At 68.3% G+C, this 111,479-nt stretch carries 106 protein-coding genes and 1 tRNA gene; 61 read left to right on the forward strand and 46 right to left on the reverse strand.

Annotation, left to right across the window (positions count from 1 at the left end):
* From meaB to hisN, 8 genes are all read right to left on the reverse strand, one after another.
* A partial coding sequence (gene meaB, locus TSH64_RS12545) for a methylmalonyl Co-A mutase-associated GTPase MeaB (protein ID WP_109452589.1) occupies positions 1-621 on the reverse strand: 621 nt, incomplete at its 3' end.
* A gap of 298 nt (positions 622-919) precedes the next feature.
* Positions 920-2,560, reverse strand: coding sequence for an ABC transporter ATP-binding protein (locus TSH64_RS12550; RefSeq protein WP_109445386.1), 1,641 nt, complete (start codon positions 2,558-2,560; stop codon positions 920-922).
* Between the two features lie 25 nt (positions 2,561-2,585).
* Positions 2,586-3,671: an ABC transporter permease gene (locus tag TSH64_RS12555; RefSeq protein ID WP_109445387.1), complete on the reverse strand. Its 1,086-nt coding sequence runs from the start codon at positions 3,669-3,671 to the stop codon at positions 2,586-2,588.
* Positions 3,671-4,780 carry a microcin C ABC transporter permease YejB gene (locus TSH64_RS12560; RefSeq protein WP_109445388.1) on the reverse strand — a complete coding sequence of 370 codons (1,110 nt, stop codon included), beginning with the start codon at positions 4,778-4,780 and terminating at the stop codon, positions 3,671-3,673. The genes TSH64_RS12555 and TSH64_RS12560 overlap by 1 nt, the downstream gene beginning before the upstream one ends.
* Before the next feature lie 60 nt (positions 4,781-4,840).
* Entirely contained in the window at positions 4,841-6,709 is a 1,869-nt protein-coding gene (locus tag TSH64_RS12565) for an extracellular solute-binding protein (protein WP_109445389.1), read from the reverse strand.
* A gap of 74 nt (positions 6,710-6,783) precedes the next feature.
* Entirely contained in the window at positions 6,784-8,634 is a 1,851-nt protein-coding gene (locus TSH64_RS12570; protein ID WP_109445390.1) for an extracellular solute-binding protein, read from the reverse strand.
* A gap of 93 nt (positions 8,635-8,727) precedes the next feature.
* Positions 8,728-9,240: a hypothetical protein gene (locus tag TSH64_RS12575; protein WP_109445391.1), complete on the reverse strand. Its 513-nt coding sequence runs from the start codon at positions 9,238-9,240 to the stop codon at positions 8,728-8,730.
* 10 nt (positions 9,241-9,250) lie between these two features.
* A complete protein-coding gene (gene hisN, locus TSH64_RS12580) occupies positions 9,251-10,033 on the reverse strand; it encodes a histidinol-phosphatase (protein WP_109445392.1) in 783 nt (260 codons plus the stop codon).
* 175 nt (positions 10,034-10,208) lie between these two features.
* Between hisN and nudC the strand changes: the two genes are divergently transcribed.
* Positions 10,209-11,114: an NAD(+) diphosphatase gene (nudC, locus tag TSH64_RS12585; RefSeq protein ID WP_109445393.1), complete on the forward strand. Its 906-nt coding sequence runs from the start codon at positions 10,209-10,211 to the stop codon at positions 11,112-11,114.
* 119 nt (positions 11,115-11,233) lie between these two features.
* Here nudC and TSH64_RS12590 read toward each other — a convergent pair whose 3' ends face one another.
* The 4 genes from TSH64_RS12590 to TSH64_RS12605 form a co-directional block, all read right to left on the reverse strand.
* Positions 11,234-11,770, reverse strand: coding sequence for a DUF29 domain-containing protein (locus tag TSH64_RS12590; RefSeq protein WP_247872909.1), 537 nt, complete (start codon positions 11,768-11,770; stop codon positions 11,234-11,236).
* A 91-nt stretch (positions 11,771-11,861) separates the two neighbouring features.
* On the reverse strand, positions 11,862-12,170 hold the full coding sequence (locus tag TSH64_RS12595; protein WP_109452593.1) for a hypothetical protein: 309 nt from the start codon (positions 12,168-12,170) through the stop codon (positions 11,862-11,864).
* Between the two features lie 238 nt (positions 12,171-12,408).
* Positions 12,409-13,275 carry a prephenate dehydratase gene (locus tag TSH64_RS12600; RefSeq protein ID WP_098739012.1) on the reverse strand — a complete coding sequence of 289 codons (867 nt, stop codon included), beginning with the start codon at positions 13,273-13,275 and terminating at the stop codon, positions 12,409-12,411.
* A gap of 51 nt (positions 13,276-13,326) precedes the next feature.
* A complete protein-coding gene (locus TSH64_RS12605) occupies positions 13,327-14,112 on the reverse strand; it encodes a 3-deoxy-manno-octulosonate cytidylyltransferase (protein ID WP_109445394.1) in 786 nt (261 codons plus the stop codon).
* A 373-nt stretch (positions 14,113-14,485) separates the two neighbouring features.
* Here TSH64_RS12605 and TSH64_RS12610 point away from each other — a divergent pair, with 373 nt between their 5' ends.
* On the forward strand, positions 14,486-15,025 hold the full coding sequence (locus TSH64_RS12610; RefSeq protein ID WP_109445395.1) for a cytochrome c family protein: 540 nt from the start codon (positions 14,486-14,488) through the stop codon (positions 15,023-15,025).
* A 119-nt stretch (positions 15,026-15,144) separates the two neighbouring features.
* On the opposite strand, the gene TSH64_RS12615 is transcribed toward TSH64_RS12610, so the two are convergent.
* A complete protein-coding gene (locus TSH64_RS12615) occupies positions 15,145-16,011 on the reverse strand; it encodes a DUF4743 domain-containing protein (RefSeq protein ID WP_109452595.1) in 867 nt (288 codons plus the stop codon).
* A 201-nt stretch (positions 16,012-16,212) separates the two neighbouring features.
* Between TSH64_RS12615 and TSH64_RS12620 the strand changes: the two genes are divergently transcribed.
* From TSH64_RS12620 to TSH64_RS12640, 5 genes are all read left to right on the forward strand, one after another.
* Positions 16,213-16,668 (forward strand): response regulator, encoded by a 456-nt coding sequence (locus TSH64_RS12620; RefSeq protein WP_247872910.1) that lies wholly within the window; start codon positions 16,213-16,215, stop codon positions 16,666-16,668.
* Between the two features lie 955 nt (positions 16,669-17,623).
* The gene (locus TSH64_RS12625; protein WP_098739016.1) at positions 17,624-19,570 is read left to right on the forward strand and encodes a PrkA family serine protein kinase; all 1,947 of its coding nucleotides are present in this window, start codon (positions 17,624-17,626) and stop codon (positions 19,568-19,570) included.
* A gap of 148 nt (positions 19,571-19,718) precedes the next feature.
* A complete protein-coding gene (locus TSH64_RS12630) occupies positions 19,719-21,011 on the forward strand; it encodes a YeaH/YhbH family protein (protein WP_109445397.1) in 1,293 nt (430 codons plus the stop codon).
* A gap of 81 nt (positions 21,012-21,092) precedes the next feature.
* Complete coding sequence (locus tag TSH64_RS12635; protein ID WP_109445398.1) at positions 21,093-22,646, forward strand: SpoVR family protein; 1,554 nt, start codon at positions 21,093-21,095, stop codon at positions 22,644-22,646.
* A gap of 120 nt (positions 22,647-22,766) precedes the next feature.
* Complete coding sequence (locus tag TSH64_RS12640; protein ID WP_247872911.1) at positions 22,767-23,654, forward strand: FkbM family methyltransferase; 888 nt, start codon at positions 22,767-22,769, stop codon at positions 23,652-23,654.
* A gap of 30 nt (positions 23,655-23,684) precedes the next feature.
* Here TSH64_RS12640 and TSH64_RS12645 read toward each other — a convergent pair whose 3' ends face one another.
* Positions 23,685-24,551, reverse strand: a complete 867-nt coding sequence (locus TSH64_RS12645; protein ID WP_109445400.1) for a hypothetical protein — start codon at positions 24,549-24,551, stop codon at positions 23,685-23,687.
* A 187-nt stretch (positions 24,552-24,738) separates the two neighbouring features.
* Between TSH64_RS12645 and TSH64_RS12650 the strand changes: the two genes are divergently transcribed.
* The 5 genes from TSH64_RS12650 to TSH64_RS12670 all read left to right on the forward strand — a co-directional run bounded on the left by TSH64_RS12650 (position 24,739) and on the right by TSH64_RS12670 (position 29,541).
* Positions 24,739-25,845 (forward strand): serine hydrolase domain-containing protein, encoded by a 1,107-nt coding sequence (locus TSH64_RS12650; protein WP_109445401.1) that lies wholly within the window; start codon positions 24,739-24,741, stop codon positions 25,843-25,845.
* Positions 25,846-26,019: 174 nt separating this feature from the next.
* Positions 26,020-27,765 carry a long-chain fatty acid--CoA ligase gene (locus TSH64_RS12655; RefSeq protein WP_109445402.1) on the forward strand — a complete coding sequence of 582 codons (1,746 nt, stop codon included), beginning with the start codon at positions 26,020-26,022 and terminating at the stop codon, positions 27,763-27,765.
* Positions 27,762-28,052: an acylphosphatase gene (locus TSH64_RS12660; protein WP_109445403.1), complete on the forward strand. Its 291-nt coding sequence runs from the start codon at positions 27,762-27,764 to the stop codon at positions 28,050-28,052. The genes TSH64_RS12655 and TSH64_RS12660 overlap by 4 nt, the downstream gene beginning before the upstream one ends.
* A gap of 90 nt (positions 28,053-28,142) precedes the next feature.
* On the forward strand, positions 28,143-29,042 hold the full coding sequence (locus tag TSH64_RS12665) for a hypothetical protein (RefSeq protein WP_109445404.1): 900 nt from the start codon (positions 28,143-28,145) through the stop codon (positions 29,040-29,042).
* Positions 29,029-29,541 (forward strand): hypothetical protein, encoded by a 513-nt coding sequence (locus TSH64_RS12670; protein WP_109445405.1) that lies wholly within the window; start codon positions 29,029-29,031, stop codon positions 29,539-29,541. The genes TSH64_RS12665 and TSH64_RS12670 overlap by 14 nt, the downstream gene beginning before the upstream one ends.
* On the opposite strand, the gene lipB is transcribed toward TSH64_RS12670, so the two are convergent.
* On the reverse strand, positions 29,538-30,272 hold the full coding sequence (lipB, locus tag TSH64_RS12675) for a lipoyl(octanoyl) transferase LipB (protein ID WP_109445406.1): 735 nt from the start codon (positions 30,270-30,272) through the stop codon (positions 29,538-29,540). The two genes, TSH64_RS12670 and lipB, sit on opposite strands and share 4 nt — an antisense overlap.
* A gap of 162 nt (positions 30,273-30,434) precedes the next feature.
* Between lipB and TSH64_RS12680 the strand changes: the two genes are divergently transcribed.
* Positions 30,435-30,519, forward strand: a tRNA-Leu gene (locus tag TSH64_RS12680).
* A 107-nt stretch (positions 30,520-30,626) separates the two neighbouring features.
* Here the strand turns inward: TSH64_RS12680 and TSH64_RS12685 are convergent.
* The gene (locus tag TSH64_RS12685) at positions 30,627-31,340 is read right to left on the reverse strand and encodes a phosphatase PAP2 family protein (RefSeq protein WP_109445407.1); all 714 of its coding nucleotides are present in this window, start codon (positions 31,338-31,340) and stop codon (positions 30,627-30,629) included.
* Positions 31,341-31,728: 388 nt separating this feature from the next.
* On the opposite strand from TSH64_RS12685, the gene TSH64_RS12690 reads away from it, so the two are divergent.
* Positions 31,729-32,049, forward strand: coding sequence for a hypothetical protein (locus tag TSH64_RS12690; protein ID WP_109452597.1), 321 nt, complete (start codon positions 31,729-31,731; stop codon positions 32,047-32,049).
* Positions 32,050-32,141: 92 nt separating this feature from the next.
* Here the strand turns inward: TSH64_RS12690 and TSH64_RS12695 are convergent, their stop codons facing one another.
* Positions 32,142-32,444 (reverse strand): STAS domain-containing protein, encoded by a 303-nt coding sequence (locus tag TSH64_RS12695; RefSeq protein WP_109445408.1) that lies wholly within the window; start codon positions 32,442-32,444, stop codon positions 32,142-32,144.
* 354 nt (positions 32,445-32,798) lie between these two features.
* Between TSH64_RS12695 and mgtE the strand changes: the two genes are divergently transcribed.
* Complete coding sequence (gene mgtE, locus TSH64_RS12700) at positions 32,799-34,238, forward strand: magnesium transporter (RefSeq protein WP_109445409.1); 1,440 nt, start codon at positions 32,799-32,801, stop codon at positions 34,236-34,238.
* A gap of 51 nt (positions 34,239-34,289) precedes the next feature.
* Here mgtE and TSH64_RS12705 read toward each other — a convergent pair whose 3' ends face one another.
* On the reverse strand, positions 34,290-35,246 hold the full coding sequence (locus TSH64_RS12705) for an acetyl-CoA carboxylase carboxyltransferase subunit alpha (protein WP_109445410.1): 957 nt from the start codon (positions 35,244-35,246) through the stop codon (positions 34,290-34,292).
* Positions 35,247-35,439: 193 nt separating this feature from the next.
* Here TSH64_RS12705 and TSH64_RS12710 point away from each other — a divergent pair, with 193 nt between their 5' ends.
* The gene (locus tag TSH64_RS12710) at positions 35,440-36,192 is read left to right on the forward strand and encodes a class I SAM-dependent methyltransferase (protein ID WP_109445411.1); all 753 of its coding nucleotides are present in this window, start codon (positions 35,440-35,442) and stop codon (positions 36,190-36,192) included.
* Between the two features lie 35 nt (positions 36,193-36,227).
* On the opposite strand, the gene aceB is transcribed toward TSH64_RS12710, so the two are convergent.
* Together aceB and pspF are read right to left on the reverse strand one after the other, a co-directional pair.
* Entirely contained in the window at positions 36,228-37,832 is a 1,605-nt protein-coding gene (gene aceB, locus TSH64_RS12715; RefSeq protein ID WP_109445412.1) for a malate synthase A, read from the reverse strand.
* 90 nt (positions 37,833-37,922) lie between these two features.
* Positions 37,923-38,963, reverse strand: coding sequence for a phage shock protein operon transcriptional activator (gene pspF / locus TSH64_RS12720; RefSeq protein WP_199237549.1), 1,041 nt, complete (start codon positions 38,961-38,963; stop codon positions 37,923-37,925).
* A 179-nt stretch (positions 38,964-39,142) separates the two neighbouring features.
* On the opposite strand from pspF, the gene TSH64_RS35845 reads away from it, so the two are divergent.
* From TSH64_RS35845 to pspC, 4 genes are all read left to right on the forward strand, one after another.
* Positions 39,143-39,307, forward strand: coding sequence for a hypothetical protein (locus TSH64_RS35845; protein WP_199237550.1), 165 nt, complete (start codon positions 39,143-39,145; stop codon positions 39,305-39,307).
* Between the two features lie 17 nt (positions 39,308-39,324).
* Positions 39,325-39,996, forward strand: coding sequence for a phage shock protein PspA (gene pspA / locus TSH64_RS12725; RefSeq protein ID WP_109445414.1), 672 nt, complete (start codon positions 39,325-39,327; stop codon positions 39,994-39,996).
* A gap of 81 nt (positions 39,997-40,077) precedes the next feature.
* Positions 40,078-40,305 (forward strand): envelope stress response membrane protein PspB, encoded by a 228-nt coding sequence (gene pspB, locus TSH64_RS12730; protein WP_109051986.1) that lies wholly within the window; start codon positions 40,078-40,080, stop codon positions 40,303-40,305.
* 62 nt (positions 40,306-40,367) lie between these two features.
* Complete coding sequence (pspC, locus tag TSH64_RS12735) at positions 40,368-40,769, forward strand: envelope stress response membrane protein PspC (protein ID WP_109445415.1); 402 nt, start codon at positions 40,368-40,370, stop codon at positions 40,767-40,769.
* A 69-nt stretch (positions 40,770-40,838) separates the two neighbouring features.
* On the opposite strand, the gene TSH64_RS36620 is transcribed toward pspC, so the two are convergent.
* Positions 40,839-40,967 carry a hypothetical protein gene (locus TSH64_RS36620; protein WP_256379242.1) on the reverse strand — a complete coding sequence of 43 codons (129 nt, stop codon included), beginning with the start codon at positions 40,965-40,967 and terminating at the stop codon, positions 40,839-40,841.
* Between the two features lie 269 nt (positions 40,968-41,236).
* Here TSH64_RS36620 and TSH64_RS12740 point away from each other — a divergent pair, with 269 nt between their 5' ends.
* A complete protein-coding gene (locus TSH64_RS12740) occupies positions 41,237-41,803 on the forward strand; it encodes an MAPEG family protein (protein WP_109445416.1) in 567 nt (188 codons plus the stop codon).
* On the opposite strand, the gene TSH64_RS12745 is transcribed toward TSH64_RS12740, so the two are convergent.
* Both TSH64_RS12745 and TSH64_RS12750 read right to left on the reverse strand, forming a co-directional pair.
* Positions 41,742-42,707, reverse strand: a complete 966-nt coding sequence (locus TSH64_RS12745; protein WP_109445417.1) for a glycosyltransferase family A protein — start codon at positions 42,705-42,707, stop codon at positions 41,742-41,744. The genes TSH64_RS12740 and TSH64_RS12745 overlap by 62 nt on opposite strands.
* Positions 42,704-44,113, reverse strand: coding sequence for an O-antigen polymerase (locus tag TSH64_RS12750; protein ID WP_109051990.1), 1,410 nt, complete (start codon positions 44,111-44,113; stop codon positions 42,704-42,706). Before TSH64_RS12750 ends, TSH64_RS12745 begins: the two co-directional genes overlap by 4 nt.
* Before the next feature lie 352 nt (positions 44,114-44,465).
* On the opposite strand from TSH64_RS12750, the gene TSH64_RS12755 reads away from it, so the two are divergent.
* Positions 44,466-46,301, forward strand: coding sequence for a right-handed parallel beta-helix repeat-containing protein (locus TSH64_RS12755; RefSeq protein WP_247872912.1), 1,836 nt, complete (start codon positions 44,466-44,468; stop codon positions 46,299-46,301).
* A 132-nt stretch (positions 46,302-46,433) separates the two neighbouring features.
* Here the strand turns inward: TSH64_RS12755 and TSH64_RS12760 are convergent, their stop codons facing one another.
* From TSH64_RS12760 to hemC, 4 genes are all read right to left on the reverse strand, one after another.
* A complete protein-coding gene (locus tag TSH64_RS12760; RefSeq protein ID WP_109445419.1) occupies positions 46,434-47,780 on the reverse strand; it encodes a heme biosynthesis HemY N-terminal domain-containing protein in 1,347 nt (448 codons plus the stop codon).
* The gene (locus TSH64_RS12765) at positions 47,777-49,531 is read right to left on the reverse strand and encodes a mitofilin family membrane protein (RefSeq protein ID WP_109445420.1); all 1,755 of its coding nucleotides are present in this window, start codon (positions 49,529-49,531) and stop codon (positions 47,777-47,779) included. The genes TSH64_RS12760 and TSH64_RS12765 overlap by 4 nt, the downstream gene beginning before the upstream one ends.
* 135 nt (positions 49,532-49,666) lie before the next feature.
* Entirely contained in the window at positions 49,667-50,434 is a 768-nt protein-coding gene (locus TSH64_RS12770) for a uroporphyrinogen-III synthase (protein ID WP_109445421.1), read from the reverse strand.
* 26 nt (positions 50,435-50,460) lie between these two features.
* Positions 50,461-51,399 carry a hydroxymethylbilane synthase gene (gene hemC / locus TSH64_RS12775; protein WP_109445422.1) on the reverse strand — a complete coding sequence of 313 codons (939 nt, stop codon included), beginning with the start codon at positions 51,397-51,399 and terminating at the stop codon, positions 50,461-50,463.
* Between the two features lie 156 nt (positions 51,400-51,555).
* On the opposite strand from hemC, the gene tsaD reads away from it, so the two are divergent.
* From tsaD to TSH64_RS12790, 3 genes are all read left to right on the forward strand, one after another.
* Positions 51,556-52,641 (forward strand): tRNA (adenosine(37)-N6)-threonylcarbamoyltransferase complex transferase subunit TsaD, encoded by a 1,086-nt coding sequence (gene tsaD, locus TSH64_RS12780; RefSeq protein WP_109445423.1) that lies wholly within the window; start codon positions 51,556-51,558, stop codon positions 52,639-52,641.
* Positions 52,642-52,684: 43 nt separating this feature from the next.
* On the forward strand, positions 52,685-53,704 hold the full coding sequence (locus TSH64_RS12785) for an NAD(P)H-dependent glycerol-3-phosphate dehydrogenase (protein ID WP_109445424.1): 1,020 nt from the start codon (positions 52,685-52,687) through the stop codon (positions 53,702-53,704).
* A gap of 137 nt (positions 53,705-53,841) precedes the next feature.
* A complete protein-coding gene (locus TSH64_RS12790; protein ID WP_199237551.1) occupies positions 53,842-54,258 on the forward strand; it encodes a DUF2141 domain-containing protein in 417 nt (138 codons plus the stop codon).
* A 19-nt stretch (positions 54,259-54,277) separates the two neighbouring features.
* Here TSH64_RS12790 and TSH64_RS12795 read toward each other — a convergent pair whose 3' ends face one another.
* The 3 genes from TSH64_RS12795 to TSH64_RS12805 all read right to left on the reverse strand — a co-directional run bounded on the left by TSH64_RS12795 (position 54,278) and on the right by TSH64_RS12805 (position 56,952).
* On the reverse strand, positions 54,278-55,072 hold the full coding sequence (locus TSH64_RS12795; protein WP_109445426.1) for a methyltransferase domain-containing protein: 795 nt from the start codon (positions 55,070-55,072) through the stop codon (positions 54,278-54,280).
* Positions 55,073-55,162: 90 nt separating this feature from the next.
* Complete coding sequence (locus TSH64_RS12800; RefSeq protein ID WP_109445427.1) at positions 55,163-55,351, reverse strand: hypothetical protein; 189 nt, start codon at positions 55,349-55,351, stop codon at positions 55,163-55,165.
* A 119-nt stretch (positions 55,352-55,470) separates the two neighbouring features.
* Positions 55,471-56,952, reverse strand: coding sequence for a HAMP domain-containing sensor histidine kinase (locus TSH64_RS12805; RefSeq protein WP_109445428.1), 1,482 nt, complete (start codon positions 56,950-56,952; stop codon positions 55,471-55,473).
* A gap of 130 nt (positions 56,953-57,082) precedes the next feature.
* Here TSH64_RS12805 and TSH64_RS12810 point away from each other — a divergent pair, with 130 nt between their 5' ends.
* The 4 genes from TSH64_RS12810 to TSH64_RS12825 all read left to right on the forward strand — a co-directional run bounded on the left by TSH64_RS12810 (position 57,083) and on the right by TSH64_RS12825 (position 59,914).
* On the forward strand, positions 57,083-57,397 hold the full coding sequence (locus tag TSH64_RS12810) for a hypothetical protein (protein WP_109445429.1): 315 nt from the start codon (positions 57,083-57,085) through the stop codon (positions 57,395-57,397).
* A gap of 69 nt (positions 57,398-57,466) precedes the next feature.
* Entirely contained in the window at positions 57,467-58,912 is a 1,446-nt protein-coding gene (gene rfaE1, locus TSH64_RS12815; RefSeq protein ID WP_109445430.1) for a D-glycero-beta-D-manno-heptose-7-phosphate kinase, read from the forward strand.
* A gap of 215 nt (positions 58,913-59,127) precedes the next feature.
* Positions 59,128-59,337, forward strand: coding sequence for a cold-shock protein (locus tag TSH64_RS12820; RefSeq protein WP_109052004.1), 210 nt, complete (start codon positions 59,128-59,130; stop codon positions 59,335-59,337).
* A gap of 208 nt (positions 59,338-59,545) precedes the next feature.
* Complete coding sequence (locus TSH64_RS12825) at positions 59,546-59,914, forward strand: DUF6481 family protein (protein ID WP_109445431.1); 369 nt, start codon at positions 59,546-59,548, stop codon at positions 59,912-59,914.
* A gap of 157 nt (positions 59,915-60,071) precedes the next feature.
* Here the strand turns inward: TSH64_RS12825 and TSH64_RS12830 are convergent, their stop codons facing one another.
* A complete protein-coding gene (locus tag TSH64_RS12830; protein ID WP_042692070.1) occupies positions 60,072-60,230 on the reverse strand; it encodes an entericidin A/B family lipoprotein in 159 nt (52 codons plus the stop codon).
* A 174-nt stretch (positions 60,231-60,404) separates the two neighbouring features.
* On the opposite strand from TSH64_RS12830, the gene TSH64_RS12835 reads away from it, so the two are divergent.
* Both TSH64_RS12835 and lpdA read left to right on the forward strand, forming a co-directional pair.
* On the forward strand, positions 60,405-60,992 hold the full coding sequence (locus TSH64_RS12835) for a Uma2 family endonuclease (RefSeq protein ID WP_158285371.1): 588 nt from the start codon (positions 60,405-60,407) through the stop codon (positions 60,990-60,992).
* Positions 60,993-61,152: 160 nt separating this feature from the next.
* A complete protein-coding gene (gene lpdA / locus TSH64_RS12840) occupies positions 61,153-62,550 on the forward strand; it encodes a dihydrolipoyl dehydrogenase (RefSeq protein ID WP_109445433.1) in 1,398 nt (465 codons plus the stop codon).
* Between the two features lie 102 nt (positions 62,551-62,652).
* Here lpdA and TSH64_RS12845 read toward each other — a convergent pair whose 3' ends face one another.
* The 4 genes from TSH64_RS12845 to fsa all read right to left on the reverse strand — a co-directional run bounded on the left by TSH64_RS12845 (position 62,653) and on the right by fsa (position 67,502).
* A complete protein-coding gene (locus TSH64_RS12845) occupies positions 62,653-64,833 on the reverse strand; it encodes a methyl-accepting chemotaxis protein (RefSeq protein WP_109445434.1) in 2,181 nt (726 codons plus the stop codon).
* A gap of 310 nt (positions 64,834-65,143) precedes the next feature.
* Positions 65,144-66,109 (reverse strand): tyrosine recombinase XerC, encoded by a 966-nt coding sequence (locus TSH64_RS12850; protein ID WP_109445435.1) that lies wholly within the window; start codon positions 66,107-66,109, stop codon positions 65,144-65,146.
* Complete coding sequence (locus tag TSH64_RS12855) at positions 66,106-66,828, reverse strand: DUF484 family protein (RefSeq protein WP_109445436.1); 723 nt, start codon at positions 66,826-66,828, stop codon at positions 66,106-66,108. The genes TSH64_RS12850 and TSH64_RS12855 overlap by 4 nt, the downstream gene beginning before the upstream one ends.
* Positions 66,829-66,845: 17 nt before the next feature.
* Positions 66,846-67,502, reverse strand: coding sequence for a fructose-6-phosphate aldolase (gene fsa, locus TSH64_RS12860; RefSeq protein ID WP_063635338.1), 657 nt, complete (start codon positions 67,500-67,502; stop codon positions 66,846-66,848).
* A 105-nt stretch (positions 67,503-67,607) separates the two neighbouring features.
* Here fsa and TSH64_RS12865 point away from each other — a divergent pair, with 105 nt between their 5' ends.
* A complete protein-coding gene (locus TSH64_RS12865) occupies positions 67,608-69,914 on the forward strand; it encodes a primosomal protein N' (RefSeq protein ID WP_247872913.1) in 2,307 nt (768 codons plus the stop codon).
* A gap of 201 nt (positions 69,915-70,115) precedes the next feature.
* Positions 70,116-70,631: a cache domain-containing protein gene (locus tag TSH64_RS12870; RefSeq protein ID WP_109445437.1), complete on the forward strand. Its 516-nt coding sequence runs from the start codon at positions 70,116-70,118 to the stop codon at positions 70,629-70,631.
* Positions 70,632-70,723: 92 nt separating this feature from the next.
* Here the strand turns inward: TSH64_RS12870 and TSH64_RS12875 are convergent, their stop codons facing one another.
* Complete coding sequence (locus TSH64_RS12875) at positions 70,724-71,119, reverse strand: hypothetical protein (RefSeq protein WP_109445438.1); 396 nt, start codon at positions 71,117-71,119, stop codon at positions 70,724-70,726.
* Between the two features lie 383 nt (positions 71,120-71,502).
* Here TSH64_RS12875 and TSH64_RS12880 point away from each other — a divergent pair, with 383 nt between their 5' ends.
* The 9 genes from TSH64_RS12880 (at position 71,503) to gstA (ending at position 80,575) form a co-directional block, all read left to right on the forward strand.
* Entirely contained in the window at positions 71,503-72,072 is a 570-nt protein-coding gene (locus tag TSH64_RS12880) for a F0F1 ATP synthase subunit delta (protein WP_098739058.1), read from the forward strand.
* Positions 72,072-73,601: a F0F1 ATP synthase subunit alpha gene (gene atpA, locus TSH64_RS12885; RefSeq protein WP_098739059.1), complete on the forward strand. Its 1,530-nt coding sequence runs from the start codon at positions 72,072-72,074 to the stop codon at positions 73,599-73,601. The genes TSH64_RS12880 and atpA overlap by 1 nt, the downstream gene beginning before the upstream one ends.
* Before the next feature lie 87 nt (positions 73,602-73,688).
* Positions 73,689-74,573, forward strand: a complete 885-nt coding sequence (locus TSH64_RS12890) for a F0F1 ATP synthase subunit gamma (protein ID WP_109048035.1) — start codon at positions 73,689-73,691, stop codon at positions 74,571-74,573.
* 86 nt (positions 74,574-74,659) lie between these two features.
* The gene (atpD, locus tag TSH64_RS12895) at positions 74,660-76,081 is read left to right on the forward strand and encodes a F0F1 ATP synthase subunit beta (protein WP_109445439.1); all 1,422 of its coding nucleotides are present in this window, start codon (positions 74,660-74,662) and stop codon (positions 76,079-76,081) included.
* A gap of 133 nt (positions 76,082-76,214) precedes the next feature.
* Positions 76,215-76,631 carry a F0F1 ATP synthase subunit epsilon gene (locus TSH64_RS12900; RefSeq protein ID WP_109048033.1) on the forward strand — a complete coding sequence of 139 codons (417 nt, stop codon included), beginning with the start codon at positions 76,215-76,217 and terminating at the stop codon, positions 76,629-76,631.
* A 256-nt stretch (positions 76,632-76,887) separates the two neighbouring features.
* Entirely contained in the window at positions 76,888-77,712 is an 825-nt protein-coding gene (locus TSH64_RS12905; protein ID WP_109445440.1) for an acyl-ACP desaturase, read from the forward strand.
* Between the two features lie 370 nt (positions 77,713-78,082).
* Positions 78,083-78,397, forward strand: a complete 315-nt coding sequence (locus TSH64_RS12910; RefSeq protein ID WP_109445441.1) for a hypothetical protein — start codon at positions 78,083-78,085, stop codon at positions 78,395-78,397.
* 14 nt (positions 78,398-78,411) lie between these two features.
* Positions 78,412-79,863 (forward strand): methyl-accepting chemotaxis protein, encoded by a 1,452-nt coding sequence (locus TSH64_RS12915; protein ID WP_109445442.1) that lies wholly within the window; start codon positions 78,412-78,414, stop codon positions 79,861-79,863.
* Positions 79,864-79,960: 97 nt separating this feature from the next.
* Positions 79,961-80,575, forward strand: coding sequence for a glutathione transferase GstA (gstA, locus tag TSH64_RS12920; RefSeq protein ID WP_109445443.1), 615 nt, complete (start codon positions 79,961-79,963; stop codon positions 80,573-80,575).
* Between the two features lie 86 nt (positions 80,576-80,661).
* On the opposite strand, the gene TSH64_RS12925 is transcribed toward gstA, so the two are convergent.
* Together TSH64_RS12925 and TSH64_RS12930 are read right to left on the reverse strand one after the other, a co-directional pair.
* Positions 80,662-82,149 (reverse strand): DEAD/DEAH box helicase, encoded by a 1,488-nt coding sequence (locus TSH64_RS12925; RefSeq protein WP_109445444.1) that lies wholly within the window; start codon positions 82,147-82,149, stop codon positions 80,662-80,664.
* Positions 82,150-82,467: 318 nt separating this feature from the next.
* Complete coding sequence (locus TSH64_RS12930; protein WP_109445445.1) at positions 82,468-83,016, reverse strand: superoxide dismutase family protein; 549 nt, start codon at positions 83,014-83,016, stop codon at positions 82,468-82,470.
* A gap of 170 nt (positions 83,017-83,186) precedes the next feature.
* Between TSH64_RS12930 and TSH64_RS12935 the strand changes: the two genes are divergently transcribed.
* The 10 genes from TSH64_RS12935 to TSH64_RS12980 all read left to right on the forward strand — a co-directional run bounded on the left by TSH64_RS12935 (position 83,187) and on the right by TSH64_RS12980 (position 92,636).
* Positions 83,187-83,633 carry a Fur family transcriptional regulator gene (locus TSH64_RS12935; protein ID WP_109445446.1) on the forward strand — a complete coding sequence of 149 codons (447 nt, stop codon included), beginning with the start codon at positions 83,187-83,189 and terminating at the stop codon, positions 83,631-83,633.
* Positions 83,630-83,854, forward strand: coding sequence for a hypothetical protein (locus TSH64_RS12940; RefSeq protein ID WP_098739068.1), 225 nt, complete (start codon positions 83,630-83,632; stop codon positions 83,852-83,854). The genes TSH64_RS12935 and TSH64_RS12940 overlap by 4 nt, the downstream gene beginning before the upstream one ends.
* A 323-nt stretch (positions 83,855-84,177) precedes the next feature.
* A complete protein-coding gene (locus tag TSH64_RS12945) occupies positions 84,178-84,996 on the forward strand; it encodes a phage capsid protein (RefSeq protein ID WP_109445447.1) in 819 nt (272 codons plus the stop codon).
* A gap of 63 nt (positions 84,997-85,059) precedes the next feature.
* Positions 85,060-85,332: a hypothetical protein gene (locus tag TSH64_RS12950; RefSeq protein WP_109445448.1), complete on the forward strand. Its 273-nt coding sequence runs from the start codon at positions 85,060-85,062 to the stop codon at positions 85,330-85,332.
* Between the two features lie 80 nt (positions 85,333-85,412).
* Positions 85,413-85,982 (forward strand): hypothetical protein, encoded by a 570-nt coding sequence (locus TSH64_RS12955; protein ID WP_109445449.1) that lies wholly within the window; start codon positions 85,413-85,415, stop codon positions 85,980-85,982.
* Between the two features lie 13 nt (positions 85,983-85,995).
* Positions 85,996-87,891: a hypothetical protein gene (locus TSH64_RS12960; RefSeq protein WP_109445450.1), complete on the forward strand. Its 1,896-nt coding sequence runs from the start codon at positions 85,996-85,998 to the stop codon at positions 87,889-87,891.
* Entirely contained in the window at positions 87,891-88,697 is an 807-nt protein-coding gene (locus TSH64_RS12965) for a hypothetical protein (protein ID WP_109445451.1), read from the forward strand. Before TSH64_RS12960 ends, TSH64_RS12965 begins: the two co-directional genes overlap by 1 nt.
* Before the next feature lie 30 nt (positions 88,698-88,727).
* The gene (locus TSH64_RS12970) at positions 88,728-90,758 is read left to right on the forward strand and encodes a glycosyl hydrolase family 28-related protein (protein WP_109445452.1); all 2,031 of its coding nucleotides are present in this window, start codon (positions 88,728-88,730) and stop codon (positions 90,756-90,758) included.
* Positions 90,755-92,281 carry a phage terminase large subunit gene (gene terL, locus TSH64_RS12975; protein ID WP_109445453.1) on the forward strand — a complete coding sequence of 509 codons (1,527 nt, stop codon included), beginning with the start codon at positions 90,755-90,757 and terminating at the stop codon, positions 92,279-92,281. Before TSH64_RS12970 ends, terL begins: the two co-directional genes overlap by 4 nt.
* Before the next feature lie 34 nt (positions 92,282-92,315).
* Positions 92,316-92,636, forward strand: a complete 321-nt coding sequence (locus tag TSH64_RS12980; RefSeq protein ID WP_098739076.1) for a hypothetical protein — start codon at positions 92,316-92,318, stop codon at positions 92,634-92,636.
* Between the two features lie 14 nt (positions 92,637-92,650).
* Here TSH64_RS12980 and TSH64_RS12985 read toward each other — a convergent pair whose 3' ends face one another.
* A complete protein-coding gene (locus tag TSH64_RS12985) occupies positions 92,651-92,869 on the reverse strand; it encodes a hypothetical protein (RefSeq protein ID WP_109048021.1) in 219 nt (72 codons plus the stop codon).
* A gap of 343 nt (positions 92,870-93,212) precedes the next feature.
* Here TSH64_RS12985 and TSH64_RS12990 point away from each other — a divergent pair, with 343 nt between their 5' ends.
* The 5 genes from TSH64_RS12990 to infC all read left to right on the forward strand — a co-directional run bounded on the left by TSH64_RS12990 (position 93,213) and on the right by infC (position 98,809).
* A complete protein-coding gene (locus tag TSH64_RS12990) occupies positions 93,213-93,587 on the forward strand; it encodes a DUF952 domain-containing protein (RefSeq protein WP_109048020.1) in 375 nt (124 codons plus the stop codon).
* The gene (locus tag TSH64_RS12995; protein WP_109445454.1) at positions 93,584-94,657 is read left to right on the forward strand and encodes a quinone-dependent dihydroorotate dehydrogenase; all 1,074 of its coding nucleotides are present in this window, start codon (positions 93,584-93,586) and stop codon (positions 94,655-94,657) included. The genes TSH64_RS12990 and TSH64_RS12995 overlap by 4 nt, the downstream gene beginning before the upstream one ends.
* Before the next feature lie 128 nt (positions 94,658-94,785).
* A complete protein-coding gene (locus tag TSH64_RS13000) occupies positions 94,786-96,057 on the forward strand; it encodes an EAL domain-containing protein (protein WP_247872914.1) in 1,272 nt (423 codons plus the stop codon).
* Positions 96,058-96,232: 175 nt separating this feature from the next.
* Positions 96,233-98,197 (forward strand): threonine--tRNA ligase, encoded by a 1,965-nt coding sequence (gene thrS / locus TSH64_RS13005; protein ID WP_109048017.1) that lies wholly within the window; start codon positions 96,233-96,235, stop codon positions 98,195-98,197.
* Between the two features lie 84 nt (positions 98,198-98,281).
* On the forward strand, positions 98,282-98,809 hold the full coding sequence (gene infC, locus TSH64_RS13010; protein WP_042696225.1) for a translation initiation factor IF-3: 528 nt from the start codon (positions 98,282-98,284) through the stop codon (positions 98,807-98,809).
* A gap of 86 nt (positions 98,810-98,895) precedes the next feature.
* On the opposite strand, the gene TSH64_RS13015 is transcribed toward infC, so the two are convergent.
* From TSH64_RS13015 to TSH64_RS13025, 3 genes are all read right to left on the reverse strand, one after another.
* Positions 98,896-100,299, reverse strand: coding sequence for a CocE/NonD family hydrolase (locus tag TSH64_RS13015; RefSeq protein ID WP_247872915.1), 1,404 nt, complete (start codon positions 100,297-100,299; stop codon positions 98,896-98,898).
* A gap of 117 nt (positions 100,300-100,416) precedes the next feature.
* The gene (locus tag TSH64_RS13020; RefSeq protein WP_109445456.1) at positions 100,417-100,614 is read right to left on the reverse strand and encodes a DUF2783 domain-containing protein; all 198 of its coding nucleotides are present in this window, start codon (positions 100,612-100,614) and stop codon (positions 100,417-100,419) included.
* 27 nt (positions 100,615-100,641) lie between these two features.
* Positions 100,642-102,309: an FAD-dependent oxidoreductase gene (locus tag TSH64_RS13025; RefSeq protein ID WP_109445457.1), complete on the reverse strand. Its 1,668-nt coding sequence runs from the start codon at positions 102,307-102,309 to the stop codon at positions 100,642-100,644.
* Between the two features lie 245 nt (positions 102,310-102,554).
* Here TSH64_RS13025 and TSH64_RS13030 point away from each other — a divergent pair, with 245 nt between their 5' ends.
* Positions 102,555-103,181 (forward strand): transferase hexapeptide repeat family protein, encoded by a 627-nt coding sequence (locus TSH64_RS13030; RefSeq protein WP_109452603.1) that lies wholly within the window; start codon positions 102,555-102,557, stop codon positions 103,179-103,181.
* A gap of 9 nt (positions 103,182-103,190) precedes the next feature.
* Here TSH64_RS13030 and TSH64_RS13035 read toward each other — a convergent pair whose 3' ends face one another.
* Entirely contained in the window at positions 103,191-103,736 is a 546-nt protein-coding gene (locus TSH64_RS13035) for a MarR family transcriptional regulator (RefSeq protein WP_109445458.1), read from the reverse strand.
* 157 nt (positions 103,737-103,893) lie between these two features.
* Here TSH64_RS13035 and TSH64_RS13040 point away from each other — a divergent pair, with 157 nt between their 5' ends.
* From TSH64_RS13040 to TSH64_RS13050, 3 genes are all read left to right on the forward strand, one after another.
* A complete protein-coding gene (locus TSH64_RS13040; RefSeq protein ID WP_109445459.1) occupies positions 103,894-105,018 on the forward strand; it encodes a homogentisate 1,2-dioxygenase in 1,125 nt (374 codons plus the stop codon).
* Between the two features lie 64 nt (positions 105,019-105,082).
* Complete coding sequence (locus TSH64_RS13045) at positions 105,083-106,099, forward strand: fumarylacetoacetate hydrolase family protein (protein ID WP_109445460.1); 1,017 nt, start codon at positions 105,083-105,085, stop codon at positions 106,097-106,099.
* A gap of 297 nt (positions 106,100-106,396) precedes the next feature.
* Positions 106,397-108,481 (forward strand): methyl-accepting chemotaxis protein, encoded by a 2,085-nt coding sequence (locus tag TSH64_RS13050; protein WP_109445461.1) that lies wholly within the window; start codon positions 106,397-106,399, stop codon positions 108,479-108,481.
* Positions 108,482-108,496: 15 nt separating this feature from the next.
* On the opposite strand, the gene TSH64_RS13055 is transcribed toward TSH64_RS13050, so the two are convergent.
* From TSH64_RS13055 to TSH64_RS13065, 3 genes are all read right to left on the reverse strand, one after another.
* Positions 108,497-109,549, reverse strand: a complete 1,053-nt coding sequence (locus TSH64_RS13055; RefSeq protein WP_109445462.1) for a 2Fe-2S iron-sulfur cluster-binding protein — start codon at positions 109,547-109,549, stop codon at positions 108,497-108,499.
* Between the two features lie 94 nt (positions 109,550-109,643).
* Positions 109,644-110,672, reverse strand: coding sequence for a diiron oxygenase (locus TSH64_RS13060; protein ID WP_109445463.1), 1,029 nt, complete (start codon positions 110,670-110,672; stop codon positions 109,644-109,646).
* A gap of 252 nt (positions 110,673-110,924) precedes the next feature.
* Positions 110,925-111,410, reverse strand: a complete 486-nt coding sequence (locus tag TSH64_RS13065; protein WP_109445464.1) for a BLUF domain-containing protein — start codon at positions 111,408-111,410, stop codon at positions 110,925-110,927.
* Positions 111,411-111,479 lie beyond the last annotated feature (69 nt).

A 111,479-nucleotide genomic window follows, 5' to 3' on the forward strand; every position in this document is an offset into this window, starting at 1 on the left:
ATCGCCGTCGGCCTTGTTGACGACGACGAGGTCGGCCAACTCGACGATGCCCTTCTTGATGCCCTGCAGCTCGTCGCCGCCGGCCGGCAGCAGCAGCAGCATGAACAGGTCGACCATGTCGGCGACCGCGGTCTCCGACTGGCCGACGCCGACCGTCTCCACCACGATCACGTCGAAGCCGGCGGCTTCGCAGACCAGCATCGCCTCGCGCGTGCGGCGCGCCACGCCGCCCAGCGTCGCACCGGCGGGGGAGGGGCGGATGAAGGCGGCTGGATCGCGCGACAGGTCGACCATCCGGGTCTTGTCGCCCAAAATCGAGCCGCCGGTGCGCTGCGACGACGGATCGACCGCCAGCACCGCGACCTTGTGCCCCAGCCCGATGACATGCAGCCCGAACGCCTCGATGAAGGTCGACTTGCCGACCCCCGGCACGCCGGAGATGCCGAGTCGCACCGAGTTGCCGGTATGGGGCAGCAGCGCCTCCAGCAGCGCTTCGGCGGTGGCGCGATGGTCGGCACGCGTCGATTCGATCAGCGTGATCGCCCGCGCCAGCGCGCGGCGGTCGCCAGAGCGGACAGCTTCGGCGAGGCGGGCGGCAGCTTGCAGGGCGGTGTCGGTCATGGCGGCGGCGTCGGTCTGTGCGAAGGGAGCGGTACCCTACCCGAGGGAGCAGTCCGGGATAAAGCCCTTGGCGTGGTGGCAGGTCGTCCCGGACGCTGTGGTTTCGGTGGGCGGGCCTTCCACGGATTTCACGGATTTAGACACGGATTTCACGGATTTTTTTTGAACTTGGCGGCGCTTCGGCCCTTCACGAAGGGGTGCGGCCTTGGGCCGCGACATCCGTGAAATCCGTGTCCCAATCCGTGAAATCCGTGGAGATCTTGTCGACAACTCCCGCACCCTGGGGATCACGCCCGCCCTACGTCCGCACCGCCGGCGACTCTACCGCCTCCAGGTTCAACGCGGCGGCGAGCAGGGCGCGGGTGTACTCCTCGCGCGGCTCCTCGAAGATGCGCTGGGTCGGCCCCTGTTCGACCACCTTGCCGTCCTTCATCACCATGACGTGGCTGGACAGCGCCCGCACCACCCGCAGATCGTGGCTGATGAACAGATAGGCGAGGTTGTGGCGGGCCTGGATGTCGCGCAGCAGGTCGACGATCTGCGCCTGCACCGACATGTCGAGCGCCGAGGTCGGCTCGTCCAGCACGACGAATTTCGGCTTCAGCACCAGGGCGCGGGCGATGGCGATGCGCTGGCGCTGGCCGCCGGAGAATTCGTGCGGGTAGCGGTTGCGCGCGTCCGGCGGCAAGCCGACCTCCTCCAGCGCGCGGGCGACCATCGCCTCGCGTTCCTTGGCGTCGCCGATGCCGTGGATGCCCAGCCCCTCGCCGATGATCTGGCCGACAGACAGGCGGGGCGACAGGCTGCCGTAGGGGTCCTGGAAGACGATCTGCATCTCGCGGCGCAGGCCCCGCAGGCGCTTCGGCTGCCAGCCCTGGATGTCGGTGCCGTCGAAGCGGATGGCGCCCTGGCTGGCGTGCAGGCGCAGCAGCGCGAGGCCCAGCGTCGTCTTGCCCGACCCCGATTCGCCGACGACGCCGACGGTGTGGCCGCGGCGGACCGCGACATCGACGCCGTCCACTGCCTTGATGTGGCCGACGGTGCGGCGCAGCAGGCCTTTCTTGATCGGGAAATGGACCTTCAGCCTATCGGCGGCCATCACCTCCGCCGCATCCTCGGGCGGCGACAGCGGGTTGCCGCGCGGCTCGGCCGACAGCAGCTTCTTCGTGTAGGCGTGGCGCGGGCGGATGAACAGGTCGTCGACCTTGGCCTGCTCGACGATCTCGCCCTGGTTCATCACGCAGACGCGGTCCGCCATCTTGCGCACCACCCCCAGATCGTGGGTGATCAGCAGCAGCGCCATGCCGAAGCGGCTTTGCAGATCCTTCAGCAGCGCCAGGATCTGCGCCTGGATGGTGACGTCGAGCGCGGTCGTCGGCTCGTCGGCGATCAGCAGGTCGGGCTCGTTGGCGAGCGCCATCGCGATCATCACGCGCTGGCGCTGGCCGCCCGACAGCTCGTGCGGGTAGGCGGTCAGCCGCTTTTCCGGGTCGGGCAGCCCGACGAGGCGCAGCAGCTCCAGCGTGCGGGCGCGGGCGGCGGCGGTCGACAGGCGCTTGTGCAGGAACAGGGTCTCGTTGATCTGCCGCTCGATGCTGTGCAGCGGGTTCAGCGAGGTCATCGGCTCCTGGAAGATCATGGCGATGCGGTTGCCGCGCACCTGCCGCAGGGTCTTCTCCTCGGCACCCAGCAGCTCGGTGTCGCGGAAGCGGATCGAGCCAGCGGGGTGGTGCGCCATCGGATAGGGCAGCAGCTGCAGGATCGACAGCGCCGTCACCGACTTGCCGGAGCCCGATTCGCCGACCAGCGCCAGCGTCTCGCCCTTCTGGATGTCGAAGGACACGCCCTTGACGGCCTGCGTGGCACCGGCGCCCGAGCGGAAATCGACGCGCAGACCCCGCACGGACAGCAGGTCGGGGTTGGGGGGCATCAGGCTCATGTCGGGCTCTTCACGGTCGTCATCGTCATTCCGCCGCTTCCTTGCGCGCCGCGGTGGCCGCGGCGGCCTCGCCGGGCAGCGCGGTGGACATCTGGGCGATGGTCTTGCGCGGGTCGAAGGCGTCGCGCACCGCCTCGCCGATGAAGATCAGCAGGCTCAGCATGATCGCCAGCACGAAGAAGGCGGTCAGGCCGAGCCAGGGCGCCTGGAGATTGGCCTTGCCCTGGGCCAGCAGCTCGCCCAGCGACGGCGAGCCGGGCGGCAGGCCGAAACCGAGGAAATCCAGCGCGGTCAGGGTGGTGATGGAGCCATTGAGGATGAAGGGCATGAAGGTCAGCGTCGCCACCATGGCGTTGGGCAGCACATGGCGCACCATGATGGTGACGTCGCCGGCGCCCAGCGCCTTGGCAGCGCGCACATAGTCGAGGTTGCGCGCCCGCAGGAACTCCGCCCGCACCACATGGACCAGCGCCGTCCAGGAGAACAGCAGAAGCAGCCCCAGGAGCCACCAGAAGGTCGGCGTCACCACGCTGGCCAGGATGATCAGCAGGAACAGGGTGGGAAGCCCCTGCCAGATCTCGATGAAGCGCTGGAACAACAGGTCGGTCAGCCCGCCGAAATAGCCCTGGACCGCGCCGGCCGCGACACCGATGACCGAGGAGAAGACGGTCAGCACCAGACCGAACAGCACCGAGATGCGGAAGCCGTAGATCAGCCGCGCCACCACGTCGCGCCCCTGGTCGTCGGTGCCGAGCCAGTTGTCGGCGGACGGCGGGGCGGGTGCGGGGACCGGCAGATTGTAGTTGATGGTGCGGTAGCTGTAGGGGATCGGCGGCCAGACCATCCAGCCCTTGGCGGCGATCAGGTCGCGGACATAGGGATCGCGGTAGTCGGTTTCGGTCTCGAACTCGCCGCCGAAGGTGGTCTCCGGGTAGGTGTGGAAGACCGGCCAGTAATAATGGTTCTCGTATTCGATCAGCAGCGGCTTGTCGTTGGCGATGAACTCCGCCCCCAGCGAGACGATGAACAGCACCAGGAAGATCCAGAAGGACCAGAAGCCGCGGCGGTTCGCCTTGAAATTGGCCAGCCGGCGCCGGGTCAGCGGAGTCATCACACCCTCCGCGAGTCGAAGTCGATGCGGGGATCGACCATCACATAGGTGATGTCGCCGACCAGATTCATGATCAGCCCCAGCAGGGTGAAGAAATAGAGCGTCCCGAACATCACCGGATAGTCGCGGTTGATCGCCGCCTCGAATCCCAGCAGCCCCAGCCCGTCGAGCGAGAAGATCACCTCGATCAGCATGGCGCCGGTGAACAGGATGCCGATGAAGGCGCCGGGGAAGCCGGCGATGACGATCAGCATGGCGTTGCGGAAGACATGGCCGTACAGCACGCGGTTCTCGGTCAGGCCCTTGGCCCGCGCGGTGATCACATACTGCTTGCCGATCTCCTCCATGAAGGAGTTCTTGGTCAGCATGGTCAGGCCGGCGAAACCGCCGATCACCATGGAGAACACCGGCAGCGCCATGTGCCAGAAATAGTCGAGCACTTGGCGGTACCAGGGCAGGCTGCCCCAATTGTCCGAGACCAGACCGCGCAAGGGAAACCAGTCGAGATAGCGCCCGCCGGCGAACACCACGATCAGCAGCACCGCGAACAGGAAACTGGGGATGGCGTAGCCGACGATGACGACGCCGGACGTCCAGACGTCGAAGGGCTGGCCGTCGCGCACCGCCTTGGCGATGCCGAGCGGGATGGAGACCAGATAGACGATCAGCGTCGTCCAGATGCCGAGCGAGATCGACACCGGCATCTTTTCCAGCACCAGATCGACGACGCGGCGGTCGCGGAAGTAGCTGGTTCCGAAATCGAACACGATGTAGTTCGACATCATGTGGATGAAGCGTTCGTGCAGCGGCTTGTCGAAGCCGAACTCCTTCTCCAGCTGCTTGATGAAGGCGGGATCCAGCCCCTGGGCGCCACGGTACTTGCCGCCGCTGTCGCCGCCGGTCTGGTTCTGGCGCTGGGCGGCGTTGGCGTCGCCGCCGGCGCTGCCGCCGATGCGCGAGGTCGCCTCCACCGCGGTGCCCTGGACGCGGGCGATCATCTGCTCGATCGGGCCGCCGGGGGCGATCTGCACGATCAGGAAATTGATCACCATGATCCCGAACAGGGTGGGGATGATCAGCAACAGGCGGCGGATGATGTAGGCCAGCATCGCGGGTGTCCCGACCCTCCCCAATCCTCAAGGAAACGACAGCTTAGACCAGAGCGTGGTTCACGGTCCCGTGCGGCGTGCGCTGTTGGCGAGCTTCGCGTTCTTGTCCGCGTCGATCCACCAGCTGTCCGGGAAGCCCAGGCCGTACTTTGGGGCAACCGTGGGATGGGAGAAACGGTTCCAATAGGCCACGCGGTACACCGTGTCGTGCCAATGCGGGATGACGTACCAGTTCCACAGCAGCACACGGTCGAGCGCCCGGGTGGCGGCGATCAGCGACGGGCGGTCGGGGGCGGCGATCAGCGTCTCCACCAGCTTGTCGATGGCCGGGTTCTTGATGCCGATCGAGTTGCGGCTGCCGGGCTGGTCGGCACGCGAGGATTCCCAGTAGTCGCGCTGTTCGTTGCCGGGCGACAACGACTGCGGGAAGCGCTCGATGATCATATCGTAATCGAAATTATCGGTGCGGTTCTGGTACTGCGCGCTGTCGACCACGCGGATCTGCGCCTCGATGCCGGCGCGCTCCAGATTGCGGACGAAGGGCTGGACGATGCGTTCCATGTCGGCCTGGACCAGCAGGAACTCGAAGCGGAAGGGCTGGCCCTGCGCATTCACCAGCTTGCCGTTCTTCAACTCCCAGCCGGCGTCCTTCAGCAGGCCCAGCGCGGTGCGCAGGTTGCCGCGGATGTTGCCGCTGGCGTCGGTCTTCGGCGGCTCGTAGGGCTTGGTGAACACCTCGTCCGGGATCTGGCCGCGGAACGGCTCCAGCAGCTTCAGCTCCTCGGGCGAGGGCAGGCCGGTGGAGGCCAGTTCGGTGTTGGCGAAATAGCTCTTGGTGCGCTGGTACAGGCCGTAGGACAGGTTGGCCCGCGTCCATTCATAGTCGAACAGGTAATTCAGCGCCTCGCGCACGCGGCGGTCCTGGAAGACCGGGCGGCGGATGTTGAAGACGAAGGCCTGCATGCCCTGCGGGTCCTCGTGCTTGATCTCCTCCTTGATGATCTGGCCGTTCTGCACCGCCGGGACGTTGTAGCCGGTGGTCCAGTTCTTCGACGAGTTCTCCAGCCGGAAATCGAAGGCGCCGGCCTTGAACGCCTCGAAGGCGACGTCGAGGTCGCGGTAATAGTCGTAGCGGATGCGGTCGAAATTGTAGCGGCCGCGGTTGATCGGCAGATCTTTCGCCCACCAGTCCTTGACCCGCTCATAGGTGATGGCGCGGCCGGGCTGCACGTCCACCGCCTTGTAGGGGCCGCTGCCGATCAGCGGCTCCAGCGTCGTGGTGGCGAAATCGCGGTTGGCGAAGGCGTGCTTGGGCAGCACCGGCAACTGGCCCATGATGACTGGAAGTTCGGGATTGTTGCCATCCCGGAACGAGAATTTGACCGTGCGCTCGCCGGTCTTTTCCGCCTTCGTTACGTCAGCGTAATAGGTGCGGTAGAGCGGGTGGCCCTTTTCCTTGAGCGTGTCGAAGCTCCAGATCACGTCGTCCGCCGTGACCGGCTGGCCGTCGTGGAAGCGGGCCTCCGGCCGCAGGGTGAAGGCGACCCAGGTGCGGTCGGGCGCGACCTCGATGCTTTCGGCCAGCAGGCCGTATTCGGTGATCGCCTCGTCGCCGTTGCTGGTGGTCAGGGTCTGGAACACCAGCCCGGCCCCGGCGGCGGCCTGTCCGCGCAGGATGAAGGGGTTCAGATTGTCGAAGCCGCCGAAGGCCATCAGCTTGACCTCGCCGCCCTTCGGGGCGTCGGGATTGGCATAGTCGAGATGCTGGAAGTCCGGCCCGTATTTCGGCGTGCCGTGCAGGGCCAGGGCGTGGCTGCCCCCGGTCTTGCCCTGGTCCTGAGCCGCGGCCGGGGATGCCGGCAGAAGCGCCGCCGCCATCATCACCGCCGCCGCCATACCGGTGCCCAGACACCGCATCCGACCCGTCATGCCCGATCCCCTCCCTCGCTCATTTTCTCGAAAAGCGTTCAGCTTGATGGAGTTAGCGCCGCAATGGGGCGTCATCAAGGCTGCGCCGCCTTGACAGCCGGATCGACCCACCAGGTCGCCGGAAAATTGGTGCTGCGATAGTCCTGATCGTATTTCGGCCAGACCGCGGGATGGGCCAGCCACGCCTTGTGGGCGATCCAGCTTTCCGGGTTGTGCCATTGCGGCACCATGTAGAACCCCCACAGCAACACGCGGTCGAGCGCGCGGGTGGCGGCCTGCACCGAGTCGAGATCCTTGGCCCCCAGCGCCTTTTCGATCAGCGCGTCGGCCACCGGGTCATGGATGCCGGAATAGTTGGCCGATCCCTTGAGACCGGCGGCGGCCGAGCCGAAATAGCCGCGCAGCTCGGTGCCCGGCGGGGTGAAGAAGGCGAGGTTGACGATGATCGAGTCGAAATCGAACTCGTCCAGCCGTGCCTGATACTGCGCGGTATCGACCAGACGCAGGGAGGCGTCGATGCCGACGCGGCGCAGGCTCTCGACATAGGGCTGGATGACGCGGGTCAGCGCGCCGGTGCCGTCGAGGAACTCGATCGCCATCACCTCGCCGGTCTTGCCGTTGGTCAGCTTGCCGTTGCGGACCTCCCAGCCGGCCTCCTTGAACAGGCGGGTCGCCTCGCGCACCTGGGCGCGGTTGTTGCCGCTGCCGTCGGTGGTCGGCAGGGTGAAGGGCTGGGTCAGCAGCCGCTCGGACAGCTGCGCCTTGAAGGGTTCCAGCAGCGCCAGCTCCGCCGGGCCGGGCGGTCCCTTGGCGCCGAAGTCGGAGTTGGGGAAGTTGCTGAGCGTCCGCTTGTACTGGCCGTACAGGATGTTCTTCTGGATCCAGTCGAAATCGAACAGCAGGGCCAGCGCCTCTCGCACGCGCGGGTCGGCGAACTTGTCGCGGCGGGTGTTCAGGCGGAAGCCCTGGGCGCCCAGCGGCAACTCGCTCGGCACCTCCAGCTTCCGGATCCGGCCGTCCTTAATGGCGGGGAAGTCGTAGCCGGTGGTCCAGCGCTGCGCCCGGTATTCGCCGCGGAAATCATAGGCGCCGGCCTTGAACGCCTCGAACATCACGTCGTCGTCGCGGTAGAAGTCGTCCTTCACGGTGTCGAAATTGTAGAAGCCGCGGGCGGTCGGCAGATCCTTCGCCCACCAGTCGGCGACCCGCTCGTAGGTGATGGAGCGGCCGGCATCGACCGTCTTGATCCGGTAGGGACCGCTGCCCAGCACCGGCTCCAGCGTCGTCTTGGAGATGTCGCGCCCCTGCGCCGTCCACCAATGCTTTGGCTGCGGCGAGAAGGTGGTGGCGAAGTCGATGATCGGCTTGATCTCCCCCGTGCCGGTCAGGGTGATCTTGAAGCGGCGGTCGTCCAGCGCCTCCACCTTGGCGGTGCGGTCGAGGAAGGACTTGATGAAGGGCGCGCCATGGGCCTGGATCGCATCCCAGGTGAAGACCACGTCGGCGCTGGTGATCGGCGTGCCGTCATGCCACTGGGCGCCCTGGCGCAGCGTGAAGATCGCCCAGCCGAAATCGTCCGGCACCTCGACGCTTTCCGCCATGTGGGCGTAGGCGGCGTCCAGCTCCCAGCCGGACCCGACCATCAGCGTGTCGGAGATCAGCCCCAGCGTGCGCGGACGCACCCCGCGCAGGATCAGCGTGTTCAGGCTGTCGTAGGTGCCCGGCTGCGATTCGGCCAGCCCGACCGACCCGCCCTTGGGCGCGTCGGGATTGACGTGGGGGAAATGGGTGAAGCCGGGCTGGAACTGCGGCTCGCCGAACTGCTTCAGCGCGGTGACGGTCCGGGTGGCGGCCTGCGCTGGCGCCAGGATCGCCGATGTCGACAGCGTCAGGATCGTGGCGGCAAGGACGAGAAGGCGGCGCATCGGCGGTCCTGTGTGGGGTGCGGACGTTCTGGTTAGATTGCCACGCCCGCTCTCCGGTCAAGCGCAATTCCGGGCGCAATTCCGGTTCTCAGGTCAGTTGCTTCGCGCCGCGCGCCAATGGTCGGCCATGCGGTCCATCAACTGGCGATAGCGGCGGTCGGTCCGCATCAGCTTGCGCACCGACTTTCCGTTGCGCGGGTCAGCCAGCATCCAGGCCTCCGCCGCCGCCTGATGTTCCGGATGGATCGACAGCAGATAGATCGCCGCCTGTTCCGGGGACGCAATGACCGTCTCCTGCATCCCTTCCAGGATGGCGCCGACATAGAGCGGCAGGACCTTGCGGAAATCCTCCGGCCCGCCGTCGGTCTTGCCCTCGGCCTCGGCGAGGTCGGGGGAGGCGCCGCCGTCGGCCATCAGGGCGCTGCGTTCGGCCGCCGGCAGGGCGAAGAAGGCGTCGAGCCCCAGCAGCAGGTCGCAGACGGTCTTTTTGCGCACCATCCAGTTCGACCCGCCCGACACCCGCGCCGCCAGCCCTTCCAGGAAGGGCCGCAGCTTTTCAGGGGACGTTTCAAAAACGGAACGGGCGGGAGGGGAGATGGCGGTCATGGCGCTTCCCTCAACCGGCCAGCGTCGCCATGGCGTCACGGTGGGTCTGCGGATCGCCGGCGGCGATCACCCGGCCGGTGGAGTTGGCGTCGAGCGGCTTGCCCTCCCAATCCGTCATCAGCCCGCCGGCCCCGGTCACCACCGGCACCAAGGCCGCGAAATCGTACAGCTTCAGCCCCGACTCGACGACGAGGTCGTAATAGCCCGACGCCAGCAGGCCGTAGCTGTAGCAGTCGCCGCCGTAGGACGCCGTCTTCACCTTGGCGGCGACGCGGCGGTAGGCCTCGTAATCGCTGCCGGGGAACAGGTCGGGCGAGGTGGTGCCGAACATGGCGGCAGGCAGCCCGCCGGGGCAGGGGCGCACGCGCACCGTCTGGCCGTTGTGGGTGGTCGGGCGGCCTTCGACGCCGATCCAGCGGTCGCCGACGATGGGCTGGTCGATGATGCCCAGCACCGGGCGGCCATGGTGCAGCAGGGCGATCAGCGTGCCGAAGATCGGCCGGCCGGTGATGAAGGACTTGGTGCCGTCGATGGGGTCGATCACCCACACCCATTCGGCGTCCAGGTTCTTGGTGCCGTGCTCCTCGCCATAGATGCCGTCGTCGGGGCGCTGGCTTTCGATGATGGTGCGGATGACGTGCTCCGCCTCGCGGTCGGCGATGGTGACCGGCGAGGCGTCGGCCTTGTCGTCGATGGCGACCGGAGTGCGGAAATAGCGGCGGACCACGCTGCCGCTGGAGTCGGCCAACCGCTGGGCGAGCGCCACCATCGGGGCGGGGCAGGGTTCGGTCATGGTCGCTCCTTGAGACTTCTGTCGATAGGGTTGCCGCATCCTAACGGCGTGTGCCCGCCCCGGAAACCCGAAAGCGCCCCGGCTCTGCTTGAGGAGAGGCCGCGGTTTCCGCCGGGCAGCTCCTCCGCCGGCAGGGCTTTGCGCCCGGCCCGGCTTGTGGCAGCCTCGACGGGCCATGACGAACCGACCCAACATCTACGCCGCCGCGCCCATCGACCGCGCCTCCCTCCGCCGCAAGGACGAGGATTGGCTGACGGAGGCCTGGCTCGCCCCCGCGTCCCGCGTCCTGCCGATCTGGCAGACCAAGAGCTTCGTCGCCGGTCCGGAGGATGCGCCCCGCGCCGTCCTGCTGCCGGCGGAGGGGCTGGACGCGGTGCCGATCTTTCTCGGCCTGATGGACGGCACGCCGGTGTTCACCGTCGACCTGTCGATGGTCGAGGACCCGGACGCGCTGCCGGCCCTGCGCGGCCATGGCCGGTTCGAGGATCTGCGCGTCACCGGCCCGCTGATGCCGGAAGGCGAGGCGGCGCTGTGCGCCTATGCCCGCGGCATGGTGTGGTGGAATGCCCGCCACCGCTTCTGCGGCGTCTGCGGCTCCCCGGCGGCGACGGCGGAGGGCGGGCATGTCCGGCTCTGCACCAACCCCGGCTGCGCCACCCACCATTTCCCGCGCACCGACCCGGCGGTGATCATGCTGGTCCATGACGGCGGCGACCGGGCGGTCCTGGGCCGGCAGAGCCGGTTCCCGCCCGGCATGCATTCGGTGCTGGCCGGCTTCCTTGAGCCGGGCGAAAGCCTGGAGGACACCGTCGCCCGCGAGGTGTTCGAGGAGGTCGGGCTGACGGTGACGGACATCCGGTACCGCTCGTCGCAGCCCTGGCCCTTCCCATCCTCGCTGATGCTGGGCTTCACCGCGCGGGCCACCAGCTTCGACATCGACACCGGCAACGACGAGCTGGAAAGCGCCCGCTGGTTCGACCGCGACTTCCTGCGCAGCCACACCCCGGACGAGACTTTCCGCCTCGCCCGGCCCGACTCGATCGCCCACCGCCTGATCCGGGAATGGATGGCGGAGGGGTGAGGGATCAGTGGATGAACAGCTTCACGAAGATGCCGATCTGAAAGGCAAGCACGAAGCCAAGCATCCACTTCATCAGGGTCATGTCGGACTTCAGACCGCGATCTTCGGACCTCGGCATGTCAGTCGAGGTCCGGATGCGGGCCGGGGCCGGGCCAGTAACGCTCGTCCAGCGCCTCCCTGCCATAGGGACTGACCGTCGGGAAGGTGCCGGCGGGCAAGCCGGTTTCCAGCGATGCCTTTTGGACGGCCCGCTTGTAGAGCTTCGCATCCTCCAGCAATTCGGCAAGCAATGGGCGCAGGCTCGGGCTTTCCTCCACCACGTCTTCGATGCGATGGCGCTGTTCACCGATGGTTCCAAGCCAACTGCCGGTGCGCATGCCCGGCTGAAACTGGTACTTGAGGAGATGGGTGAGCAGCACTTCAAGCCGGTTGCGCAGTTCCTGCCGCTTGGCCTTACCCATATCCTCCAGCTCTTCGGCGAGGTTGGCGCGATCCAGTGCGGTAAGTGTACCCGAACGAAGCAGCGCCGCCTGACGTTCGATCCAGGCGACGAAGTCCTCGTCGTAAAGTCCGCTGTCCGGCGGGTCGGATGCGAGCTTGGTCGCCGGAGCGGGTGGCTCCGGACGCGGCGTGGACATGCCTCGGATGATGCGCATGGTCGGCCTGACGTAGAGCAGAAATTGAGATATTGCCAAGCGTAGCACACGATGTCAGGCCGGTCATCCTGGGCAAGGGTGGACACCCTTCCTAATGCCGCTGCTGCACCCCCACCGCACGCGTGGGGGAGCGGCGGCGGTCGAAGGGGTTGGGGTGGCGGGTGCAGGTGTCGTTGTAGAGCATCATCAGGGAGGCCGTTTCGGCCGCGCTGCGGCAGGTGGCGCAGCACAGGTTGTCCCAGACCATCTGGCGGACGGCGGCATCGCCCCAGGGTTCATGCAGAAGCGAGGCGCCCTTTTCCAGCGCGGCCATGAAGGGGATATGTTCGTGGGCGGCGATCTGCGCCACCTCGTCCGCCTCCAGATCGGCCAATCCCAGACAATCTTCCATCGTGAGCATGGCAACCTCCATCCGTGGCGCCATGGCCGTCGGCGGGGTCTCACCCGTCAGCCGCCGTGGTGTTTGTTGTAATCGGCCCCTTGTGGAACCGGCGCTTGCCGGTGCTTCCTGTATAACAACTTCAGCTAATCTTGCCCAGCGCCGGCCGGACGCGGCCAAGGCTAAGTTGCGTCACTGCGGCGGAATGACGCGTGACTTGCGGCAACTGCGAAAAGACTTGCGGCGTTGCGGGAAAGCGTCAGTCCTCGCCGACGCGCTGGCTTTCCTGATAGCGGAAGGGGTTGGCCGGATAGACTCCCAGGATCTTCACCTCGCGGGCGAAGAAATCCAGCTCTTCCAGGGCGAGGCGCAGCGGGCGTTCGTCGGGATGGCCCTCGACGTCGGCGTAGAACTGGGTCTGGGTGAAGTGGCCGCCGACCATGTAGCTTTCCAGCTTGGTCATGTTGATGCCGTTGGTGGCGAAGCCGCCCAGCGCCTTGTAGAGCGCGGCCGGCACGCTGCGGACACGGAAGACGAAGGTGGTGATGGTCTTGCAGGAGCCCAGCGCCGGCAGCTTCGGCTCGCGCGCCAGGATCAGGAAGCGGGTGGTGTTGTGGGTGGCGTCCTCGATCCCGCTCTTCAGGATGTCGAGGCCGTAGATCTCGGCGGCCAGCGAAGAGGCGATGGCGGCATGGCGCGGGTCGTTCATCGCCGCGATCTCTTTCGCGGCGCCGGCCGTGTCTGCATGGTTGATCGCCTGCAGGCCCAGGCCGCGGATGGCGGTCTGGCACTGCGACAGCGCCTGGATGTGGCTGCGCACGGTCTGGATGCTGTCCAGCGTGGCGCCCTTCGGCGCCAGCAGCTGGTGATTCACCCGCTGGAAATGCTCGCCGATGATATGCAGGCCGCCTTCGGGCAGCAGATAGTGGTTGTCGGCGACGCGGCCGGCGATGGAGTTCTCCACCGGGATCATCGCCAGCGAGGCCCGCCCGTCGCGCACGGCGGAGAAGGCGTCCTCGAAGGTGGCGCAGGGCATCGTCGTCATGGTCGGCCGCGCGTTGCGGCAGGCCAGATCGGAATAGGCGCCGGGGAAGCCCTGGAAGGCGATGATGTTGGACGTGCCCATGAGCGGAATTCCCCCGGCGGATCTTGAATAAAAGACCGACTGTGTCGGATGTCAGCCGGCTTGACGGCTGGAGAGGAGGGCGCAGGCGCGCTCCAGGTCGGCGGGAGTATCGACACCCAGCGGAACCGCGTCAACGACCGCCGCGTCGATGCGCATGCCGTTCGACAGGGCGCGCAGCTGCTCCAGCCGCTCGCGCTGCTCCAGCACCGACGGCGGCAGCGACACGAACCGCTCCAGCGCCGCCCGGCGGTAGGCGTAGAGACCGATGTGGTGGTAGAGCGGCCCGTCGCCGGTCGGCGCGGTGGCGCGGGTGAAATAGAGCGCGCGGCCCTGGCGGGCTCCGGCCGGCAGCTCCAGCACCGCCTTCACCACATTGGGGTTGGTCCGCTCCTCCTCCCGCGTGATCTCGGCCACCAGGGTGGCGATGTCGACCTCCGGGTCGGCCAGCGGGGCGAAGGCGGCGCGCACGCTCTCCGGCTCGATGGTCGGCAGGTCGCCCTGCACATTCACCACCGCATCGTGCCGCCCCTCCGGGTCGATCAGCTGCAGCGCCTCGAAGATGCGGTCGGAGCCCGAGGGATGGTCGGGGCGCGTCAGCACCGCGGTGCCGCCGGCGGCCTCGACCGCGCGGGCGATCTCAGGCTCGGCGCAGGCGACCACCACCGGGCCGATCTCCGCCTCCATGGCGCGGCGCAGCACATGGACGATCATCGGCGCGCCGAGGATGTCGGCCAGCGGCTTGCCGGGCAACCTGACGGAGGCCATGCGTGCCGGGATCACCACGACCGGGTTAGCCGGGCGGGCGACGGAGATGCTGGCGGGGGCGGCGGTCGGCATGGCGCGGAAACTCCGGTGGGAAGGTCCGGTGGGTCAGGGAATCGGGACGCTTGGATTCGTGACGCTTTTCTGGCGCGGGTGAACCACGGACGCCGGGGCGGCGTCAAGGGGCGGCATCGGGCGATGGCATGTCGGACGGTGCGAGAGCCGCCAGGGGGCCGCAGCGCCTGCCTTCCGGCTGCTTTGCGATGCAGCGTAATGCGCAAGCAAATTAAGTGGTTGGTGACTGCGACAAATTTGTATGCGACCTTTTTTCGCGGTCCGCCGGGCTATGAGAAGCTTCGGACCGCGGGCTATGGTAGCCGCGGCGCGTTCAGCCGCGGGCGGGAGAAACGCCGAGTGTACTGAAATTAGGGAACAAAGGGGCTCATCAATGAGCATGGAGTGGAACAAGGTTTTCGGCGCCGTGCTGCTGGCCGGGCTGATCGCGATGCTGGCCGGATTCGCGTCCAAGGTGCTGGTTCATTCTAAGCCGCTCGAAAAGAGCGTCTATGTCGTCGCGACGCCCGAGGGGGCCAGCGCGCCCGCCGACAAGGGTGCCGCTCCCACCGGTCCGGCGCCGATCGCGCCGCTGCTCGCCGCCGCCAGCCCGGAGGCCGGCCAGAAGGTGGCCAAGGCCTGCGCGGCCTGCCACAGCTTCGACAAGGGCGGCGCCGCCAAGGTCGGTCCGAACCTGTTCGGAATCGTCGGCGGTCCGAAGGGCCACATGCAGGGCTTCGCCTACTCCGACGCGCTGGTCAAGACCGGGGGTACTTGGACCTATGACGAGCTGAACAAGTTCCTCTATGACCCGAAGGGCTATGCTCCGGGCACCAAGATGACCTTCGCCGGCCTCAAGAAGGATGACGACCGCGCGGCCGTCGTCGCCTACCTGCGCTCGCTGGCCGACAGCCCGCAGCCGCTGCCCCAGTAACCGCCTCCAGTACCAGGGTACCGGGCGCCGCCGCGGCCGGAAGAAAAAAAGCCCCGCTCTCGCAAGAGGCGGGGCCTTTTGTTTGTCCGGATAGGCACCCGGCCGGCGAAGCGCCGGGCTTACCGCCGCAGGCTGCGGGCGATCTCCAGATAGTCGGGATCGTTTTCCGGCGTCAGCCGGCCATGGCGGATCAGGAAATCGGCCACCACAAGGGTCACGTTGAACTTCCACTCGCCGCTGCCGCGCACCGACTCCGCCACCTTGTCGAGCGGCCAGAGTTCGAAGCTCTCCACCTCGCCATCCGTGTTGACGGGGGTGAGGCCGGGCGGAAGCTCCAGATCGTAGACGAACAGGCGGTCGCGCTTCAGCCCGGCCGCCGTCTCCATGGTGTAGCTGATGGCGCCGACCGGCACGGCGCGCCGCGCGGTCTCGGCGTCGAGCCCGGCCTCCTCCGCCGCCTCCTTCTCCAGATTCTCGGCCAGGCTCAGGCCGATGGGCTGGCCGCCGGCGATCAGGTTGTCGAGCTGGCCCGGTGCCACCTCGCGGCCCTTGGCGCGCCGGCCGATCCATAGCAGAAGTCCGCCGGCCCCATTACCGGCGGAGTCGTCGCGGACGAAGCCGTTGATGTGCAGGCCGTAGGCCTCGATCCCGAAGGCACCGACGGCGGCACGGTCCAGCCGGGCCAGCGGCTCCGCCCCCCAGCGCGGCAGGACCGGGTAATATTCGCCGCGCAGCGCCTTGACCGTTCCCTGTTCCACCAGATAGGCGGCGGCATGGTCGAGCAGGGTGGAGCGCGCCTCGAAATCCCGGATCTCGGGCGCGATGGTCAGCCGGTCGGCGGTGACGACGAAGCCGGGATCGACCCCGGGCAGCGCCTCGGCCAGGGCATGGCGCACCCAGCCCACGGTGTGGCCGTCCAGCTCGAACGGGCGGAAGCCGGACAGGTCGTGCGCGTTGCACGCGCGGATGTGATCGAGGAAGCTCATGCCGTCCATCTAAGCGGGGCGGACGGGCCGGTGCAACCGCTCATCCAGAGCATGGGCCAGGGCATGAGCCAGGGCCGTGTGCACCCTCGTATATTTGGACATCTTGCGCGTCCCTGGTTGCCATCGTACACAGGTCGGGTCACGAAATGACCGTCGGCAGCATTCCGCCGGCCGGTCGCTCAAGCGAAAGGGCGGGGCGTGATGACTGACCGGTCGGCTGAGAGCGCTGCGGCAGGCAAGACGTCAGGCGAGACGGGGACGCCGTTCGGCGCCCTGTCGGTCCTGGTGGTCGAAGACGAATCCTTCACCCGCATGGTGCTGGCGAAGATGCTGGGCACGCTGGGCGTCAAGGCGGTCCATCAGGCCGCCGACGGCGAGTCGGGACTGGCGGTGGTCGCCGCCCACGCGCCCGACCTGGTGCTGTGCGATGTGGAAATGCAGCCGATGGACGGATTCGGTTTTGTCCGCGCTCTGCGCACCAGCGGCGAGTCGCGCCACAGCAGCCTGCCGGTCGTGTTCATGAGCGGCCGGGTCGACGACGACCGCAAGGCGCAGGCGCGCGACAGCGGCGCCCACGCGGTGCTGGCCAAGCCCGTCACCCCTGCGACCCTGCGCGAGGCGTTGAGCATCGGGGTGAAGGGCTGGCAGCCGGCCTGAGAGGCCATGCTGAGAGGCTGTCCGGCGGAAGGGCTGCCGGCACCGTGCGAAACTCCGGCTTGCCGCCGGAGATTGCTGCCGCCACTGGGGGCAAGCGGGGGCCGCAGGCCTGCCTTCAAAATTTCCCACCCCGTGGCAAGCGTGCCAAGCCATTGAAACAATTCGGTAATCCAGCGGTAACCCTCCACCGTGCCGCGTTGGCGCCCCATCCTCACCCAATTTCCGCCTTGTTGATGGGCACGATTGGGACGCAACATGACCTCAAGGAAGTGTTGGGGGATCTGTTGCGAGGCCGTGGCCGACACTGCGGCAGACCGCAAGTCTCTCAACCGGATATTGTTAAGGTTTGGAGTTCAGTATCGACGGTAAATCCCTGCGCCGTGCTTGGTCGAGGCGGCGCGTCTGCTTGAGGAGGCCGATGGCGTGACAAGGAGCGCCCGATGGAACCCGCTTGGGTCGCATCGCACTGGGCAGTTCTTCCCGATCGGACGGGCAACGACGATTGCCGCCGGTTCCACGCCGTCACCTTTCGACACCGTCACACCTCTTTCCCCGAACCTTCCGACGCATGCGCGGCCGATACGCGCGTGGGTTGAGCAGGTGCGCTCGCCGCACCCACACCGGCCGCAGGACCTAGGTCCTATGGCTGAGGCCAGCTTCACCGCGGGCTTTCCGGCTATGGAGCCTGAGTGCCTGGAAAGCTCCAGGTGGAGCATTACATTCAAAAATGACTCGTTCGGGGGTCGCCGCGTCACGAGACGGACCTCTCCCGGCCTTCACAGGACCGTTCCTTACACCAGACCGCTGGCTTCTATCGCTGAGCGGGGAGGCTGCGGACCCTGCGCGGTCCGCGCCTTCCCTGGAGTGCCCCTTGGATCGCGGCATGCGCCGCGCCCTGCCGCCGCAGCCACCGGCGGCCCCCCGGCGCATCGGACCAGATAAGACGGAGCGACGAATGTTCCCGGCCGACGAACTGTTCACGCGCTACACGCAGAATTACGAGACCCGCCGCGAAACCGAGATGTCCTTGATGGACTATCTCCAGCTGTGCCGCGACGACCCGATGTCCTACGCCTCGGCCTCCGAACGCATCCTCGCCGCCATCGGCGAACCGGAGGTGGTCGACACGGCCCGCGACCCGCGCCTGGGCCGCATCTTCATGAACCGGACCATCAAGGTCTATCCCGCCTTCTCCGAGTTCTACGGCATGGAAGAGACGATCGAACGGATCGTCGGCTTCTTCCGGCACGCAGCACAAGGGCTGGAGGAGCGCAAGCAGATCCTCTACCTGCTGGGCCCGGTCGGCGGCGGCAAGTCGTCGCTGGCGGAACGGCTGAAGTCGCTGGTGGAGAAATGCCCGATCTATGTGCTGAAGGCCGGCAAGGAGATCAGCCCGACCTTCGAAAGCCCGCTCGGGCTGTTCAACCCGGACGAGATCGGCGACGAGCTTGAGGAGCGCTTCGGCATTCCCAAGCGCCGCCTGACCGGACTGATGAGCCCGTGGGCGGTCAAGCGCCTCGACGAGTTCGGCGGCGACATCAACCGCTTCAAGGTGGTGAAGCTCCACCCCAGCAAGCTGCGCCAGATCGGCGTCACCAAGACCGAGCCGGGCGACGAGAACAACCAGGACATCTCGTCGCTGGTCGGCAAGGTCGACATCCGCAAGCTGGAGATCTACAGCCAGAACGATCCCGACGCCTACAGCTTCTCCGGCGGCCTGAACCGGGCGACCCAGGGCATGCTCGAATTCGTCGAGATGTTCAAGGCGCCGATCAAGATGCTGCACCCCCTGCTGACCGCGACGCAGGAGGGCAACTATGTCGGCTCGGAGAACATCGGCGCCATTCCCTTCCAGGGCGTGATCCTGGCCCACTCCAACGAGGCGGAGTGGCAGACCTTCAAGAACAACAAGAACAACGAAGCCTTCATCGACCGCATCTGCGTGATCAAGGTCCCCTACTGCCTGCGGGTGGCGGAGGAGCAGAAGATCTACGAGAAGCTGGTCAACGGCTCCGACCTGTCGACCGCGCCCTGTGCGCCGGCGACGCTGGAGATGCTGGCGCGCTTCTCGGTGCTGTCGCGGCTGCGCGAGCATCCGAACAGCAGCGTCTACAGCAAGATGCGGGTCTATGACGGCGAGAGCGTCAAGGAGACCGATCCCAAGGCCAAGTCGATGCAGGAGTACAAGGACCAGGGCGGCGTCGACGAGGGCATGGGCGGCATCTCCACCCGCTTCGCCTTCAAGGTGCTCGCCTCGACCTTCAACTACGACTCGACCGAGATTTCGGCCGATCCGGTGCATCTGATGTATGTGCTGGAGCAGGCGATCCGCCGCGAACAGTTCCCGGAGGAGACGGAGAAGAAATACGTCGAGTTCATCAAGGCCGAACTCGCCCCGCGCTACGCCGAGTTCATCGGCAACGAGATCCAGAAGGCCTATCTGGAATCCTACTCCGACTACGGCCAGAACCTGTTCGACCGCTATGTCGATTATGCCGACGCCTGGATCGAGGATCAGGACTTCAAGGATCCCGACACCGGCCAGCTGATGAACCGCGAGCTGCTGAACCAGGAGCTGACCAAGATCGAGAAGCCGGCGGGCATCGCCAACCCGAAGGACTTCCGCAACGAGGTGGTGAAGTTCGCGCTGAGGGCGCGGGCGGCCAATTCCGGCCGCAACCCGTCCTGGACCTCCTACGAGAAGATCCGCGAGGTGATCGAGAAGCGGATGTTCAGCCAGGTCGAGGACCTGCTGCCGGTCATCAGCTTCGGCTCGAAGAAGGACGGCGACACCGAGAAGAAGCACACCGAGTTCGTCTCGCGCATGATGACCCGCGGCTACACCGAGCGACAGGTCCGCCGGCTGGTCGAGTGGTACATGCGGGTGAAGCAGGCGGGCTGAGGCCGGCGGGTCGGGACAGCTGGACCGGGGGGACGCTTAATTGCCGCGGGGCGGGGTGTTGCAACGCCCCGCGGCAACCCCACTGTCATAGAAAGCTGTCAGGATCCTAAGGCCGCGTGACGAAACGGGTGGGAGGGCCAGCCCCTTGATGAACATCATCGACCGTCGCCTGAACCCGCAGGGCAAGAGCCTGGCCAACCGCCAGCGTTTCCTGCGCCGTGCCAAGGAACAGGTTGTCAAGGCGGTCCGCGACGCCTCGGGAAAACGGGGCATCCAGGATATCGAGAACGGCGAGAAGGTGACGATCGCCGCCGGCGGCGTGCGCGAACCGTCCTTCCACCGTGCTGCCCAAGGCGGGGTGCGCGACTATGTCGTGCCCGGCAACAAGGAATATGTGGAAGGCGACACCATCCAGCGCCCGGACGGCGGCGGCGGTGGCCGCGGCAGCGAGGGCAGCGCCGACGGCGAGGGCGAGGACGAGTTCCGCTTCGTCCTGTCGCGCGACGAGTTCCTCGACATCTTCCTGGAGGATCTGGAGCTTCCCGATCTGGTGAAGCAGAAGGTCAAGCAGTCGGAATCGCACACGCTGACGCGGGCCGGCTATTCGGTGTCGGGGTCGCCCGCCAACCTGAACCTGGTCCGCACCATGCGGAACAGCCTGTCGCGCCGCATCGCGCTGAAACGCCCGAAGCGCGACGAGATCCGCGAACTGGAGGAGATGCTGCGCGAGGCCGAGGAGGCCGGCGAGGACGCCACGCAGATCCAGGCGTTGCGCGAACAGCTGGAACACATCGTCCTGCGCTCGCGCCGGATTCCCTTCATCGACCCGATCGACGTCCGCTACAACCGGTTCGAGACGGTGCCGAAGCCGATCGCCCAGGCGGTGATGTTCTGCCTGATGGACGTGTCCGGCTCGATGACCGAGCACATGAAGGATCTGGCCAAGCGCTTCTTCATGCTGCTGTACCTGTTCCTGCGGCGGCGCTACCGGTCGGTCGACATCGTCTTCATCCGCCACACCCACGAGGCCAAGGAGGTGGACGAGGAAACCTTCTTCTATTCCACCGAGACCGGCGGCACCGTGGTGTCCACCGCGCTGGAGGAGATGCAGAAGGTGGTGCAGGAGCGCTACCCGCACAATGAATGGAACATCTATGCCGCCCAGGCGTCGGACGGCGACAACATGTCGTCGGACAACGCCAAGTCGGCGACCCTGCTGCGCGACGTGATCCTGCCGATGTGCCAGTATTTCGCCTACATCGAGGTGGCGGCGGAACACAATATGGGCCTGTCGGCACTGGGCCGCGAAACCGAGCTTTGGCGCACCTACAAGCAGGTGCAGAGCCCGGAACGTCCGCTGGCGATGCGCCGCGTCCGTTCCCGCCGGGAGATCTTCCCGGTCTTCCGCGAGCTGTTCGCCCGCGAGAAGGCGGGAGCGTAAGGGGCGACTGAGGGGATACAGGGAAATCACCGCCCTCATCCCCCACAGGGGGCGCAGAGGGGCGGCAGGGGGAGATCGAGAATGACCGCTGTGATCACCAGACCCGAGGCGCTGCTGTATGACGGCGTCGAGTGGGATTACGACAAGATCAAGCGCGTCTATGACGCCATCGAGCACATCGCGCTGAAGGAGATGGGCCTCGACGTCTATCCCAACCAGATCGAGGTCATCACCGCCGAGCAGATGCTCGACGCCTATTCGTCCATCGGCATGCCGCTGATGTACAAGCACTGGTCCTTCGGCAAGCATTTCGCCCGCGACGAGATGATGTACCGCAAGGGCTATCGCGGCCTCGCCTATGAGATCGTCATCAACTCCAGCCCCTGCATCAGCTACATCATGGAAGAGAACACCATGACGATGCAGACGCTGGTGATCGCCCACGCCGCCTTCGGCCACAACCATTTCTTCAAGAACAACCAGCTGTTCCAGCAATGGACCGATGCCCAGGGCATCCTCGACTATCTGGAATTCGCCAAGACCTACATCGCCCATTGCGAGGAACGCTACGGCCATGCGGCGGTGGAGCGGGTGCTGGACGCCGCCCACGCGCTGATGAGCCAGGGCGTGCACAAATACCCGAAGAAACGGTCCGACCTGCGGACCGAGCAGCGGCGCGAGCGCGAGCGGCAGGAATATCAGGACCAGACCTTCAACGATCTATGGCGCACGGTGCCCAAAACCGCCGCCGGCCCGCGCCCGGCCAAGTCGGTGTCGGAGCGCAAGAAGCTGCTGGGCCTGCCCGAGGAGAACATCCTCTATTTCCTGGAGAAGAAGGCGCCGCGGCTGGAGCATTGGCAGCGCGAGCTGTTGCGCATCGTCCGCCACATCTCGCAGTATTTCTATCCGCAGAAACAGACCAAGGTGATGAACGAGGGCTGCGCCACCTACGTCCATTACCAGATCATGAGCCGCCTGCACGAGACCGGCCAGATCAGCGAAGGCGCCTTCCTCGAATTCCTGCACTCGCACACCTCCGTCGTGTTCCAGCCGGAATTCGACGACAAGCGCTTCTCCGGCCTGAACCCCTATGCGGTCGGCTTCGCGATGATGCAGGACATCGCCCGCATCGCCGAAAAGCCGACCGACGAGGACCGCCAGTGGTTCCCCGACCTCGCCGGCCGCGGCGACGGCATGGCGGCGGTGCGCGAGGCCTGGGCCAACTTCCGCGACGAGAGCTTCATCCTCCAGTATCTCAGTCCGCACCTGATGCGGAAGCTCAAGCTGTTCAGCGTGCGCGACGACGCAGAAGACCCCTATCTGCTGGTCGATCACATCCACAACGAGCGCGGATACCGCGACATCCGCAAGAAGCTGGCCCGCCAGTACGATTTGGGCTACCTGGAACCGGACATCCAGATCGTCGACGTCGATCTCGCCGGCGACCGCAAGCTGATCCTGCAGCACCGCGTCACCAACGGCGTGCTGCTCGACGAGAGCGACGCCAAGGCGGTGCTGCGCCACATCGCCAATTTGTGGGGCTACGAGGTGCAGCTGATCGAAGTGTCGGCGATCTCCGAGGCGATCCTGAAGGAGCATGCCGTCACCGCACCCAGCGGGATCGGCGTAGGCTGATGCCTTGCCCTCTCCCCCGGCCGCCGCGGGCCGGGGAGGGGGGCCGCGTGGCTCCGGCGGACGCGACCTTTGCATCGGGCTCCGCTACACTTCCGGCCGATGGAGCGGCGGGGGGAGGCGATGGCGGACGATCTGCTGGGTGGAGAGGGTCCGGTCGGGCTGGTGAAGGCGCGGCACGGCTTGATGATGTACCGGCGCACCGACAGCGTTGTCGGCCGGTCGCTCGGCTATTACGCTGAATATTTCGAGCAGGAGGTCGCCCTGTTCCGCCAGTGCGTCCGGGCCGGCGACCGGGTGATCGACGTCGGCGCCAACATCGGCGCTCACACGGTGGCGCTGGCGCGGCTGGTCGGCCCTGCCGGCCGGGTGCTGGCGCTGGAGCCGGTCGATGCCAACCACCGGCTGCTCTGCGGAAATCTTGCGCTGAACGGGCTGGACTGGGCCGACGGCGTGCTGGCCGCCGCCGGGGCTGCCGACGGCATGCTGCACCTCGCCGCGGTGGCGATGGACAGGGACGGCAATTACGGGGCGCTGTCGCTCGACGCGCTGGCGGGGGACCGGCCGGTGCCGGTGCACCGGCTGGACGGGCTGTGCCGTGAGGGGGCGGGCTGCATCCGCCTGGTCAAGATCGACGTCGAGGGCATGGAAGCGGAGGTTCTGGAGGGCGCCCGTGGCCTGATCGCCCGTGACCGGCCGGTGCTGTATGTGGAGAACGACCGTCCCGACAAGTCGAGCGCGCTCATCCGCCTGCTCGGCGAGCTTGGTTATGCCTGCTACTGGTATCTGCCGGCCTTCCACAATCCGGCCAATTTCGCCGGGCGGTCGGAGGCGATCTTCGGCTATGGGCTGGTCGACACCGGGACGGAGATCCACGGGCTCGGCATGGGGATCAACCTGTTCTGCCTGCCGGCGGAAGCGGGGGCGCGGATCAACGGCCTGCTGCCGGTCGCCGGCCCGGACGAGCATCCGCTGATGCGCGGCCACAACCGGCGCTTCGTCGGTGGCTGACGGCGCGGTGCGGGCGCGAGGACGGCCGCATCAGCGTTCCGGTTCGGGCTTGATGCCGGCGTCCTTCATGGCGTGCATCAGGTCCAGCATCACGGTGCTGATGTCGGGGAAGGACAGGGCCACCGCGTGGCGGTCGGGGTCGAGGCGCACCACATGGGCGATCTGCCGGCCGCCGACCCGATGGCCGGATTTGTCCGGGCGGCTTGTTTCCGGGTTGGCCGTTTCCGGGATGTCCGGGCAATGCAGTTCCAGCCGCAGCTTGCCGCCGACGGCATGAGCGAACTCCCCCGGCGGCAGATCGACCAGCAGGCCGCGGGTCGACCAATTGATCGTGGTGCAGCGCCGGCCCTCCGCCTCCACCGCCAGGACCGGGTCCATGTAGCGGATGGCACGGCGGCGTTCGATCCCGTTCGGCGGCTTGGCGCCGACATCGTGCTGGTCGAGCTTGCGTTTGGCCGCCTGCTTGGTGCGCTCGTCCACCCCGTCCTTGCTGGTCATCAGCGTCGCCTGCACGCGCCGTTCGACGCCGTGGCGGAACTCGTCGTCGGCACCGAACCGCAGGGCCTTGGCGAAATGGTCCTTCGCCTGGGTCAGCAGCGCGTTGCGCCCCTTCTCGTCGCCGCGATGGCCGCAGCGTTCGGCCTGGACCAGCAGCGAATCGACGCTGCGCTGGTAGGCGCCGCGCTGGTAGACGCGGGACAGCTCGCGGAACTCGGCGGCGCGCAGGCTGGGGAATTCCCGGGTCTTCAGCAGCCCGGCCAGCCCCTCCGCCAGCGAGTCGACATGGGCGGGATCGCCGGTTTCCGCCTCCCGGCGCAGGATCCGCACCGCCTCCTCCGCCTTGCGAAGCAGCTGATCTTCCAGTTTGCGGCGCTGGTCGGCGTCCATCACGGGCATGGCGCGGCCCTCCACAGGGGCGGTCTCAACAGGATAGCTCAACTCGTGGGATGCGTCAGCGGCCGGCTATGGTTAACGGGACAGTTGAGGGGCGCCCCAGTAGGATCGGACCGGATTTTCATTTGCCGGCCGACGGCCTTCTTATCTGTGAGGACAAACGGAATCGGCGGCGGGGAGCGGACAGGCGATGGGTAAGGACAGGAACGGGGCGGCCGGGGCGGATCCCGAAGTGGCGGTGCTGACCGTGGCGCTCGCCGGCCTGCTGGAGGAGGACAGCGCAAGCCCGGCCCCGGCGTCCACGGCGCTCGTCGCCATCGCCCGCGGCCGGGGCGCCGATGCGGAACCGGTGCGGACACTGGCGCTGCGGCGGAAAGGGACGCATAGCGGGGCGACGGGCAGCGGGGCGGCGGGCGACGATATGGCCGACCGGCGCGCCCTGGTCTACAGCCTGACCAAGACCATTCTCGCCGCAGCCGTGCTGCGGCTGGTCGCCCGCGGCGTGGTCGAGCTGGATGGGCCGGCGGAGCGCTGGCTGCCGGAACTGGCCGGACGGCAGGGATCGGTCACCGTGGCGCAGATCCTGACCCACCGAGCCGGACTGCCGGATTATGGCGGGCAGGCCGACTATCACGCCGCCGTCGCCGCCGGTGCGACGCCTTGGAGCGGCGACGAGTTCCTGGCCCGCTGCGGACTGGAGGGGCCGCCGGTCGGCAGCTTCGCCTATTCCAACATCGGCTATCTGCTGATCGGCCGGCTGCTGGAGCGGGCGGGCGGCGCTCCGCTGGCGGAGATTCTGGGGCGCGAGGTCTTCGCGCCGCTCGGCCTCGCCAGCGCGTCGCTGCTGCGTGACCGCGCCGACCTCGACGGGCTGTTCTTCGGGCCGAGCCCGGCCTTCGGCGGGGCTGCGGTGGCGGAGGCCTATCATCCCGGCTGGGTGTCGCATGGGGTGGTGGCGATGACGGCGGCGGACGCCTGCCGCCTCATTCATGGTCTGGCCGAGGAGTATCTGCCGGGCCCGTTGCTGCGGCGCATGCGCGATGGGCTGCCGGTCGGCGGGCCGATGGGCGGGCGGCCCTGGGTCGAGCCGTCCTATGGGCTGGGGATGATGGTGGAGCTGGACCCGGCGGCCGGTCCCTATTGGGGCCATACCGGCGGCGGTCCGGGGGTGACGCCGGCGGCCTACCATGCGCCGGGGCCGGTCCCGGTCTCCGTCGCCGTCCTTCTGGATGGCGAGGACGGGGCGCTGGCCGAATGGATGGCGGTGGAGGTGCTGCACCGGCTGCGCAGTCGTTAAGGGAGCGCGCGCTACAGCCTCCGCTTGTTCATCTCCCGCTTGTTCATGGGGGTCGCGATCCCATCTCCTCTCCAGGGGACAATTCCCCGCTTCCCGGCGTAGGCTCGGGGGAGAAGACGGTGCCGGACGAAACCGGCAACCGGGAACAGGAACCAATGGGGGAGGAACCGCGCGATGGGAGATGCCGCCCGCAAGCTGCCCGATTATCCATGGCTGGCCTCGTACCCGCCGACGGTGGACTGGGCGATGCCGATCCCGGTCCGGCCGCTGACCGAACTGCTGGAGGGGGCGGTCGCCCGCCATGGCGACAAGCCCTGCCTGAATTTCCTCGGCAAGCGCACCAGCTACCGCGAGTTGGGCCGGCTGGTCGACCGCGCCGCCCGCGGCTTCCAGGCCATCGGGGTGGGCAAGGGGACGCGGGTCGGGCTGTTCCTGCCCAACACGCCCTATTACGTCGTCGCCTTCTTCGCCATCCTGAAGGCCGGCGGCACGGTGGTGAACTTCAACCCGCTCTATGCCGAACGCGAACTGGTCCACCAGATCGGCGACAGCGACATCGACCTGATGGTCACGCTGGACCTGAAGCTGCTGTATGACAAGATGGCGCGGATGCTGGCCGAGACCGGGCTGAAGCGGCTGGTGATCTGCCGCATGGCCGACATCCTGCCCTTCCCGAAGAACTGGCTGTTCCCCATCGCCAAGAAGGCGGAGATCGCGGCGATCCCGCGCGACGACCGCCACATCCCCTTTGCCAGGCTGATCGCAAATGACGGCCGGCCGAGCCCGGTCGTCCTCGATGCGCGGGAGGACGTGGCGGTGCTGCAATACACCGGCGGCACCACCGGCGTGCCGAAGGGCGCGATGCTGACCCACGCCAACCTCTACGCCAACACCATCCAGTGCGCGACCTGGTACGCGGCCAAGGAGCGCAAGCCGGGGGAGGGCGGTGCGGAAGACGGGCAGGAGCGCATGCTGGGCGTGCTGCCGCTGTTCCATGTCTTCGCCATGACCGCGGTGATGAATTTCGGCCTTCATCTGGGGGCGGAGATCATCCTGCTGCCGCGCTTCGAACTGGAGCAGGTGATGCGCACCCTGCAGAAGGAGCGGATCACCCTGTTCCCGGCGGTGCCGACCATCTACACGGCGATCAACCATCACAAGCACCTGAAGGACTACGACCTGTCCTCCATCCGCTTCTGCATGTCGGGCGGGGCGCCGCTGCCGCTGGAGGTGAAGGAGGCGTTCGAGCGCACCACCGGCTGCACGCTGGTGGAAGGCTACGGACTGTCGGAATGCTCGCCCGTCGCGACGGTGAACCCGGCGGTGTTGCATGCGACCAAGAAGGGCTCCATCGGCCTGCCGCTGCCTGGTACGATCATCGAGATCGTCAGCCTGGAGGAGCCGCGCCGCGTCCTGCCCCCCGGCGAGAAGGGCGAGGTCTGCATCCGCGGGCCGCAGGTGATGAAGGGCTATTGGCGCCGCCCGGCCGAAACGGCTGAGACGCTGATCGACGGGCGGCTGCACACCGGCGATGTCGGGATCATGGACGAGGACGGCTACACCACCATCGTCGACCGCATCAAGGACATGATCCTGTGCAGCGGTTTCAACGTCTATCCCCGCAATGTCGAGGAGGCGATCTACCTGCATCCCGCCGTCGCCGAGTGCGTGGTGGCCGGCGTGCCGGACGAGTATCGCGGCCAGACGGTCAAGGCCTATGTCCGGCTCGACGACGGCCAGAGCCTGACCGCCGGGGAGCTGACCGCCTTCCTGAAGGACAAGCTGTCGCCCATCGAGATGCCGAAAGTCGTGGAATTCCGCCAGGAGCTGCCCAAGACCATGATCGGGAAACTGTCCCGCAAGGCCCTGCTGGACGAGGAGCAGGTCAGGCGGACCGCGGCGAAGGATGGCGCCGCATGAGCGCCGACGACCGGAAGGCGGTGCGTGTCCGCATCCAGGGCAAGGTGCAGGGGGTGTGGTATCGTGGCTGGACCGTTGAGCGGGCCGGCACGCTCGGCCTGACCGGCTGGGTGCGCAACCGCAGCGACGGCACGGTGGAGGCCCTGTTCGCCGGCCCCGCCGACGCCGTCGACCGCATGCTGGAGGACTGCCGCCGCGGCCCGCCGTCGGCAATCGTCCGCGACGTGGTGTCCGAACCGGAACAGGATCCGGGCATGGCCGGGTTCGAGCAGCGGCCGACGGCATGAGCCCGGCGTTAGCCTTCCGCTAACCATGACGGCGGCATGCTGGCGGTGGATGCGGATTTTGGGCCCTGTGGTTGAGGGACGACGGCCGGGATGACCGCCAGCAAATCGGATGTGGCCGGGATGAAGGCCATGCTCACCGGCGTCTTCGCCAAGGCGGCGAAGGCGAAGGACAAGACCGGCCGCAAGCCGGGGGCCGCCCCGACTCCGAAATCCTCCGCCGGGCCGGGGCAGGACCCCGCCGTCCGTCTCAGCCTGGGGCCGGTGGCGGTGGAGGATGCGCCGGCACGCCCGTTCCAAGCTCTCCAAGCTTCGGCGGCTGATGATGGCCTTGCCGACCGGCTGGACCCTGCGATCCGGGCGCTGGCGCGCGATCTCGGGCGGCTGCTGACCGCCTTCGGGATGGGCGGGAGCGAGGCCGCGGCGGCGGAGACGGCGCTGGCCGCCCGCTTCGGCGATGCCGAGCGCCGGGCTGCCGTCGCCGCGCTGGATGGCCCGGCGGGCGCTTTGCGGCCCTTGGCAGACGATGTCCGGCAGGAGGTGGCGGTCGAGCTGAGCGGGATCGGCCTTGCCTTGTCCGATGGAAAGGCGTGCGTGCGGCTGGACGGTGCGGCCCTTGCGCTGGCGCGGGTGCCGGCGGAAGAGAGGGGGGAGGGGCTGGCCGCCATGCTCGGCGCCCTCCGCTCCGCCATCCGGCCGGGCAAGGGGCTGACGGTCGAGACCGACCGGGTCGCCATCGACGATCTGGGCCGGGTGATGGAGAGGCTGACCGCGGCGATGACCGCGCCGCCGCAAGGTCTGGAAGGCACGGTGACGCTGTCGCCCTCGGGTGCGCCTGCCGATGGCGGGGCGATGGAACTGGCGCTGACGCTGTCAGGCCGGCTGGGAGAGGCGGTCGCCCCCGCACCGCCCGAAGCCAAGCCGGCAAAGGAGCATCAGCCTGGCGATGTGGTGGGCGAGGTGAAGGAGCGTGGGTTCGATGTCCGGATTTGAGGTGCGCTTTCTGGCAGCCCTTTGCCTGTGCGGACTGGTGCTGCCGGGGGCCGCGCCGGCGCTGGCCGGTGCGCTGGAGCGGACGGAGCCCGGCCATCAGGCGCCGCCGCAGCCGGGGGGCAACCTGCCCATCGCCCCGCCCATCGTGCAGTATGCGCTGCCCTCGCAATGGATGACGATCCGCTCCAAGGAGGACTGGCGCAAGGCCGGCACCTTCGAGAAGGAGCTGAGCAAGGATTGCGCCGCCCTGCGCTTCGGTGAAATCGAGCCGATGCGCTTCCGCGCCTATTACAATGGCGAGGTGCTGGGCGTCGCCTTCGGCCATGGGCTGAACCTGCGCGACCCCGGCAGGAAGGCCGACCGCAAGAAGATCTACCTGTTCCGCAACGGCGATTCGACCAACTGCACCGTGCAGTCGATGGACAACAAGGACCCGCGGGTGAACCCTGCCGGCAACCAGGCCGCCACCCCGGCCGCCGGCGGGTTCAAGAAGTATTAGACTTCCGACCCATCCCGCATCTCGCCGCCGAACACCTCCGGCCAGGCCGCGATCAGGGCGGAGTCCACATCCTCCATCGTCACCAACTGGCCCAGCGCCACGATGGAGGTGACGCCATGCTCGGCGATGCCGCAGGGGACGATGCCGCCGAAATGGGACAGGTCCGGCTCGACGTTCAGGGCGATGCCGTGGAAGCTGACCCAGCGGCGCACCCGCACGCCGATGGCGGCGATCTTGTCCTCCTGCCCTTTCAGCCCGCCATAGGGCTGCTTGTCGACCCAGATGCCGACGCGCCCCTCGCGCCGCTCGCCCTTGATGTTGAAGGAGGCGAGCGTGCGGACGATCCACTCCTCCAGGTCGCGGACGAAGCCGCGGATGTCGGCGCCGCGCGCCTTCAGGTCCAGCATGACGTAGGCCACCCGCTGTCCCGGCCCGTGATAGGTGTACTGGCCGCCGCGGCCGCTGCGGTAGACGGGGAAGCGGTCGGCCTCCAGCAGATCCTCGTCCCTGGCACTGGTACCGGCGGTGTAGAGCGGCGGATGTTCCAGCAGCCAGACCAGTTCGGGTGCCGTGCCGGCGCGGATCGCCTCGACGCGGGCCTCCATCTCGGCGATGGCGTCGGGGTAGGGCACAGGCTCGTCGGAAATGCGCCACTCGATCGGCTGCCGGGCGGCGGAGGTGTCGGGCTGACTGGCGGACAGGCTGGCAGGCTGGCTTGTCAGGGAGGTCATTCGATGGGTTCTCTGATGGCATCGGCGGACCGGCCGGAGGGCCGTTCCGAATTTTTCTTCGCAGAAGATGATTGTAGCGCTTGATCGACCGTCGGGAAGCTGATATCTACCCGCTCCACCCGATGAGGCGCGCAAGCGAGCGTCGGGGACTACCAGCCTGATGCGGTCGTGGCGGAATTGGTAGACGCGCAGCGTTGAGGTCGCTGTGGGGCAACCCGTGGAAGTTCGAGTCTTCTCGACCGCACCACTCTCCCATGCAGATGGGACCATCCCGGGGATACGGGAAAGACGAAAGGCCCGCAGGTCGCAAGACCGAGCGGGCTTTTTCGTGTCCGGGCCCCGGCGTTGCTGGATTTAGCCGGCCAGCGCGTGCAGCAGCTTCGATGCTCCGCCGGCGGCGCGGCGGACATCCTCGAACAGCACCATCATCTCGTAGATCGCCAGGAAGGCGCCGCTGTAGAACCAGGGGCGCCAGCGATCCTCAATCCGGGCGACCAGCCGGTGGACGCCGTCCATCGGCAGCAGCCGGGCGACCGCGACGGCGCTGAGGATGCCCAGCAGCGCGCCGCCGGTGACGTCGCCAGGGTAATGCAGGCCGAGATAGACCCGCGGCAGCGAGATCACCAGCGCTGCCCACAGGCAGGCCAGCAGTCCCCACGGGCGGGAGGCGCGGACGAAGGTGGCGGCCAGTGCGAAGCCCAGGGCGGCATTGTCGCTGGGGAAGGAACTCCAGTTCTTCAGCGCCTCGCGGCTCTGGCCGATGGGCGGGACGAAGGGCAGGCCGGCGTCGTGCAACGGTCGGGGCCGGGCCGGCATCACCGCCTGGATCAGGATGGATGCCGCCACCGCCAGCACCACGGCGGCGATGGCGTCCACCACCAGCCGGCGTCCGCCCTGCGTGTCCTCCCGGCGGAACCAGAGCCACCACAGCGCCGCGCTGAACAGGCCGAGCTTGACCAGATAGATGTTGGCGATCCCGCGCACCGCCATGTCCAACGCCGCGCTGTGCCCGGCAAACTGGTTCAGCCAGAGCAGCAGCGTCTGGTCGAGGCGATGCAGAGACTCCACACGGCGTCTCCTCGAAAGGACGGGAGGGAGGTGCCAAGTGTTGCGGTTTTATGACAAGGGCGGTCAATGGAGCATCGGAAGGCGCCATCCGGGTCAGGGACGGCGGCTTCGGGGTGCCTCTCCCGCCGATGCCTCGCGCTGGCGCCGGGCCATACACTCCCGATTGCAGACAGCGGGTGGCTTCATGAGATGAAGAAGCATTTGATATCGATGTCGATAATATGAAGAAAATATAATCGGCTGAATGATGCTGTCAGAGAACAATTGCCCTGCTGTTTTCTGTCCTACTCTTGCCGCTTATCGAAAGTGGTAATATCCTGCGCTGCGAGAGGCGGAGTGGATGGCGATAAGCCAAGCCATTCAAGATACGGATTGCATGGGGGATTTGATGGCGACTGTCGTGATGATGAAGCACCCGCAGACGGGGCTTACCAAGAAGGGGCTGGTCGGGTTCAGCTGGACCACGCTGTTCTTCGGCGGCTTTCCTGCCCTGTTCCGCGGCGACTGGGGAATGGGCCTTCTCCTGACGCTGCTGGCCTTCTTCACCGGTAACATTTCCAGCATCATCGCCGCGTTTCTCTACAACAAGAGCTACACGTCCAAGCTGATCGAGAAGGGCTACGTCTTCGCCGATACCGAGGCGTTGAACAGCCTGGCCCGCGCCAAGCTCGGCGTCGATACGGGTGCCGCGGTGCCGAACCCGACCTGATCGGTCGTGACCGTTCGATCTCGAGGCGGAAAAGACGAAGGGCGGTGCACGGTGCGGCACCGCCCTTCGTCTTTTCCGGCCCCTTGTCCTTTTCAGCGGAACTCGATGTATCGGTCCAGCGTGGCGCGGCGCAGCGCGCGGACGATGTGAGGGGGCGCGCCGCTGGCGACGATGTGGCCGCCGGCCTCCCGGCAGCGGTTGGCCAGGATGAACATCATCCCGATGGCGGCGGAATCGATGAAGGTGACGAAACGCAGGTCGATCCGGACCACCGGTTTGGCCGCGAAATCCCAGTCGCGCAGCATGTCGTGGAAGCGGTTGCCATCCTCATAGGTGCAGCGGCCGGACAACAGGATGCCGTCGCAACCGTCGACAGTGGTGAAGGCATACTCCATCGGCCCGTCCTGTCCCTCTCCCCATGATGCGGCGCCTGCGATGCGCTGCGGGCCTATGGGAGCATGAAGGGTTGCGGCGGTGCAAGGGTATGGTGGCAAAAGCGGCCGAGCCGGCCGGCCCCTGCCGAAGCGGGCTGGACAAACGGAGGCGGCGCCTCTATGTCGGGGTCGCTTCCGCCGACACCGGTCCCGTTCCCTTGCAGCGGATTTCCGGAACCGGCCGGAAGGCTTCCACAACCCGCAAACCCTGAACGCCGCCGGCCACCGTCCGATGTCGCGGAGCCGTCTGCCGTTCCCTTGCCGCCGCTTCGGCTTGGCATCCTGGGATTGCATCGTCGAAGGGAGGGTGCCGGCATGCACACCGATCCCCATGCACCGGTTCCGCGGACGGACAGCGCCGCCAGCGCCCATGGTCATGCCCAGGGACAGGGCCTGGAGGCGGAGGACGAACGTCGCTACGGCGTCGAGCCGGAGTTCGTGGAGGCGATCGCCGGCCTGCTGCGCGCCCGCGAGCGCGATGCCGTGCTGGCGCGGCTGGACGGGCTGCATGCCGCCGACATCGCCGACCTGATCGAACAGGCGGAGCCGGCCGAGCGCGCCGACCTGATCGACCTGCTGCCCACCGAGCTGGATGGCGAGGTGCTGTCCTACCTGAACCCGGACCTGCGCGAATCGCTGATCGGGCGGTTCGAGCCGCAGGAACTGGCCGACGCCGTCGCCGACCTCGACACCGACGACGCGGTGGAGCTGATCGAGGATCTGGACGCGGAGACGCGGGCGCAGATCCTGGCGAAGCTGCCCGATGCCGAACGCGCCCTGGTCCAGGAGAACCTGACCTACGACGAGGACAGCGCCGGCCGCATGATGCAGCGCGAGCTGGTCGCGGTGCCGGAATTCTGGACGGTCGGCAAGACCATCGACTTCATCCGGGCGGCGACCGACACGCTGCCGGAGGATTTCTACGACATCTTCATCGTCGATCCGATGCACCGGGTGGTCGGGGCCGTGCCGCTGTCGCGCCTGCTGCGCCAGCGCCGGGCCGTGCGCATCGCCGATCTGGTGACCGGCGAGGTCGACGCCATCCCCGCCACCATGGAGCGGGAGGAGGTGGCGAACCTGTTCCGTCAATATGCCCTGGTGTCGGCCCCGGTGGTCGATGCCGCCGGCCGGCTGATCGGCGTCATAACCGTCGACGACGTAGTGCGCATCATCGACGAGGAGGCGGACGACGACCTGCGCAAGCTGAGCGGGTCGGGCGACAGCGGCGTGTTCAGCGGCATCGGCGACATCGCCCGCAGCCGTGTCGGCTGGCTGACCATCAACCTCGGCACCGCCTTCCTGGCCTCGGGCGTCATCTCGCTGTTCGAGGGCACCATCGAGCAGATCGTGGCGCTGGCGGTGCTGATGCCCATCGTCGCCTCGATGGGCGGCAATGCCGGCACCCAGACGCTGGCGGTCGTCGTCCGCGCGCTCGCGACTCACGACCTGTCGTCGGCCAACGCGATGCGCGTGGTGGGGAAGGAGCTGCTGGTCGGGCTGATCAACGGCGGCATCTTCGCCGTGATGGTCGGGCTGATCGCGCTGGTCTGGTACGGCCCGCTGATCGGCGTCGTCATCGGACTCGCCATGATCATCAATCTGGTGGTGGCGGGCCTGAGCGGAGCGCTGATTCCGCTGGGTCTGGAAAAGCTGGGGGTGGACCCGGCGGTGTCGAGTGCGGTGTTCCTGACGACGGTGACGGACGTCGTCGGCTTCCTGGCATTCCTCGGGCTGGCGTCGGTGTTTTTGCTGTAGGGGAGAGTCTCCCCCGCGAGTGCGGGGGAGGGCCGCACAGGGCTTCGGGCTTCAGCCCAGGCCCTTCTGCCCCATCTCCAGGAACTTCTCGCGGCGCTTGGCGCGCAGGGTGACGCCGTCCAGCCCGTCCATTTCGCCCAGCGACTCCTCGATGCAGTCGCCCAGCTTCCTGATCGTCTCGGCCGGGTCGCGGTGGGCGCCGCCGATGGGCTCGCTCACCACATGGTCGATGACGCCCAGTTCCTTCAGGTCCTGGCTGATCAGGCGCAGCGCGATGGCCGCCTCGCCCGCCATGTCGGAGCTGCGCCACAGGATCGACGCGCAGCCTTCCGGCGAGATCACCGAATAGATCGCGTGTTCCAGCATCAGCACGCGGTCGGCGGTGGCGATCGCGATGGCGCCGCCCGAGCCGCCTTCGCCGATGACCGAGGCGACCATCGGCACGTTCAGCCGCAGGCAGCGCTCGATGCTCTTGGCGATGGCCTCGGCCTGGCCGCGCTCCTCCGCCTGGACGCCGGGGAAGGCGCCGGCGGTGTCGACCAGCGAGACCACCGGCAGCTTGAAGCGGTCGGCCAGATCCATCAGGCGCTGGGCCTTGCGGTAGCCTTCCGGCTTCGCCATGCCGAAATTGTGGCGGACGCGCGTTTCGGTGTCGTTGCCCTTCTCCTGGCCGATCACCACCACGGACCGGCCGCGGAAGCGACCCAGACCGCCGATGACCGCACGGTCCTCGGCGAAATGGCGGTCGCCGGCCAGCGGCGTGAAGTCCTCGATCAGGCCATGCACATAGTCCAGGCAGTGCGGCCGATTGGGGTGGCGGGCCACCTGTACCTTCTGCGCGGGCGTGAGCTTGGCGTAGGTCTGCCGCAGGAGCTTGTCGACCTTGGCCTGCAGCTTGGCGACCTCGTCGGCGATGTTGATGTCGCCGGCGTTGGTCAGATGCCGCAACTCCTCGATCTTGCCTTCAAGCTCGGCGATGGGCTTTTCGAATTCCAGGAAGGTCTGCATGCCGGACACAGGTGGTTGGCGAGGCGCACGAAAAATCGCGCGCTTGGTAGCACGCCCGGCGCGCCTGCGCCACAGCGGAAAGATGCGGGGCACCCCGGGAAGGGTTCCGCGACGAACCCACAGGGTTTATCCTCATCCGCCGGGAAATTCCAAGCCTAATCGTTGTCCCGGTTGATCGAGGCGATCCCACCCCATGCGCTCCTTCAAGGACCATTTCTCCGGCCATGCCGGCGACTACCGCGCCTTCCGGCCGAGCTATCCGCCCGGATTGGCAGCCGCCCTGGCCGATGCGGCACCGGCGCGCGGGTTGGCCTGGGACGTCGGCTGCGGCAACGGGCAGTTCTCCGTGGCGCTGGCCGGGCAGTTCGCGGCGGTCCAGGCCACCGACGCCAGCGCGGAGCAGATCGCGCAAGGCCAAGCGCATGACCGCGTCCGCTATGCCGTCGCCCCGGCGGAGCAAAGCGGCCTCCCCGACGGCTGCTGCGACCTGATCGTCGCGGCGCAGGCGGCGCACTGGTTCGACCTCGGGCGCTTCTATGCCGAGGTGCGGCGGGTGGCGAAGCCGGGGGCGGCGGTGGCGCTGGTCTGCTACGGCCGCCAGTGGCTGGACGATCCCGTTCTGGATCCGGTGGTGGAGCGGTTCCACAACGGCACGCTGGGGCCTTACTGGCCGGCCGACCGCTGGAAGGTGATCGAGGGCTATCGCGGCATGGACTTCCCGTTTCCGGAACTGCCGGTGCCGCCGCTGGCGATGGAGGCGGCGTGGCCGCTGCCGCGGCTGCTCGGCTACATGAACACCTGGTCGGGGGTGAAGGCGGCGACCAGGGCGCTGGGCAGCAACCCGCTGGAGGAGTTTGCCGAGGAGATCGCGCCGCTGTGGGGCGACCCGGAGACCGAGCGGCGGATCCGCTGGCCGCTGACGGTCCGGCTGGGGCGGCTGGGGTAGGGGGCGTTGCGTCCCCCTCCTTGACGCTTCGCCTTTTACGCTCCCTCCGCCACCACCCGCTCATAGGCCGGCAGGGTCAGGAAGTCGGTGAAGTCCTCCCGCGCGACCAGATCGCGGAACAGGGCCGCGGCGTCGGTGTAGCGGCCCCCGGCGTAGGCTTCGGCGCCGACGCGGGCCTTCCAGGCCGACAGCTCCCCGGCGATGACGCGGTCGACGAGGTCCAGCGTCACGGCCTGACCGTCGTCCAGCGCGGTGCCGGTGTGGAGCCATTGCCAGAGCTGGGTGCGGCTGATCTCCGCCGTGGCGGCGTCCTCCATCAGGTTGAACAGCGGGACACAGCCCTGGCCGCGCAGCCACGCCTCGATATAGCCGATGCCGACCGCCACATTGTTGCGCAGGCCCGCCTCGGTCTTCGGCCCGGCGGGCACCGCCAGCAGGTCGGCGGCGGTGACGCTCACGTCGGTGCGCTTGCGGGCGATCTGGTTCGGCGTCGGCATGTAGGCGTCGAACACCTCGCGCGCCACCGGGACCAGCCCGGGATGTGCGACCCAGGTGCCGTCATGGCCGTTGGACGCCTCGCGCTCCTTGTCGGCGCGCACGCGGGAGAAGGCGACCTCGTTGGCCTCCGGGTTGTCCTTGACCGGGATGAAGGCGGCCATGCCGCCGATGGCCGGCGCGTTGCGGCGGTGGCAGGTCTTGACCGCCAGCTGGCTGTAGGCCGACAGGAAGGGGGTGGCCATCGTCACCTCCGCCCGGTCGGGCATGACGGCGGCGGGGTCCTTGCGGAACTTCTTGATGAAGCTGAAGATATAGTCCCAGCGGCCGCAGTTCAGGCCGGCGGAATGCTCGCGCAGCTCATACAGGATCTCGTCCATCTCGAAGGCGGCGAGGATGGTCTCGATCAGCACCGTCGCCTTGATCGAGCCGTGCGGCAGATGGAGATACTCCTCCGCCACCAGGAAGACCTCGCGCCACAGCCGCGCCTCGAAATGGCTTTCCAGCTTGGGCAGGTAGAAATAGGGGCCGCTGCCGCGCGCCAGCAGCTCCTTGGCGTTGTGGAAAACATGCAGGCCGAAGTCGAACAGCGCGCCCGACATCGGCTCGCCGTCCATCAGCACATGGCGCTCCTCCAGATGCCAGCCGCGCGGCCGGACCTTGAGCACGGCGGTCTTGTCTCCGAGGCGGTATTTCTTCCCGCTGGCCGGATCCTCGTGGGCGATGGTCCGGCGCACCGCGTCGCGGATGTTGATCTGCCCCTCGACCAGATTGGTCCAGGTCGGGCAGGTGGCATCCTCGTAATCGGCCATGAAGAGCTTGGCGCCGCTGTTCAGCGCGTTGATGACCATCTTGCGGTCGACCGGGCCGGTGATCTCCACCCGGCGGTCGAGCAGGTCGACGGGCAGCGGGCTGATCGTCCAGTCGGCGTCGCGGATCGCGCGGGTTTCCGGCAGGAAGTCGGGCTTGTGGCCCTGGTCGAGCAATGCCTGCCGCTTGGTCCGCACATCCAGCAGCCGCAGCCGTTCGCCGCCGAAGCGCCCCTCCAGCTCCGCTAGAAAGGCCATCGCCTCCGGCGTCAGGATCTCCTCGAAACCGGGCTTGATCGGACCGCGGACCTCAAGACCCGACATGCTGGTGACCATCGTGCTGCTCCCCATCCCGTATCGTGGCGAACCGCTCTGCCGGCGGTTGGCAACTGGTATAACACGGCAAACGAGCAGCCCGGGGACGGCCTAAGGTCGCAGATGGGCCGGCGGGATCAGCCCGTGCTTCTTCAGCATGCCGCGCAGCTGGTGATAGCCCAGCCCCAGCGACTCGGCGGTCTGGCGCTGGTTGAAGCGGTTGCGCTCCAGCGCATCGCGCAGGATCGATTCCTCGAAAGCGCGGACCTGATCGAGGATGCCGCCATCGAAGACGGGGGCGGCGGTGGGGGCCTGCGTTGTGGGAGGCGCCGCCTCGATGCGTGCCGCCTCTTGGCGTGCATTCGGGGCCGCGGCCGGACGCCAGGGCGACTCGAAGGGGTCGAGGACGATGTGGTCGAGCGGCTCGTCGGGGTCGGCGGCGGCGACGGAGCGCTCCACCGCGTTGCGCAGCTCGCGCACGTTGCCGGGCCAGTCGTGGCCGCGCAGCCGGCAGAGGGCGTCGTCGGTGAAGCCTGGGAACAGCGGGCGCTGCAGCTCGCGCACCATGCCATGGGCGAAATGCTCGGCCAGCGGCGGGATGTCGTCGGGGCGGGCGCGCAGCGGCGGCAGGGTCACCACATCGAAGGCCAGCCGGTCGAGCAGGTCGGCGCGGAAGCGGCCGGCGGCGGCCAGCGCCGGCAGGTCGGCATTGGTGGCGCCGACGACCCGGACATCGACGGTGGCGGTGCGCCCGCCGACCCGCTCGATCTCGCCATACTCGACGGCGCGCAGCAGCTTTTCCTGAACGGCGGGGGAGGCGGTGGCGATCTCGTCGAGGAACAGGGTGCCGCCGTCGGCCTGCTCGATCCGGCCGATCTGCCGGCGGGTGGCGCCGGTGAAGGCCCCGGCCTCATGCCCGAACAGCTCCGAATCCAGCAGCGACTCCGGCAGGGCCGCGCAGTTCACCTTGACGAAGGGGCGGTCCCACCGCTGCGACAGGTAGTGCAGCCGGGCGGCGATCAGCTCCTTGCCGGTCCCGCGCTCGCCGATCACCAGCACCGGCCGTTCCAGCGGCGCCACCCGCGACACATGCGCCAGCGCCGCCAGGAAGGCGGGCGATTCGCCGAGCAGGGAAGGCGGAGTGGCGGACATCGTGGATTTTGCCAATGGTTCGCTGATTTGACGACTATATCGTCCAAATGGCGATGCGGCAATCCACGGGTTTGAGCAGTGCGAACTGCCCGATGTCCAGGCGTTCCAACGGGTTGGAGCCTTTTCGGCCGAACTGGCACGGCGGTTGCGATAGCTCTGTCATGGCAAGGAGGTCATCCATGAGCGACTTCAGCGATTTCCGCCGCCGCTACGGCGGTGACCGCTTCACCGCGTCGCAGGGGCGCCCGCTGGCGCGCCGCGTGCGCAACTATCTCGCCACCCGGCCGGCCGAAAGCTGGCTGTTCTTCTTCGCCGGCATCGTCGCCGGCGCCATCCTCGGCTGATTGACGGGACACCTATCATGAGCATCTTTTCGCGCCTGACCGACATCGTGCAGTCGAACCTCAACTCCCTGCTCGACCGCGCCGAGGAGCCGGAGAAGCTGATCCGCCTGATCATCCAGGAGATGGAAGACACGCTGGTCGAGGTGCGCTCCTCCACCGTCAAGATCATCGCGGAGAAGAAGGAGATCGAACGCCGCGTCGCCGATCTCCGCCGCGAGCGCGACGAGTGGGACCGCAAGGCCGAGGTGGCACTGACCGCCGGCCGCGAGGATCTCGCCAAGGGCGCCCTGATGGCCAAGTCGAAGGTCGCCGAGCAGGCCGACACGCTGACCGAACAGCTGGTGCAGGTCGAAGCGGCCCTGTCCAAGGCCAACGAGGACATCGGCCGCCTGCAGGCCAAGCTGGCCGACGCCAAGGCCCGCGAGAAGGCGCTGGTGGCCCGCACCCAGACCGCGGCCAACCGCGTCAAGGTGCGCGGCGCTCTGCATGACGAGCGCATCAACGAGGCGCTGTCGCGCTTCGAGCAGGTCGAGCGCAACCTGGACGAGCTGGAGGGCCGCGTCGAGTCCTACGACATCGGCCGCACCAAGAGCCTGACCGAGGAGATCGCCGAACTTGAGGCGAGCCAGAAGGTCGAGGAGGATCTGGCCGCGCTGAAGGCCCGTGTCGCCGCCCGCCGCAACGGCTGACGGCGGATCGGACCCGGCCGCCGGGGTGGGGCGGTGACGCCCCACCCACTCCCCTCACGACAATAAGAAGGCCCGACGACCATGGGGTTCCTGGGTTTCGTCCTTGCGGTGCTGTTCCTGGTGGTGGTGGCGCCGGTCTGGATCGTCTTCCACTACATCACCAAATGGCGCTCGCAGCGCGGGCTGTCCGCGCAGGACGAACGGCTTCTGGCCGAACTGTGGGAAATCTCCAACCGGCTGGAGACTCGCGTCCATGCGCTGGAACGCGTGCTGGACGCCGAGGCGCCGAACTGGCGCAACAAGCTGTGACGGTGGTTCGCCGGCTGTAGCGCGCCTTTTCAGGCAGTTTCATTCAATATTTGGGAGGAGTCATGGACCGCGCGTCCCCTTACGACTCGCCGAATCCGCACCGGCTCTACCGCGACCCGCAGCGCGGGGTGCTGGGCGGGGTGTGCACGGGCATCGCCGATTACTTCGGGATGCAGCCGGGCGTCGTCCGGCTGGCGATGCTGGTCGCCCTGTTCTTCTTTTCGGTGCCGCTGGTGATCGCCTATGTCATCGCGCTGATCGTGCTGCCGGTGCGTCCGCCGCAGCTGTACCGCGATGCCGAGGAAGAGGCGTTCTGGCGGACGGTGTCGACCAAGCCCGACCGCTCGCTCGCGGGCCTGACCCAGCGCTTCCGCGACATGGAGAAGCGGATCGTTGGGATGGAAGCCTACGTCGCCTCGAAGGAATTCGAGCTGAACCGCGCGATCCGCGATCTGGATCGCTGATTGCCTCAGAGATTGCCTCAGAATGAGCCGGTCCGCCGATCCCCGACCGGGGTCGGGGGGCCGGTGACGTCAGCGCCGCTGGCGGCGCCGGTCGCGGACGCGGATCGGAATCGGTTTGGGCGTCGGCATCGTGGCGATCAGACCGGCCAACGCCGCAGCCGTCGCCACCGCACCACCCAGCAGAACGAGATCCATCATAGGCCCTCCACCATCGAGATCCCCGCGTTCACCCACATGGTGAAGCAGATGGTTACAACATGGTAGCGAAAAGAGTGACTGACAACATCTCCGCCCATTGCGGTCGCCCCTAGGTCACACCGCCAGGGGACACCGGAGGCGGCGTCCGGGCCTTGATCCAAATCACGGGCTGGGCCGTTATTGGTCGAAAGGACAGAGCGCCGTCTTTTCCAGATGGGAAGGGGCAGGCGCTTTGTCGAATCGCCGCCCTTTGACGGAGCCCCGCGCGCATGTCCGACAGCAGCCTTCAACACAGCGCCTCCCGCCGGCGCAAATCCCTGCTCCGCGGTGCTTTGATGCTGAACGGGGCGTCGGTGGTGGTGACGGCGCTGCTGTTCGTCCTGCTGCTGTCGCTGGTGGCGCCGCCGATGGGGCTGAACGCGCCCGGCGCGCGGATGGCGCTGTGGGCCCGGCTGGCTCTGTGGCCGGCGCTGCTGCTGTTCGGCATGGTCGCCGGCGTGATGGCGATGCGCGGCCGCAGCCAGGCCTTCAACCCGATCGAGGATCCCGAGTCGCGCGGCCAACGCGTCTGCCAGCGGGTGCTGGCCAACAGCGTGGAACAGTCCGCCATCTTCGTCCCGGCTCTGGCAGCCCTGGTCGCCACCCTGCCGCAGCCCTCGCTGGGAGCGGCGGTGGTGGCGACCGGCCTGTTCGTGCTGGGGCGGCTGCTGTTCTGGGCGGGGTATCTGGTGCATCCCTTCGCGCGGGCGCCGGGCATGGCGATGACGCTGACCGTCAATCTGATCGTGCTGGGCTGGGCCGTTCTGCTGCAACTGGGCGGGATGCAGCCCGGCTGACGGGCTTGTCCGCAGATTTTCTTTCCAGTGGGGCAGCGCTGGCCGGGGCCGCGGTCTTCGCCAGTTGCAGCCAGCGATTATAGGCCTCCACACTGACCGGCGCCCGGTGCTTCCGCCCGATGCGGACGATCTCCGGCAGGGCCAGCAGCACCTTCAGATCGGTCAGGCGTGGGCCGTTGCGCAGGTTCTTCCAGCTGTTGCCGGCCCAGCTGCGCGCCAGCCGCCACGCCATCAACGACGACGGGCAGCGCGCCACCTCGCGGATCAGGTCGTTGCGGTGGTTGTAGAAGCGCTCCATCCCCGGCTTGCGGCCCTTCTCGCTCTTGTCGTGGTAGACCATGACGTCGGGCAAGGCGACGACGCGGTAGCCGGCGCCGACCAGCCGCAGGCAGCGGTCCTTCTCCTCGCCCTGGCGGTAGAGCTCCGGCATGTAGAGACCGACCTGCTCCACGGCGCTGCGCCGCAGCAGATGGCCGCAGCCGACATACCAGGGCACGTCGAACGGAGCGGCGCCCTTGGGAAAATAGACCAGCCCGTCGCGCGTCTCGATGTTGCAGGCGACGGCGGCGACCTCCGGATTCTCCTCCAGATAGGCGACGCAGCGGGCGAGCCCGTCCGGATCCTCGAACCAGCTGTCGTCGTCGACAGACAGGATGCAGTCGCCGGTGGTGTTCACGAAACCGAAGTTGCGGGCCAGGATCAGCCCGCTATTGTGCGGCTGGCGGACGTAGCGGACGGTGGGGAACTCCGCCCGCATCATGGCGCCGGTGCCGTCGCTGGAGCCGTCGTCGATGACGATGATCTCCATCGGCGGGGTGGTCTGGTTCATCAGCCGGGTCAGCGCGATGCGCAGCTCCGGCCCGCGGTTGTAGGTGGCGATGACGGCGCTGACGCTCAGCGTCATGACGGCCTCCTTCCGACGTAATTGGGCGGTGCCACCACCGGGCGAAGCGGGTCGTCGTCCAGGATGCCCCAGGCGCGGAGCGCGCGGGTCAGCCCGATCCACAGCAGGATCGGCAGCAGCGAGAAGAAGCCGAACTTCACGATGGTGATGTTGCCGTCGCGGAACCATTGCAGGCACAGCGGCAGGAAGGCGCAATAGAACAGCACGGCATAGCGGTTGCGGAATCCGCTGGTCCAGAACCAGCGGTGCAGGCGGCCGAGGATCAGGCCGACCACCACCATGGTGACGATCATGCCGATCCAGCCGGCGCTCATCCAGCCGTCGCCCGGCAGCGAGGTGGTCAGGTTGTAGAAGACGCCGTAGTCGTTCAGATCCACCCACTTCACCGGCGCGCCCACCGGCTTTCCCGGCCACAGCAGGCGGGGGATCGGTTCGGTGAACAGCTGCAGATACTGGGTGAACCAAGTGTAGGTCGCAGATTGCTTCGGCACCACCCACAGGATGTAGGCGAGGAAGTCGAAGTTGGCGAGATCCTGGCCGGCCAGCGCGTCGAGCGCCCGGCCGCTGCCGCTGCCGCCGTTGAACTTCAGCAGGACGGAGGCGGGCGCGTCGCCGGCCAGCACGTCGCGGAAGGCGTCGCGGTTGTTGCCCAGCACGGTGAACAGCCCCATCACCGGGATGGCCGCCAGCACATGCCACAGCCGGAACCATTTGGTGCGGCTGCGGTACAGCATCAGCAGCACCAGACCCAGGATGCCCATGATGATGGCCCAGCGGCCCCAGCCCAGATAGGCGCGGTAGGCGACGAAGCCGGCGAAGGGGATGAAGGACAGCGGGTGGAAGCGGCAGACCCAGATCAGCCCCAGCGTCAGCGGCAGGCCCATCGAATGGGCCTCCGCGATGTAGCCGGTGGTGTTGGTGTAGATCGGCTGGCCGGTCAGCGGGTCGCGCTCCATCTGCACGTCGCCGGTGCCGTCGAAGCTGGCGCCGCCCTGGCGCTGGACCGCCGAATAGATGGCGAGCGGACCCAGCAGCGCCGCGGTGGTCAGGAAGGCGACGATGTCGACGCGGTCGAAGGTGAAGGCCGGCGCCGGCTCGCCGTTCGGGGTCCAGTCGGGCCGGACCAGACCCGCCCAGATGCAGGCGGCGGAAAAAGCGATCAACGCCACCGAACTGACCACCAGCGTCATGACGAACTGCTGCTCGCTCGGCCAGAATCCCATGAACAGCCAGACATCGTCGAAATGCTGGGTATGGACCAGGATCGGTCGCATGACGAAGACCAGGGTGTGGAAGATCAGGTACAGCGTCAGCGGATGGAACATCGACGCGCTGCCGGAGCTGAGGTACACCGCGGTCACCAGCACCAGCACCAGGACCTGCGCGATCAGCGCCATTTCGATCATCGGCAAACCGTCCCCGGTTGTAGGCTCCGCCTGGACAGACGGGCGCTCCGCAGGCAAACGGGTACGACCGGCCGGTCAGGCTAGGATGAAAAGCCAGCCTATACGTCCCGTCCCGGTCGGGCAGGTGTGCAGAGGGCGTGGCCCCTTCGCACCCGCACACCCCCTTCGCGCTTTTGCCGGTGCGGTTGGCCTGGGTCAGTCTCCCCCCTTCGGCGGCATCTGCCGCTGTCTTTGAGGAGGTTCTCCCATGTTCCGTTCCCAACCTCGTCTTCGGAGTGGAGCGGCCCAAATCCTGCCTCGGGTTCTGCTGACGTCCGCGTTTCTGCTGACCGCCGCCGGATGGGGGCCGGCGATGGCGGCACAGACCAGTTCCAATGAGACGACCTTCTACGTCTCGCCCACCGGCAACGACCGCTGGTCGGGGCGCCTTGCCCAACCGTCGGCCGACGGGCGCGACGGTCCGTTCGCCACGCCGGCCCGTGCGCTGGCCGCCGCCAAGGGAAGCGGGCCGGCGACCGTGCGGCTGCACGGCGGCACCTATCGGCTGACCGCCCCGCTGGTGGTGGATGCGTCGCTGCCGGGGCTGCGGCTGGCCGCGGTGGACGGCGAGCAGCCGGTGCTGTCGGGGGGCGAGGCGGTCGGTGGCGCGCAGACGGCCAACGGCGTGCTGTCGGCGCCGCTGGCCCGCGATCCGGCGCTGGACGTGTCCATCGGCGGGCAGCGCCTGGACGCGGCACGCGGCGGCGATTTCACGCCCGGCGATCCGCGCAGCGGCTGGTTCCCGGCCAAGGCTGTGCAGTCCGATCCCAAGAGCCAGGGGAGCAAGCGGCAGATGCGGCTGCCTCCCGGCCTGCTGAAGGCCGGCTGGTCTGGGCCGGGGGTGCGGGCGCAGGCGCTGGACCGCGAACGTCTGTCCGACGATTTGCTGGGGGTGGTGTCGGCCGACCCCGGCGGGCTGCTGAGCTTCGACGGCGACGGGCAGTATCCGTACCGCGACGGTTCGACCGTGCGGTTGCTCGGCCATCCCGATTTCCTGACGCGGCCGGGCGAATTCGCCTGGGACGCCAGGGCGAAGCGCCTGCTGGTCAAGCCGCCGACCGGGTTGAACGCCGCCGGGGCGGATCTGGTGGTGGCGCGGCAGCCGGTGCTGCTGCGGCTGGACAATGCCCGCAACGTGTCGGTCGAGGGGCTGACCTTCACCGACGTGCCGTGGGACGGCAACGCGGTGGTGGTGAAGGGCGGCAGCGGGGCACGGGTCGCCGGCAACCGCTTCGCCCTGGTCGGCACCGCGGTGATGCTGGACGGCGCCAGCCGGACCGAGGTGTCGGGCAACCGGATGGAGCATCTCGGCCGCTCCGGCGTGGTGCTGGCGCCCGGCAGCAGCGACAACCGCATCCTCGCCAACCGCATCAGCGACATCGGCGAGGTGCGCTTCTTCAGCGGCGGGGTGATGGGCGCCGGCATCCGCAACACGCTGATCGCCCACAACGACATCCGGCGGTCTGCCCGCTACGGCATCTCGATCAAGAACTGGAACCCGCAGACGGTGAACAGCGACAACACCATCGAGTTCAACCGCATCCGCGACACCGCGCGCCAGACCGCCGACGCCGGCGCCATCGAGATGCTGGGCCGCAGCGGCAACGACACCCGCAGCGTCGTCCGCTTCAACGACATCCGCGACACCGGTGGGCTCGCCACCGATGCGCAGGGGCGCTGGCTGGCCCGCTACAAGGGGTTCGGCATCTATCTCGACGACATGACCAGCGGCGTGACGGTGCAGGGCAATCTGCTGGAGAACACCGGGATGGCGGCGATCTTCCTGCATGGCGGCGACAACAACCGGGTGGCCGACAACATCACGGTGATGAACGACGGCAAGGACCGCTTCCTGCGGCTGGAATGGGTGCCCAGCGCCGGACAGGCCGGGCGGATGCACGGCAATGTCGCCGACGGCAATGTGGTGGCCGGCCCGTCGCCGAAGGAGCAGCTCGTCAACAGCCTGTCGGGCGGCGAGTACCGCATCGACAACACCCGGCTGGAGAGTGCCGCACCGGTCGCCGAGACCGCCGGCATCGCCGGTGCTGCCCGGGCCGCGGCCCCACCGGCGGGCGGTCGTCTGCTGGACCGCCTGCTGGCGATGAAGGAGTTGCCGCTGGACCGCGTCGGTCCGGAGGGGATGCGGTAGGGCTGCGATGCTCGGTGGGGAGATCGCAGGCGCGGTGGACGGGAGACCGCCGACGCCTGCGTCTGTCCCATAAAGAAAAAGCGCCCTTCCCGGTGGGGAAGGGCGCTTTTTCTCGTGCTCTGCAACGATCCCTTACGCGGTCGCCGGACGGGCCAGCGCCGGGGGGATGTCGGTCGGTTCCATCACCGGGACGGCCACCGTCGGGGTCTTCCAGGTCAGGCTGTCGAAGGCGCCGCAATGGCCGCACAGGCCACCCCAATTGTGGCTGACCGCTCCGCAGGAGCCGCAGGTCCACACCGGATCCTCCGGCGCGGCGGCCTGGGCCAGCCAGTCCTTCGCCGCCTCCTCGTCATGGCGCTCGCCGCGGTCCAGCTCGGCCATCAGGCGGTAGGTGCGGCGGGTCGGGCCGATCTCCATGGCGCGGTTCAGGTGCTGGCGCGCCTCGCCCCACAGCTGGGCCTCGATGGCGGCCTGGGCGACGGCGAGGTGGGACTCGGCCGAATCGGGGGCCTGACGCACCAGCTTCTGGAACAGGCGGACACGGGTCAGCGCGTCATAGCTGGACACGATGGTCCGGTAGATGTCGGCCAGTTCCGGATGCGGCGCGTGGCGCCACGCCCGCTCGACCACCTTGGCGGCTGGCTTCAGCCGGTCGGCGGCGACCTGGAGGCGGGCCAGCCGCACGGCGGCGGGGGCGAAGCCCGGCATCATGTCGTGCGCCGCCTGGGCGTGCGACAGGGCGGCGTCGGCACGGCCGCGGCGCTCCGCCTCGAAGCTGCGCTCCAGCAGCAGGACGGCGCGGTGGCGGCGGCCCTCCTCGGTCGGGATGGCCCCGCTCTGGATCGCCTGTTGCAGGGTGCCCTCGGCCGCAGCCCAGTCGCCGGCCTGCGCCTCCAGGTCATAGAGCGTGCTGAGCAGCCAAGGCGTGTTGGGCTGGAGCCCGCGCGCCTTGCGGGCGAGGTTCAGAGCCTCCACCCGGTCGCCCGACTTGATCGCCTGAGTCAGCAGCCCGCGCATGCCGAGGAAGGCGGTTTCCGGCCGTTCCAGCATCGCTTCGAAATACTGGCGGGCGGCGCGCTCGTCGCCCTGCAGCTGGGCGGCCTGGGCCGACAGCAGCATGGTCAGCGGCGGCTCGTTCAGCAGGCCGTCGGCCTTGCGCGCCATCTTGCGCGCCGTCGGCGCGTCGCCGGCGGCGATGGCGACCATGCCCTGGGTCAGGGCGCGGTAGCCGCGCTCGCGGCGGCGGGCCCGGCTGTGGCGGCGCAGCCGCTGCGGCGTGCGGATGACGCCACGCAGCAGGCGGTAGCCCAGCGCCGCGATGCCCAGCGCCGCCAGCGTGACCAGCAGGGCGACCCAGAAGGGTGCCTCGACGGCGTAGCCCAGCCAATGGACGCTGACGGTGCCGGGACGGTCGGCAAGCCAGATCGCGGCGGCGATGACCACCGCGACCTTCAGAAGGAACCAGAGGGCGCGGATCATTGGGCCGTCCCCTTCCCGCCGGCGGCGGTGGTCATCAGGGCGATGGCGCGGTCGTTCAGCTGGCGTGCGGCCTGATCGGCGGCCACGCGCGCCTTGGCGTCGGCCAGCCACGGAGCGGCGGTCTGGGCGGCCGGACCCTGGAGGGTCGACAGCTCCTCCACCGCCTTGGCCAGGTTGCCGGCGGAGAGAGCGGCCTCGGCGCGGGCGACGACGGCGTCGGCGGTGGTGCCGACAACCCCACCGCCCTCACGGCGCACGGTGACCAGGGTGGACAGCTTGCCGACCGCCGAGTCGATCCAGCTGTTGCCCTCGCCGCGGATTTCAGCGCGGACGATCTCGCCGGCCAGCGGCTGGAAGCGGTCGGTCAGCTGGGCGCGGGTCGGGATGCCCTTGGCGGCATAGGGCGCCACGGCGTCGAGCGGCTGGGTCACGCCGGCATCGGCGATGTTGAGCGCGCGGACCGCCTGGAGATCCTGCTGAAACGGCTGCCCGCCCGACAGGGAGGCGCGCAGCTGACCGGCGGCCAGCACCAGCGCCTGGGCGGCGGTGGCGGCGTCCTGCCGCTCGCTGACGGCCTGATTGACGCTGGTGACCTGCTGCTTCAGCGAGTCGACCTCACCACGCAGCTCCTGCGCGGCCTGGGCGTTGCCGGAAGCGGCGGTGACCTTCTGCTCCAGGGCGGCGAGGCGGTCGGCCAGCGCCTTCTGGGCATCGGCGGCGCTGGCGGCGGCGCCGGTGTCCGGGGTGGCGGCCGGGCGCTTCTCCAGCGCATCGATCCGCTGGGTCAGCGCGGAGACGTCGACGCTGGCGCTGCCGTTGCCGGCGGCGGCCGGACGCTGCTCCAGCTTGCCGAGGCGGTCGGCCAGCTGCTGGATCTGCGAGCGCAGCGCCGGGTCGGCCGGCGCGGGCGCGGCGCCGGAGGCGGCGGGCGGCGGGGCTGCCGGCCAGCCGGGCAGGGCCGGACCCCACCAGGGCTCCGACAGGGCGGCGGCGCCGACCAGCAGGGCCACGACCGAGAGCGCGGTGGCGAAACCGCCGCCGGAACGCGGCTCCTCGATATAGGACGGGGTGGGGGCGATGGTCGGACGCACCGGCTCGGCATCGGCGCTGCGGCTGTAGCCCGCGCTGCCGGTGCTGCCGGACGGCGTCCAGCTGGTGGTCGAAGAGGTCGTCTTCGTCCCGCCCGACTTGATGGAATCCGTCTTCGTGTCTTCGGCCTTCTCCGCGTCGCTCTTCGGCAGGTCGCCCAGGCTGTCGGTGGCGCCGATGGGCGTTGCCGGTGGGATCAGGGCGTCGGCGGATTGCAGCTCAGTCACCGCACCGGCGGTCGCGCTGGGGGCCGGGGTGTCGGCGTCGGAGATGGTGCCGGGAATGGTGTCGGCCGGGGAGGCGGCCGGGATCGGCTCGACCACCGGAACCACGTCGATCGTGGTAGCGGGCGGGATGATGACGGCGGCCGCGGAGGCATCCGCCGGACGGTCCTCGCTGGGGGTCGCCGCGTCCAGGTCGGCGTCGTCCAGCTTGATGCGGTGCTTGGCGGCGGCGGCGCGCAGGTCGGCATGGCGGGCGAGCGGGATGGCGCCGCGCTTCTTCCAGCCCTGGACCGTCGTCACCGGGGTGTCCAGCTTGTGGGCCATCGGGCGGATGCCGCCGAAACGTTCGACGATGCGGTCGACCGCCGCATTGCCGGTGTTGGCGCCGTCGCCGTCACGGTCGGTGCCGGGGCGTTCGGAGCCTGGACGAGAGGTCATGGGCTGTACCTTCGGTTCGCTGTTGTTCGTTGTAACGTCACAGCCCCCTGACCGGTCCCCCTCGTCCCCCGTACGGCTGAGCCGACCATCCGGAAGCACCGGAGGCGTAAGCCGTACGGCCGGACCGCGCCGGGGTTACCCGGCGACCGGCAACAGATCGAGCAGGGAGTCCTGCTCCGGCCGAGCCGCCACCCGTACGCTTCGCCACGGCATCTCTCCCTGTCCGCCGTACGCACGGGCAGCCTCCGCGACCGCGGGGCTGAGGCAGAACGCATCGACCGTACGACAACAGTCGACCAGCCCCGCCTCGGCCAGCAGCCTAACAAAGGATGTTGCGGTACGGGGAGAGAAAAACAACACGCCGTCGAGTGCGGACGTACGCAAAAATGTCGCGGTATCCTCCGAGAGGGTTAGCGCGGGTACGGCATCGTACATCACGCTGCGCCGCAGCGTGAAACCGGCCGCCCCCAGCAGGCCGGCAAGGTCGCCCGCTACCTTGCTTCCCGCCACATGCAGGAGCGTCCCGGCGGACGGATCGCGCAGCGAGCGCACCCGCTCGGCCAGCGCGTACACGTCGCCCGACGCACTGTCGACGTCGGCGAAGCCGGCCGCCCGCGCCGCCCGCGCCGTGGCGTCCCCGACGGCTTGCACCGGACGGTCACGCCGGCTCGTACGTTTGGCGTAGGCGCGTACGCCGTTTGCGCTGGTGAACAGCAGCGCCTGTACGTCCGATAGGTCGGGTTCCGGCCCGTCGAGCCAGACCATCGACAGCATCGGCTCCACCGCCACCGCATGGCCGAGCGCCTCCAGCCGGCGGACCAGCGGCTCGGCATCCTCCGCCGGACGGGTCACCAGCAGGCGCGTACGGGGGCGGCGGGGCGGTTCGGGCTGCTTTTCCGTCATGCGGAAAACCTGACCGGAGCGGGGGATCAGTGGGGGGCGGCGACGAAGAAATCGGGCGGCAGCTGCGCCCGGATCTCGGTGCCGGCATCGCTGCCGAGCGACTCGGCCTCGTCCGGCCGTCCGCGGCGCTCGGTCCGGAAGATGATGCTGCCGTCATGCGACAGCACCTTGGCGCGCAGATGCAGCCCGTCGCCGTCCAGCATCGCCAACGCCGCGATGGGCGTGCGGCAGGAGCCGTCCAGCGCGGCCAGCAGAGCGCGCTCCGCCGTGACGCGGACCATGGTCTCATCGCAGTTCAGCGGAGCCAGCAGGGCGCGGGTGGCGTCGTCGTCGCTGCGGATCTCGATGCCGATGGCGCCCTGGGCCACCGCCGGCAGCATGGTTTCCGGTTCCAGCACCGCGGTGATGCGGTCGGTCAGGCCGAGGCGGCGCAGGCCGGCCAGCGCCAGCAGGGTGGCGTCGACCTCGCCGGCGTCCAGCTTGGACAGGCGGGTCTGCACGTTGCCGCGCAGCGGGAAGATCGTCAGGTCGGGACGAAGTTCCAGGACCTGGGCCTGGCGGCGCAGGCCGGCGGTGCCGACCACCGCGCCCGGCGGCAGATCGGCCAGCCCACAGCCGGTGCGCGAGAAGAAGGCGTCGCGCGGATCCTCGCGCGGCAGCAGGGTGGCGATCTCCAGCCCGTCGGGAAGCTGGGTCGGCACGTCCTTCATCGAATGGACGGCAAGGTCGGCGCGGCCGTCGAACAGCGCCTCCTCCAGTTCCTTGGTGAACAGGCCCTTGCCGCCCGCTTCCGCCAGGGTGCGGTCGAGGATGCGGTCGCCGGTGGTCTTGAAGACGACGATCTCGATGGCGCCGGGCGCGGCGAGATGCGGATGGGCAGCGATCAGGCGGTCGCGGGTTTCATGGGCCTGCGCCAGCGCCAGCGGGCTGCCGCGCGTCCCGATACGGAGCGGGTGGGTCGTCATAGGGCGTGTTCTAGGGGATCCGCGCAGCTTTGCAAGGATTCGTCGGCTCCTCATACATAAGATTGAGGCGGATCAAATTTCATGCGCGTGGGTGGGTGCCGGGCCGCCCGCAACTCCATCCTGTACCCGGACCGCCAAGGCGGCTAATTTGGCGCCATGATCGTTCTTGGAATCGAAACGAGCTGCGACGAGACGGCCGCCGCAATCGTCACCGACGCGCGCGAAATCCGCGCCGACGTCGTGCTGTCGCAGCTGGACGACCACACGCCCTATGGCGGTGTCGTCCCGGAAATCGCCGCCCGCGCCCATCTGGAACATCTGGACGGGCTGATCCGCCGCGCCATGGACGAGGCCGGGATCGGCTTCGGCGACCTCGATGCGGTGGCGGCCACCGGCGGGCCGGGGCTGATCGGCGGCGTCATCGTCGGCGTGATGACCGCCAAGGCCATCGCCGCAGCGCGCGGGCTGCCCTTCGTCGCGGTGAACCATCTGGAAGGCCACGCGCTGACCGCGCGGCTGACCGACAATGTCGCCTTTCCCTACCTGCTGCTGCTGGTGTCGGGCGGACATTGCCAGCTTCTGGCGGTCGAGGGCGTTGGGCGCTACCGCCGGCTCGGCACCACCATCGACGATGCGGTCGGCGAGGCGTTCGACAAGACCGCCAAGCTGCTGGGGCTGGGCTATCCCGGCGGGCCGCTGGTGGAGAAGGCGGCGGCGCGCGCCACCGACCCGGCGCGCTTCGAGCTGCCGCGGCCGATGCTGGGGCGTCCGGGCTGCGACTTCTCCTTCTCCGGGCTGAAGACTGCGGTGCGGCGTCATGTGGAGGAGTTGGGCGTCCTGTCGGGCGGCGTGCTGTCGGATGCGGATCGCGACGATCTCGCCGCCGCCTTCCAGGCGACGGTGGCGGAGGTGCTGGCCGACCGTTGCGCCCGTGCCATCCGCCGCTTCAAGGAGGACCATCCGCAGGGCGGCGCCCTGGTGGTCGCCGGCGGCGTGGCGGCCAACAAGGCGATCCGCAGCCGGCTGTCGATCCTTGCAGAAAAACAGGGCATGCCGTTCGTCGCCCCACCGCTGCGCCTGTGCACCGACAATGCGGCGATGATCGCCTGGGCCGGGATCGAGCGCTTCCGCATGGGCGAGAGCGACCCGCTGAACTTCGCCCCCCGTCCGCGCTGGCCGCTGGACCCGAACGCGGCGCCGGTGATCGGGCGTGCAGGCGTGGGTGCGGGGGTGAAGGCGTGATGGACGCGCACTTATCCTTTTCTTCCCGCGTAGGTGACCTGCCATGAGTGCCTTGCCCATCTCCACCCTCAACCGCATCGGCGTCGTCGGCGGTGGCGCCTGGGGTACGGCATTGGCGCTGGCGGCGTTGCGGGCCGGGCGGGAGACGGTGCTGTGGGCGCGCGAGCCGGCGGTGGTGGAGGCGATGAGCATCCGCCGCGAGAACCGCGACTATCTTCCCGGCGTGCCGCTGCCCGATGCGCTGCGGGTCACCGGCGAGCTGGCCAATCTCGGCGGCTGCGACGCGGTGCTGCTGGTGTCGCCGGCCCAGCATGCGCGCAGCGTCACCGCGCGGCTGGCGCCAATTCTGAAGCCGGGGGCGCCGGTCGTCGTCTGCGCCAAGGGGATCGAGCTGGACAGCCACGCGCTGATGAGCGAGGCGGTGGCGGCGTCGCTGCCGGCCGGCAATCCGGTGGCGATCCTGTCCGGTCCGACCTTCGCGGCGGAGGTGGCGCGCGGGCTGCCGACGGCGGTGACGCTGGCCTGTGCCGACCATGACCTCGGCACGGCGCTGGTCGCGGCGCTGGGCAGCCGTACCTTCCGTCCCTACCGCTCGGACGATGTCGTCGGCTCGCAGATCGGCGGGGCGGTGAAGAATGTGCTGGCCATCGCCTGCGGCGTGGTCGAGGGGCGGCGGCTCGGCGACAATGCGCGGGCGGCGCTGATCACCCGCGGGCTGGCGGAGATCACCCGGCTGGCGCTGGCGCTCGGCGGCCGGGCGGAGACGCTGATGGGGCTGTCGGGGCTGGGCGACCTGACGCTGACCTGCTCCAGCCTGCAGTCGCGCAACATGTCGCTGGGGGCGGCCCTGGGCGAAGGCAAGGCGCTGGCCGAGATCCTGGCGGTGCGCCGGACGGTGGCGGAGGGCGTCTATACCGCCGCCGCGGTGGTCGGGCTGGCGGCGAAGTTGGGCGTCGACATGCCGATCTGCGCCGCCGTCGACGCCATCCTGAACCGCGGCGCCGGGCTGGACGAGACCATCGACGGGCTGCTGTCGCGGCCGTTCCGCGGAGAGGGCGTCTAAGGGACGGGCTGATCTGCGGTCGTCATGGTCGCGTACTGTACCGCGAAGCACCCGGCCGGTCGGGTGCCGCCAGGGGAGAACGGGGAATGACGGCACGGCGACGGTTCACAAGTTGGTTCACAAGGACGATTGCCCCGGTGGCGCTGCTGGCGCTGGCCGCCTTGGGATCGGGCGCGGGAACCGCTGCGGCCGGGGAACTCCGCGCAACCGTCCGCAACGTCAAGCCCAACCAGGGCAAGGTGATGGTCGCGCTGTTCGACAGCGCCGAGGCGCAGAAGGCGAAGGCGCCGCGCGCCGGCTATTTCGTCGCGGCGCTGGGGACCGAGGTGCAGGTGGTGTTTCCGGACCTGCCGGCCGGGCGCTATGGGCTGATCGCCTTCCAGGATCTCGACAACAATGGGGAGATGGCCACCGGCCTGTTCGGCATCCCGGCCGAACCGCACGGCTTCAGCCGTTCCGCCCGCGGCAGCTTCGGCCCGCCGGGCTTCGACGATTATGCCGTGGCGGTCGGGGCCTCCGGCGTCGCGACGACGGAGATCCGGCTGGTCGAGTGATGGGCCGGCAGCGGAGTCCTCACACCTGCGCCAGCAGGAACAGCCACTTGGTCGGGATCAAGGCGCCGCCGCTGGAATGTTCGGGATAGGCGGTCTCCAGCCGGCGGCGGTAGGCGGCAAGGAAGCCGTCGAGGTCGGGGCCGGCCAGACGGTCCATCACCGGAACCAGCGCCGACTGGTGCAGCCATTGCAGAAGCGGCACGTCGCCGTCGAGCGCGTGGAAATACTCGGTCTCCCAAAGGTCGATCACGGCGCCTTGGGGAGACAGCCAGTCATAATAGTCCTGGGCGTCGTGGCCGGGGCTTTCCGTCTGCTCCGCCGCGGCCCAGGCATCGTGCAGCCGGTCCGACCATGGGCCGTCGGCAGCGGTTTCCAGCAGCAGGCGGTGGGCGGTCTGGGACTGCGGGCGGGGCAGGGCGACGGCCAGGACGCCGCCGGGGCCGAGCGATTGCAGCAGGTCGGGGAACAGCCGTTCGTGCCCGCCCAGATGGTGGAGCCCGCCGACGGAGATGATGAGGTCCACCGGCCAGCGCGGGCGCCATTCGCCGAGATCGGCCTGCTGGTAGCGCACGCGCGACGGCGTGTCGGCGGCCCAGCGCAGCATCGCCGGGGAATGGTCGACCGCCAGCACGTTGGCCTGGGGCCAGCGCGCCGCCAGCAGCCGGGACAGCTGTCCGGCTCCGCAGCAGAGATCGACGACGGTGTGCGGCATCGGGGAGAAGGGAAGCGCCGCCGTCAAATCCATGACGGGACGGCGGCGCAGGACATCGATGGTCGCGAAGGCGTCGGGGTCCGCCCTTGTTGCCCATGTCATAGAGCATGTCATGTGGCACCCGCTTCGTTGGGCGCCTGCCCCCCGGGTGGTTCACCCGGCCTTCGCGTTACCGGTCGCTTGGCGCGACGGTCAGTAGGTGGAGCCCAGACGGTCGAAATAACGGCCGATCGACGCGAAGATGAAGAGCACGCAGCCGAGGAAAACGATCAGGCCGCCGGCCGCGAAGGCTTCGTCCGCCGCGCGCGAGGAGGCGAGCAGCCCGACGAAGGCCATGATGCCGGCGAGGATGGGGTTGATCCAGAAGGAGAAGGCTTGCACGTCGCGGAGTCCTTTCAGAACAAGGCGTTGGCGGTGGGGAAGCGCCCGCCTCCCGCCCCGCCGGGCTGCTCGCGAACGCTTCGGCTTTGAAGGAATTCTGCGGGACGAACCCGGCAGAATCAATGCGACACAAACGACTTGTGCGCTGCAACGGCTACAGCACCGGTGTCCGCATTGCATTGCGGTATGTCAAGGGCGAAGGCCGTTCCGGCGGCGTCGCTTTCCACCAGCCGCAACTCACCGCCATGGGCGCGCAGCAGCTCCCGCGCGATGGCGAGGCCAAGGCCGACGCCGCCGGCCCGCGCCGAGCCGGCGAAGGGCTGGAACAGGTTCTCCCGCGCCCGCGGCGCAAGTCCGGGGCCGTTGTCGGCGACGGTCAGGGTCAGACGGTCGGCTTGCCCGGCCTGGATGGAGAGACGCACCCGGTCGGCGCCGGCCTGCACCGCGTTGCGGCCGAGATTGACGAGCGCACGGCCAAGCTGGGCGGCATCGACCTGCGCCAGCGTGCCGGCGGGGATGTCGTTGACCCAGTCCGCTTCCACCCGGCCGCCGTCGGGCCGGGCGGTGGCGAGAACCTCGGCCCCGACCTCCTCCACCAGCCGGTGCAGGTCTGTCGGAGCGGGAGAGAGCGGCAGGACGCCGTCGCGGGTGAAGGATAGGGTCTGGCTGCACAGCTCCACCGCCCGGTCCAGCGAGGCGACCAGCCGTGGCGTCACCCGCCGCACCTCCGGATCGGCACTCTCGGTCAGCCGCTCCGACAGGAGGGAGGCGGTGGACAGGATGCCGCGCAGGTCGTGGTTGATCTTCGCCACCGCGGTGCCGAGCGTGGCGAGCCGCTCGCGCTGGCGCAGGGCGGCGCGCACCGTGCCCTGCATGGCGGCCAGTTCGCGCTCCGCCACGCCGATCTCGTCGGCGCGGGTGCCGGGCACCAGCGGCGGGGCGCCGTCGGGGTCGCGGCGGAAGGCGACCACCCCGGCGGTCAGCCGCCGCATCGGCCGCACCAGCAGGGCATGCAGCGTGACATAGACCAGGATCGCCGCGATCAGCGAGATGGCGACCGACACCGCCAGGATGCGGCGGGAGAAGTCGAGCATGGCATCGATCAGCGGCCGCTCGTCCATCGTCACCTCGACGCGCTGGGCCGGGTCGTTGGGCGACCGGTCGATCACCCGGATCACCCGGTTGCGCTGCGGCCCGATGCCGCTCGCCAGGGCGCCTTCCAGGGCGAGCCACAGGGCGTTGCCGGCATCGACGAACTGCATGCCCATGCCAGTGCCGCGCAGGTCGTACACCGCATCGGCCTGCGGCGGCATCGGGCGCGACAGCATGTAGACGCGGGCACCCGGCTGGATCAGGTCGATGACGTGGGTGCCGGTGTAGGCCAGCAGCTTGGCCTGCAATTCCTTCGTCACCATCAGGTCGGGGGCCGCCTCCACCGACAAGGCGGCGATGTGGGCGGCAGCCAGCCGCTCCTCCAGGTAGCTCATCCGGAAGCGCGCGATGGAGGGGGCGTAGATCAGCACCTCCGCCAGCAGCACGAACAGGATGGTGAGCAGCAGGAGCTTGGCCGACAGGCTGGTCGCGACGATGGGACGGGGCATGGTGGCTCGCAATGTGCCGGATGTGCTGGCGGAGAGGGCGCGTGACCTTACGCGCCGGACAGTCATCTTCTACACTAAGCGGCCGTCAGCGGCCCGGATGTCGGAAGGCGGCATGACCGGAGGATGTGCGATGCGGAATTTCCTGAAATACGAGGCGGTCACCACCATGGAACGCAATGCGGCACTGACCGCGGTCGCCGATGCGCTGGGGGCGGCCGGGGGCTGGATCGTCGACCACACGCTGTTCTCCGACATCATGGCGACCATCCGCTTCGCGCTGCCGGGCGACCGGACCGGGATCTTCGAGGCAGCACTGGCCGATGCCGGCCTGACCGTCGAGCCGGCGGCGGGGACTGCCGGTGCGGAGGAGGTGAACGGAGCGATCAGCCTGACCTTTGCCCGCGGATCCGGCGATCTGCGCCGGGACGTTCCCGCTTTTTCCTGATGCCTTCATTCCGGCCGGCGCAAACTTGTCCTCTGGCGTTACCGCTTTGGCATTGGTAAGACAGGCGCCATGAGCGACCTTGCCCGTCACATCGACACCCTGTCGCGCGCCAACGTGCTGTGCCTTGGCGACGTGATGCTTGACCGTTTCGTCTATGGTTCGGTGGACCGGGTGTCGCCGGAGGCACCGATTCCCGTCCTGCGCGTGGACCGCGAAGTGCCCAAGCTGGGCGGCGCCGGCAATGTCGCGGCCAATCTGGTGGCGCTGGAGGCGGACTGCCGCTTCGTCTCGGTGGTCGGGCGCGACGGCGTCGGCACCGATCTGCTGGCCCTGCTGCGGCGCGAGGGCGTCAGCGACGGCGCCATCGTGATGGAGGACGGGCGCCAGACCACGGTGAAGACCCGCTTCATCGCCGGCCAGCAGCAGCTTCTGCGCACCGACATCGAGACGGTGGTGCCGATCACCGTGACCGACCGCGTGCTGGAGCGTGTGCGCGGCCTGCTGCCCGAGGTGGGCGGCGTCATCCTGTCCGACTATGGCAAGGGCGTGCTGACCGACGAGCTGGTGGTGGCGGTGATCGCCGCCGCGCGGCAGGCCGGGCGCACCGTGGTGGTCGATCCGAAGGGGCGCGACTACCGGCGCTATCGCGGGGCCGACATCGTCACGCCGAACCGCAAGGAGCTGATGGAGGCCACCGGCCTGCCGGCGCGAACCGACGAGGAGGTGATCGCCGCCGCCCGCCACCTGATCGCCACCTGCGGCATCGGCGCCGTCGTCGCCACCCGCAGCGAGCAGGGCATGTCGGTGGTGACAGCCGAGGATGCGGTGCACCTGCCGGCCGAGGCGCGCGAGGTGTTCGACGTATCGGGCGCCGGCGATACGGTGGTGGCGACGCTGACCGCCGCGCTGTCGGTGGGGATCGATCTGGTCGATTCGGCGCGGCTTGCCAATCTGGCGGCCGGCATCGTGGTGGGCAAGGTCGGCACGGCGGTGGTCCGCTCGGCCGAACTGCTGTCCGGCCTGCACGAGCAGCAGTGGCGCCATGGCGAGGAGAAGGTGCTGACCCGCGACGCCGCGGCGGAACGGGCGGAGCGCTGGCGGCTGCGCGGCAAGCGGGTGGGCTTCACCAACGGCTGCTTCGACCTGCTGCATCCCGGCCATATCGCGCTGCTGAAGCAGGCCCGCGCCGCCTGCGACGTGCTGGTGGTCGGGCTGAACAGCGATGCGTCGGTGAAGCGGCTGAAGGGCGAAAGCCGGCCGGTCCAGAACGAGACGGCGCGCGCCACGGTCCTGGCGTCGCTGGGCTGCGTCGATCTGGTGGTGATCTTCGGCGAGGACACGCCGGAGACGCTGATTCACGCCCTGCGTCCCGACGTGCTGGTCAAGGGGGCCGACTACACCATCGCGACGGTGGTGGGGGCGGATTTCGTCCAGAGCTATGGCGGAAAAGTAGTGCTGGCCGATCTGGTCCAGGGACAGAGCACGACAAACACCATCAAGCGTATGAAGGGGTGAGACGATACGGCGGGCTGCGTCCGCCGGGATCGCATGTCGGCCCATCGCGATTGTCACTTGCAACCGCTCGGCCCATGCCCCAGTTAAGGCAGGTCGACGTTGCTCTGGGCTTTGTTATTCCGATCCGTCCTGCGGATTTGGGTCTCTTCCCCGAAGTGAAATTGATGCGCCTGCGCAACTTCGCGCGGGGGCAACGCCAGGAAGGGAACTGACCCATGGCTATCGGTACCGTCAAGTTTTTCAATTCGACCAAGGGCTTTGGCTTCATTCAGCCGGAAGACGGCACGGCCGACGTGTTCGTCCACATCTCCGCTGTCGAGCGCGCCGGCATCAGCAACCTCGGTGAAGGCCAGAAGCTGTCCTTCGACGCGATCCGCGATCCGCGCCGCGGCAAGGTTGCGGCCGAGAACCTGCGCGCGCTCTGAGCGCAGCAGGGTCGAAGAGAAAGGGCGGCTCCGGCCGCCCTTTTTTTGTACTGGAAATCGGGAGCGCCGCAGCCGGGACCGCTCGTCCCTGGCGCCGCATCTCTGCCTTTGGCGGTCCTGCCAATCGCATCTTTCGGCGGTTCGGCCCGATATCAGACTTGCTTGATGGTCTGCCTGTGGGCGTGACCAATTTCAGAAATGGATGGATATGAACGGTTTCAAGAATGCAGGGCTTTCGGAGCGTCTGAGCGCAGCCGCCGGCGCGAAGAAGGCACTGCTGGAAAAGTTCAAGGCGCAGCCCGGTGTGAACGATCCGATCTTCGCGGAGCGTGAAGAGGCCCGGCGGGCCGTCCGCATCGCCCGTGAGGCCCGCGAGGCCGAGCGCAATGCCGCGCGCGATGCCCGCAAGGCCGCCGAGCAGGAAGCGTTGAAGGCGGAACAGGCCGAGCAGGCTGCCCGCGAAGCGCTGGCGGTTCAGGGGCTTGCCGAGCAGGCCAAGCGCCAGGTGGCGACCGCAGCGGAGGCGAAAGCCGCCCGCGATGCCCGCTATGCCGCGCGCAAGGCCAGGAACCGCTGACGCGGATCGCGGGAGCCCGGCAACCGGTCCGACCCGCGGCACCGACCCTCTGACACAGCAATGGCCTCCCATGCGGTTCGGATCGAACGCATGGGAGGCCATTGCTTTTTTGGGGTCGGCTCCGGGGGAGGTTCCCGGAGCCGCGAAACCCTCGGGATTACATCTTCTTCTGGACGTTGTCGGCACCGCGCTCGATGGCGCGACCGCCGGCCTGCACGTCCTGGCCGGCGCCCTCGACGGTGTTGCAGGCGGCCAGCGTGGTGCCCAGCAGGGTGCCCAGGACGGCGAGCAGGGCGAACTTCTTGATGGTGGTCATGGCGGTGGTCTCCGTTGCGGTGGCGCTGTGATGCCGTTTGAACGCAAGCGGGGCCGTAAAGGTTTCCGGAATCGGAAGGGGAGGGGACTTGCGCAAAAGGGGTGCCCTTCGCTTCCATGCCGCAATGGACTACATTGGCACTGTTCCCGAACGCCATTCGGATCGGAGACCGCCATGCCGCTCGCCCGCCGCTTCACCCCGCTGACGACCGTCGAGGAATTCCTGGCGATGGAGTTCCGGGACGACGCCCGGTATGAACTCGTCGATGGCGGGATCGTCGCTCAGGGCCATCCCAGCCGGGCGCATAGCACCCTGCAAGGCGCGCTGACACGCCGGATCGGCAATTCATTGGAAGACCGCAACCGTCGCACCGGCCAATCCTGTGTCGTTTTGCCGGAAGCCGGCGTCCGTCCGCATTTCGACCCGACGCACAATTACCGGGTCGCCGACCTCGCGGTGACCTGCGAACCCTTCGACCCGGAAATCCCCTACACCACCGCACCGGTGCTGCTGGTGAAGATCCTGTCGCCGACGGAGGAGAAGGCGCAGCGGGCCAAGCTGCACGCCTATGCCGCCATGCCGTCGGTGCGCGAGATCCTGTTCCTCGATTCGCGGGCCGTCCGGGCGGAACTGCACCGCCGCGATTCGGACGATCTCTGGCCCGCGGCACCCGAGGTGCTGGAGGAGGAGGGGCGGCTGGTGCTGGAGACCGCCGGTCTCGACATGCCGCTGGCGGAGCTTTACCGCGACCTCGGCTTCTGACCTCCCACCATCGGGCAACCCTGCCTCCAGAGACGAAGTGTCCCGTTGCCACGGGGCGTGAGCGCGGGCATAAATCGCCCCGCGGATGATCCCGCGCGCCCTCCCCGCTGGATGGGACGGCTTTTGGCAACGAGCAAGAATGGCGAAAGGAAAGCCTCTCATGGCTGAAAGCACTTTTGACGTCGTTGTGATCGGCGGCGGCCCCGGCGGGTATGTCTGCGCGATCCGCGCGGCGCAGCTCGGCTTCAAGGTCGCCTGCGTCGAGAAGCGGGGGACGCTGGGCGGCACCTGCCTGAATGTCGGCTGCATCCCGTCCAAGGCTCTGCTGGCGGCGTCGGAGAAGTTCGAGGAAGCGGCCCACGGCCTCGCCAAGTTCGGCATCAAGGTCGGCGGCGTCGAACTCGACCTGCCGGGCATGCAGGCCCACAAGGACAAGGTCGTCAAGGACAACGTCACCGGCATCGAGTTCCTGTTCAAGAAGAACAAGATCGCCTGGCTGAAGGGTGCCGGCAAGATCACCGCCGCCAACACCGTCGAGGTCGAGGGCGTCGGCGCCATCACCGCGTCGAAGGCGATCGTCATCGCCACCGGGTCCGACGTGACCCCGCTGCCGGGCATCGCCATCGACGAGAAGCGCGTGGTGTCCTCCACCGGCGCCCTGTCGCTGCCGGAGGTGCCGAAGCATCTGGTCGTCATCGGCGGCGGCGTGATCGGTCTGGAGCTGGGCTCGGTATGGGGCCGGCTGGGCGCCAAGGTGACGGTGGTCGAGTATCTCGACCGCGTGCTGCCGACCATGGACAACGAGCTGTCCAAGCAGGCCCAGCGCATCTTCGCCAAGCAGGGCATGGACTTCAAGCTGAGCACCAAGGTGACCGGCGCGTCCGTGACCGAGACCGGCGTGAGCCTGACGGTCGAGCCCGCCGCCGGCGGTGCCGCGCAGACCATCGAGGCCGACACCGTCCTGGTCGCCATCGGCCGCCGCCCCTACACCGAGGGCCTCGGCCTGGAGGCGGTGGGCGTCGAGCTGGACCGCGGCCGCGTCAAGATCGACCACCACTTCCAGACCAACGTGCCGGGCATCTACGCCATCGGTGATGTGGTCGAAGGCCCGATGCTGGCCCACAAGGCCGAGGAGGAGGGCGTCGCGCTCGCCGAGCAGCTGGCCGGCCAGAAGAGCCACGTCAACCACGACCTGGTTCCCGGCGTCGTCTACACCTGGCCGGAAGTCGCCGCCGTCGGCAAGACCGAGGAGCAGCTGAAGGCCGCGGGCGTCGCCTACAAGGCCGGCAAGTTCCCGTTCACCGCCAACGGCCGCGCGCGTGCCGGCGGCAACACCGACGGCTTCGTGAAGATCCTGTCGGATGCCGCCACCGACAAGGTGCTGGGCGTCCACATGATCGGCCCGAACGTGTCGGAGATGATCGGCGAGCTGGTGCTGGCCATGGAGTTCAGCGCGTCGGCCGAAGACGTCGCCCGCACCTGCCACGCCCACCCGACCTTGTCGGAAGCGGTCAAGGAAGCGGCGCTGGCGGTGGACGGGCGTCCGCTGCACATCTGATCCCTGAACAGCCGATCTGCGGGCTGCAAGGTTCGTAACGATGAAAGGCTCCTTCACCGGCCGGTGGAGGAGCCTTTCGTATTTTCGCGATCGATCAGCCCGTCACGCCGCGCGGATCGTCGACAGGAAGCCGTTCACCGCGCTGCGCAGGCGGCCGGCATCGTTGGCGAGCTGGCCGGAAACCGACAGGACGTTCTCGGCGGAGTGGCCGGCCTCGACGGCGGCGCTGCGGACATCGGCGATGGTCTTGGTCACCTCCTGGGTGCCGCTGGCCGCCTGTTGGACATTGCGGGCGATCTCGGCGGTGGCGGAGCCCTGTTCCTCCACCGCGGCGGCGATGGCGGTGGAGATCTCGTCGATCTGGGCGATGATGCCGCCGATGCCCTTGATGGCGCCGGCGGTCTCGCCGGTGACCCGCTGCATGCCGGTGACGTGGCCGGCGATCTCCTCCGTCGCCTTGGCGGTCTGGCTTGCGAGGCTCTTCACCTCCTGGGCGACCACGGCGAAGCCCTTGCCGGCCTCTCCGGCGCGGGCGGCCTCGATGGTGGCGTTCAGCGCCAGCAGATTGGTCTGGCTGGCGATGTCCTGGATCAGCTGCACCACGGTGCCGATCTTCTCCGCCGCCTCCGTCAGGCTCAGGACCTGGCCGTTGGCCTGCTGGGCGGCCTCGACCGCCTCGCGGGCGATCTGGGCGGAACGGTTGACGCGCTCGCCGATCTCCTGGATCGAGGCCGACAGCTCCTCGGTCGCGCTGGCAACGGTCTGAACGTTGCTGCTGGCATCCTGGGAGGCGGTGGCGACCACGCCGGCCTGCTGGCTGGTCTGGGTCGCGGTGGCGGTCATCGTCTGGGCGGTGCCGGTCATCGACTGGGCGGCGCGGTCGACGCCGTCCACCACGTTCATCACCTGGGCTTCCAGAGTGTCGGCCAGCTGCAGCATGGCCTTGCGGCGCTCGGCGTCGGCCTTGGCCTGATCCTCCGCCCGCTGGTCGATCATCCGCTTCAGCTCGGCCATCATCTTGCGCAGGGCCTCGGCCAGCGCGCCGACCTCGTCGGATTGCCGGATGTCCAGCGTCTGGTCGAAGCGGCCGGCGGCGATGCCCTCGGCGAAGGCGACGCTGGCGCGGATCGGCCGGGCGACGCCGCCGGCGACCACCCACATCACCGCGACGGCACCGAGCGCGACCAGGGCGCCGACGGAGACCTGCCAGAGGATGTTGGAATTGGCCCGCTCCCCCAACTCCATGGACAGCGCCATGCCGTCGGCCAGCACGATGTCCTTCGGCACCTGGACCAGAACGGCCCACGGCTTCTCGGTGTTGCCGAGCGTGATGGGAGCGAAGCTGCGCAGCATGTTGGTGGAGGCTTCGATGTCGACATGCGGCTTGCCCGCCTGGACGCTCGCCAGATCGGCCTGCCAGGAGACGTCGAAGGTGGAGATCGACTGGCCGATCAGGTCGGGCCGGGCACTGTGGGCGACGATCAGACCCATGTTGCTGATGATGACCACTTGGCTGCGGCCGTTGAAAACCGCGGCGCTGACCTTGGTCGACAGCTGCTGGACGAAGTCGAGGTTGAAGTCGGCGCCGGCCACGCCGCGGAACTTGCCGCCGATGACCACCGGAACCGATAGGGTCGCCAGGAACACCTGCTTGCCCTGCACGATGTAGGGCAAGGGGTCGAGCACGCTTTCCCGCCCGGTCTCCTGCGGGCCGATGTACCAGCCGCCCTTCATCACGCCGTTGGGATGACGGTCGCGGCTGTCGTACTCGACCAGCGGCTGCATGGCGATGCGGCCGTTCTGGTCGCGGTTCCAGTAGGGGATGAAGCGGCCGGTGGCGTCGGTGCCGGTCTCGCGGCGGCCCCGGAACTCCTCGTCCCGGCCATCGAGCGCGTCGGGCTCCCAGGCCGAATAGGTGCCGTTGAACAGCGGGTTGCGCTTCAGCACCGACAGCAGCACGCCGTTGAAGGCTTCGCGCCGCCGGTCCGGCGGGACATGGCCGGGCGCCCCGTCGTCGGCGAGGCTGGAGAAGCCGGTCGCCATCGTCCGCGCGGCATTCAGCGCGGTGTCGAACTCCGACCGCAGCAAGCCGGCCTGGGTCGCTGCGAGATTCTGCAGGGACTCCGTCGTCTTGCTTTCGAGGATCCGTTCGACGTTCCCGGTGACGAACTCATTGCTTGAGCGGGTCGACAGTACGGCGAAGCCGACCAGCACGGCGACGGTGCCTGCCAGGCAGAAGCCCGACAGCATCGCAATCTTGGATTGGATGGATTTCGTCTGCATAAAGTCTTTCCCCCCGGCTTCTCCGCATGGATAGAGGGGACTGTCGATCTTCAAAATTAACGACAGATTAATGAGAGTTAGGTGGTAAAATCTCTTCTTAAGGACTTAAGTATTAAGTCCGAGTTGTTCTATCAGATAATTTAAAGAAATTGGCGAAGGAGGTTTAAGAGCTTTGAGGGGCAATTTTATGCCAATCAATGGATCTTGTTGTGAGCTTCGGGATTCAGCCATCTGACCCACCGCATGTGACGCGGCCATGGGGGCAGAAATGAATACCCCAATATGCGCAGACGCTTAGTGGCGGAGAGCGTCAGACCTTGCGCGCCCGCGGATGGGCATTGCGGTATACGTTCATCAACTGCTCGTTCTCGACATCCGTATAGCGCTGGGTCGTGGAGAGCGACGCGTGGCCGAGCAGATCCTGGATGGCGCGCAGGTCGCCGCCGTCCGCCAAAAGGTGTGTCGCGAAACTATGCCGCAGGGCGTGCGGGGTGGCGCTGTCCGGCATGCCCATCAGGGCGCGCAGCTTCTGCATCTGGTGCTGGGCGACGCTGGCGTTCAGCCGGCCGCCGCGGGTGCCGACGAACAGCGGGCCGTCGGGCGCGAGCGTAAAGGGGCAGGACTCGATGTAGGCGCGCACCGCCTCCGTCACCGCCGGCAGGACCGGGATCATGCGGTCCTTGCGCCCCTTGCCGGTGACGCGCAGCGTGTCGCCCAACGGGGCGTCCTTGCGCGCCAGTCCCAGCGCTTCGGAAATGCGCAGGCCGCAGCCGTAGAGCAGGGTGAACAGGGCGCGGTCGCGCTTGCCGATCCAGGGCTCCTCGCGGTCGCGCTCGGCCTCCTCCAGCAGGCGGTCGGCGTCGATCTCGGTCAGCGGACGCGGGGCCGGGCGCTTGACCTTCGGGGTCGCCAGCGTGGCGACGGCGGGGTTGTGCAGACGCCCACTGCGGTCGAGCCAGCGGAACAGGTTGCGCACCGCCGCCAGCTTGCGTGCCCGGCTGGCCCCGACCAGCCCGTCCATCGCCAGCCTGGACATCCAGGCGCGGAAATCCGCCGCCTTCAGGTCGCCCAGGTCGTTCAGTGAGGGCGGCGAGCCGCCGCGGAATTCGGTAAGGAAGCGCAGGAACTCGCCCACATCGGCGGTGTAGGCCGACAGGGTGTGGCGGGAGACCGCCTTCTCGCTCTCCATCCAGCGCCGCCAATGGGCGAGCACATCCTGGACGTCGGGCTTGGCGGAGAACCCCAAGCTTGGAACGCCGGGCACAGGTTCGGTCACGCCGGCAGCTCCAGCCAGCCGCGGATCACCCGCTCGATCACGCGGGCGAGGAAGCCCACCAGTTCGGTGCCCTGGCCGTTGTGGAAGGTGTCGGGCTCGCGGCTGCCGAAGGCGAGCAGCCCGTCCGGCGTCTCGCTGGAGACCTGGATGCGGATCAGCGCCTCCGACCGGACGAGGCCGGCGCCGGGGCCGTAGATCTCGGGATCGCCCTGGATGTCGGTGTTCAGCACCACGTCGGCGCGGCCCAACCGGTCGGCGATGGCGCCCGGCTCCACCACCCGCACGCCGGAGCGGTGGACATGGGGGATGTCGGTGCCGTTGGATTCGATGACCAGACAGGCGACGTCGAGGTCGAGCAGGACCGCGAGGTCGGTGGTGATGGTCTGGATCAGCTGTTCGAAGCTCTGGGCGTCGAGCAGGAACAGCACCGCGGCATGGATGCGGTTCTGGCTGTTCAGGTTGGCCCGGCTGGTGCCGATCAGCTCGCGCTGTTGGTCCTTGAGGGTGCGGACCTCGGCGCGCAGCCGGTCGACCATGAAGGCCTGGAGGTCCACCACCCCACGCCCGCGGTCGAGCGACGGCGGGGTCAGGTGGTGGACCAGATCGGCGTTCTGGGCCAGGAAGTCCGGGTGCTTCCGCAGGTAGGCGCGGACATCCTCCGAAGAGAGCGTCGACGCCTGATGCGGCGGGTGGCCCGGTTCGCGGCCCCTGTCGGCCATGATCGCTCCGGCCCGCCTTACAGGATCGACTGGCCGGTCTTCTTCCAGTCCTCGACGAACTGGGAGAGACCCTTGTCGGTCAGCGGGTGGTTGAACAGCTGCTTCAGCACCGACGCCGGCGCGGTCACGACATGGGCGCCCAGGCGGGCGGCCTTGACGATGTGCATCGGGTTGCGGATCGAGGCGACCAGCACCTCGGTCTTGAAGGCGTCGTAATTGTTATAGATCTCACAGATGTCCTTGATGATGCCCATGCCGTCCTGGCCGATGTCGTCCAGGCGGCCGACGAAGGGCGACACGAAGCTGGCGCCGGCCTTGGCCGCCAGGATCGCCTGGGCGGGGGAGAAGCACAGCGTGACGTTGACCATCGTCCCTTCGGACGAGATGATCTTGCAGACCTTCAGGCCGGCCGGGGTCAGCGGCACCTTCACCGCGACGCGGTGGGAGATCTTGGCGATCTTGTGGGCTTCGGCGAGCATGGTCTCGAAGTCGGTGGACGCCACCTCGGCGCTGACCGGACCGTTGACGACGTCGCAAATCTCGGCCACGAGGTCGAGGAATTGACGGCCGGACTTGGCGATCAGGGAGGGGTTGGTGGTAACACCGTCCAGCAGACCGGTATCGGCCAGATCGCGGATCTCGGCGATGTCGGCGGTGTCGACGAAGAACTTCATGACGAAGGGTCCATGCTTGCTGATGTTGACCGGAACCGGCCGCGCCGGAAAGCTGACCGACGCGCCGTCCCGCCCGGTGCCCGGGACATGAGGCCACTCTAGCCGATGCGTTCGATTTCCGCCAGTTCCGCCCCGGGCTTTCAGGGGGATCTTCTTGGGGACGCGCCCGAAACGGGGCAGCCCGAAGGCGATTCCGCAGCAAATTCCGCAGATTTCCCGGCGAAGCCGCAGCAGCGCGGGCCGGACCGCCGCGTCGCCGTGCTGCTGCCGCTGCCCTTGCGCGAGGCCTACGACTACCGCGTGCCCGACGGACTGGAGCTGGTTCCCGGCGATTTCGTCGAGGTGCCGCTGGGGCCGCGCCGGCTGATCGGCGTCGTCTGGGGGCCCGGTGCCGGGACGGTGGATTCCGGCCGGCTGAAGGCGGTGGTGCGCCGGTTCGACGTGCCGCCGATGACCGAGGTCGGCCGCCGCTTCGTCGAATGGGTCGCCGCCTACACCATGACGCCGCCGGGCTTCGTCCTGCGCATGGCGGTCAGCGTGCCGTCGGCGCTGGAGCCGCCCAAGCCGATGCTGGCCTATCTGCGCAAGCCGGATGCGGAACCGCCGCCCGGCTTCAAGATGACCGACCCGCGCAAGCGCATCCTGGCCCTGCTGGCGGATGGCCCGCCCCGCACCCCGGCGGAACTGGCGGAGGAGGCCGGCTGCGGCGTGACGGTGGTGCGCGGGCTGGCCGAGGCCGGGCTGCTCGACCCGGTCATGCTGCAACCGACGCGGCTCGGCCGGCCGGACTGGCGCCGGCCCGGACCGACCCTGTCGGCGAACCAGCAGGGGGCGGCCGACGATCTGCGCGAGCGGGTGACCTCGGGATGCTATTCCACCGTCCTGCTCGACGGCGTCACCGGATCGGGCAAGACGGAGGTCTATTACGAGGCGATCTCCGCGGCGCTGGAACAGGGCAAGCAGGCGCTGGTGCTGCTGCCGGAGATCGCGCTGTCGGCGCAATGGCTCGACCGCTTCGCCCGCCGCTTCGGCGCACCGCCGGCGGAGTGGCATTCGGAACTGACCGGGGCGCAGCGCCGCGACACCTGGCGCGCGGTGTCGAAGGGCGAGGTGCCGGTGGTGGTGGGCGCCCGCTCGGCGCTGTTCCTGCCCTATCCCGATCTCGGCGTCATCGTCGTCGACGAGGAGCACGACTCCGCCTACAAGCAGGAGGAGGGGGCGATCTACCATGCCCGCGACATGGCGGTGGCGCGGGCGCATCTCGGCGGGTTGCCGATCGTGCTGGTGTCGGCCACGCCGTCGCTGGAGACCAAGGTCAACGCCGACAGCCACCGCTATGCCCGGATCGAACTGCCGTCCCGCCATGGCGGCGCCGTGCTGCCCGACGTGGAACTGGTCGATCTGCGGCGCGACCGCCCGCCCGCCCGGCACTGGCTGGCGCCCAGCCTGCGCAAGGCGCTGACCGACACGCTGGCCGGCGGCGAACAGGCGATGCTGTTCCTGAACCGCCGCGGCTATGCCCCGCTGACCCTGTGCCGCGCCTGCGGCCACCGCATGCAATGCCCGAACTGCACGGCCTGGCTGGTCGAGCACCGGCTCGCCCGCAAGCTGCAATGCCACCATTGCGGTTTGCAGCAGCCCTTGCCCCATGCCTGCCCGGACTGCGGCGAGGAAGGGACGATGGCCGCCTGCGGTCCCGGCGTGGAGCGCATCGCCGAGGAGGTGGCGGAGCTGTTCCCCGACGCCCGTGCCGCCATCATGGCGTCCGACACCCTGCACGGCCCGCGCGCCATCCAGGAGATGGTCGAGAGCATCGGCCGGCATGAGCTGGACATCATCATCGGCACCCAGGTGATGGCGAAGGGCCACCATTTCCCGATGCTGACGCTGGTCGGGGTGGTCGATGCCGACCTGGGGCTGAACGGCGGCGACCTGCGGGCGGCGGAGCGCACCTACCAGCTGCTGCATCAGGTGGCGGGACGTGCCGGGCGCGGCGAGCGGCCGGGCCGGGTGATGCTGCAGACCTTCATGCCCGAGCATCCGGTGATGCAGGCGCTGGCCGCCGGCGACCGCGACGGCTTCTATCAGCTGGAGGCGGAGATGCGGCTGGAGGCCGGCATGCCGCCCTTCGGCCGGCTGGCGGCGCTGATCGTGTCGGGCGAGGACCCGACTCTGGTGGAGCGGGTGGCGATGGCGCTGGGCCGCGCAGCGCCGCGCAGCGACACCGTCCATATATTGGGGCCGGCCCCGGCGCCGCTGGCCCTGCTGCGCGGGCGGCACCGCCGCCGCCTGCTGATGAAGGCGCCGCGCAGCACCCAGGTGCAGCCGCTGATCGCCGAGTGGCTGGACAGGGTGGAGATCCCGCCGGCCATCCGCGTGCAGATCGATGTCGATCCCTACAGCTTCCTTTAGCCGCGGTTAAGGCGACCGGACCATGCTGCGGCGAATTGACACGATGCGGTCCCGCGGACGGCCCGGCATGGCACCTGTGACGTTTGGTCCATTGCACAGCGCGGGGCATGGTATTACCACGGCAGGGATGGTTCCGAATCGAAACATCCCTGCCGGGATGAAACCCGCGGAGCCGAACGTCACAGGGACAGGTTCGGGCTGATGGTCGGCATGCTCTCCAAGCTTCGTCTGCGCGTTCAGCGGCAAACCCTGCTGACCGTGCTGCCGGTTCTTCTGCTGCTGGTGGTCATCGCGTTCGCCGCCGGCGCTCCGGCCCGCACCCGCGGCACCGACGCCGAGGCGCTGACGATGATCGACCGTGCCCAGCAGCTGCTGGAGCGGATCGGTCCGGACGCGGCGGCCGAAGCGTTTGCCGGCCATGATAGCGCTTTCACCGACCGTGACCTCTACCCGATGCTGCTGGACGACAAGGGCGTGATGGTCGCCCATGGCTGGACCGCGACGCTGAACGGGTCGAACCTGAACGAGTTGCACGACATCGAGGGCAAGCCCTTCATCCGCGAGGCACTGGACGGGGTGGCGCGCGACGGGCGGACCGACGTCACCTATCGATGGATCGATCCGCTGACGGGGCAGGTCGCGCGCAAGACGATGCACGCCCGCCGTCTGGTGCTGAACGGCAAGCCCTACATGCTGGCGGTCGGCGTCTATCGCTGAAGTCTTTGTGAAACCGGTGCGGCGGGTTGCCGCACGTCACTTTTTTACATGGTGAAATTTCGGGATGGCCGCCGCTCCCGGCCTGAAGCGGATCAGAAAATCCGCGGGCGGCGCGGGCGCCAGATCGACAGGCAGTCCGCGGCGCTGTCGGCGGCGCCGATGCCGTACCAGCCCGACCGGTCATGGAAGGACAGATTGTAGCGGCCCTTGGCGTCGCGCTCGAAGCGGAAGACGGGGCGGTCGACCTCCGGCAGCAGCACCAGAAGCCGGTCATGATCGCGTCCCGACTCGCGCAGCACACCGGCCCAATGGCCGTCGCGGATCTTCGGTTCGGCCACGGCGGCGAAGGCGTCCATATCGTCAGGGGTGAAGCGGGCGCGGCAGAACTGGATGATTTTCGCCCCGCGCTCTTCCCCGCGGGAGCCGGCGCCGGCGGCGGTGTCCGCGTCGGCAGTCGCAACAATGTCGGTCGTCGGCTGGATGGTCATCGCGGATAAGGTCCCTGGTCGCCTGGAGCGGCTGCGGCGGGGCAAAATGACGGGAAACCAAGGTCGGATCGCCCACCCGCGCGGTTCCGGCCGACCGTGGATCAGATTGGTTAACCTTGAATTAAACAGGCAATAGGGCCACATCGAAGTCACAGCCGGTATGACCAGTCGAGCTCGACTCGAGTCCTCGGCGAACGCAGTTGCGACCAATGATTCCGCAGTTGCTCAAAACGCCGCAGCCAAATTGTCCAGACCCCGTTGCGTGGGCGCGATTCCTGTGATATTGGACCGCTCGCTTTCGCGGCCGGGGTGTTTGTGCCTCGGGTTGACACCCTATAAGGCCGCCGAATTCACCGTCTACCGAACTCAATTCGAGGGATCAGGTGGCATCCGAAGGAACAGGCGTATCCGAACTCGCCGCGCGTTACTCCATCGCGCTGTTCGAGCTTGCGGACGAAAACCAGGCGTTGGACACGGTCGCGAGCGATCTGACCACGCTGAAGCAGATCCTGGCCGAGAGCGCTGACCTCCGTCGCCTCGTCCGCAGCCCCGTCATCAGCCGCGCCGATCAGGGCAAGGCCATGGCCGCTGTCCTGGACAGCGCCGGCGTGTCCGATCTGACCAAGCGCTTCATCGGGCTGGTGGCGGCCAACCGCCGCCTGTTCTCGATCGACGGCATGATCGAAGGCTTCCTGGCCGAACTGGCCCGGCGCCGCGGCGAGGTCACGGCGCAGGTCACCTCGGCCCAGCCGCTGAGCGATGCCCAGCGCAACGCCGTCATCGACGCGCTCAAGGCGTCCATCGGTTCCAAGGTGCTGGTGAACACCTCCGTCGATCCGGAGTTGATCGGCGGCATGATCGTTAAGTTCGGCTCGCGCATGGTCGATACCTCGGTGCGAACGAAGCTGAACAAATTGCAACTCGCCATGAAGGCCTCAGGGGGATCAGTCTGATGGATATCCGCGCCGCAGAAATCTCTGCGATCCTCAAGCAGCAGATCGCGAATTTCGGGACCGAGGCGGATGTCGCCGAGGTTGGTCAGGTCCTGTCGGTGGGTGACGGCGTCGCCCGCGTGCACGGCCTGGACAACGTCCGCGCCGGCGAAATGGTCGAGTTCCCGGGTGGCCTGCAGGGCATGGCGCTGAACCTCGAGACCGACAATGTCGGTATCGTGATCTTCGGCGACGACCGCGGCATCAAGGAAGGCGACACCGTCAAGCGCACCGGCACCATCGTCGACGTTCCGGTCGGCCGTGGCCTGCTGGGCCGCGTCGTGGACGGCCTGGGCAACCCGATCGACGGCAAGGGCCCGCTGGTCGACGTCACCCGCACCCGCGTGGAAGTGAAGGCCCCCGGCATCATCCCGCGCAAGTCGGTGCACGAGCCGATGCAGACCGGCCTGAAGGCCGTCGACAGCCTGGTTCCGATCGGGCGCGGCCAGCGCGAGCTGATCATCGGTGACCGTCAGACCGGCAAGACCGCCGTCGTCATCGACACCTTCCTGAACCAGAAGCCGATCAACCAGGGCGACGACGAGAGCAAGAAGCTCTACTGCATCTACGTCGCCGTCGGCCAGAAGCGCTCCACCGTCGCCCAGATCGTCAAGACCCTGGAAGACGCCGGCGCCATGGAATACTCCATCGTCGTCGCCGCCACCGCGTCGGAGCCGGCTCCGCTGCAGTTCCTGGCGCCGTACACCGGCTGCACGATGGGCGAGTATTTCCGCGACAACGGCATGCACGCCCTGATCGTGTACGACGATCTGTCCAAGCAGGCCGTCGCCTACCGCCAGATGTCGCTGCTGCTCCGCCGTCCGCCGGGCCGCGAAGCCTATCCGGGCGACGTGTTCTACCTCCACAGCCGCCTGCTGGAGCGCGCCGCCAAGATGGGCGACGCCCATGGCAACGGCTCGCTGACCGCCCTGCCGGTCATCGAAACCCAGGCCGGCGACGTGTCCGCCTACATTCCGACCAACGTGATTTCGATCACCGACGGTCAGATCTTCCTGGAAACCGGCCTGTTCTACAAGGGCATCCGCCCCGCCATCAACGTCGGTCTGTCGGTGAGCCGCGTCGGCTCCGCCGCCCAGATCAAGGCGATGAAGCAGGTCGCCGGCACCATCAAGATGGAACTCGCGCAGTACCGCGAGATGGCCGCCTTCGCCCAGTTCGCCTCGGACCTCGACGCCTCGACCCAGCGCCTGCTGGCCCGTGGCGCCCGTCTGACCGAGCTGCTGAAGCAGGGCCAGTTCCAGCCGCTGCCGGTTGAAGAGCAGGTCGTGTCGATCTTCGCCGGCGTGAAGGGCTACCTGGACGCCATCAAGGTCGAGGACGTCAACCGCTTCGAGGCCAAGTTCCTGTCGGAAATCCGCGCCAAGGGCGCCGATATCCTGGCGGCGATCCGCACCGACAAGCAGATCACCTCGGCGACCGAAGAGAAGCTGAAGGCTTTCCTCGACGGCTTCGCCAAGGTCTTCGCCTGACCGACCGCGCGCGGGGGCGGGAAACCGCCCCCCACCGTCTTGAAGAGACGGTCACGGAACGACCTCGAGCGGAATTGAAGGGCCGGCATGCCTAACCTCAAGGACCTAAAGAACCGGATCGCGAGCGTCCAGTCGACGCGCAAGATCACCTCGGCCATGAAGATGGTTGCGGCTTCCAAGCTGCGCCGCGCCCAGGAGCAGGCGGAAGCCAGCGGTCCCTACGCGGAGCGTATGGGCCGGATGCTGTCGTCCCTGGCCGCCAACGTGCAGGACAGCGGCAACGGGCCGAAGCTGATGACCGGGACGGGCGCCGACAAGGTGCATCTGCTGGTCGTCATCAGCTCAGACCGTGGTCTGTGCGGCGCCTTCAACGGCTCCATCGTCCGCGAGGCCAAGCGCCAGATCACGCGCCTGCAGGGCGAGGGCAAGACCGTCAAGGTGCTGACCGTCGGCCGCAAGGGCCGCGACCAGCTGCGCCGCGAGTTCGCCTCGCTGATCGTCGAGAGCTACGAGGATGTCGGCCGCCGCCGGCTCGGCTTCAGCGACGCCGACATGGTGGCGACGAAGGTGCTGGCGATGTTCGACGCCGGCGAGTTCGACGTCTGCTCGGTCGTCTTCAACAAGTTCAAGTCGGCGATCTCCCAGATCGTCACGGTTCAGCAGCTCATTCCGTTCGCCGTCCCCGGCGAGGCGGTCGCGGCCACCGACGAGGTGAAGCCGCTCTATGAGTTCGAGCCGGACGAGGAGCAGATCCTCGCCGAACTGCTGCCGCGCAACCTGTCCATCCAGATCTACCGCGCCCTCCTGGAGAGCGCCGCGTCCGAGCAGGGCGCCCGGATGACCGCGATGGACAACGCGACGCGCAACGCCGGCGACATGATCAACAAGCTGACGATCACCTACAATCGGACGCGCCAGGCCTACATCACCAAGGAGCTGATCGAGATCATCTCCGGTGCCGAAGCCCTGTAACGGCAGCATCCGACACGTAGGGCCAAGCCCATTTGCGCCGGCGACGGCATACCGACACTTACCGAGTTCCTAGGGAGCTTTACTCCATGGCCACCACCAATTCTGTCGGCAAGATCACGCAGGTCACGGGCGCCGTCGTGGACGTGCAGTTCAACGGCGACCTGCCGGCGATCCTGAACGCCCTGCACACCCAGAACGACGGCAAGACCCTCGTTCTGGAAGTGGCGCAGCACTTGGGTGAGAGCACGGTCCGCACCATCGCCATGGACAGCACCGACGGTCTGGTGCGCGGCGCCGAGGTGACCGACACCGGCGCTCCCATCGCCGTGCCGGTCGGCCCGGAGACGCTGGGCCGCATCATCAACGTCATCGGCGAGCCGATCGACGAGCGCGGTGCGGTCAACGCCGCCCGCTCGCTGCCGATCCACCGTCAGGCCCCGGACTTCGTCGACCAGTCGACGGACGCCGAAGTGCTGATCACCGGCATCAAGGTCATCGACCTGCTGGCTCCCTACGCCAAGGGCGGCAAGATCGGCCTGTTCGGCGGCGCCGGCGTCGGCAAGACCGTGACGATCATGGAGCTGATCAACAACGTCGCCAAGGCGCACGGCGGTGTGTCGGTGTTCGCCGGCGTGGGTGAGCGTACCCGCGAGGGCAACGACCTCTACCACGAGATGATCGAGTCGGGCGTCATCAAGCTCGACGGCCCGGGCTCCAAGGTGGCCCTGGTGTACGGCCAGATGAACGAGCCGCCGGGTGCCCGCGCCCGCGTCGCGCTGAGCGGCCTGACGCTCGCGGAGTACTTCCGCGACGAGGAAGGCCAGGACGTGCTGTTCTTCGTGGACAACATCTTCCGCTTCACGCAGGCCGGTTCGGAAGTGTCGGCTCTGCTGGGCCGCATCCCGTCGGCGGTGGGCTACCAGCCGACGCTGGGCACCGACATGGGCGCCCTGCAGGAGCGCATCACCTCGACCAAGAAGGGCTCGATCACCTCGGTGCAGGCCATTTACGTGCCCGCCGACGATCTGACCGACCCGGCCCCGGCCGCCTCCTTCGCCCACCTGGACGCCACCACGGTGCTGTCGCGCTCGATCGCCGAAATGGCCATCTTCCCGGCCGTGGACCCGCTCGACTCGACCAGCCGCATCCTCGACCCGCGCGTCGTCGGTGAGGAGCACTACGGCGTCGCCCGTTCGGTGCAGAAGGTTCTGCAGACCTACAAGTCGCTGCAGGACATCATCGCCATCCTGGGCATGGACGAGCTGTCGGAAGAGGACAAGCTGGTCGTGGCCCGCGCCCGCAAGATCCAGCGCTTCCTGTCGCAGCCGTTCCACGTCGCCGAGGTGTTCACCGGCACCCCGGGCGTGCTGGTCCCGCTCGAGGAGACCATCAAGGGCTTCAAGGGCATCGTGAACGGCGACTACGATCACCTGCCGGAGGCCGCCTTCTACATGGTCGGCACCATCGACGAGGCGATCGCCAAGGCCAAGAAGCTGGCCGCCGCCTGATCCCCACAAGGGATCGCGGCATTCCGGCCCGGCTCGATCATTCTTGAGGAAGCCGGACGGAAATCGACATCAGCACACCCCCTCCCCCCGTCAGTGGGGGAGGGGGTTCCTATGAAGAGGCACCAGGAAACCCATGGCCGATAAAGTCGAATTCGAGCTGGTCTCGCCGGAAAAGCTGCTGAAGTCGCAGCCCGTGGACATGGTCGTGGTGCCGGGTTCGGAAGGCGATTTCGGCGTGCTCGCCGGTCATTCGCCGATGATCTCGACCGTGCGTCCGGGTGTCATCGACGTCTATGAAGGCGACCGCATCGTCGACCGCGTCTTCGTCGCCGGCGGCTTCGCCGAGGTCACCGAGGCCCGCTGCACCGTCCTGGCCGAGGAAGCGGTTGCGCTGACCGACCTGGACCGCGCCGCGGTCGAGAAGCAGATCAAGGACCTGTCCGAGGATCTGGACGACAGCAAGTCCGACGCCGAGCGGGCCGCCGCGGAGTCCAAGCTGGCCGTCGCGCGTGCCAAGCTGGACGCGCTGAGCCAGGGCTCCGCTCACTGAGCGGCAGCGGCCGTCGGCCCGGCATGCCTGGCAAACGGCGTATATCTCTTCGGTCGAACGGGCGGCTTGGGTCTCCAGGCCGCCCGTTTGCGTTGCGACTCGGTTGCATCGCGGTGAAGACCGACTACATTCCAAGGCCTGAACCGTGAACCCTGCCGCACCCGATGGGCAGGCGGGGACACGGGCACCAGAGAACCCTTTCCCGATATGACCCGGCCGCGGAGATGCGGCCCAAAACGAGGCGGTAGAGCGGAACATGGCGCGTGCGCATTGGCGGATCGACGAGCTTCCCTGGGACCGCTTCGATGCTGGGAAGATCGACCCCGATCTGGTTCCCCTGATCAAGGCGGCGGCCCTGGTGGAATTCAACGCCGACGACTACACCGCCTATCTGTGCAACGTCTTCAACGACGATCCGGAATTTCAGGAGACCGCCCGCGGCTGGGCGGTGGAGGAGGTCCAGCATGGCGAGGCGCTTGGGCGCTGGGCCGAGCTGGTCGACCCGACCTTCGACTTCCGGGCGGCGGTCGAGCGCTTTCGCGCCGGCTATCGCGTGCCGATCGACCTCGACGCCTCGGTCCGCGGCTCGCGTACCGGCGAGATGATCGCCCGCTGCATGGTGGAGACCGGCACCAGCTCCTACTACGCCGCCATCGGCGATTCGACCGACGAGCCGGTGCTGAAGGAGATCTGCCGCAACATCGCCGCCGACGAACTGCGCCACTACAAGATCTTCTACACCTACGCCAAGAAGTATCTGGACCGCGAAGGGCTGAACAAGGTCCAGCGGCTGAAGGTGGCGCTGTCGCGCATCGGTGAGTCGGAGGACGACGAGCTGGCCTATGCCTATTACGCGGCCAACGCGCCGGCCGACGCCGTCTACGAGCACAAGCTCTACAACGCCGCCTACAAGCGCCGGGCGTTCGGCCGCTATCGCCGCAAGCATGTCGACCGCGCCATCGCCATGCTGTTCAAGGCCTGCGGGTTGAAGCCGCACACCCGGCTTTGCAGCATGGCCTCGCGCGGGGCCTGGTGGTTCATCGACCGCCAGGCACGGAAGCTGGCGGCGCAGGCCGTCTGATGCTGTCCGAACAGCCGGGTGGCCCCCCGGCTGTGGTTCTTTGCCGGGAGGATGGTACTTTCTGTCGCTTTCCCGGTAGACACAATAAGGAACCAACTGCGGCTGCGACAGAATATCACCCGGTTCAGGTGATGGTGATGTGAGAAGGCCGAAGACATTCAGCTGATGTCTTCTGGTTGGGTCGATATGCTCGATTGAGCATTCCGGCTGCATGAAGTGGATTTTGTTGCCGTCATAGGCTTTGTCCACTTGTCGTATCCAACTTACTGCTGATCTCCTTTTAGGCGGACTCCGAGATCCAGGCGCGCGGGCTTTGCGTAACGGTGGCTATGAGCTTGTCCGTTCGCATGCCGATGGGTGGTTGCCGCCGATGATCCGTTTCCACGTTCCAGCCTTCCTCCTGCTTTTGGCGGGTGCAGCCGCTCTGCCGGTGGCCGCGTCCGGTGCCGGGGATCCGGCAGAACCGGTCGCCGCAGTGTTCGCGCCCGGTACGACGCTTGCCGAAGCGATGGACCATGTGCTGGCGGCCGGTGGTGTTCCGCTGCGTGGCGGCCCCTTCGCAAACATCGTCGTCGCGAGGTCGGCCGATCCGGACTTCGCCGTCTCCCTGCATCTGCATGGCGCTTGGCTGCTGCTCGATCCGATTCTCGCTGGATGCGCGGACCTGCGCCGTCTGCCGTCATGACCCTGAGGTCTTCCATGAACAATCTCGACCAACTGCGCTCCGCCAGTGAGCGGGCGATGCTCGCCTATCTGTGGAGCTATGTGCCGATCCTGGCCGCATTCTCCTGGTCGATGGGCCGCGGCTGGGTCGTTCCGGTGCTGGCGCTGTTGGTCGCGGCCGCCGCCACGCTCGGCCGGTTCTCCGGCAACGGCGCCTCGCGACGCAGCCTGTCGGCAGTCGCGCTGATGCTGCAGAGCGCCCTGGTCGTCGCGGTGGGGCAGGGCCAGCCCTGGCAGGTCGATCTGCATTTCCTGTTCTTCGCCAATCTGGCGGCGCTGATCGCCTTCATCGACGTCGGCGCGCTGGTGATGGCGACGCTGGCCGTCGCCGCGCATCATCTGGTCCTGAACTTCGCCCTGCCCTATGCCCTGCTGCCGGAGGGCGGGAACCTGTTGCGGGTGCTCTACCACGCGGTCGCGGTGCTGATCGAGGTGGCGGTCCTGGTCACTGTCGCCTGGAAAGGGCAGGGGCTGCTGAACAGGCTGGAGGCGACGCTGGACACCGCCGAGGAGGCCCGCCGCCGCGCCGAACTGCTGGCTGCCGAACAGCGGGCGTCGGAAGACCGGGCAGGCGATGAGCGCCGGCGCGCCCTGAGCGAGGTGGCCGGCAAGCTCCAGGCGGTGATCGGCGCCTCTGCGGGACAGATCCTCACGGCATCCGATGCACTGAGCGGCGATTCCCAGGCCGTCGCCTCCACCATCGGCAGCACGCGTGTCCAGCTGGCGGACGCCCTGCGCTCCATCGGCGGGGCGGTGGAGCGGGTGCATGACATGACACTGGCGGCGGATCAGCTTGCCGGATCGACCGGCATCATCCGCGGGCAGCTCGACCGCGCCACCGGCATCGTCTCCGCCGCCAGCCGGCAGGCGGAGGCGACGCGGACCATCGTGTCGTTGCTGGAAAACACCGCCGCCCAGGTGGAGGACATCACCCGGCTGATCGGTGACATCGCCGGCCAGACCAATCTGCTGGCGCTGAACGCCACCATCGAAGCGGCGCGGGCGGGGGAAGCCGGCAAGGGCTTCGCCGTCGTGGCGGGGGAGGTCAAGCAGTTGGCGAGCCAGACCGCGCGGGCGACCGACGACATCGCCCGGCAGGTGGCGGACATCCAGGCGTCGTCCAGGCGAACCGCCCGGGCTATCGGGGAGATCGTCGACACCATCGGCAGCATGAACGAGGTGACGCTCGGCATCGCCGGCGCCGTCGAGCAGCAGGGCATCGCCGCCCAATCGATCATCGGCCAGATCCAGACCTCGGCGCAGGAAGCCCGCGGTCTGGCGGCCACGGTCGAGGGGGTGCGCGCGGTGGCCGACGGCTCCGGCTCCGCGGCCGAGGCGATGGAGCGGCGCCTCGATGTGGTGCGCCGCAGTGCAGCCCAGCTTCAGAGCGAGGTGGCATCGCTTGCCACTTCGATCCGGGCGGCGTGAAAGAGCCGGAACCGGTTGGGACGGGGCTGGCGGCCGCTGGTGGACTGCGCTACGCCTTTCGTTCCAACCATCACCACTCAAACGGGGTTCCGGAGACATGAAGCTCTATTACAAGCCGGGTGCCTGCTCGCTGTCGCCGCACATCGTCCTGTGCGAGGCCGGGCTGCCCTTCGAGCTGGTCAAGGTCGATCTCGTGACCAAGACGCTGGCCGACGGCAGCGATTTCCGCGCGGTGAACCCGAAGGGGCAGGTGCCGACCCTGGCGCTCGATGAGGGCGGCATCCTGACCGAGGGTGCGGTGATCGTGCAGTACATCGCCGACAAGGCGCCGGCCAGCGGCCTGATCCCCGCGGTCGGCACGATGGAGCGCTACCGCGTGCAGGAACTGCTGAACTTCATCGGGTCGGAACTGCACAAGGGCGTCGTCCCGCTGTTCCCGATGTTGAACGACGTGGTGTCCGACACCCATCGCCAATTCGCCACCAAGGTCCTGAGCGGCAAGCTGGCGGTGCTGGACCAGCAGCTTGCGGGCAAAGCCTACCTGACCGGCGACAGCTTTACCGTTGCCGACGCCTATGCCTACACGGTGCTGAGCTGGCTGCCGCGCATCAAGTTCGACCTGTCGCCCTTCCCGAACCTGACGGCCTTCGCCGAACGCGTCGCCGCCCGTCCGGCGGTGCAGGCGGCACACGCCGCCGAAGCCCAGGGCTGAGCGCCGGCCGGTCTTGATGAGGACCGGATAGAAAAAGGCCCCGTCTCGGCGAGAGACGGGGCCTTTTCCTTGATGACGATCCGCGGTCAGGCGGCGTTGGGCTTGCGCCGCATCGGGGTGTTGCCGCCGGGAGTGCCGGCCGCGCGCGGCGCCTGCTTGCCGCTGCCGTTGCCATGGCTGTTGCCATGCGACACGGCGTGCGGGGCCGGGCGGCGGTCGTGGCGGTTCTGGTCGTTGCGGGCGGCGTCCGGACGCGGGGCGCCGGCCGGCTTTCCGGCCTTCTGCGGCGCCTTGGCGGGCTGCTGGACAGCCTTGGGTGCCGCCTTCGGCGCGGCGGGACGGGCCTGCTGCTGGTTGCGGTTGTTCTGGTTGCGGTTGCTGCCCGGCGCCTTGGGGCGGGGCGGCGGCTTGGACGAGGCGTGGATCTGCGCCACCTCCACCGCATGGTAGGGATGGGTGGTGTCGGCCGGGATCGGCTGGCGGATCGTCTTCTCGATGTCCTTCAGATAGCCGACCTCTTCATGGTCGCAGAAGGACACCGCACTGCCGTCGGTGCCGGCGCGCGCGGTCCGGCCGATGCGGTGGACGTAGCTTTCCGGCTCGTTCGGCAGGTCGAAGTTGATGACGTGGCTGATGCCGTCGATGTCGATGCCGCGTGCGGCGATGTCGGTCGCCACCAGCGCCCGCAGCTCGCCGTTGCGGAAGCTCTCCAGCGCGCGGACGCGGGCCGACTGCGACTTGTCGCCATGGATGGCGTCGGCGGTGATGCCGGCCTTCTTCAGGTGGTCGGCGATGCGGTCGGCGCCATGCTTGGTGCGGGCGAAGACGATGGTGCGGGCCATCGCCGAATCCTCCAGCAGGTCGGCCAGCAGGCGGCGCTTGTCGGCACGGTCGACGAACAGGACGCGCTGGTTGATGCGCTCCACCGTGGTCGACTGCGGCGTCACCTCGATGCGCTCGGCATCGGTCAGGATGCTGTTGGCGAGATCCACCACCGCGTCGGGCATGGTGGCGGAGAACAGCAGGGTCTGCCGGTCCTTCGGCAGCACCGCGACCACCTTCCGCACGTCGCGGATGAAGCCCATGTCGAGCATGCGGTCGGCCTCGTCGAGGACGAAGAACTCGATGGTGCCGAGGTTGACGTGGTTCTGCGCCATCAGGTCGAGCAGGCGGCCGGGGGTGGCGATCAGCACCTCGACGCCGCGGGCGATGGCGGAGACCTGCGGGCTCTGGCCGACGCCGCCATGGATGACGGTGCGGCGGATCGGCAGATGGCGGCCGTAGGTGGTGAAGCTGTCGCCGATCTGCAGCGCCAGTTCGCGCGTCGGGGTCAGGATCAGCACGCGGGGCGACTTGGCGGCCACGCGCTTCTTGTTCTGGAACAGCCGCTGCAGGATCGGCAGCGTGAAGGCGGCGGTCTTGCCGGTGCCGGTCTGGGCGAGGCCGAGCACGTCGCGGCCGGCCAGCAGCAGCGGGATGGCGCCGGCCTGGATCGGCGTGGCCGTGGAGTAGCCTTCCTCGGCGACGGCGCGCAGAAGAGGCTCGATCAGGCCGAGGCCGGAAAATTCGGTCATGGAAGTGATGGTCCTGGTCACCAGAATGGGGGCCGCGCCAGGAGGGAGCGGCCGGGCTTGCGCGCTCCGCGGCGGGTTGGCGCGGAGCCGTCGGGCGGCGGGCGATTAGGCGCGCGCAAGTCCTGCGCGGCGCCGGGCGCCGTCCGACCCCGGACAGATAGGGCCGATGGCTTGATTTGGCAAGCAAACTCGGCGCGCGGCAGGGGTGCGCCGTGCCGGTTCGCCCGGACAAGCGGAGGCTTGGCGGCAGGAAAGGGGCGCGGACCGGCTCCGCTCTCTTGCGGCATACGGTCGCGCCCCGTGGCTTCGCGCGGAGGCTTACGGCTTCTTGATCACGCCGCAGGCGATGCGGTCGCCGGAATTGCCGGCCGGTTGGCTGAGGTAATCGTCGGGCTGGGCATGAACGACGATCGAGGTGCCGCCCTGCTTGAACAGGCCGTCGGCGCCGTCGGTCAGGGTGACCATGTGGGTGATCGCCTCGAACCCGGCCTTGCCGGCCTCGTTGGCCCAGATGTTGGGCAGCTCGCCGTAATGCATGTGCTCGGCCTCCAGCCCGTGCTTGGCGCCCTGGGCGGCGAAATGGCCGCCGGCCGCCTTGAAATCGGGGGTGCAGGCACCGTTTTCGTGGATGTGGATGCCGTGCCAGCCCGGCGGCAGCCCTTCCAACTGGCCATGCACCAGGATGCCGTGCGGGAATTTGGTGAAGGTGACGGTGCCCAGCGGCTTGCCCTGCGCGTCGGCGACGGCGGCCTGGGCGGCGGGAGCAGGGGCGGCGGCGGTGGCGGATTGCTGGGCGAGCGCCGTAGCGGCGGCCAGCGACAGGCCGGCGAACAGCAGGGCCGGGGTCAGGGACAGGGTGCGGGGCATTCTGGTGGGTCCTCCGTCTTGAGTGTTGGCCTGTTGGCCGGCGCCCCCGGCCGGCGCGTTTGGACGGCCGGCGGGGGGGACGACTTCACGCCGCTGCGAAACCGCTCTGGGATTGCGAACGGTTTTCAGTATGATGGGGGCATCGGCAAGCAAAGACCAGGGTTGGGGTTATGACGTCGCGTCTGGAAGCGTTGTGCATGGAAAAGGGCCTGAAGATGACCGGCCAGCGTCGTGTCATTTCGCAGGTGTTGTCGGAGGCGGACGACCACCCCGACGTCGAGGAGGTGCATCGCCGCGCCGTGCAGATCGACCCGCGCATCTCCATCGCCACCGTCTACCGCACCATGCGGTTGCTGGAGGATGCGCAGGTGATCGAGCGCGTCGACCTGGGCGACGGCCGCGCACGCTATGAAGAGGCGACGGCGGACCACCACCATCACCTGATCGACACCCGCACCGGCCGGATCATCGAATTCGCCAGCCCGGAGCTGGAGGCGATGAAGGAGCGGATCGCCCACGAGCTTGGCTACAAGATCGTCGGCCACCGGCTTGAAATCTACGGGGTGCCGCTGGACGACGCGGCCGACGGCATCCGGGATGAGGAGGAGCGTCCATGACCGATCCCCGTTTCCCCGAGGCCGACCAGCCCATCGCCGAGGCCATCGCCTGCCGGAATGCGGTACAGCGCTGCTACTCCGGCCTGTGCCGCTGCGGCCAGCCGGAGCGCTATGCGCTGGAGGCGGCGGTGACCGTCTACCGCTACCACCATCCGGAGATTCCGCCGGCCCAGGCGGAGACCATCGTCAGCCATTGGGTGGCGGGACCGGTTCGGCATTGAGGGTCCGGGCGGCAAGATCGCGTCAGTGGACGTTTTATGAAAATAGTCCTTGATCGTCTCCGCATAAAATCCTAAAACCAAACCTGTCAAGGCGACGGGTCCGCCCCCGGACCTCGCGCCCGACAGCACCAAAGCTCCCCCCTCGCTTCGGTCCGAAAAGGGCCGGCCGGACACTCCCAATGTCCGGCCGGCCCTTTTTGTTTTCGCGTTTCGCCCGCGGCCGGCGCTGCGTCCTGCACGCACCCCCGACAACCGGATGGCGGAACGTTCCCCCCGCCTTGCTCCCCGCGGGATCCGCAGGAACGCGAAAGGAAACCATACCCATGTCGACCAGCATCGCCCAGGCATTCGTCAAGCAGTTCGAGCGCGAGGTCCATGAGGCTTACCAGCGCATGGGTTCCAAGTTGCGCAACACCGTGCGCGGCAAGAACAATGTGCAGGGCGCCTCCACCGTCTTCCAGAAGGTCGGCAAGGGTGCCGCCGCCACCAAGTCGCGCCACGGCGCGGTTCCGGTGATGAACCTGGACCACACGCCGGTGGAGTGCGCGCTGTACGACTTCTATGCCGGCGACTGGGTCGACCGGCTGGACGAGCTGAAGACCAACATCGACGAGCGGCAGATCATCGCCAATGCCGGCGCCTATGCGTTGGGCCGCAAGACCGACGAGCTGCTGATCGGCGAGCTGAACAGGTCCGTCAACTATGCCGGCAGCGCCACCGACGGGCTGACCAAGGCCAAGATCCTGACGGCCTTCGAGATGATGGGCGAGGCCGACGTGCCGGACGACGGCCAGCGCTATGCCGTCGTCGGCTGGAAGCAGTGGAGCCAGCTGCTGGGGATCGAGGAGTTCGCCAGCGCCGACTATGTCGGCTCCGACGAGCTGCCCTGGCGCGGCACCCAGGCCAAGCGCTGGCTCGGCACGCTGTGGCTGCCGCATTCCGGCCTGACGCTGAGCGGCACCGTCCGGCTCTGCCACTGGTACCACAAGACGGCGGTCGGCCACGCGGCGGGTGCCGACGTGAAGACCGACATCACCTGGCACGGCGACCGTGCGGCGCATTTCGTCAACAACATGATGAGCCAGGGCGCCGCGCTGATCGACACCAGCGGCGTGGTCACCCTGCGCTGCCTGGAGAGCTGAGCGGAGGAGGGCGAGCTGCCCTCCCTTCCGCATCCCCCACACAAAATCCGGAGTCTTCGATCCATGGCCTATGCGTCCAAGGATTTGAGCGTGCTCGCCTATGCGAACGGCTTCACGCTCTGGCACTACACCACGCGCGACGTGGCGACCGACGTCGACACCGCCGGCTATTTCAACGGGGCGGCCGACCTGCTGCGGGTGGGCGACATGCTGCTGGCCAATTGCGCGGTCGGCAGCGCCACCCCCGCCACCGGCGTGCTGGTGGTGGCGGCCAGCGCCAACGGCGCGGTCGATGTCGCCAACCTGACGCCGTTCGGTGGCGTCAACAGCGACTGATCCGCCGAGGGGAAGGGCGCCGCACCGCCGGCACCTTCCGCTCGCCTTCCGCTTCATGTCCGCTATCCGGAGACATGTCCATGGCCCTGACCGCCATCGGCCTGTGCGGCCGTGCGCTGATCAAGCTTGGCGCCACCGCCATCGCCTCCTTCGACGACGGCTCCGCCGAGGCGGAGGTGGCCGCCGCGCTTTACGGGCCGACGCGCGATGCGCTGCTGTCGGCCAACGCCTGGAGCTTCGCCAGCGTGCAGGCCACGCTGCCGCGGCTGGCCGAGCCGCCGGTCGCCGATTATGCCTGCGCCTTCCAACTGCCGGCCGGCTTCCTGCGGGCGCTGGGGGCGGGCGGCGAGGGGCGGGGGCGCGGCCTGTCCTACCGCATCGTCGGTCGTACGCTGCTGTGCGATGCCGGCACCGTCACCCTGTCCTACATCGGCCGCCCGGCGGAGGAGGATTTCCCGGCCTTCTTCGATCAGGCGCTGATCGCCCGCCTAGCGGCCGAGTTCTGCATCCCGCTGACCGAAAGCTCGACGCGGGCGGAGCTGTTGGCGCAGCAGGCCGAGGGCGAGTTCCGCCGCGCCCGCCAGATCGACGCCCAGCAGGACAGCCAGCCCGGCTTCGAGGACTTCACCCTGATCGACGCACGGGCGTGACGGGGAGGATGCGATGGGACGGCTGCATCAGGTCAAGACCAACTTCACCGCGGGCGAGGTGTCGCGTCGCCTGCTGGGGCGCGGCGACCTCAAGGCCTACGACAACGGCGCGCTGGCCTTGCGCAACCTGTTCATCGATCCGACCGGCGGGGTGACGCGGCGGTCGGGGCTCGCCTTCTCGGCGTTGGCGCGTGGCGACGGGCGGCTGGTGGCGTTCGAGCGCAATGCCGAGCAGACCTATCTGCTGGTCTTCACCGACCGTTGGATCGACGTGTTCCAGGGCGGCACCCCGCTGGCGTCGGTCGCCGCCCCCTGGACGTTGACGCAACTGGCGCAGATCACCTGGACGCAGAGCGCCGACACGCTGCTGGTCTGCCATCCCGACCTGCCGCCGCGCAAGCTGACGCGCGGCGACGATGGCGGGTGGACGCTGGCGGAGTGGGCCTTCGCGGTCGAGGGCGAGCTGGCGCGCATCCCCTTCCACCGCTTCGGCGATCCGGCGGTGACGCTGACGCCGTCCGGCACCACCGGGGCGATCGCGGTCACGGCCTCGGCTCCGGTCTTCGATCCGCGCCATGACGGCACCCGGATCCGCATCAAGGGCAAGCAGCTGCTGGTGACCGGCGTGGTGTCGGCAACGCAGGTGAATGCCACGGTGAAGGAGGCGCTGGCCGACACCCAGCCGACCACCCAATGGGAAGAGCAGGCCTTCTCCGCCTTGCGGGGCTGGCCGGTGTCGGCGGCCTTTCATCAGGACCGGCTGGTGATCGGCGGGTCGCGCGACCTGCCCAACCGGCTGTGGCTGTCGCGCTCCGCCCAGATCTGGAATTTCGACCTGGGCGAGGGGCTGGACGATCAGGCCATCGAGTTCGGCATCCTGTCCGATCAGGTGAATGCGGTGCGCGCCGTCTTCTCCGGCCGGCATCTGCAGGTCTTCACCTCGGGCGCCGAGTATATGGTGACCGGCGACCCGCTGACCCCGCAGAGCATGCAGGTCAACCGGCAGACGCGCATCGGCTCGCCGATGGACCGTGCCATCCCGCCGCGCGACGTGGAGGGGGCGACGCTGTTCGTGCCGCGCAACCGGCGCGAAATCCGCGAATTCCTCTACACCGACACCGAGGCCGCCTATCAGGCGAATGACCTGGCATTGCTGGCCCGCCACCTGATGGCCGGCCCGCGCGACCAGGACTACGACCAGAGCCGCCGGCTGCTGTTCGTCGCGATGGAGGACGGCACGCTGGGGGCGCTGACCGCCTACCGGGCGGAGGATGTCACCGCCTGGACCCTGCTGGAGACCGACGGGGCGGTGCGCTCCGTCGCCGCGGTGGGGGACGAGGTCTACACGCTGGTCGAGCGGCGGGGCGTGTGGACGGTCGAGCGCTTCGACGACGCGCTGAACCTCGACACCGCCGTCACGGCGGAGCGGGCGGAGGCAACCGCCGTCTGGGGCGGGCTGGCGCATCTGGAGGGGCGGACGGTCGCCGTCGTCGCCGATCGCGTGATCCGCAACCCCGCCACCGTCCAGTCCGGCAGCGTCACCCTCGACCCGCCGGCCCGCAAGGTCGAGATCGGACTGCCCTACACCCACCGGATCGAGCCGCTGCCGCCCAACCTGCTGGGGCAGGCGACCGGGGCCGACCTCGTCCGGCTGGTTGCCGTCACCTTCCGGCTGGAGGAGACGGCGGCGCTGCGCGTCGATCTGGGGCGCGGGTTGCAGGAACTTCCGCTTCACCGGCTGGGGCCGCAACCGGCCGGCGGGGTGCCGTCGCGGGTGTCGGGCGACCGCCGGCTGCGGGCGCTCGGCTGGCGCCACGACACCGATGTCCCGCTGTGGCGCATCGAACAGGATGCGCCGCTGCCTTTCACGCTGCTTTCCGTGACCATGGAACTGAAGGTGAATGACTGATGGGTGGAATCACTCCCCTCGTGACCACGGCGCTGCCGCTGGCGAACTCCGTCATCGGCACCGTGCGCAATGCCGGCGCCGCGTCATCCAGCGCCGCCACGCAACAGGCCGCCGCCCAGCAGGCCGCGGCTGAACTCGAATACAAGCGCCAGCAGGACGCGGCGCAGGCCGCAGCCGCGCAGGCGGCGCTGGAACAGAAGTACCGCGAGGAAGCGACGGCGGCCGAGCGCAGCGCCCAGGCGGCGGCGACCGCCCGCCAGCAGCAGGCCCAGCTGGAGGCCGAGGCGCAGGCCCGCCAGTGGACGCATGACGCCGAGTTGCGTCAACAGGAACAGGAGCTTCAGCGCCAGAAGGACGAAACCGCGGCGACTGCCGCGGCGGCGGCGCGGGCCAAGGAGATGGACGATTTCCGCGGAGCCCAGGAGCAGACGCTGGCCCAGTTGCGCGCCGGCCAGGAGGAGGCCGTCCGCGCCAGGGAGACCGACTCGCAGACCCAGCTCGCCCAACTGACCGCCGCGGCGGATGCCGCCGAACAGCGGCGGCTGGCCGCCTTGCGTCAGGCGGTCAGCAAGACCCGCGCCGGGTTGGGCGCGCGGGGCGTCACTGCCCAGGACGGGTCGGGCGAGGCGATCCTGCTGGGTCTGACCAACTCCAGCGAAACCGAGCGCAAGGACGCCCAGGCGACCGACCAGCTGAAACGCGCCGCCATCCAGCAGGGGCTGGACGATGCCAAGCGCCGCAATCTGCTGGAGTTGTCGCAACTCGCCGACCGTCAGCGACTGGAATACATGAGCAAGTTCTTTTGAGGAACGGCTCCATCCTCCGGAGACCCCCCGATGTCCACGCCGCTTCTCATCCCGCGCGGAACCCCGCGCGTCCAGTATCTCGCAGACGGCATGCAGCGGGTCTTTACCTACCCGTTCCCGATCTTTGCCGCCGAGGATCTCCAGATCTTCCTGGGCGCGGCCGTCCAGAGCACCGGCTATGCGGTCAGCGGAGCCGGTGCGACCGCGGGCGGGGCGGTGACCTTCGCAGCCGCACCGGCCGAGGGGACCGTCGTGCTGCTGCGCCGACGGCTGCCCATCGAACGGCGCAGCGATTTCGGCGAGAGCGGGCCGCTGCCGGCCGCCGCCCTCAACGGCGAGCTGGACCGGCTGACGGCCATGCTCCAGCAGGTGGCGGGCGATCAGGAGCTGATGCTGCGCTATGGCGACAGTGACCTGCCGGCCTCCCCCCTGCTGCCGGAGCGGGCCTTGCGCCGGGGCAAGCTGCTGGCCTTCGACAGCGCCGGCAACCCGACAATCCGCCCGCCGGTGGACGAGGAGGCGCTGGCGACCTATGTGCCGCCGGGCGCCGGAGCGACCGCCCGGCCGGTGCGCGACAAGCTGGCCGACCTCGTCTCCGTCAAGGATTTCGGCGCGGTGGGCGACGGGCTGGTCGACGACACGCTGGCCTTGCAGGCGGCGCTGACCTCTGCCCGTGCCGTATTCGTGCCGCCGGGCAGCTACCGCATCGCCAACACGCTGACGCTCGGCCATGGCCAGACTCTGTATGGGGTGGGGCAGGCGTCGGTGATCCGGGGGGCGTCGAACGGATTCGACCTGATCCATCTGCCGGACGGCTACGCCACCCTGTCGGGCCTGCGGCTGGAGCAGGGGAAAGCCGCGGTGCGGCTGTTCGGACGCGACGGCGCTTGCGTGCAGAACAGCCTGACCGACCTGACGTTGTGGGAGCCTGAGGTGGGGCTGGTCTTCGACGGCCACACCGATCCGAACCTGCCCTGCTACTGGAACAACATCGCCCGCGTGCTGGTGGCGCGGCCGTCGCGCCATGGGGTGTGGCTGACGCGGACGGGGGCCGGCGACACGCCCAATGCCAACCGCTTCCAGGCGGTGCGGGTCTATTCGCTGTCGGCGCCGATGAGCGGCTGCGGCTTCTTCGTCGAGCAGGGTCGCTTCAACAACGCCTTCTTCGACTGCGAGGCCAACCTGTGGCCCGAGGCGGAAGCCTGCTTCCGTGTCGGCGCCGTCACCGACAAGACGCTGATCGTGAATTTCTACGCGGAATCGCTGGGCGCCCTGCCGAACCTGCAGCTGGATGCCGGATCGGTGGAGACGGCGGTCGTCAACCTGTTTTCCGCCGCCGCCGGTCCGGCGATCCTCGACCGGTCCGGCGGGCGTTATACGGCGGTCAATGCCGGCTATCCGGAGAAGAACCGGCTTCAGCGCAGCCGCATCACCGAACTGGTGGTGGAGGCGCTGCGTTACGACACCGAATATGTGGAGCCGGCCGGGGGCGGCGTGGTGGCGCTGGACCTGAGCAGTTCGGTCTATCTGGCGAGCGCCTATGCCGGGGCGGTGGAGGTGCGGCTCCCCAAGGCCGAGGACGCCAACGGCCATGCGGTGACGATCAAGCGCACCGATGCGTCGACCAACCCGCTGACGGTGACCGAGACCGGCGGGCCGGGGCCGGACGGGCGGGTGCTGTCGCTGGGCAACCGCTACGACTTCGTGACGCTGGTGTCGAACGGGGCCGGCTGGTGGATCGTTGCCGGCAACACCCCGCCCGGTAACGCCCGCTATCACGAGGCTCCCGGCCTGTTCGAGCCGGACCTGAACCAACAGCTCTATCTGGTCAGCGCCTGGAACGGGGCGGTGGAGGTGCGGCTGCCGGCGCCCTCGGCCCCGCATGCGGTCGGCCGCACGGTCACTATCAAGAAGTCCGACACCGGCGGCAACCGCGTCACCGTCACCCAGGCCGGCGGCGGCGGGCCGGACAGCGAGGCCATCGCGCTGACCGCGCAGGGCCATGCGGTGACGGCGATGTCGAACGGTGCCGGCTGGCACATCCTGGGGCGGAATCCATGACGGGGAAGGACGACGACGGTTTCCGCGCCTTCGTCCAGGGCTGGAACGCCATGGTGGAGCTGAAGACCCCCGCCCACCATGCGCGGATGGCTGGCTGGTTGGAGGATCATATGGCCGGGCAGAGCCGGCGCATGCTGCTGATGGCCTTCCGCGGGTCGGGTAAATCGACGCTGGTCGGGCTGTTCGCGGCCTGGCTGCTGCTGCGCGATCCCAACCGGCGGCTGCTTGTGCTGGCCGCCGACCTGAAGCTGGCGATGAAGATGGTGCGCAACGTCAAGCGCATCCTGGAACGCCATCCCGATTGCAGCCACCTGAAGCCGCCTGCATCGGCGCGGGACCAGTGGGCGGCCGACCGCTTCACCGTGGTGCGGCCGATGGAACTGCGCGACCCGTCGATGGCGGCGGCCGGCATCGGCGGCAACATCACCGGCAGCCGTGCCGACGTGGTGATCTGCGACGACGTGGAGGTGCCGCGCAACGCCGACACCGCGGTGAAGCGCGCGGCCCTGCGCGAACGGCTGTCGGAGCTGGAGTATGTGCTGGTACCGGGCGGAGCGCAGCTCTATGTCGGCACGCCGCATGCGCAGGACAGCCTCTATGCCGGAGAGAGCGACGGCGGCAGCCCGCCCTTCCTGGACGGGTTCGAGCGGCTGGTCCTGCCGGTCTACACCGAGGATGCCGAGGGCAACCGCAGCTATACCTGGAAGGAGCGCTTCGGCGAGACGCATGTCGCGCGCATCCGCAAATCGACCGGTCCCAACAAGTTCACCAGCCAGATGCTGCTGCGTCCGGTCAGCGTCACCGACGGGGTGCTGGATGTCGAAAAGCTCGGCCGCTACGACGCGGAGCTGGAGTATCGCGAGGCGCTGGGGCGCGCGGTGCTGACGCTGGACGGGGTGAAGATGGTCTCCGCCACCTGCTGGTGGGATCCGGCCTTCGCCCGGCCGGCGGGGGAGGGGGACGGCAGGTCCAAAGGCGGCGACGGCAGCGTGGTCGCCGCCGTCTTCGCTGGGGAGAACGAGCACTTCTACCTGCACCGGGTGCTGTATCTGTCCGTCGATCCCAGGGCGGAGGAGACGGAGGCCGACCAGCAATGTATGCAGGTCTCCCGCTTCCTGGCCGACAACCATCTGCCGGCTGTCCACATCGAGATCAACGGTCTCGGCCGTTTCCTGCCCGGACTGCTGCGCAAGCGGCTGCGCGACGACCGGCTGGCCGCAGGCGTGGTCGAGCAGAACAGCCGCACGCCCAAGGCGCAGCGCATCATCAAGGCCTTCGATGCCCTGCTGGCCGACCGCCGCCTGCTGGTCCACCGGCAGGTCTGGCAAACGCCGCTGATCCGCGAAATGCGCGACTGGCGCCCGGATGGCCGCTATCGCGGGCCCGACGACGGGCTGGACGCGGTGGCCGGCTGTCTGGGCGCCGAACCTTGCCGCTTCGACCGCAGCACCACCCCGCCCGAGCGCCGCGCCGACTGGCGCGGTGCGGGCGCCGTGGTGGCACCTGCGGACTGGGAGCCTTGAGTCGTTTCCACATCAACACGAACGGGAGACCCCAATGCATGAGTCCCTGACCGCGGGCCTTGATCTCACCTGGTGGATCACCGCCGTCGAGTTGCCGGCGATGGGCGGGCTGTTCTGGCTGATCGCGCGGGTGCGCAAGGATGCGGACAGCGCGCTGGACGATCTGCGCAACCGGGCGGAGGAGGCCCAGGCGCAGGTGCGCGAGAGCCTTGCCGCATACAAGCTGGAGGTCGCGAAGACCTATGTCTCCTTCGCGACGCTCAAGGACGTCGAGCAGCGTCTGACCGACCATCTGCTGCGGATAGAGACCAAGCTCGATTCGGGCTTCATGCCGTTCGAAGGCGGACGGCGCTGACTGGAAAAGCCGGGTCAGTCGGCGTGGTGGATCATCGCCTGGTAGATCTTCCAGGCGATTTCGACCGACACGCCGCCGGCCCGCGCGCCCGCCGCCAGCATGGTGGCGCTCGGCTTCAGCGGGACCGCGGTCTGACCCGGCTCGCACAGCGCGCCCATGGCGGTGACCGACGCGCCCAGATCCGTTTCGCAGGACGAGGTCTTCTTCAGCAGGCTCATGGAGATGGCGTTCATGGCGGGTCCTCCGTTGACTTGCTTCTGTCACAGCAAAAGCGGTGCCAACCGCCTGAGGCGGCCCAAATCCAGGAATCCCGGGGGATTCGCGGGGGTTGAGCGGGCAATGCCCATAATCCGAGGACGAATGCCGATGCCGAATTTCAAAAATACCCGCAAAATGCCGAATAGTTTCGAGTGCGCTTTGCAAAATGCAACGCGCGAAGCGTGCGGAATTGCAATCGGGGAGTCGATCTTGCGTTGTGCCGCCGGTCGCGATCCGCGGGCTGCGACCCGGTACGGTCAGGCTGCGGCTTCGAGGTCTCTGGCCGCTGGGCATGCATTGCGTTAGTGTCCGACCGTCATGACCGACCGAATCATTCACCACATGTGCCGCGCGGACGAGTGGGACGCCGCCCGCCCGGCCGGCCGCTATCCCGGCTCGTCCCAGGACGTCCAGGACGGCTTCATCCATTTCTCGACCGCCGCACAGGTGGTGGAGAGTGCGGCCAAGCACCGCGCCGGCCAGGACGGCCTGCTGCTGCTGACGGTGGACGCCGACCGGCTGGGCGATGCCCTGCGCTGGGAGCCGTCGCGCGGCGGCCAGCTGTTCCCGCACCTCTACGGGCCGCTGCCGGTGGACGCCGCGCTGCGGGTCGATCCGCTGCCGCTGGGACCGGACGGGCGCCATGTCTTCCCGGCCGGCTTTCCCTTCACCCTTCAGGACCTCGTTCCGTGATCGACCTCTATCCGCTTGCCGGGCCGCTGCTGTTCCGCTTCGACCCTGAGACCGCGCATGGCCTGACCATCAAGGCGCTGAAGTCCGGACTGGTCCCGCCGGCCCGCGGCAGGGACGAGCCGGCGCTGCACACCCGCGTCCTGGGGCTGAACTTCGCCAACCCGGTCGGGCTGGCCGCCGGCTTCGACAAGAATGCCGAGGTGGTCGACGCCATGCTGAACCTGGGCTTCGGCTTCGTCGAGCCCGGCAGCGTCACCCCGCGGCCCCAGCCCGGCAACCCGCGCCCCCGCCTGTTCCGGCTGGTCGAGCAGCGCGCGGTGATCAACCGCATGGGCTTCAACAACGAGGGGCTGGAGGCCTTCGCCCAGCGGCTGGAGCGTCGCCGCGACTCGGCCAAGCGGGCATCCGGCATCGTCGGCGCCAACCTGGGCAAGAACAAGGACACGGTGGACGCCGCCGACGACTATGTGATCGGCGTGCGCCGGCTGGCGCCGCTGGCCGACTATCTGGTCGTCAACGTCTCCTCCCCCAACACGCCGGGCCTGCGCGCGCTTCAGGGCCGCGACCCGCTGCGTGCCCTGTTGGAACGGGTGCTGGAGGCGCGGGCGTCCTGCGGCCTGACCCGCAATCCGCCGCTGCTGCTGAAGATCGCCCCCGATCTGACGGTGGAGGACAAGAGCGACATCGCCGCGGTGGCGCTGGAGTCCGGCATCGACGGGCTGATCGTCTCCAACACCACCATCGCCCGGCCCGACAGCATCCCGGCGGCGATGCGCAGCGAGGCCGGCGGCCTGTCCGGCCGTCCGCTGTTCGAAGCCTCCACCTCCGTCCTGCGCGAGATCTATGCGCTGACCGGCGGCAAGCTGCCGATCGTCGGCGTCGGCGGTGTCGCGACCGGCGAGGACGCCTATGCCAAGATCCGCGCCGGCGCCTCGCTGGTGCAGCTCTATTCGGCGATGGTCTATGCCGGGCCGGCGGTGGTCCACCGCATCCGCCGCGAACTGGCGGAGCTGCTGCGCCGCGACGGCTTCCAGTCGGTGGCCGAGGCGGTGGGGGCCGATCACCGCTGATCCTGCGCAGGGTGGGGCCGGCGGCGGCGTAGCATTAACGGATCGTCAAGCGGGCGTCCCGACAGTGGGTCCCACGGTTGGAACGCCCGCAAGGTCCGCATCATGCTCCTGCCGGAGGCTGCGAACCCGTGAAGGCCCTGACCGCCGATTTCCGCCCCGGCACCGCCGTCCCGACCACGGCGGCGCCCACCACTCCGGTTCCCGCGATGACCCTGCTGACGCACCTCGTCTATGCGCTGGCCTATCTGATCGCCGGCGGTTCGGCCGGCGCCGCGCTGTGGGCGCTGCGTCCGGAGGCCGACCCGCTGGTGGCGTGGCTGGTGGGCGCGCTGGTGGTGCTGGCCGGCGCGCTGGTCCATGAGGCGGTGACGCGGCTGGAGCGCGAGCGCAAGGCCGCCCGCCGCATCGCCCGCCTGAACGACCGGGTGGAGGAACTGGCCCAACTGTTGGAGCGGCGGCTCGCGGCCGATCCCGGCGCCCAGCCCGACGGCGGGGTGCGGTACGACGCGGTGATGCAGGAGGTGAAGCTTCTGCAATCGCTGGTCGCCCGCCTGACCGAGCGGCGTGCACCCCGTCCGCCGTCCGCCAGTGGGGAGCGCCGTCCCACGCCGTCCGCAGCGCCCTCCGCGCCGCCCTCCGCACCGCCCTCTGCCGCGCCCCCGATGGACGATGCAGCGGTGCTGGAGGCGGTGCGCGACGCGCTGAAGGCCGACCGCATCGACGTCTATCTCCAGCCCATCGTCAGCCTGCCCCAGCGCAAGCATCGCTTCTATGAAGTGTTTTCGCGCGTGCGCGCCGCCGACGGGCAGCAGATCATGCCTGACCGCTATCTCGACATCGCCGAGCGCGAGGGGCTGATCGCCACCATCGACAATTTGCAACTGGTGCGTTGCGTCCAGTTGATCCGCGAGACGGAACGGCGCCAGCATGCCATCGGCTTCTTCGCCAACATCTCCGCCGCGACGCTGGCCGATGCGGAGTTCATGCGCCAGTTCCTGAACATGATGGCGCAGAACCATGCCCTGGTGCCCAAGCTGGTGTTCGAGCTGAGCCAGCACGCGGTGAGCGCGGGCGGGGCGGTGACGATGGGCATCCTGTCGCAGCTGGCGCGGCTGGGCTTCCGCTTCTCGATGGACCAGGTGACCGACCTGTCCATCGACATCGACCGTCTGCTGCGCCACGAGTTCCGCTGCATCAAGCTGGACCGGGCGCTGGTGCTGGATCCCGCCAACGCCGGGCGCATCCGCGAACTGCGCCACCGCTGCGCCGCCGAAGGCATCGACCTGATCGTCGAGAAGATCGAAACGGAGAACCAACTGGTCGAGGTGCTCGACACCGGCTTCGACTTCGGCCAGGGCTACCTGTTCGGCGAACCGCGGCTGAGCCGGAAGCCGGAGTAACGTTGGGGCGAGCGCCCGCATCTGACCGATACCGGGTTGTGGCGGCAATGCAGCGTTGGCCTTTCGACAGCCTTGATTTCCGCAGCCGCGCTTGACATTCCCCCACGCGGCGATGGAAATTTCGCGTTCCCGGTCCTGTCCGGGCACCCGATGCGGGTGAGACCAACACTAGTAAATGGTGACTTCGGTGACGTCCAACATCGCCATCACGCTGCCCGACGGCAGCGTGCGGGAGTTCGACCGGCCGGTGACGGGGCTCGAGATTGCCCAGTCCATCGGTTCGCGCCTGGCCAAAGATGCGCTTGCCGTCAAGATCGACGGCACGGTGAAGGACCTCACCACCACCGTCACTACCAACGCCAAGATCGAGATCGTCACGCGCAACCACGGCGACGCTCTCGAGGTCATCCGCCACGACGCCGCCCATGTGCTGGCCGACGCGGTGCAGAAGCTCTATCCCGGCACGCAGGTCACCATCGGCCCGTCGATCGCCACCGGCTTCTACTATGACTTCGCGCGTGACGAGCCGTTCACGCCCGAGGATCTGGAGAAGATCGAGGCGAAGATGCGCGAGATCGTCGGGGCCGACATCCCGATCGTCCGCGAGGTCTGGGACCGCGACGAGGCGGTCGCCTACTTCAAGAAGCTTGGCGAGCATTACAAGGCCGAGCTGATCGAGGCGATCCCGCAGGGCGAGCCGGTGTCGATCTACCGCCAGGGCGACTGGCTGGATCTGTGCCGCGGCCCCCATGCCATGACCACCGGCAAGGTCGGCCAGGGCTTCAAGCTGATGAAGGTGGCCGGCGCCTATTGGCGCGGCGACAGCCGCAACCCGATGCTCCAGCGCATCTACGGCACCGCCTGGCGCGACGAGAAGGAGCTGAAGGCCTACCTGCACCAGATCGAGGAGGCGGAGAAGCGCGACCACCGCAAGCTGGGCAAGGAACTCGACCTGTTCCATGTCCAGGAAGAGGCGGTCGGCTCGGTCTTCTGGCATCCGAAGGGCTGGACGCTCTACCAGACGCTGGAAAACTACATCCGCACCAAGCTGAAGTCGGCCGGCTATGTCGAGGTGAAGACGCCGCAGCTGATCGACAGCTCGCTGTTCAAGGCGTCGGGCCACTGGGACATGTATGGCGACAACATGTTCAAGGTCGAGGCCGACGGCGGCGAGAAGCTGCTGGGCATCAAGCCGATGAACTGCCCCGGCCATGTCCAGATCTTCCGCCACGGCCTGCGCTCCTACCGCGACCTTCCGATCCGCATGGCGGAGTTCGGCGCCTGCCACCGCAACGAGCCGTCGGGTGCCTTGCACGGCATCATGCGCGTGCGCGCCTTCACCCAGGACGACGCCCACATCTTCTGCACCGAGGATCAGGTGCAGAGCGAGGCGGCCGAGTATTTCAAGCTGCAGCTCGGCGTCTACAAGGACCTGGGCTTCGACAAGATCTCGGTCAAGCTGGCGCTGCGTCCGGACGTCCGCACCGGCGCCGACGAGCTGTGGGACCGGGCCGAAGGCGCGCTGGCCCAGGCGCTGCGCGACGCCGGGCTGGAGTATGAGGAACTGCCCGGCGAGGGCGCCTTCTACGGCCCGAAGGTGGAGTTCCACCTGACCGACGCCATCGGCCGGACCTGGCAGTGCGGCACCTTGCAGTACGATCCGAACCTGCCGGAACGACTGGATGCCAGCTATATCGGCGAGGATGGCGCCCGCCATCGGCCGATCATGCTGCACCGCGCGATCCTGGGGTCGATGGAGCGCTTCATCGGCATGCTGATCGAACATTACGCCGGCAAGTTCCCGCTGTGGCTGTCGCCGGTCCAGGTGACCGTCGCCACCATCACCAGCGAGGCCGACGGCTATGCCGAGGAAGTGGCCAAGCTGCTGAAGCGCAAGGGGCTGCGCGTCGAACTCGATACCCGCAACGAGAAGATCAACCTGAAGGTCCGCGAACACAGCCTGCAGAAGGTCCCGCTGATGCTGGTTGTCGGAAAGCGGGAAGCGGAAGAACGAACGGTCGCGCTCCGCGTGCTGGGCGGCAAGGATCAGGAAATTCTTGCCCTCGATGCGGCGGTTGCTAAACTGCTGGAGGAAGCGAGATCGCCGGCCGGCGAGACCGTGACCGATTCGCCGTTTTAACCGACCGCGCGACGCCGCCGGCCGCTCCTCTGGACGGCCGGCTTCCACGTGGTCACAGACCATGGAGAAGCGTCCATAGCCAGGATCCCGTCCGAAGCCGCCCCGACCCGCGATGGCCCGCGGGTTAACCGGGAGATCTCGGCTCGTTCCGTTCGTCTCGTCGGTGCAGATGGCGAGATGATCGGGGTGGTGTCGTTGCGCGATGCTTTGCTGGCTGCCGAGGATGCCGGTCTCGACCTGGTCGAGATCGCTCCCCAGGCTGAACCGCCCGTCTGCAAAATCCTCGACTATGGCAAGTTCAAGTACGAGGCGCAGAAGAAGGCGAACGAGGCCCGCAAGAAGCAGAAGATCATCGAGGTCAAGGAGATCAAGCTCCGGCCGAACATCGATGACAACGACTATGACGTGAAGATGCGCTCGGCGCGCCGTTTCCTTGAGGAAGGCGACAAGGTCAAGGTGACCCTGCGTTTCCGCGGCCGTGAAATGGCGCACCAGGATCTGGGTATGAACGTGCTGGTCCGCGTCCGCGACGAGCTGGAGGCGCTGGCGAAGGTCGAGCAGATGCCGAAGCTCGAAGGCCGCCAGATGGTCATGGTGCTGGCTCCGCGCTGACGCGGAGGTCGGGACTGCCGCTTGTGAAAAAGGCCCGTCCGGGATGCCGGACGGGCCTTTTCATTTGCGGTGACGAGGGAACCGCCTCAGCGCAGCGGACGGTCGTCGACGATCACGACATAGCAGGTGTGGCGGGTGAATTTGGCGCAGTTGTCGAGTGCGGCGCGGCGGGCGGCGTCCTCGCTCGGCATGCCCGACTTCCAGCCGAAGGCGCCGTCCTGCGACACGGCGAAGGCCTTGCGTCCGGCCGCCGAGACATAGGCGTCGAACTTCTCGCGTCCGGACGCGGACAGCTCAGGCGGCGGCTCAAGCCTGACGCGCGTGCCGCGCGGCCCATCCGGCGCGACAGCCGTCGGCGGAACAGCCGCCATGTCGGCGGCACCACCGGCCGGCCGGTCGTTGAGATAGGCGACGCGGCATCCCTTCTGGGTGTGCGACATGCAGTTTTCCATCGCCCCCTTCTGCGCCTCGTCCAGGCTGCGCAGGCCGGCCTTCCAGCCATAAGCGCCGTCGGGCGAGACGGCGAAGGCCTTGTTGCCGCCGGCTTCGACATAGGCGGGGAATTTGGCCCGGTTGGCGGCCGACAGTTCCGGTGGCGGCGGCAGCGCCGGGAACGACAGCGCGATCGGCGTGCCGCGCGGAGCCAACCCGGTCTTCGTCAGGAAGCGGTCGACCGTCGGCGTCCATTCCGGGATGGCGGCGCTGAAGTAAAAATGCCCGTCCTTGCCATTCGGCGGTGCGGCGACGAACTCCGCCCGCCCACCAGCCTGGGTGAAGGCCTCCCACAGGCGCCGCGCGAGGCCGGGGCCGAAGAACAGGTCGTTCTCGGCATAGATCCACAGCGTGGGAACGCGCGACGTGCGGCCCATCGTGCCGAAGGCGCCGACCAGCCGGTCCTCCTGGCAGACCTGGTTGTCGGCGATGGAGCCGCGGCCGCCGGCGAAGCTGATGACCGCCTTCAGTCCCGGCGGCGGATCGGCGCTGAGCGCGATGCTGGCGAGCCCGCCGGCCGACACGCCCACCGCCAGGATGCGGCTGGCGTCGGCGAAGGGCTGCTCCGCCACATAGCGGATGGCCTGCCGCAGATCCTCCGCACTCTGGCGGGCGGAGCGCAGATAGTCCGGGTTGTTGCAGGGGCCGGTCGTTTCGCTGTAGGGGCCGTCCGACCCGCCATAGCCGCGCCGCATCACCGCCACCACGGCCCAGCCGCGCCGCGCGAACTCGCGCGCTTCCGGCAGGTAGCGCAACGGCGTCATCTGCGCCCGCTCCGCCGCGTCGCGCGGCGTGCCGTGGCTGAGGATGGCGATGGGGTAGGGGCCGGGCCCGTCCGGCCGCAGCAGCATCGCCTCCAGCGTGGCGGATGTGCCGTCGGGGAAGCGCGCCGGGATCGGCAGCATCGTCTGCGTCAACCCCTCGGCCAGGGCGGGACCGCAGCACAGCAGCAGGAAGAATAGGGCGAACAGGCGGCGCAGGGTCATGGCGGAAGTCATGGGCTGGCGCAGTCTCCGCAAGGAAAGGGCTCTTGCGCCTTTGTACGCCATCTTGGACTTGGCGTCAGCGGGGAGGGAAGGGGCGGCTGACGATTGCCCCCTCCCTTCCCCGTTCTTCTACTCGATCCCCTGCCGCGCCACCCGCAGCGCCTCGGCCAGAACCTCCGCGTCGCCGATGTGGTTGGCCAGCAGCAGGATCAGCTTGGCGTTCAGGCGGGTGCTCTGCTCAGGCGTCAGGTCGCGGTGGCTGTCGATCAGCAGCTGGTAGACGTCGTCCGGGCTGGCGAAGCGCTGCTCGGTCATCAGTTTGGCCATGGGAAGTGCTCCGGGAATGTCAGGGAATCAGCGGCTGACCGTGTGGCCGACCGCGCGGTCCAGCGCGGCGGACAGCGCCGCGGCATCGAAGCGGCGCCAGCGGGCGGCGATGTGCTGGTCGGGGCGGATCAGATAGACGCTGCCCGGCGTCAGGTCGTAGCGTTCGCGCAGCCGGCCGGCGCTGTCCACCAGTTCCCCGGCGATGCCGCGGCGGCGGTCGGTCACCGCGTGCCAGGCCAGCGGCAGCGGTCCGGCGGCAAGGCCGTCCAGCGCCTCCGCCACCTCGGCCGGGACCGGCCCGTCACCTGCGGCGTAGAGGACGGTGAAGCGGCCATCCAGCACCTCCATCAGCCAGCCGGACAGGCCGTCACGCTCCACCGGCGCGTCGGTGGCGGGGGCGCCCGGCACCATCCTTCCGGCGAAGCGGTCGCCGTCCGGCGTGTTGAGCGGGCTGTCGGTGTAGGTGGTGGGGGTGGACAAGCGGCCGGAATTGACCAGCGCGCGGGCAAAGGGCTGGTCGACCGCCAGCTCCAGCACGGCGTCGCGGAAGACGCGGCTCATCTCGCTCTTCGGCGTGATGAAGTCGGTAGAGCGGGTGGAATTCAGGATGTTCTCCTTCGCCGCTGCCACCCGCTCGTCACAATAGCTGTCCAGCAGCGACTCGGGCGCCTTGCCGTCCAGCACCAGCGCCAGCTTCCACACCAGATTGTCGGCATCCGGCACACCGCTGTTGGCGCCGCGGGCGCCGAAGGGCGAGACCTGGTGGGCGCTGTCGCCGGCGAACAGGATGCGGCCATGGCGGAAGCGGTCCAACCGGCGGCACTGGAAGGTGTAGACCGACACCCACTCCAGCTCGAACGGCGTGTCGGCGCCCAGCATCGCCTGGACGCGGGGGATGACGCGCTCCGGCTTCTTCTCCTCCTCCGGGTCGGCGTCCCAGCCCAGCTGGAAATCCAGGCGCCAGACATTGTCCGGCTGCATGTGCAGCAGGGCCGACTGCTTGCGGTGGAAGGGCGGGTCGAACCAGAACCAGCGTTCCGCCGGGAAATCGGCCTTCATCACCACGTCGGCGATCAGGAAGCGGTCCTTGAACACCTCGCCCTGGAACTCCAACCCCATCATCTTGCGCACCGACGACTTGGCGCCGTCGCAGGCGATGACCCAATCGGCCTCGACCGCATGGACGCCATCCGGCGTCTCCACCTGAAGCACGACATGGTCGGCCTCCTGCCTGGCGGAGATGACGCGGGAGAGCCAACGCAGGTCGATCAGGTCGCTCTTGCGGGCTTGCGCGACCAGGAAATCTTCCAGGTAATATTGCTGGAGGTTGATGAAGGCGGGGATCTTATGGTCCGGCTCCGGCAGCAGGTCGAACTGGTAGACCATGCGGTCGCCGTTGAAGACCTTGCCGATCTTCCAGACAACACCCTTGTCGATCATGCGCTGGCCAACGCCCAGCCGGTCCCACACCTCCAGCGCACGCTTGGCGTAGCAGACGGCGCGGCTGCCGACGCTGACGGTGTCCTCGGCATCCAGCACCACCACCGGCACGCCCTTGCGCGCGAAGTCGAGGGCCGCGGTCAGTCCGACCGGGCCGGCGCCGACGATCACCACCGGATGGCGCCGGACGTTGCCGGTGCGCTGCTCGTCCGACGGTGTGAAGCTGTATTTCGGATAGCTGAAGGTCGCGTGCATCGGGCGTTTCCTCCCCCGGAAACCATGACAGGGCGCGTTGGCGGATTGTTATTGTTGCCAACGATACAGTTTCATTTGATACCAATCAAGCTTTCGCGTCACTCTCGGCAAGGGAGTCGGAGAAGCGATACAGGTATGCTCACTATGGCGGAAAATCAGTATCGCGTACAGCCTGCGGCGGTGTAGCCTTGCGGCAAAAGATCGGCCGGATACAGCCGAACCGTGACACCGAGGAACGCCCGCTCATGACCGCCCCAACCTTGCCGCGCCCGACCGTCTACGCCATAGACGGCGTGATCCCCGTCATCGACCCGACTGCCTTCGTCCACCCCTCCGCCGTGCTGATCGGCGACGTGGTCGTCGGACCCGGCTGCTATGTCGGCCCCTGCGCCAGCCTGCGCGGCGATTTCGGCCGGATCGTGCTGCACCGGGGAAGCAACGTGCAGGACAACTGCACGATCCACGCCTTCCCCGGCCATGATGCCATCGTCGAGGAGGACGGCCATGTCGGCCATGGCGCGGTGCTGCACGGCTGCATCGTCCGCCGCAACGCGCTGGTCGGCATGAATGTGGTGGTGATGGATGGGGCGGAGATCGGCGAGGAGTCCATCGTCGCCGCCATGGCCTTCGTCAAGGCCGGCTTCGTTGTGCCGCCGCGCACCCTGGTCGCCGGCCTGCCGGCCAAGGTGATGCGCGAGTTGCGCCCCGACGAGGTCGCCTGGAAGTCGGAGGGGACGGAGGAATACCAGCGCCTCGCCCGTCGCTCGCTCGCCACCATGGTCGCCTGCGCCCCCTTGGAGGCGGAGGAACCCGGCCGAGGCCGCGTCGATGCCGGCACCAGCCAGCCGCTGCACAAGGTGAAGGGGGCCTGAGCGGCGTCCTTACTCGCCTGCCGCCTCGGCTTGCGCGCCGGCCGGCGCCGGGCGGGCGGCGAGTTGGTCGGCGCGGGCCTGGAGCTTGGACAGCAGCGTGTCGAGCTGCGCCCGCTCGTCGATCGACAGGGCGTCGGTGACCTCTTCCTCGTAGGTCAGCGCCATCGGCACGATCTCCGCATAGATCGCCAGCGCCTTGGGCGTCAGGGTCAGCAGGGCCTTGCGCCGGTCGGTGTCGCCCGACTCGCGCAGGATCAGCGCCGAATCGAGCATGCGGCTGATGGCGCGGCTGACCTGCACCTTGTCCATCGCCGTACGCTGGGCGATCTCGCCGGCACTCATCGTCTCGCCGCCGCCCAGCACGGCGATGATCCGCCATTCCGGGATCGTGATGCCGAACCGCTTCTCGTACAGCTTGGCCAGCGTGTGGCTGACCGTGTTGGACAGCACCGACAGCCGGTAGGGCAGGAAGCGCGTCAGATGCAGCGCCGGCAGCTCCGTGCGCTCGGACGCGGGATTGGCGGAGGCGGTGCGGGAACGGCGGGCAGGCGGCATCGGCGGCGCATCGTCTGTAGGGAGGGTCGCAGGTGCCCCATCCTGCGCTGTAATTTGGCTCTTGCAACAGTTTCAAACGAAACTAAAATGGCGGCAACGGAACAAGCCTGCCGGCGCCCGATGCGGAAATGCCGGCGGCATTGAGTGGGGAAGCGCCATGAAGAACTGGATTTCGTTTCCGAAGGTCGAGGGCACCGCGTCGCGTCAGGCCCATGTCCGGCTTCCCGCCGGCACCTACGAGCGCGAGATGGGGCGCGAGGGCTTCTTCGGCCCGGCGACCCAGATGCACCATGCCCACCCGCCGACCGGCTGGACCAGCTTCGACGGGCCGCTGCGCCCGCGCGCCTTCGACCTGAACCATGTCGACGCCATGCCCGGCTGCCCGCTGGAGGCGCCGGCCCTGATGGGCAACGGGGCGACCCAGGTCCGGCTGTGGCGCTTCAAGGGCAGGATGGAGCATCTCGTCCGCAACGCCGACGGCGACGATTTGCTGTTCTTCCACCAGGGCGGCGGGCACCTGTTCTGCGACTACGGCCATCTGGAGGTGCGCGAGGGCGACTATGTCGTGCTGCCGCGCAACACCTGCTGGCGGCTGGAAACCGACGAGGCGGTGATGGTGCTGATGGTGGAGGCCACCAACGACGCCTACAAGCTGCCGCACAAGGGGCTGGTCGGCACCCATGCCATCTTCGATCCGGCGGTGCTGGACGTCCCGGCGCTGGACGACGCCTTCCAGGCGCAGAAGCACGAGCGCGAGACGCTGGTCCGGGTGAAGAAGCGCGGGCAGCTTTGCGCCATGACCTATCCGTTCAACCCGCTGGACGCGGTGGGCTGGCATGGCGACCTCGCCCCGGTGCGGCTGAACTGGCGCGACATCCGGCCGCTGATGAGCCACCGCTACCATCTGCCGCCGTCGGCGCACAGCACCTGGATCGCGGGGCGCTTCATCGTCTGCACCTTCGTGCCGCGGCCCATCGAGTCGGACCCGGAGGCGCTGAAGCTGCCCTACTACCACTCGAACGAGGATTTCGACGAGGTGCTGTTCTATCACCGCGGCCAGTTCTTCTCGCGCGACAACATCCATCCCGGCATGGTCACCTACCACCCCTCGGGCTTCCCGCACGGGCCGCACCCGAAGGCCTACGAGGTGGCGCAGAAGTTCGAGCGCAAGGAGACCGACGAGGTCGCGGTGATGATCGACACCCGCGATCCGCTGGACGTCTATCCGGCGATGGACGGCGTCGAATGGGGCGGATACGCCGACAGCTGGAAGGCGAAATGAGCGGCCACCTGCAAACCGGGACCAAGGCCGCCGGACGCTGAATTCTGAGGAAGGGAAGAGACGAATGAAGCTGGCAAGTTTGAAGGCGGGCGGGCGCGACGGCACCCTGGTCGTGGTGTCGCGCGACCTGACCCGCGCCGTCCCGGTGCCGGACATCGCCCGCACATTGCAGGCGGCGCTGGACGACTGGACGGCGCTGGCGCCCAGGCTGGAGGAGGCCTATCGCGCGCTGAACGCCGATCCGTCCTCCGGCCAGCCTTTCGACCCGGCGCTGGCGGCCTCGCCGCTGCCGCGCGCCTACCAGTGGGCGGACGGTTCGGCCTACGTCAACCATGTGGAACTGGTCCGCAAGGCGCGGGGGGCGGAGATGCCGCCCAGCTTCTGGACCGACCCGCTGATGTATCAGGGCTGTTCCGACAGCTTCCTGGCGCCGACCGACCCGATCCCGGCGGCGACCGAAGCCTGGGGCATCGATTTCGAGGCGGAGATCGCCGTCATCACCGGGGACGTGCCGATGGGCGTTTCGGCCGAGGCGGCGCGCGGGCAGATCAGGCTGCTGATGCTGGTCAACGACGTGTCCTTGCGCAACCTGATCCCGGCGGAACTCGGCAAGGGTTTCGGCTTCTTCCAGTCCAAGCCGGCCTCCAGCTTCTCCCCCGTAGCGGTGACGCCGGACGAGTTGGGCGAGGCCTGGGATGGCGGCAAGCTGCACCGCCCGCTGCTGACGACGCTGAACGGCGAGCCCTTCGGCAAGCCGGATGCCGGGGTCGACATGACCTTCGACTTCCCGACGCTGATCGCCCACGCCGCCAAGACCCGCCATCTGGCGGCCGGCAGCATCGTCGGGTCGGGCACGGTGTCGAACAAGCTCGATGGCGGCCCCGGCAAGCCGGTCGATGCCGGCGGCGTCGGCTATTCATGCTTGGCCGAGCTTCGGATGATCGAGACCATCGAGCATGGCGCGCCGAAGACCCCCTTCATGCGCTTCGGCGACCGGGTGCGGATCGAGCTGTTCGACGCCACCGGCGCCAGCGTGTTCGGCGCCATCGATCAGCAGGTGGTGCGGTACGAGGGGCCGTAAGGGGAGCCACCTGCGCCGATGGCCTCTTGCATTGCTGGTTGTGGACGATGCATCGGCTGGGCTTCCTTACCCTGCCGATGCTACTTTTCGCAGTTGCAGCAATTTCCATGGCTTGACCGGGCAGGCACAGCATGCGGTCCGGAATCCATTTCAAGGTTGAGCCGCCAGGCGTCAAATCATGAGAATTGACGTGCCTTCCGACCGTTATCGATTATAAGGTGCCGCCCCTTACCCCTATTTGGCGCCGCCTTGCCGTTCATTCCGGAACATCTGGCGGACCGGAAAAAGGTGTGCGGCATGAAGGCTCGGTTCAGGACGAAGATCATCATTGGCGTTGCGGCGGTTCTGGCGGCGGGCGCCGCCGCGGTGACGGCGGTGTCGCTCACCCTGTCGCGCGACGCCGGGCACAAGGCCGCCCAGACCCTGGCGGCCGAGATGGCGGACCGCCATGGGGCGCGGGTCGCCGCCGACCTGTCCGCCGCACTCGACGCCGCCCGTGCCGCCGCGGCCCTCGTGGAAGTCGAACGGTCGACCGGAAGCCCGCGGCGCGAAACGGTGAACCGCTACCTGCGCCGTGTTGCCGAAGCCAACCCGCTCTATGCCGGGGTGTGGGTGGACATGGCCGACGGCGGGTTCGACGGCCGGGATGCGGCCTTCGCCGACCATGACCGCTCGACCGAGATTCTCGGCCTGCCCAAGACCGGCCGGATGAGCCTGCTGTGGCTGCCGGGGGACAAGGGGGTTCATGCCGACGACAGCGAGGGCTATCCCTTCGCGGACGTGCAGGAGAAGGAATATTACAAGTCGGCCGCCGCCGCGCGGAAGCCGGTCCTGACCGAGCCCTATCTCGACGATTTCACCAAGCGGCTGATGACCAGCGCCGCGGCCCCGGTGATCGACGGGGCGGCAGGCGGGGGGCGGGTGATCGGCGTCACCGGGGTCGACATGGCGCTGAGCGGCCTGACCGACCTCGTCCGCTCGGTGAAGCCCTATGGCGACGGGTTCGCCGCGGTGCTGACCGGCTCCGGTCTCTATGTCGCCCATCCCGACGACGGCAGGCTGTCGAAGACCGCCGACGACCTGCCGGAGGCCGCCCGCCGCGCCGTCGCCGAAGGCCGCGCGTTCGACGGCCTCGTCACGCTTGCCGGGGCGCCGCATTACCTGCGGCTGGCGCCGGTGCGTTTCTCCGGCGCGGACGGCGCCTGGTCCTTCATGGTGGCGGCGCCGCAGTCCAGCGTGATGGCCGATGCGAACCGGCTCGCCGTCCTGATCGTGCTGGTCAGCCTCGGCTGCGTCGCGCTGGGATGCGTGGTGGCCTGGAAGGTCGGCGACGGCATCGCCCGGCCGGTCAGCGCCGTCACCGTCGCCATGGACCGGCTGGCGGCCGGCGATCTGGCGGTGACGGTGCCGGGTGCCGACCGCGACGACGAGGCCGGCGGCATGGCCCGCGCCGTCGAGGTGTTCAAGGAGGGGCTGGTCCGGGCCAAGGAACTCGACCGCCAGCAGCAGGCCGATTGGCATGCCAAGGAGGCCCGCGTCGCGGCGCTGGCCGATTTGCAGAGGAGCTTCGAGGTCCGCGTCGGCGGCCTGACCGGGGCGCTGGCCTCGTCCGCCCAGCAGCTCGAATCGACCGCCCGCGCCCTGACCGGCATCGCCGACCAGAGCCTCGGCCGGTCGGAGCAGGTGGCCGCTTCCGCCAGCGCCGCCGCCGACAGCGTGCAGACCGCCGCCGCGGCGACGGAGGAACTGTCCGCCTCGGTCCAGGACATCGGCCGGCAGGTGGCGGAGTCCGCCCGCATCGCCGATGCCGCGGTGTCCGACGTGAAGCGGGCCGACGAGGCGGTCACCGTTCTGGCGGAGAGCGCCGAACGGATCGGCGCCGTGGTGGAGCTGATCAACTCCATCGCCGGCCAGACCAACCTGCTGGCGCTGAACGCCACCATCGAGGCGGCACGCGCCGGTGAGGCAGGCAAGGGCTTCGCCGTCGTGGCGTCGGAGGTCAAGGGCCTCGCCAACCAGACCGCCAAGGCGACCGAGGACATCGTCGGCCAGATCAAGGGCATCCGCGATGCGACGCAGGAGGCGGTGACCGCCGTCCATGGCATCAACGAGACCATCGCCCAGGTCAGCCGCATCGCGTCGGGGATCGCCGCGGCGGTGGATCAGCAGGCGGCGGCGACCCAGGAGATCGCCCGCAGCGTGATCCGGGCGGCCGACGGGGCGCAGGAGGTCAGCGGCGGCATGGGCAACATCCGGGCGGGTGCCGGCGAAACCGGGGCGGCGGCCGACCAGCTGCTCGCCGCCGCGGCGGCACTCGCAGGCCAGTCGAAGGACCTGACCCGCGAGATCGACGGCTTCATCGCCGGTGTCCGCAAGGCCTGAGGCGCCTGTTCGCCGTTACCCCACCGCCATCAGCCGGTCGGCCGGCAGCGTTTCCGGGATGTGCTGCGAAACATAGCCTTCGCTGTGGATTTGGTCCTCCCTGGCGCCCAGCGCGCGGGCGGCGGTGACGCAAGCCTCGACGAAGGCGGGGCTGCCGGCGGTGAAGATGGCGTGGCCGGACAGGTCGGGGAACAGGCCGGGCAGGATCGCGGGGATGCGGCCCGTCAGATGGCCGGCGGCCTCTTCGCGCGTCAGGGTCACCTTGACCTTGAAGTTGCGGTATTTGGCCTGCCAGTAGCTGAGCAGACCCAGCTCATACATGTCGGCCCGCGTGCAGGCGGAGACCAGCAGCGTCACCGGCGGGCGGTAGCCGCGGCGCAGCGCCGCATCGGTCAGCGCCAGGATGGGGGCGAGGCCGGAGCCGGCGGCCATGCACAGCACCGGGCTGTCGACCGACGGGTCGCCGATGAAGGTGCCGTAGGGGCCGGACAGCTTGACCATGCTGCCGACCGAAAGCCGGTCGTGGATCCAGCCGCTGGTCGGGCCGCCGTCGACGCGGGTCACCTGCAGCACGATCTCGCCGTCCGGACGGGGCGCGTTGGCGATGGAATAGCAGCGCGGCGGCGCCCCGGCGGCGGCATCGCCCAGCATCACATACTGGCCCGGCCAGTAGCGCAGCGGCTGGCCCAGCGGGCGCAGGCGCAGCTCCACGATGCGGGGCGTGCGCGGGATGCGGTCGGTGACGATGAACAGCACGTTCTCGCGCGGCGGGAACAGCTTGGGCTGGGCGTCGGCGGTGCCGTATTCGATCACCAGTTCGTCGGAGATCGGCTTGGCCATGCACATCAGGCCATAGCCGTCCTTCCGCTCGGGCTGGGACAGCGCCATGTCGAGGACCATGCCCTGGTCGAACTGACCACTGAGGACCTTGACCTTGCATTCGCCGCAGGCGCCGGCGCGGCAGTTGTTGGGCAGGGCGTAGCCGGCCTGTTCCAGCGCCGACAGGACGGTCTCGCCGTCACGGCACTCGACCGTGCGGCCCGAGGGGTGGAGGCGGATGCGGCTCACCGGCGGGATCCTTGGGCGGTATTGGAGACGTAAGGGCGCGATGCCCTTCCCTCCCCGTCGATGAGGTGGGAGGAGAGCGTTCAGGCAGGCTTGCTCAGAACACCGGGATGATCTCGTCCATGTCGACGTCCCGGACTTCCTCGCCGGTGATGCCGACCTCGGGGATGGCCGGGAACGGGATGCCGTAGCGGTCCAGCACGCCCTTCAGGTTCAGCATGGCGTTGCGCCAGTTCTCCTTCTTCGCCTCGTAATCCGGGATGTGGAAACCGGCGTTGCGGGCGATGGCCTCGGCCTCGCGCTGGGTGGCGATGAAGTCGTCGGGCAGGTCCCAGAACTGGGGCGGCGGCTCGAACAGGACGGCGGACAGGAACAGGTAGCCGGCGCGGATCTGCTTGGTGATGATCGAGCGGTCCTCCATCGCCAGATGGGGATAGTCGCGCTCCATCACCGACATGCAGATCGCCATGTGGCGGCCCTCGTCGCGGCCGATGTTGCGGAAGGCCTCCTTGAACACCGGCTCGCTGCAACCGGCTGCCATCTGGTGGAAGATGGTCGCCGCCGCGATCTCGCCCATCAGGAAAGAGCTGAACAGCACGGCCAGCGAGTATTTCGGGACCGCCTTCTTGTAGCCGTCCCAATAGCGCCCGCCATTGTAGTAGAGCCAGTGGGCGTTCTTCTGCAACCGGCGGCCGAGATCCGTCCTCGGCTCGTAGGTCAGCGGGCTGTTGGCCTCCAGCAGTTTGGTGATGGCGAGCCCGCACATCTGCTCGTGGTTCTGCTCGTCGCGGGTGACCGAGAAGAAGCAACGGCGGACCGGGTCCTCCTCATGCACCTCGTAGGTCTTGATCAGGGCATGGGCGAAGACCGGCGGGGCGGAGGCGTCGAACACCGACAGGATGGTCCACCAATAGGCGATGGCCTCCCGCTCCTCCCAGCTGTAGCGCGACACGTCGAAGCTGTCCCAGGGCAGCTTGGCCGGGTCCCAGTTCTCGCGCTGGGCGGCGGCATAGACCTCTTCCAATTTCTTGGTCTGCGACACCCAGGACAGCGGGTAGACGTTCGGCTGCGGCGTGGCGGGGGGCAAATCCATCGTGTTGGCGATGGGGGTGTAGTCCTTGGACATGGGGGCGTTTCCTCCGGGGCATTTCGGCGGGCGCTCACATTTCCATCGGCGCCCTATGGTCTTTATATGACACAAAAATTGCTCGATATCAACGGCATGTGTATCATTTCAGATCGGGAGGATTGCCCATGTAATCCATTGATTTGAAAACATAAGCACAGGAAGGCGGCGAATTGATCCAGATCAATTCGTTCGATCAGCCAACAGAAGTCTCAGGGTAGGTATCAGGATGCCCGGCGGGCAGGGCCGCGTTTAGGACCGGACGAGGACGGGAATGTTGCCGCGCACCATGTCACGGGCGGCGGGGTCGACATCGGCGACGATACAGGCGTGCATGTAGGCGCGGCTCAGCACATCGCGCGCGAAGCCGACCCCGTGCGACCGTTGCCGGAATTCCCCGCTCCGCATCGGAGTGCCGAAGATCGCCTGCCAGAAGGTCGGCGTGTCGAGCGGGCCGAAATTCATCGCCCAGAAGCCGAATTCGGGCGGCCCGCCCGAGGCCTCCCGCAGCAGAGGCGTCACGTCGCGATGGCGCGGATCGTCGACGATGCGGGCAAACAGCCGGTCCACCACCTCCGCTTCGCCTTCCAGAACCTGGAGGAAGATGCCCTCGAGCTCGACCAGGAAGCCGGTGATGCCTTGTGCAGAATTCTTGCGGGCGCTGAACAGACAGATGTCGGCAAGCGCACTGTAGGGAAGCCGGTCGATGGCCTCGCTGCGGTAGACGATGGTCAGCATCGACAGCTTTCCGGCCTTCGGTCGATTGGGGATGATCGTCGACTGTATCGCCTTTTTCTGGCTCTGGCG

Source organism: Azospirillum sp. TSH64 (genome assembly GCF_003116035.1).
Classification (GTDB): Bacteria; Pseudomonadota; Alphaproteobacteria; order Azospirillales; family Azospirillaceae; genus Azospirillum.

Excerpts from the sequence above, each read along its gene's own strand:
- TSH64_RS12550 (WP_109445386.1), bottom strand. The coding sequence starts at position 2,560 with ATGAGCCTGATGCCCCCCAACCCCGACCTGCTGTCCGTGCGGGGTCTG.
- TSH64_RS12555 (WP_109445387.1), bottom strand. The coding sequence starts at position 3,671 with ATGACTCCGCTGACCCGGCGCCGGCTGGCCAATTTCAAGGCGAACCGC.
- TSH64_RS12560 (WP_109445388.1), bottom strand. The coding sequence starts at position 4,780 with ATGCTGGCCTACATCATCCGCCGCCTGTTGCTGATCATCCCCACCCTG.
- TSH64_RS12565 (WP_109445389.1), bottom strand. The coding sequence starts at position 6,709 with ATGACGGGTCGGATGCGGTGTCTGGGCACCGGTATGGCGGCGGCGGTG.
- TSH64_RS12570 (WP_109445390.1), bottom strand. The coding sequence starts at position 8,634 with ATGCGCCGCCTTCTCGTCCTTGCCGCCACGATCCTGACGCTGTCGACA.
- TSH64_RS12575 (WP_109445391.1), bottom strand. The coding sequence starts at position 9,240 with ATGACCGCCATCTCCCCTCCCGCCCGTTCCGTTTTTGAAACGTCCCCT.
- hisN (WP_109445392.1), bottom strand. The coding sequence starts at position 10,033 with ATGACCGAACCCTGCCCCGCCCCGATGGTGGCGCTCGCCCAGCGGTTG.
- nudC (WP_109445393.1), top strand. The coding sequence starts at position 10,209 with ATGACGAACCGACCCAACATCTACGCCGCCGCGCCCATCGACCGCGCC.
- TSH64_RS12590 (WP_247872909.1), bottom strand. The coding sequence starts at position 11,770 with ATGCGCATCATCCGAGGCATGTCCACGCCGCGTCCGGAGCCACCCGCT.
- TSH64_RS12595 (WP_109452593.1), bottom strand. The coding sequence starts at position 12,170 with ATGCTCACGATGGAAGATTGTCTGGGATTGGCCGATCTGGAGGCGGAC.
- TSH64_RS12600 (WP_098739012.1), bottom strand. The coding sequence starts at position 13,275 with ATGGGCACGTCCAACATCATCGCCTTCCAGGGCTTCCCCGGCGCCTAT.
- TSH64_RS12605 (WP_109445394.1), bottom strand. The coding sequence starts at position 14,112 with ATGCCGACCGCCGCCCCCGCCAGCATCTCCGTCGCCCGCCCGGCTAAC.
- TSH64_RS12610 (WP_109445395.1), top strand. The coding sequence starts at position 14,486 with ATGAGCATGGAGTGGAACAAGGTTTTCGGCGCCGTGCTGCTGGCCGGG.
- TSH64_RS12615 (WP_109452595.1), bottom strand. The coding sequence starts at position 16,011 with ATGAGCTTCCTCGATCACATCCGCGCGTGCAACGCGCACGACCTGTCC.
- TSH64_RS12620 (WP_247872910.1), top strand. The coding sequence starts at position 16,213 with ATGACTGACCGGTCGGCTGAGAGCGCTGCGGCAGGCAAGACGTCAGGC.
- TSH64_RS12625 (WP_098739016.1), top strand. The coding sequence starts at position 17,624 with ATGTTCCCGGCCGACGAACTGTTCACGCGCTACACGCAGAATTACGAG.
- TSH64_RS12630 (WP_109445397.1), top strand. The coding sequence starts at position 19,719 with ATGAACATCATCGACCGTCGCCTGAACCCGCAGGGCAAGAGCCTGGCC.
- TSH64_RS12635 (WP_109445398.1), top strand. The coding sequence starts at position 21,093 with ATGACCGCTGTGATCACCAGACCCGAGGCGCTGCTGTATGACGGCGTC.
- TSH64_RS12640 (WP_247872911.1), top strand. The coding sequence starts at position 22,767 with ATGGCGGACGATCTGCTGGGTGGAGAGGGTCCGGTCGGGCTGGTGAAG.
- TSH64_RS12645 (WP_109445400.1), bottom strand. The coding sequence starts at position 24,551 with ATGCCCGTGATGGACGCCGACCAGCGCCGCAAACTGGAAGATCAGCTG.
- TSH64_RS12650 (WP_109445401.1), top strand. The coding sequence starts at position 24,739 with ATGGGTAAGGACAGGAACGGGGCGGCCGGGGCGGATCCCGAAGTGGCG.
- TSH64_RS12655 (WP_109445402.1), top strand. The coding sequence starts at position 26,020 with ATGGGAGATGCCGCCCGCAAGCTGCCCGATTATCCATGGCTGGCCTCG.
- TSH64_RS12660 (WP_109445403.1), top strand. The coding sequence starts at position 27,762 with ATGAGCGCCGACGACCGGAAGGCGGTGCGTGTCCGCATCCAGGGCAAG.
- TSH64_RS12665 (WP_109445404.1), top strand. The coding sequence starts at position 28,143 with ATGACCGCCAGCAAATCGGATGTGGCCGGGATGAAGGCCATGCTCACC.
- TSH64_RS12670 (WP_109445405.1), top strand. The coding sequence starts at position 29,029 with ATGTCCGGATTTGAGGTGCGCTTTCTGGCAGCCCTTTGCCTGTGCGGA.
- lipB (WP_109445406.1), bottom strand. The coding sequence starts at position 30,272 with ATGACCTCCCTGACAAGCCAGCCTGCCAGCCTGTCCGCCAGTCAGCCC.
- TSH64_RS12690 (WP_109452597.1), top strand. The coding sequence starts at position 31,729 with ATGGCGACTGTCGTGATGATGAAGCACCCGCAGACGGGGCTTACCAAG.
- TSH64_RS12695 (WP_109445408.1), bottom strand. The coding sequence starts at position 32,444 with ATGGAGTATGCCTTCACCACTGTCGACGGTTGCGACGGCATCCTGTTG.
- mgtE (WP_109445409.1), top strand. The coding sequence starts at position 32,799 with ATGCACACCGATCCCCATGCACCGGTTCCGCGGACGGACAGCGCCGCC.
- TSH64_RS12705 (WP_109445410.1), bottom strand. The coding sequence starts at position 35,246 with ATGCAGACCTTCCTGGAATTCGAAAAGCCCATCGCCGAGCTTGAAGGC.
- TSH64_RS12710 (WP_109445411.1), top strand. The coding sequence starts at position 35,440 with ATGCGCTCCTTCAAGGACCATTTCTCCGGCCATGCCGGCGACTACCGC.
- aceB (WP_109445412.1), bottom strand. The coding sequence starts at position 37,832 with ATGGTCACCAGCATGTCGGGTCTTGAGGTCCGCGGTCCGATCAAGCCC.
- pspF (WP_199237549.1), bottom strand. The coding sequence starts at position 38,963 with ATGTCCGCCACTCCGCCTTCCCTGCTCGGCGAATCGCCCGCCTTCCTG.
- TSH64_RS35845 (WP_199237550.1), top strand. The coding sequence starts at position 39,143 with ATGAGCGACTTCAGCGATTTCCGCCGCCGCTACGGCGGTGACCGCTTC.
- pspA (WP_109445414.1), top strand. The coding sequence starts at position 39,325 with ATGAGCATCTTTTCGCGCCTGACCGACATCGTGCAGTCGAACCTCAAC.
- pspB (WP_109051986.1), top strand. The coding sequence starts at position 40,078 with ATGGGGTTCCTGGGTTTCGTCCTTGCGGTGCTGTTCCTGGTGGTGGTG.
- pspC (WP_109445415.1), top strand. The coding sequence starts at position 40,368 with ATGGACCGCGCGTCCCCTTACGACTCGCCGAATCCGCACCGGCTCTAC.
- TSH64_RS36620 (WP_256379242.1), bottom strand. The coding sequence starts at position 40,967 with ATGATGGATCTCGTTCTGCTGGGTGGTGCGGTGGCGACGGCTGCGGCG.
- TSH64_RS12740 (WP_109445416.1), top strand. The coding sequence starts at position 41,237 with ATGTCCGACAGCAGCCTTCAACACAGCGCCTCCCGCCGGCGCAAATCC.
- TSH64_RS12745 (WP_109445417.1), bottom strand. The coding sequence starts at position 42,707 with ATGACGCTGAGCGTCAGCGCCGTCATCGCCACCTACAACCGCGGGCCG.
- TSH64_RS12750 (WP_109051990.1), bottom strand. The coding sequence starts at position 44,113 with ATGATCGAAATGGCGCTGATCGCGCAGGTCCTGGTGCTGGTGCTGGTG.
- TSH64_RS12755 (WP_247872912.1), top strand. The coding sequence starts at position 44,466 with ATGGCGGCACAGACCAGTTCCAATGAGACGACCTTCTACGTCTCGCCC.
- TSH64_RS12760 (WP_109445419.1), bottom strand. The coding sequence starts at position 47,780 with ATGATCCGCGCCCTCTGGTTCCTTCTGAAGGTCGCGGTGGTCATCGCC.
- TSH64_RS12765 (WP_109445420.1), bottom strand. The coding sequence starts at position 49,531 with ATGACCTCTCGTCCAGGCTCCGAACGCCCCGGCACCGACCGTGACGGC.
- TSH64_RS12770 (WP_109445421.1), bottom strand. The coding sequence starts at position 50,434 with ATGACGGAAAAGCAGCCCGAACCGCCCCGCCGCCCCCGTACGCGCCTG.
- hemC (WP_109445422.1), bottom strand. The coding sequence starts at position 51,399 with ATGACGACCCACCCGCTCCGTATCGGGACGCGCGGCAGCCCGCTGGCG.
- tsaD (WP_109445423.1), top strand. The coding sequence starts at position 51,556 with ATGATCGTTCTTGGAATCGAAACGAGCTGCGACGAGACGGCCGCCGCA.
- TSH64_RS12785 (WP_109445424.1), top strand. The coding sequence starts at position 52,685 with ATGAGTGCCTTGCCCATCTCCACCCTCAACCGCATCGGCGTCGTCGGC.
- TSH64_RS12795 (WP_109445426.1), bottom strand. The coding sequence starts at position 55,072 with ATGACATGGGCAACAAGGGCGGACCCCGACGCCTTCGCGACCATCGAT.
- TSH64_RS12805 (WP_109445428.1), bottom strand. The coding sequence starts at position 56,952 with ATGCCCCGTCCCATCGTCGCGACCAGCCTGTCGGCCAAGCTCCTGCTG.
- TSH64_RS12810 (WP_109445429.1), top strand. The coding sequence starts at position 57,083 with ATGCGGAATTTCCTGAAATACGAGGCGGTCACCACCATGGAACGCAAT.
- rfaE1 (WP_109445430.1), top strand. The coding sequence starts at position 57,467 with ATGAGCGACCTTGCCCGTCACATCGACACCCTGTCGCGCGCCAACGTG.
- TSH64_RS12820 (WP_109052004.1), top strand. The coding sequence starts at position 59,128 with ATGGCTATCGGTACCGTCAAGTTTTTCAATTCGACCAAGGGCTTTGGC.
- TSH64_RS12825 (WP_109445431.1), top strand. The coding sequence starts at position 59,546 with ATGAACGGTTTCAAGAATGCAGGGCTTTCGGAGCGTCTGAGCGCAGCC.
- TSH64_RS12830 (WP_042692070.1), bottom strand. The coding sequence starts at position 60,230 with ATGACCACCATCAAGAAGTTCGCCCTGCTCGCCGTCCTGGGCACCCTG.
- TSH64_RS12835 (WP_158285371.1), top strand. The coding sequence starts at position 60,405 with ATGCCGCTCGCCCGCCGCTTCACCCCGCTGACGACCGTCGAGGAATTC.
- lpdA (WP_109445433.1), top strand. The coding sequence starts at position 61,153 with ATGGCTGAAAGCACTTTTGACGTCGTTGTGATCGGCGGCGGCCCCGGC.
- TSH64_RS12845 (WP_109445434.1), bottom strand. The coding sequence starts at position 64,833 with ATGCAGACGAAATCCATCCAATCCAAGATTGCGATGCTGTCGGGCTTC.
- TSH64_RS12855 (WP_109445436.1), bottom strand. The coding sequence starts at position 66,828 with ATGGCCGACAGGGGCCGCGAACCGGGCCACCCGCCGCATCAGGCGTCG.
- fsa (WP_063635338.1), bottom strand. The coding sequence starts at position 67,502 with ATGAAGTTCTTCGTCGACACCGCCGACATCGCCGAGATCCGCGATCTG.
- TSH64_RS12865 (WP_247872913.1), top strand. The coding sequence starts at position 67,608 with ATGCGTTCGATTTCCGCCAGTTCCGCCCCGGGCTTTCAGGGGGATCTT.
- TSH64_RS12870 (WP_109445437.1), top strand. The coding sequence starts at position 70,116 with ATGGTCGGCATGCTCTCCAAGCTTCGTCTGCGCGTTCAGCGGCAAACC.
- TSH64_RS12875 (WP_109445438.1), bottom strand. The coding sequence starts at position 71,119 with ATGACCATCCAGCCGACGACCGACATTGTTGCGACTGCCGACGCGGAC.
- atpA (WP_098739059.1), top strand. The coding sequence starts at position 72,072 with ATGGATATCCGCGCCGCAGAAATCTCTGCGATCCTCAAGCAGCAGATC.
- TSH64_RS12890 (WP_109048035.1), top strand. The coding sequence starts at position 73,689 with ATGCCTAACCTCAAGGACCTAAAGAACCGGATCGCGAGCGTCCAGTCG.
- atpD (WP_109445439.1), top strand. The coding sequence starts at position 74,660 with ATGGCCACCACCAATTCTGTCGGCAAGATCACGCAGGTCACGGGCGCC.
- TSH64_RS12900 (WP_109048033.1), top strand. The coding sequence starts at position 76,215 with ATGGCCGATAAAGTCGAATTCGAGCTGGTCTCGCCGGAAAAGCTGCTG.
- TSH64_RS12905 (WP_109445440.1), top strand. The coding sequence starts at position 76,888 with ATGGCGCGTGCGCATTGGCGGATCGACGAGCTTCCCTGGGACCGCTTC.
- TSH64_RS12910 (WP_109445441.1), top strand. The coding sequence starts at position 78,083 with ATGATCCGTTTCCACGTTCCAGCCTTCCTCCTGCTTTTGGCGGGTGCA.
- TSH64_RS12915 (WP_109445442.1), top strand. The coding sequence starts at position 78,412 with ATGAACAATCTCGACCAACTGCGCTCCGCCAGTGAGCGGGCGATGCTC.
- gstA (WP_109445443.1), top strand. The coding sequence starts at position 79,961 with ATGAAGCTCTATTACAAGCCGGGTGCCTGCTCGCTGTCGCCGCACATC.
- TSH64_RS12925 (WP_109445444.1), bottom strand. The coding sequence starts at position 82,149 with ATGACCGAATTTTCCGGCCTCGGCCTGATCGAGCCTCTTCTGCGCGCC.
- TSH64_RS12930 (WP_109445445.1), bottom strand. The coding sequence starts at position 83,016 with ATGCCCCGCACCCTGTCCCTGACCCCGGCCCTGCTGTTCGCCGGCCTG.
- TSH64_RS12935 (WP_109445446.1), top strand. The coding sequence starts at position 83,187 with ATGACGTCGCGTCTGGAAGCGTTGTGCATGGAAAAGGGCCTGAAGATG.
- TSH64_RS12940 (WP_098739068.1), top strand. The coding sequence starts at position 83,630 with ATGACCGATCCCCGTTTCCCCGAGGCCGACCAGCCCATCGCCGAGGCC.
- TSH64_RS12945 (WP_109445447.1), top strand. The coding sequence starts at position 84,178 with ATGTCGACCAGCATCGCCCAGGCATTCGTCAAGCAGTTCGAGCGCGAG.
- TSH64_RS12950 (WP_109445448.1), top strand. The coding sequence starts at position 85,060 with ATGGCCTATGCGTCCAAGGATTTGAGCGTGCTCGCCTATGCGAACGGC.
- TSH64_RS12955 (WP_109445449.1), top strand. The coding sequence starts at position 85,413 with ATGGCCCTGACCGCCATCGGCCTGTGCGGCCGTGCGCTGATCAAGCTT.
- TSH64_RS12960 (WP_109445450.1), top strand. The coding sequence starts at position 85,996 with ATGGGACGGCTGCATCAGGTCAAGACCAACTTCACCGCGGGCGAGGTG.
- TSH64_RS12965 (WP_109445451.1), top strand. The coding sequence starts at position 87,891 with ATGGGTGGAATCACTCCCCTCGTGACCACGGCGCTGCCGCTGGCGAAC.
- TSH64_RS12970 (WP_109445452.1), top strand. The coding sequence starts at position 88,728 with ATGTCCACGCCGCTTCTCATCCCGCGCGGAACCCCGCGCGTCCAGTAT.
- terL (WP_109445453.1), top strand. The coding sequence starts at position 90,755 with ATGACGGGGAAGGACGACGACGGTTTCCGCGCCTTCGTCCAGGGCTGG.
- TSH64_RS12980 (WP_098739076.1), top strand. The coding sequence starts at position 92,316 with ATGCATGAGTCCCTGACCGCGGGCCTTGATCTCACCTGGTGGATCACC.
- TSH64_RS12985 (WP_109048021.1), bottom strand. The coding sequence starts at position 92,869 with ATGAACGCCATCTCCATGAGCCTGCTGAAGAAGACCTCGTCCTGCGAA.
- TSH64_RS12990 (WP_109048020.1), top strand. The coding sequence starts at position 93,213 with ATGACCGACCGAATCATTCACCACATGTGCCGCGCGGACGAGTGGGAC.
- thrS (WP_109048017.1), top strand. The coding sequence starts at position 96,233 with ATGGTGACTTCGGTGACGTCCAACATCGCCATCACGCTGCCCGACGGC.
- TSH64_RS13015 (WP_247872915.1), bottom strand. The coding sequence starts at position 100,299 with ATGACTTCCGCCATGACCCTGCGCCGCCTGTTCGCCCTATTCTTCCTG.
- TSH64_RS13020 (WP_109445456.1), bottom strand. The coding sequence starts at position 100,614 with ATGGCCAAACTGATGACCGAGCAGCGCTTCGCCAGCCCGGACGACGTC.
- TSH64_RS13025 (WP_109445457.1), bottom strand. The coding sequence starts at position 102,309 with ATGCACGCGACCTTCAGCTATCCGAAATACAGCTTCACACCGTCGGAC.
- TSH64_RS13030 (WP_109452603.1), top strand. The coding sequence starts at position 102,555 with ATGACCGCCCCAACCTTGCCGCGCCCGACCGTCTACGCCATAGACGGC.
- TSH64_RS13035 (WP_109445458.1), bottom strand. The coding sequence starts at position 103,736 with ATGCCGCCTGCCCGCCGTTCCCGCACCGCCTCCGCCAATCCCGCGTCC.
- TSH64_RS13040 (WP_109445459.1), top strand. The coding sequence starts at position 103,894 with ATGAAGAACTGGATTTCGTTTCCGAAGGTCGAGGGCACCGCGTCGCGT.
- TSH64_RS13045 (WP_109445460.1), top strand. The coding sequence starts at position 105,083 with ATGAAGCTGGCAAGTTTGAAGGCGGGCGGGCGCGACGGCACCCTGGTC.
- TSH64_RS13050 (WP_109445461.1), top strand. The coding sequence starts at position 106,397 with ATGAAGGCTCGGTTCAGGACGAAGATCATCATTGGCGTTGCGGCGGTT.
- TSH64_RS13060 (WP_109445463.1), bottom strand. The coding sequence starts at position 110,672 with ATGTCCAAGGACTACACCCCCATCGCCAACACGATGGATTTGCCCCCC.
- TSH64_RS13065 (WP_109445464.1), bottom strand. The coding sequence starts at position 111,410 with ATGCTGACCATCGTCTACCGCAGCGAGGCCATCGACCGGCTTCCCTAC.